Annotated in this window: 98 protein-coding genes, 2 tRNA genes and 2 pseudogenes (1 of these 102 running past the window's edge); 54 read left to right on the top strand and 48 right to left on the bottom strand. The window is 51.1% G+C overall.

The features are described 5' to 3' along the window. Positions 1-1,416, bottom strand: the 5' portion of a protein-coding gene (locus PsAD5_RS01260) for an ATP-binding protein (RefSeq protein WP_063290776.1). The gene continues 1,827 nt to the left of window position 1, outside the view; only the first 1,416 of its 3,243 coding nucleotides appear in the window; its start codon is at positions 1,414-1,416; its stop codon lies beyond the left edge, outside the window. A 564-nt stretch (positions 1,417-1,980) separates the two neighbouring features. Here PsAD5_RS01260 and PsAD5_RS01255 point away from each other — a divergent pair. The 3 genes from PsAD5_RS01255 to PsAD5_RS01245 all read left to right on the top strand — a co-directional run bounded on the left by PsAD5_RS01255 (position 1,981) and on the right by PsAD5_RS01245 (position 3,480). After that, positions 1,981-2,367 (top strand): phasin family protein, encoded by a 387-nt coding sequence (locus tag PsAD5_RS01255; RefSeq protein ID WP_063286892.1) that lies wholly within the window; start codon positions 1,981-1,983, stop codon positions 2,365-2,367. Between the two features lie 301 nt (positions 2,368-2,668). After that, on the top strand, positions 2,669-3,172 hold the full coding sequence (locus tag PsAD5_RS01250) for a phasin (RefSeq protein ID WP_057464801.1): 504 nt from the start codon (positions 2,669-2,671) through the stop codon (positions 3,170-3,172). 231 nt (positions 3,173-3,403) lie between these two features. Continuing rightward, positions 3,404-3,480 (top strand) — tRNA-His (locus tag PsAD5_RS01245). Positions 3,481-3,562: 82 nt separating this feature from the next. Here PsAD5_RS01245 and PsAD5_RS01240 read toward each other — a convergent pair. Then, positions 3,563-5,383: a carboxylesterase family protein gene (locus PsAD5_RS01240; RefSeq protein WP_063290775.1), complete on the bottom strand. Its 1,821-nt coding sequence runs from the start codon at positions 5,381-5,383 to the stop codon at positions 3,563-3,565. 338 nt (positions 5,384-5,721) lie between these two features. Between PsAD5_RS01240 and PsAD5_RS01235 the strand changes: the two genes are divergently transcribed. Together PsAD5_RS01235 and PsAD5_RS01230 are read left to right on the top strand one after the other, a co-directional pair. Continuing rightward, positions 5,722-6,384: an OmpA family protein gene (locus tag PsAD5_RS01235; RefSeq protein ID WP_063290774.1), complete on the top strand. Its 663-nt coding sequence runs from the start codon at positions 5,722-5,724 to the stop codon at positions 6,382-6,384. Positions 6,385-6,475: 91 nt separating this feature from the next. Next, entirely contained in the window at positions 6,476-7,234 is a 759-nt protein-coding gene (locus tag PsAD5_RS01230; RefSeq protein WP_063290773.1) for a class I SAM-dependent methyltransferase, read from the top strand. Between the two features lie 12 nt (positions 7,235-7,246). Here PsAD5_RS01230 and PsAD5_RS01225 read toward each other — a convergent pair whose 3' ends face one another. Both PsAD5_RS01225 and PsAD5_RS01220 read right to left on the bottom strand, forming a co-directional pair. Continuing rightward, positions 7,247-8,566 (bottom strand): MFS transporter, encoded by a 1,320-nt coding sequence (locus PsAD5_RS01225; protein WP_063290772.1) that lies wholly within the window; start codon positions 8,564-8,566, stop codon positions 7,247-7,249. A 47-nt stretch (positions 8,567-8,613) separates the two neighbouring features. Further along, a complete protein-coding gene (locus PsAD5_RS01220) occupies positions 8,614-8,892 on the bottom strand; it encodes a metal-sensing transcriptional repressor (RefSeq protein WP_063286897.1) in 279 nt (92 codons plus the stop codon). Between the two features lie 226 nt (positions 8,893-9,118). Between PsAD5_RS01220 and PsAD5_RS01215 the strand changes: the two genes are divergently transcribed. Further along, positions 9,119-10,081, top strand: a complete 963-nt coding sequence (locus PsAD5_RS01215; RefSeq protein WP_063286898.1) for a nucleoside hydrolase — start codon at positions 9,119-9,121, stop codon at positions 10,079-10,081. Between the two features lie 6 nt (positions 10,082-10,087). Here PsAD5_RS01215 and PsAD5_RS01210 read toward each other — a convergent pair whose 3' ends face one another. After that, on the bottom strand, positions 10,088-10,684 hold the full coding sequence (locus PsAD5_RS01210) for a LysE family translocator (protein ID WP_063286899.1): 597 nt from the start codon (positions 10,682-10,684) through the stop codon (positions 10,088-10,090). An 82-nt stretch (positions 10,685-10,766) separates the two neighbouring features. Here PsAD5_RS01210 and PsAD5_RS01205 point away from each other — a divergent pair, with 82 nt between their 5' ends. Continuing rightward, the gene (locus PsAD5_RS01205; protein WP_342585830.1) at positions 10,767-12,188 is read left to right on the top strand and encodes an aminotransferase-like domain-containing protein; all 1,422 of its coding nucleotides are present in this window, start codon (positions 10,767-10,769) and stop codon (positions 12,186-12,188) included. Between the two features lie 72 nt (positions 12,189-12,260). On the opposite strand, the gene PsAD5_RS01200 is transcribed toward PsAD5_RS01205, so the two are convergent. Then, on the bottom strand, positions 12,261-13,262 hold the full coding sequence (locus tag PsAD5_RS01200; protein ID WP_057464795.1) for a BMP family lipoprotein: 1,002 nt from the start codon (positions 13,260-13,262) through the stop codon (positions 12,261-12,263). Between the two features lie 372 nt (positions 13,263-13,634). Here PsAD5_RS01200 and PsAD5_RS01195 point away from each other — a divergent pair, with 372 nt between their 5' ends. Next, positions 13,635-14,480, top strand: a complete 846-nt coding sequence (locus PsAD5_RS01195) for a lytic murein transglycosylase (RefSeq protein ID WP_244271721.1) — start codon at positions 13,635-13,637, stop codon at positions 14,478-14,480. A gap of 58 nt (positions 14,481-14,538) precedes the next feature. On the opposite strand, the gene PsAD5_RS01190 is transcribed toward PsAD5_RS01195, so the two are convergent. The 5 genes from PsAD5_RS01190 to purU all read right to left on the bottom strand — a co-directional run bounded on the left by PsAD5_RS01190 (position 14,539) and on the right by purU (position 18,472). Further along, entirely contained in the window at positions 14,539-15,429 is an 891-nt protein-coding gene (locus PsAD5_RS01190) for a Rho GTPase-activating protein (RefSeq protein ID WP_063290770.1), read from the bottom strand. Continuing rightward, complete coding sequence (locus tag PsAD5_RS01185; protein WP_063286902.1) at positions 15,426-15,899, bottom strand: type III secretion system chaperone; 474 nt, start codon at positions 15,897-15,899, stop codon at positions 15,426-15,428. Before PsAD5_RS01185 ends, PsAD5_RS01190 begins: the two co-directional genes overlap by 4 nt. A 126-nt stretch (positions 15,900-16,025) precedes the next feature. Then, positions 16,026-16,436, bottom strand: coding sequence for a type III secretion system chaperone (locus PsAD5_RS01180; protein ID WP_063290769.1), 411 nt, complete (start codon positions 16,434-16,436; stop codon positions 16,026-16,028). Between the two features lie 243 nt (positions 16,437-16,679). Further along, positions 16,680-17,606: a bifunctional methylenetetrahydrofolate dehydrogenase/methenyltetrahydrofolate cyclohydrolase gene (locus PsAD5_RS01175; RefSeq protein WP_063286904.1), complete on the bottom strand. Its 927-nt coding sequence runs from the start codon at positions 17,604-17,606 to the stop codon at positions 16,680-16,682. An 8-nt stretch (positions 17,607-17,614) separates the two neighbouring features. After that, positions 17,615-18,472: a formyltetrahydrofolate deformylase gene (gene purU, locus PsAD5_RS01170; RefSeq protein WP_063286905.1), complete on the bottom strand. Its 858-nt coding sequence runs from the start codon at positions 18,470-18,472 to the stop codon at positions 17,615-17,617. Positions 18,473-18,847: 375 nt separating this feature from the next. Between purU and PsAD5_RS01165 the strand changes: the two genes are divergently transcribed. The 7 genes from PsAD5_RS01165 (at position 18,848) to PsAD5_RS01130 (ending at position 29,608) form a co-directional block, all read left to right on the top strand. Next, the gene (locus PsAD5_RS01165) at positions 18,848-19,972 is read left to right on the top strand and encodes a glycosyltransferase (RefSeq protein WP_057464789.1); all 1,125 of its coding nucleotides are present in this window, start codon (positions 18,848-18,850) and stop codon (positions 19,970-19,972) included. A gap of 300 nt (positions 19,973-20,272) precedes the next feature. Then, complete coding sequence (locus PsAD5_RS01160) at positions 20,273-21,796, top strand: efflux transporter outer membrane subunit (RefSeq protein WP_084405884.1); 1,524 nt, start codon at positions 20,273-20,275, stop codon at positions 21,794-21,796. Further along, positions 21,793-22,947 (top strand): efflux RND transporter periplasmic adaptor subunit, encoded by a 1,155-nt coding sequence (locus tag PsAD5_RS01155; RefSeq protein WP_057464788.1) that lies wholly within the window; start codon positions 21,793-21,795, stop codon positions 22,945-22,947. The genes PsAD5_RS01160 and PsAD5_RS01155 overlap by 4 nt, the downstream gene beginning before the upstream one ends. Positions 22,948-22,954: 7 nt before the next feature. Next, on the top strand, positions 22,955-26,191 hold the full coding sequence (locus PsAD5_RS01150) for an efflux RND transporter permease subunit (RefSeq protein ID WP_063290768.1): 3,237 nt from the start codon (positions 22,955-22,957) through the stop codon (positions 26,189-26,191). A 255-nt stretch (positions 26,192-26,446) separates the two neighbouring features. Next, positions 26,447-26,521 (top strand) — tRNA-Gln (locus PsAD5_RS01145). A 490-nt stretch (positions 26,522-27,011) separates the two neighbouring features. Further along, positions 27,012-28,724 carry a site-specific integrase gene (locus PsAD5_RS01135; RefSeq protein ID WP_193776916.1) on the top strand — a complete coding sequence of 571 codons (1,713 nt, stop codon included), beginning with the start codon at positions 27,012-27,014 and terminating at the stop codon, positions 28,722-28,724. A gap of 59 nt (positions 28,725-28,783) precedes the next feature. Further along, a complete protein-coding gene (locus PsAD5_RS01130; protein WP_153041325.1) occupies positions 28,784-29,608 on the top strand; it encodes a hypothetical protein in 825 nt (274 codons plus the stop codon). Between the two features lie 186 nt (positions 29,609-29,794). Here the strand turns inward: PsAD5_RS01130 and PsAD5_RS01125 are convergent. The 4 genes and pseudogenes from PsAD5_RS01125 to PsAD5_RS01110 form a co-directional block, all read right to left on the bottom strand. After that, a pseudogene (locus PsAD5_RS01125) lies at positions 29,795-30,341 on the bottom strand (recombinase family protein). A gap of 156 nt (positions 30,342-30,497) precedes the next feature. Next, a complete protein-coding gene (locus PsAD5_RS01120) occupies positions 30,498-31,637 on the bottom strand; it encodes a retron St85 family RNA-directed DNA polymerase (RefSeq protein ID WP_063290764.1) in 1,140 nt (379 codons plus the stop codon). A 147-nt stretch (positions 31,638-31,784) separates the two neighbouring features. Next, a complete protein-coding gene (locus PsAD5_RS01115; RefSeq protein ID WP_063290763.1) occupies positions 31,785-32,153 on the bottom strand; it encodes a hypothetical protein in 369 nt (122 codons plus the stop codon). Position 32,154: 1 nt separating this feature from the next. Next, positions 32,155-33,045: a phosphoribosyltransferase-like protein gene (locus tag PsAD5_RS01110; protein ID WP_063290762.1), complete on the bottom strand. Its 891-nt coding sequence runs from the start codon at positions 33,043-33,045 to the stop codon at positions 32,155-32,157. Positions 33,046-33,305: 260 nt separating this feature from the next. On the opposite strand from PsAD5_RS01110, the gene PsAD5_RS01105 reads away from it, so the two are divergent. Further along, complete coding sequence (locus PsAD5_RS01105) at positions 33,306-33,590, top strand: ribbon-helix-helix protein, CopG family (RefSeq protein ID WP_063290761.1); 285 nt, start codon at positions 33,306-33,308, stop codon at positions 33,588-33,590. Positions 33,591-33,733: 143 nt separating this feature from the next. Continuing rightward, positions 33,734-35,341: a hypothetical protein gene (locus PsAD5_RS01100; protein WP_153041323.1), complete on the top strand. Its 1,608-nt coding sequence runs from the start codon at positions 33,734-33,736 to the stop codon at positions 35,339-35,341. 27 nt (positions 35,342-35,368) lie between these two features. Here the strand turns inward: PsAD5_RS01100 and PsAD5_RS01095 are convergent, their stop codons facing one another. From PsAD5_RS01095 to PsAD5_RS01080, 4 genes are all read right to left on the bottom strand, one after another. Continuing rightward, entirely contained in the window at positions 35,369-35,584 is a 216-nt protein-coding gene (locus PsAD5_RS01095; RefSeq protein WP_063290759.1) for a hypothetical protein, read from the bottom strand. Positions 35,585-35,595: 11 nt separating this feature from the next. Then, positions 35,596-36,600 carry an HNH endonuclease signature motif containing protein gene (locus PsAD5_RS01090; RefSeq protein WP_063290758.1) on the bottom strand — a complete coding sequence of 335 codons (1,005 nt, stop codon included), beginning with the start codon at positions 36,598-36,600 and terminating at the stop codon, positions 35,596-35,598. A 3-nt stretch (positions 36,601-36,603) separates the two neighbouring features. Further along, positions 36,604-37,251 carry a hypothetical protein gene (locus tag PsAD5_RS01085; RefSeq protein WP_063290757.1) on the bottom strand — a complete coding sequence of 216 codons (648 nt, stop codon included), beginning with the start codon at positions 37,249-37,251 and terminating at the stop codon, positions 36,604-36,606. Positions 37,252-37,889: 638 nt separating this feature from the next. Beyond that, entirely contained in the window at positions 37,890-38,552 is a 663-nt protein-coding gene (locus tag PsAD5_RS01080) for a DUF4386 family protein (protein WP_063290756.1), read from the bottom strand. Between the two features lie 328 nt (positions 38,553-38,880). On the opposite strand from PsAD5_RS01080, the gene PsAD5_RS01075 reads away from it, so the two are divergent. Further along, positions 38,881-40,425 carry a class I adenylate-forming enzyme family protein gene (locus PsAD5_RS01075; RefSeq protein ID WP_063290755.1) on the top strand — a complete coding sequence of 515 codons (1,545 nt, stop codon included), beginning with the start codon at positions 38,881-38,883 and terminating at the stop codon, positions 40,423-40,425. Beyond that, complete coding sequence (locus tag PsAD5_RS01070) at positions 40,425-40,928, top strand: GNAT family N-acetyltransferase (protein ID WP_063290754.1); 504 nt, start codon at positions 40,425-40,427, stop codon at positions 40,926-40,928. Before PsAD5_RS01075 ends, PsAD5_RS01070 begins: the two co-directional genes overlap by 1 nt. Before the next feature lie 51 nt (positions 40,929-40,979). Here the strand turns inward: PsAD5_RS01070 and PsAD5_RS01065 are convergent, their stop codons facing one another. Beyond that, positions 40,980-41,432 carry an Lrp/AsnC family transcriptional regulator gene (locus PsAD5_RS01065; RefSeq protein ID WP_063290753.1) on the bottom strand — a complete coding sequence of 151 codons (453 nt, stop codon included), beginning with the start codon at positions 41,430-41,432 and terminating at the stop codon, positions 40,980-40,982. Positions 41,433-41,534: 102 nt separating this feature from the next. Here PsAD5_RS01065 and PsAD5_RS01060 point away from each other — a divergent pair, with 102 nt between their 5' ends. Further along, positions 41,535-42,215, top strand: coding sequence for an AzlC family ABC transporter permease (locus PsAD5_RS01060; protein WP_063286912.1), 681 nt, complete (start codon positions 41,535-41,537; stop codon positions 42,213-42,215). After that, entirely contained in the window at positions 42,212-42,508 is a 297-nt protein-coding gene (locus PsAD5_RS01055) for an AzlD domain-containing protein (RefSeq protein WP_063286913.1), read from the top strand. The genes PsAD5_RS01060 and PsAD5_RS01055 overlap by 4 nt, the downstream gene beginning before the upstream one ends. 44 nt (positions 42,509-42,552) lie before the next feature. Here PsAD5_RS01055 and PsAD5_RS01050 read toward each other — a convergent pair whose 3' ends face one another. Both PsAD5_RS01050 and PsAD5_RS01045 read right to left on the bottom strand, forming a co-directional pair. Then, positions 42,553-43,644, bottom strand: a complete 1,092-nt coding sequence (locus tag PsAD5_RS01050) for an ABC transporter ATP-binding protein (protein ID WP_063286914.1) — start codon at positions 43,642-43,644, stop codon at positions 42,553-42,555. A gap of 61 nt (positions 43,645-43,705) precedes the next feature. Beyond that, positions 43,706-44,512 carry an IclR family transcriptional regulator gene (locus tag PsAD5_RS01045; RefSeq protein WP_063290752.1) on the bottom strand — a complete coding sequence of 269 codons (807 nt, stop codon included), beginning with the start codon at positions 44,510-44,512 and terminating at the stop codon, positions 43,706-43,708. 210 nt (positions 44,513-44,722) lie between these two features. Between PsAD5_RS01045 and PsAD5_RS01040 the strand changes: the two genes are divergently transcribed. From PsAD5_RS01040 to PsAD5_RS01005, 8 genes are all read left to right on the top strand, one after another. Beyond that, the gene (locus PsAD5_RS01040; protein WP_063286964.1) at positions 44,723-45,913 is read left to right on the top strand and encodes an ABC transporter substrate-binding protein; all 1,191 of its coding nucleotides are present in this window, start codon (positions 44,723-44,725) and stop codon (positions 45,911-45,913) included. 256 nt (positions 45,914-46,169) lie between these two features. Beyond that, positions 46,170-46,991, top strand: coding sequence for a carbohydrate ABC transporter permease (locus PsAD5_RS01035; RefSeq protein WP_063290802.1), 822 nt, complete (start codon positions 46,170-46,172; stop codon positions 46,989-46,991). 1 nt (position 46,992) lies between these two features. Continuing rightward, positions 46,993-47,841: a carbohydrate ABC transporter permease gene (locus tag PsAD5_RS01030; RefSeq protein ID WP_063286916.1), complete on the top strand. Its 849-nt coding sequence runs from the start codon at positions 46,993-46,995 to the stop codon at positions 47,839-47,841. 119 nt (positions 47,842-47,960) lie between these two features. Continuing rightward, on the top strand, positions 47,961-48,938 hold the full coding sequence (locus PsAD5_RS01025; protein WP_208988432.1) for a 2-dehydro-3-deoxygalactonokinase: 978 nt from the start codon (positions 47,961-47,963) through the stop codon (positions 48,936-48,938). Further along, the gene (locus PsAD5_RS01020) at positions 48,925-49,563 is read left to right on the top strand and encodes a 2-dehydro-3-deoxy-6-phosphogalactonate aldolase (protein ID WP_063290751.1); all 639 of its coding nucleotides are present in this window, start codon (positions 48,925-48,927) and stop codon (positions 49,561-49,563) included. Before PsAD5_RS01025 ends, PsAD5_RS01020 begins: the two co-directional genes overlap by 14 nt. Next, the gene (locus PsAD5_RS01015; protein WP_063290750.1) at positions 49,560-50,432 is read left to right on the top strand and encodes an SMP-30/gluconolactonase/LRE family protein; all 873 of its coding nucleotides are present in this window, start codon (positions 49,560-49,562) and stop codon (positions 50,430-50,432) included. Before PsAD5_RS01020 ends, PsAD5_RS01015 begins: the two co-directional genes overlap by 4 nt. A gap of 4 nt (positions 50,433-50,436) precedes the next feature. Next, entirely contained in the window at positions 50,437-52,437 is a 2,001-nt protein-coding gene (locus PsAD5_RS01010) for a beta-galactosidase (protein WP_063290749.1), read from the top strand. After that, the gene (locus PsAD5_RS01005; protein ID WP_063290748.1) at positions 52,434-54,227 is read left to right on the top strand and encodes an IlvD/Edd family dehydratase; all 1,794 of its coding nucleotides are present in this window, start codon (positions 52,434-52,436) and stop codon (positions 54,225-54,227) included. Before PsAD5_RS01010 ends, PsAD5_RS01005 begins: the two co-directional genes overlap by 4 nt. Before the next feature lie 63 nt (positions 54,228-54,290). Here the strand turns inward: PsAD5_RS01005 and putA are convergent, their stop codons facing one another. After that, positions 54,291-57,929 carry a bifunctional proline dehydrogenase/L-glutamate gamma-semialdehyde dehydrogenase PutA gene (gene putA, locus PsAD5_RS01000; RefSeq protein WP_063290747.1) on the bottom strand — a complete coding sequence of 1,213 codons (3,639 nt, stop codon included), beginning with the start codon at positions 57,927-57,929 and terminating at the stop codon, positions 54,291-54,293. A gap of 150 nt (positions 57,930-58,079) precedes the next feature. On the opposite strand from putA, the gene PsAD5_RS00995 reads away from it, so the two are divergent. Then, the gene (locus PsAD5_RS00995; protein WP_063290746.1) at positions 58,080-58,532 is read left to right on the top strand and encodes an Lrp/AsnC family transcriptional regulator; all 453 of its coding nucleotides are present in this window, start codon (positions 58,080-58,082) and stop codon (positions 58,530-58,532) included. On the opposite strand, the gene PsAD5_RS00990 is transcribed toward PsAD5_RS00995, so the two are convergent. The 7 genes from PsAD5_RS00990 to PsAD5_RS00960 form a co-directional block, all read right to left on the bottom strand. After that, entirely contained in the window at positions 58,529-59,035 is a 507-nt protein-coding gene (locus PsAD5_RS00990) for a GNAT family N-acetyltransferase (RefSeq protein ID WP_063290745.1), read from the bottom strand. The genes PsAD5_RS00995 and PsAD5_RS00990 overlap by 4 nt on opposite strands. Positions 59,036-59,058: 23 nt before the next feature. Then, positions 59,059-60,543, bottom strand: a complete 1,485-nt coding sequence (gene nhaC / locus PsAD5_RS00985) for a Na+/H+ antiporter NhaC (RefSeq protein ID WP_063290800.1) — start codon at positions 60,541-60,543, stop codon at positions 59,059-59,061. A 118-nt stretch (positions 60,544-60,661) separates the two neighbouring features. Continuing rightward, on the bottom strand, positions 60,662-61,594 hold the full coding sequence (gene arcC / locus PsAD5_RS00980) for a carbamate kinase (protein WP_063290744.1): 933 nt from the start codon (positions 61,592-61,594) through the stop codon (positions 60,662-60,664). Then, positions 61,594-62,598 carry an ornithine carbamoyltransferase gene (gene argF, locus PsAD5_RS00975; protein ID WP_063286926.1) on the bottom strand — a complete coding sequence of 335 codons (1,005 nt, stop codon included), beginning with the start codon at positions 62,596-62,598 and terminating at the stop codon, positions 61,594-61,596. The genes arcC and argF overlap by 1 nt, the downstream gene beginning before the upstream one ends. Positions 62,599-62,653: 55 nt before the next feature. Then, entirely contained in the window at positions 62,654-63,880 is a 1,227-nt protein-coding gene (arcA, locus tag PsAD5_RS00970) for an arginine deiminase (protein WP_063290799.1), read from the bottom strand. A 122-nt stretch (positions 63,881-64,002) separates the two neighbouring features. Then, positions 64,003-65,403, bottom strand: a complete 1,401-nt coding sequence (locus PsAD5_RS00965) for a YfcC family protein (RefSeq protein ID WP_057464770.1) — start codon at positions 65,401-65,403, stop codon at positions 64,003-64,005. 304 nt (positions 65,404-65,707) lie between these two features. Then, positions 65,708-66,892: a GAK system CofD-like protein gene (locus PsAD5_RS00960; protein ID WP_063290743.1), complete on the bottom strand. Its 1,185-nt coding sequence runs from the start codon at positions 66,890-66,892 to the stop codon at positions 65,708-65,710. A gap of 372 nt (positions 66,893-67,264) precedes the next feature. Between PsAD5_RS00960 and PsAD5_RS00955 the strand changes: the two genes are divergently transcribed. Then, positions 67,265-69,091 (top strand): AMP-dependent synthetase/ligase, encoded by a 1,827-nt coding sequence (locus PsAD5_RS00955; protein WP_063290742.1) that lies wholly within the window; start codon positions 67,265-67,267, stop codon positions 69,089-69,091. Positions 69,092-69,176: 85 nt separating this feature from the next. Here the strand turns inward: PsAD5_RS00955 and uxaC are convergent, their stop codons facing one another. The 5 genes from uxaC to PsAD5_RS00930 form a co-directional block, all read right to left on the bottom strand. Then, the gene (gene uxaC, locus PsAD5_RS00950) at positions 69,177-70,592 is read right to left on the bottom strand and encodes a glucuronate isomerase (protein WP_063290741.1); all 1,416 of its coding nucleotides are present in this window, start codon (positions 70,590-70,592) and stop codon (positions 69,177-69,179) included. A gap of 95 nt (positions 70,593-70,687) precedes the next feature. Beyond that, positions 70,688-72,166: a mannitol dehydrogenase family protein gene (locus PsAD5_RS00945; RefSeq protein ID WP_063290740.1), complete on the bottom strand. Its 1,479-nt coding sequence runs from the start codon at positions 72,164-72,166 to the stop codon at positions 70,688-70,690. 15 nt (positions 72,167-72,181) lie between these two features. After that, entirely contained in the window at positions 72,182-74,581 is a 2,400-nt protein-coding gene (locus tag PsAD5_RS00940; protein WP_063290739.1) for a glycoside hydrolase family 31 protein, read from the bottom strand. A 53-nt stretch (positions 74,582-74,634) separates the two neighbouring features. Continuing rightward, the gene (locus PsAD5_RS00935; RefSeq protein ID WP_063290738.1) at positions 74,635-75,957 is read right to left on the bottom strand and encodes a TRAP transporter large permease; all 1,323 of its coding nucleotides are present in this window, start codon (positions 75,955-75,957) and stop codon (positions 74,635-74,637) included. An 11-nt stretch (positions 75,958-75,968) separates the two neighbouring features. Beyond that, the gene (locus PsAD5_RS00930; protein ID WP_063290737.1) at positions 75,969-76,493 is read right to left on the bottom strand and encodes a TRAP transporter small permease; all 525 of its coding nucleotides are present in this window, start codon (positions 76,491-76,493) and stop codon (positions 75,969-75,971) included. A 655-nt stretch (positions 76,494-77,148) separates the two neighbouring features. On the opposite strand from PsAD5_RS00930, the gene PsAD5_RS00925 reads away from it, so the two are divergent. From PsAD5_RS00925 to PsAD5_RS00900, 6 genes are all read left to right on the top strand, one after another. Further along, a complete protein-coding gene (locus PsAD5_RS00925) occupies positions 77,149-78,948 on the top strand; it encodes a glycoside hydrolase family 2 protein (RefSeq protein WP_063290736.1) in 1,800 nt (599 codons plus the stop codon). Between the two features lie 13 nt (positions 78,949-78,961). After that, the gene (locus PsAD5_RS00920; protein WP_063290735.1) at positions 78,962-79,744 is read left to right on the top strand and encodes an FCD domain-containing protein; all 783 of its coding nucleotides are present in this window, start codon (positions 78,962-78,964) and stop codon (positions 79,742-79,744) included. Between the two features lie 42 nt (positions 79,745-79,786). Continuing rightward, positions 79,787-80,971, top strand: coding sequence for a mannonate dehydratase (gene uxuA, locus PsAD5_RS00915; protein ID WP_063290734.1), 1,185 nt, complete (start codon positions 79,787-79,789; stop codon positions 80,969-80,971). Between the two features lie 175 nt (positions 80,972-81,146). Further along, positions 81,147-81,899, top strand: a complete 753-nt coding sequence (locus tag PsAD5_RS00910) for an ATP-binding cassette domain-containing protein (protein WP_208981713.1) — start codon at positions 81,147-81,149, stop codon at positions 81,897-81,899. Continuing rightward, positions 81,892-82,707, top strand: coding sequence for a metal ABC transporter permease (locus tag PsAD5_RS00905; RefSeq protein ID WP_063286938.1), 816 nt, complete (start codon positions 81,892-81,894; stop codon positions 82,705-82,707). The genes PsAD5_RS00910 and PsAD5_RS00905 overlap by 8 nt, the downstream gene beginning before the upstream one ends. 119 nt (positions 82,708-82,826) lie before the next feature. Further along, positions 82,827-83,252 (top strand): Fur family transcriptional regulator, encoded by a 426-nt coding sequence (locus PsAD5_RS00900; protein ID WP_063290798.1) that lies wholly within the window; start codon positions 82,827-82,829, stop codon positions 83,250-83,252. On the opposite strand, the gene PsAD5_RS00895 is transcribed toward PsAD5_RS00900, so the two are convergent. Further along, entirely contained in the window at positions 83,238-83,990 is a 753-nt protein-coding gene (locus tag PsAD5_RS00895; protein WP_063290732.1) for a hypothetical protein, read from the bottom strand. The genes PsAD5_RS00900 and PsAD5_RS00895 overlap by 15 nt on opposite strands. 253 nt (positions 83,991-84,243) lie before the next feature. Next, positions 84,244-84,999 carry a response regulator transcription factor gene (locus PsAD5_RS00890; protein ID WP_208860220.1) on the bottom strand — a complete coding sequence of 252 codons (756 nt, stop codon included), beginning with the start codon at positions 84,997-84,999 and terminating at the stop codon, positions 84,244-84,246. Between the two features lie 148 nt (positions 85,000-85,147). Between PsAD5_RS00890 and PsAD5_RS00885 the strand changes: the two genes are divergently transcribed. After that, positions 85,148-85,795 (top strand): TetR/AcrR family transcriptional regulator, encoded by a 648-nt coding sequence (locus PsAD5_RS00885; protein ID WP_057464755.1) that lies wholly within the window; start codon positions 85,148-85,150, stop codon positions 85,793-85,795. 61 nt (positions 85,796-85,856) lie between these two features. Here PsAD5_RS00885 and PsAD5_RS00880 read toward each other — a convergent pair whose 3' ends face one another. Together PsAD5_RS00880 and PsAD5_RS00875 are read right to left on the bottom strand one after the other, a co-directional pair. After that, positions 85,857-86,138, bottom strand: coding sequence for an SCP2 sterol-binding domain-containing protein (locus tag PsAD5_RS00880; protein WP_057464754.1), 282 nt, complete (start codon positions 86,136-86,138; stop codon positions 85,857-85,859). 182 nt (positions 86,139-86,320) lie between these two features. Next, positions 86,321-86,686: pseudogene (locus PsAD5_RS00875) on the bottom strand (cupin domain-containing protein); the annotation flags it as partial. A 151-nt stretch (positions 86,687-86,837) separates the two neighbouring features. Here PsAD5_RS00875 and PsAD5_RS00870 point away from each other — a divergent pair. The 5 genes from PsAD5_RS00870 (at position 86,838) to PsAD5_RS00850 (ending at position 93,988) form a co-directional block, all read left to right on the top strand. Next, positions 86,838-87,476, top strand: coding sequence for a pseudouridine synthase (locus PsAD5_RS00870; RefSeq protein WP_063290731.1), 639 nt, complete (start codon positions 86,838-86,840; stop codon positions 87,474-87,476). Positions 87,477-88,009: 533 nt separating this feature from the next. Continuing rightward, a complete protein-coding gene (gene adhE / locus PsAD5_RS00865; protein ID WP_063290730.1) occupies positions 88,010-90,679 on the top strand; it encodes a bifunctional acetaldehyde-CoA/alcohol dehydrogenase in 2,670 nt (889 codons plus the stop codon). A 162-nt stretch (positions 90,680-90,841) separates the two neighbouring features. Continuing rightward, the gene (locus tag PsAD5_RS00860) at positions 90,842-91,300 is read left to right on the top strand and encodes a thiol-disulfide oxidoreductase DCC family protein (protein WP_063290729.1); all 459 of its coding nucleotides are present in this window, start codon (positions 90,842-90,844) and stop codon (positions 91,298-91,300) included. After that, positions 91,297-92,958 carry an SDR family oxidoreductase gene (locus tag PsAD5_RS00855; protein ID WP_063290728.1) on the top strand — a complete coding sequence of 554 codons (1,662 nt, stop codon included), beginning with the start codon at positions 91,297-91,299 and terminating at the stop codon, positions 92,956-92,958. Before PsAD5_RS00860 ends, PsAD5_RS00855 begins: the two co-directional genes overlap by 4 nt. A gap of 382 nt (positions 92,959-93,340) precedes the next feature. Continuing rightward, entirely contained in the window at positions 93,341-93,988 is a 648-nt protein-coding gene (locus tag PsAD5_RS00850; RefSeq protein ID WP_063290727.1) for a DUF1062 domain-containing protein, read from the top strand. A 71-nt stretch (positions 93,989-94,059) separates the two neighbouring features. On the opposite strand, the gene PsAD5_RS00845 is transcribed toward PsAD5_RS00850, so the two are convergent. Beyond that, positions 94,060-95,445: an aminotransferase-like domain-containing protein gene (locus PsAD5_RS00845; protein ID WP_063290726.1), complete on the bottom strand. Its 1,386-nt coding sequence runs from the start codon at positions 95,443-95,445 to the stop codon at positions 94,060-94,062. Positions 95,446-95,562: 117 nt separating this feature from the next. Between PsAD5_RS00845 and PsAD5_RS00840 the strand changes: the two genes are divergently transcribed. Beyond that, entirely contained in the window at positions 95,563-96,438 is an 876-nt protein-coding gene (locus PsAD5_RS00840; protein ID WP_063290797.1) for a DMT family transporter, read from the top strand. A gap of 51 nt (positions 96,439-96,489) precedes the next feature. Here PsAD5_RS00840 and PsAD5_RS00835 read toward each other — a convergent pair whose 3' ends face one another. After that, positions 96,490-97,491 (bottom strand): succinylglutamate desuccinylase/aspartoacylase family protein, encoded by a 1,002-nt coding sequence (locus PsAD5_RS00835; protein ID WP_063290725.1) that lies wholly within the window; start codon positions 97,489-97,491, stop codon positions 96,490-96,492. Positions 97,492-97,677: 186 nt separating this feature from the next. On the opposite strand from PsAD5_RS00835, the gene PsAD5_RS00830 reads away from it, so the two are divergent. Beyond that, on the top strand, positions 97,678-98,451 hold the full coding sequence (locus PsAD5_RS00830) for a class I SAM-dependent methyltransferase (RefSeq protein ID WP_063290724.1): 774 nt from the start codon (positions 97,678-97,680) through the stop codon (positions 98,449-98,451). A gap of 141 nt (positions 98,452-98,592) precedes the next feature. Beyond that, on the top strand, positions 98,593-99,783 hold the full coding sequence (locus PsAD5_RS00825) for a cation:proton antiporter (RefSeq protein WP_063290723.1): 1,191 nt from the start codon (positions 98,593-98,595) through the stop codon (positions 99,781-99,783). A 43-nt stretch (positions 99,784-99,826) separates the two neighbouring features. Here PsAD5_RS00825 and PsAD5_RS00820 read toward each other — a convergent pair whose 3' ends face one another. Beyond that, positions 99,827-100,459, bottom strand: a complete 633-nt coding sequence (locus tag PsAD5_RS00820; RefSeq protein ID WP_153040710.1) for a tetratricopeptide repeat protein — start codon at positions 100,457-100,459, stop codon at positions 99,827-99,829. 165 nt (positions 100,460-100,624) lie between these two features. Between PsAD5_RS00820 and PsAD5_RS00815 the strand changes: the two genes are divergently transcribed. The 4 genes from PsAD5_RS00815 (at position 100,625) to PsAD5_RS00800 (ending at position 103,584) form a co-directional block, all read left to right on the top strand. Then, positions 100,625-101,209, top strand: a complete 585-nt coding sequence (locus tag PsAD5_RS00815; protein WP_208981710.1) for a TetR/AcrR family transcriptional regulator — start codon at positions 100,625-100,627, stop codon at positions 101,207-101,209. 149 nt (positions 101,210-101,358) lie between these two features. Then, complete coding sequence (locus tag PsAD5_RS00810; protein ID WP_063290721.1) at positions 101,359-102,414, top strand: DUF418 domain-containing protein; 1,056 nt, start codon at positions 101,359-101,361, stop codon at positions 102,412-102,414. Between the two features lie 85 nt (positions 102,415-102,499). After that, positions 102,500-103,168: an HAD family hydrolase gene (locus tag PsAD5_RS00805; protein ID WP_208988430.1), complete on the top strand. Its 669-nt coding sequence runs from the start codon at positions 102,500-102,502 to the stop codon at positions 103,166-103,168. After that, complete coding sequence (locus PsAD5_RS00800) at positions 103,165-103,584, top strand: bleomycin resistance protein (protein ID WP_063290720.1); 420 nt, start codon at positions 103,165-103,167, stop codon at positions 103,582-103,584. The genes PsAD5_RS00805 and PsAD5_RS00800 overlap by 4 nt, the downstream gene beginning before the upstream one ends. 215 nt (positions 103,585-103,799) lie before the next feature. Here the strand turns inward: PsAD5_RS00800 and PsAD5_RS00795 are convergent, their stop codons facing one another. Continuing rightward, positions 103,800-104,126, bottom strand: coding sequence for a hypothetical protein (locus PsAD5_RS00795; RefSeq protein WP_063290719.1), 327 nt, complete (start codon positions 104,124-104,126; stop codon positions 103,800-103,802). Between the two features lie 702 nt (positions 104,127-104,828). Between PsAD5_RS00795 and PsAD5_RS00785 the strand changes: the two genes are divergently transcribed. Next, positions 104,829-105,314, top strand: coding sequence for a hypothetical protein (locus PsAD5_RS00785; RefSeq protein WP_153041322.1), 486 nt, complete (start codon positions 104,829-104,831; stop codon positions 105,312-105,314). A gap of 272 nt (positions 105,315-105,586) precedes the next feature. On the opposite strand, the gene PsAD5_RS00780 is transcribed toward PsAD5_RS00785, so the two are convergent. Then, positions 105,587-105,823 (bottom strand): hypothetical protein, encoded by a 237-nt coding sequence (locus tag PsAD5_RS00780; RefSeq protein WP_153041321.1) that lies wholly within the window; start codon positions 105,821-105,823, stop codon positions 105,587-105,589. Positions 105,824-105,843: 20 nt separating this feature from the next. Here PsAD5_RS00780 and PsAD5_RS00775 point away from each other — a divergent pair, with 20 nt between their 5' ends. Further along, positions 105,844-106,128: a GIY-YIG nuclease family protein gene (locus PsAD5_RS00775; RefSeq protein WP_063290715.1), complete on the top strand. Its 285-nt coding sequence runs from the start codon at positions 105,844-105,846 to the stop codon at positions 106,126-106,128. A 402-nt stretch (positions 106,129-106,530) separates the two neighbouring features. Next, entirely contained in the window at positions 106,531-108,003 is a 1,473-nt protein-coding gene (locus tag PsAD5_RS00770; RefSeq protein WP_063290714.1) for a DEAD/DEAH box helicase, read from the top strand. Between the two features lie 42 nt (positions 108,004-108,045). Here PsAD5_RS00770 and PsAD5_RS00765 read toward each other — a convergent pair whose 3' ends face one another. Together PsAD5_RS00765 and mgtE are read right to left on the bottom strand one after the other, a co-directional pair. Then, on the bottom strand, positions 108,046-108,453 hold the full coding sequence (locus tag PsAD5_RS00765) for a cupin domain-containing protein (RefSeq protein WP_063290713.1): 408 nt from the start codon (positions 108,451-108,453) through the stop codon (positions 108,046-108,048). Positions 108,454-108,508: 55 nt separating this feature from the next. After that, positions 108,509-109,915 (bottom strand): magnesium transporter, encoded by a 1,407-nt coding sequence (gene mgtE, locus PsAD5_RS00760; protein WP_063290712.1) that lies wholly within the window; start codon positions 109,913-109,915, stop codon positions 108,509-108,511. A gap of 262 nt (positions 109,916-110,177) precedes the next feature. Here mgtE and PsAD5_RS00755 point away from each other — a divergent pair, with 262 nt between their 5' ends. Beyond that, positions 110,178-111,293, top strand: coding sequence for an extracellular solute-binding protein (locus PsAD5_RS00755; RefSeq protein WP_057464736.1), 1,116 nt, complete (start codon positions 110,178-110,180; stop codon positions 111,291-111,293). 98 nt (positions 111,294-111,391) lie between these two features. Here PsAD5_RS00755 and PsAD5_RS00750 read toward each other — a convergent pair whose 3' ends face one another. Together PsAD5_RS00750 and PsAD5_RS00740 are read right to left on the bottom strand one after the other, a co-directional pair. Further along, positions 111,392-113,002 (bottom strand): BCCT family transporter, encoded by a 1,611-nt coding sequence (locus PsAD5_RS00750; RefSeq protein ID WP_057464735.1) that lies wholly within the window; start codon positions 113,000-113,002, stop codon positions 111,392-111,394. A gap of 1,123 nt (positions 113,003-114,125) precedes the next feature. Then, the gene (locus PsAD5_RS00740) at positions 114,126-115,103 is read right to left on the bottom strand and encodes an aldo/keto reductase (RefSeq protein ID WP_063290710.1); all 978 of its coding nucleotides are present in this window, start codon (positions 115,101-115,103) and stop codon (positions 114,126-114,128) included. Positions 115,104-115,343 lie beyond the last annotated feature (240 nt).

The raw sequence follows: 115,343 nt of genomic DNA, 5'->3' as shown, positions 1-115,343 counted from the left end.
CTCATCTTTCTTCTCGGCACCCAATGCCCGCGCAATCTTGTCGAAGGCATCTCGCTCTGGTTTGGAAAGTCCAACACTCTCTCTTGGAACAGGATGCTTATCTACCAGCCGAACAATGCTGTTGGTCAATTCTGCAAGGCTGCGTGGACCAGTTCTGACTTTCTTTTGCGGTGCGTCTGGCAAGTTTGCAATAGCACGCTCAAAGTCGTCTTTGCTGGTTGGCTCAGGAACTGATGGAGCAGCGCTCACCTGTTCTGCAGTCTCTGGAGGAGCTTCCTCAGCCTCAGTAAGATCTTCTTCAAAAGCCTGCAAATCAGTTTCAGCCGTCACGTGCTCAGGACCTTCCGAAGCAGGAGCAGTCTGGTCAACTATTTCAGGCTCAGAAACTTCCTCAGGTTGCGCTTCGACCTCAACAGGAGCTGCAATTTCAAGAGGGTCTGTCGGATCGCGAAGGACGTCAGCATCCGTCAGCTGAAGGAACCCCTCATTCTCCTCAACAGCAATTGCTTCTTCGTCATGAAGAAAGTGCAATCCATTTTCATCTGGCTGTGTGTCTGACGCAGGTAGATCCGGTTCTGGTGGGAGGTTGATTTCAGCATCAGCAGCGTCGTCTGCTTCAGGCTCAAGAGCCACCGCGACTGTCACCTCTTCAACCGGATCAGCCTCGGGAGAGGTTTCCGGCTCAGGATGTTCGGCACTCTCAACTACTTCCTGCTCTTCTTCCTCTGCATCCTCGCTGAAATCAACGATCAACTCTGGAATCTCAGGTTCACTCTGTAAGAAACCTGGCGCCGTAATGCCATCAACCAGTGGTGTCTCAACAATTTCCGTTACCTGATGTGTCTCAGTCTCGGAAAGTGCTTCGATTGGTGCGACGTCTCCCTGCACAAATCGTTCTGGCTGATCGTGCTCAAGCGTCAGCCCAACATCAGGCTCACTGACAGGAGTTTCTGTTTTTGCCAGTTCAGAGGTAGCTTCAGTGTCTTCGCTTTCCTCTTTTAGCGCGGCACGCAACTTGGTCAGAACTGTAAGCGGATCAACAGGTTCATCGGATTTCTTTGCATCGACGCTGCGGATAACCCCAAATCCGCGCAAGCCATCATACTCGCCTGATTTTGTTTCTACCGGTTGAGCAGATAAATCGAGAGGAACAACTTTGTTGGAATTACAGGCAGGCCAAAGCAGTGTCGCACCGCTGACGGCACGCTGTTTTTTGATCGCCTTTGAAATTGCCGGGACCTTACCAATCCTCAGCTTTTTGCGGACAGCATCGAACGGGAGGCCGATCAAAGCGGCATCCTGTGGGCCTAATAGCTCGGCGAACTCCTTCGAGAAGCTACGAAAGCAGCCGTTTCGGTCCAGCTCCCAAGTGAAGCGGATCGGCCGTTGTCGGCGTTTGAAGACAAAGTCAGCCACGAGCTCGGTCCCTACTCTGAAGGTTTCCCAAGAAGGGGTTGGTTGAGAAACGCAATCTACTCTCTTTCACAGGCACCCAGACGCAAAATTGGCGGTGCTATCAAATGATATCCGGTTTGAAACGGGCATGTAAGCGACTTCAGCGGTTTTGCTGTAAGCTTACTAAAGAAACCTGCCTCAATTTATCAGGGGTACATTTTTCCAATTATAGCCCCACCCTACTTTATCTGTAAGCTTTGAAAAACCAGAGCCTGCCATTTATGGTAACCCACCCACCGGCAATTTCAAAAGCTAAATCCTGATAAAGGCTTAGAGTTTAACAAATGAGCGCCGAACTTCGCATCTGTCAATTCCAATAGATACAAGCCGCCCAATTATTCACCCCACAATTCCTGTATACTTAAAGTACCGTAAACTGCAGTGCTCGTCTAAGCTCCTATTTTCTTTCCCTATGGTTAAGTATAGCATTGCCACATCAGAGTAAACGAGTTGCAAATAGGGGAGGGAATAGGCCCTTTCCACAATGCGAATGAAACCTTAATCAACAATGGTGGAGGCTTGAGCATGGCAGATACAAAAGTTCCTTTTGAAGTTTCGGATCAAATGCGTGAATTTGCTGATCGAAGCATTGATCAGGCACGTAAGGCTTTTGATAATTTCATGGATGCAACCGAAAATGCGGTTAGCAGCATGGAAGATGCATCGAGCACAATGCATGTGGATTCCTCAGATATGCATCGTCAGGCCCTTTCATTTGCCGAGCAAAATGTGAATTCCGCTTTTGAATTAGCGCAGCGCATGTTTCAGGCGCGCGATATGGAAGAGCTTGTGGGCTTGCAGCAAGAGTACTTGCACAAGCAGATGGAGCAAAGTGGAGCACAAATGCGAGAGATGGGTGAGAAAGCCTCCCGCGCTGTAAAGGATGCAGCAAAAAAAGCAGGAGACTTCTGAGGAGCCTTGGTTTTAAGGGGGCTGATTCCTGCCCAAACAACGGCGGAATGAGGCGTATCAGCGCCTCGTTCGAGGTATGCCATTAAAACCCAACGCTGCAAACTCGCGATTTGCACCACCAGAATAAAAAAGTTTTCTTCTTCGTTTCAGCAGCTTAAGCGCAATCGATATTGTTGCGCTGCAAAATAATGTTGCAATGCACAAAATAGCTCCTATATTAATCTCAAGTTGACCTAAGGGGAGACGGTTCTCTCCCCCTTGATCCTTTATGTTTCTCCCAAGACGATAAGGAGCAATCCAAATGACTACTGCGAAAATTGATACTGCTAAATCCGAGAAGAAAACTGAACAGGCTGCTCCAAAAGCTGCCAAATCTGTAGAGAATGAGGTGTTTGCAATGAACAAGATGGAAGTGCCTGCATTTATCCAGGAAATGACCGAAAAGAGCGTTGATCAAGCGCGTGAAGGTTATGCCAAAGTGAAGTCTGCTTCTGAAGAAGCATCTGCAATGCTTGAAGAGACCATGGAAGTGACACGTGACAGCTTCATGGAAATCAATCTGAAAGCTGTCGATGCAGCGAAAGACAATTCCGAAGCTGCATTCTCTCACATTCGCGACATGTTCGGTGTGAAGAGCTTGTCTGAAGCAATCGAGCTTCAGTCTTCTTACAGCCGCAAACAGTATGATGCGATGAGCCAACAGGTGAGAGAGATGCAGGAAACTGCAACGAAACTTGCGACCACGATGTCTCAGCCTGCAAAAGAAGCTTTCGATAAATCTATGAAAGACATGAAGCTGGCATAATTCCGGCTAAATTTTTTCGAGAACGTACATATCCTCCCGATTGGATTGCATAGCAATTTGCAACTCATGCGGGAGGATTTTGCGTTTAAGCCTCTGAAAAACAGAGTGAAACCACCTAGTTGCAGTGTGTGACTAGCGATTTTTTATCAGTGTTGTGGACTTTTTTCATTTTGATGTTTCAAGGGACTTGCCAACCTTAAAAATTCTACCTATGTTCCGCGCCACTGGCAAGCAGACGTAGCTCAGTTGGTTAGAGCGTCGGATTGTGGCTCCGAAGGTCGGTGGTTCGAATCCACTCGTCTGTACCATCTCTTCTTAAGGCTCCTTAGTGAGATAGTTGAGATCATCTGCTTCGCCAGTTCTTTTCCTTATTTACTTGAAAAGACTGGATTATTCCTCAGGTATCTGCTTGGGAATAAGAATGGCGTTTGCATTCCTTTCAATAACTTCCCCAAGCCAGAACGCGCAATCGGATTGCTCAAAGAGATCCTCATAGGTTGCCTCGATGTTCGCACCCTGCAGGACATTGAAGTTTGATGGGTTGCCGATTTTCGGCCAGCTCCACAATTTCCAGCCTTTGGATGGTCCCTCTGTGGGGGTCTTTGCAAATTGCGCCCAAAGCGCGTTCATCTTCACAGCAAGGTCTTTGTCTTCTTGTGTCGCATCCGGCGGCATAGTGTTGAATACGAATGGCAATTCCGAAGCGTGACAGGCGTTGTTCCACTGGTTGTGTGGGCCGCAAGCATTATTCACCTTCGGGTTTGTTGGCGGTTTCTCCATATTCTCGACAGATGTCTGCGCGAAGAAATAGAGCCACGTGTTATCGCTCGGCTTTTCCCGCTCGATATTGGCGGACATAGTAGGGCAGGTGAGCACTGAATTCCCAATCAGGTTGGAAAGAGCCGTGGCCGGTGTCTTCGGGCGCAAGCCATATGCAGCAGGAGTTTGTGCGCCATACCCAGCGCGGCCCACAATCAGCATCGGGTTTTCGTAATCCCGACCCAAAATCCCGTTGAAAGTTACGGCGTTTAGCTTCCCGGTCGCGTCAATAAAGTTCGCGAACAGAACGCCTTCGTTCTTGTTAAACCCCAACATCAGAGGCTTTTCATTACCCTTTTCCATCTGCACATTGGGCTGCTCTTTAAGGAAACTGCCATCGATGATGGGGGAAAAGGCTATGCTGCCAGGCAGGGCACTCAGGAACACGCCTTTTTTGAAGAGCGTATCCTGAAGCAAGGCCTGAGCCAGAAGAATTTGTCGCGTGTTCGCTTTTTCCAGATCATCAAGCTGTGCTGTTAACGCACATTCATCTGAGTCTGGATTGCGAATGACAGCTCTCAGGCATTTTAGATAGAAATAGAAGAGGTCACGCCCTTCCTCTTTATTGCGATACTTATAGGCAGATGCGCTGCTTTGCATGATGCCAGCGCGGAATAGATCCTTAGAGCTATCAGCGCTGAACATATGCAGGCCAACAGCCATCGCGCCGGAACTCACACCAAAGATCGTGACCTGCTCAGGATCTCCGCCAAATGATGAAATATGCTTCTGCACCCACTTCAGTGCAGTCTGCTGATCCTGCAAGCCGTAATTGCCACCGTTGGAAGGCTCTTGTCCGGTGATCCCGTCAGTCGCCAGAGTGCCAAGAATGCCAAGGCGAAAGTTGACTGTCACGAGCACAATGTTCTGATCAGCAGCAAACGACTTGCCAGAATAAAGCTCGATGATCTCTTTATCGGCAGCGTGATAGGCCTTGTCTGCTCCTCCAGCCATAAAACCACCACCATGGAAAAACACCATGACAGGCAGTTTGCTGAGGTTCTTGATAGCATCAGCCGGTGCCCAGATATTCATATAAAGGCAGTCTTCTTCACCGCGCAGCTGATCTTTTGGATTCCAGATCGGCTGAGGGCAACGAGCTCCGTATTGCAATGCCTCGTAGCCGTTGGGCTCATACTCATCAAACACACTGGAGGGTTGCCACCGCGTCGCTTGCCCATACTGCACGCCCTTGAACACGCTGAGAAGTTGGCTTCCAGCATCATCAGCCTTCCCGCAAAGGATTTTCTTGTTGCTGAGAGTGATGCAGGGCTGCTCAGGCGGTGCTGGCTGGTCAGGGGCAAAAAGCAGCTGGTCATCTGCGTTTGGGCTTTGCGCAAATGACCACGTCATGCTGAGAATGCTGAATGCAAGGACAAGCACCGTTTTCATGGAACCCCACCTTCTTGTTTGTTTTTGGGCTTCCCTTAGTCTTCATCTTTTAGGAAAAAACGGGGTTAAACAGCATGCTTTAAATTGCCTTGCGGAAATTGTGGCAAATTTTTGAGTGTCAAAAGGCTTTGTTTAATTCAGTGATGATTTGTGTGACTACCATCACAAACCAATAAAAATGGCTGTTTTCAGCGACAAATCCGGTGGAATTCAAGGACACTGTCTCATTGGGCACTTGTATTAGGCGCCCAGTGGCTTTTGATAGGGTTAATGTTCGATAGGGGGCAGATTCATTGTGATTCATCTGACCCTCAAAAATTACGATGTGAGAATTTTAAATGAAAAAACTGATGCACGCCGCGTTTGCTATTGTTCTCGGCCTTTCCGTTGCAGCATGTACAACAACCAATCCATACACGGGTGAGTCCCGCGTTTCCAAAACGGCAGGCGGTGCAGGCCTTGGTGCAGCCACTGGCGCAATCATCGGCGCAATCGCTGGCGGTAAAAGCGCTCGCGTTGAAGGCGCGCTCGTTGGTGCTGCTGCTGGTGGCCTGATCGGTGGTGGTATCGGTAACTACATGGACCGTCAGGAAGCACAGCTTCGTCAGCAGCTCCAGTCCTCTGGCGTTTCCGTAACTCGTAACGGCAACCAGATCGTACTGAACATGCCAAACGATGTGACCTTCGCTGTTGGTCAGGCAACTCTGTCCTCCCGCGCAATGCAGGTCCTCAACAGTGTTTCTCTTGTTGCGAAAGAATTCCCGCAGACACGTCTGAACGTTTACGGCCACACCGACAACACTGGGTCCGCTCAGTTCAACCTACAGCTTTCTCAGCGTCGCGCAGACTCCGTCAGCAACTACCTGTATAATCAGGGTGTAAACGGTGCACGCATCTCCGCAGCAGGTTACGGCCTGACCAGCCCGATCGCGTCCAACGCAACCGAAGCTGGCCGCGCGCAGAACCGCCGTGTAGAGATCATCCTGTCTCCACTGAACTAATCTTTCAGACAGGCAAAAGTTTTAGAACGCGGTCCCTTACTGGGGCCGCGTTTTTTGTTAGTCTCCCACCGTCAATAGGGGAGGCTTGCACATGACACAGGAAAATCTGGCTGCATCACATTTCCAGAATGCTGGAGAGAGCTACGCAAAGTACCGCCCAACCTATCCTGCAGAGCTTGTTGAGTTTTTGGCTTCACAATGCCAGCAGCACAATCTGGCTTTGGATGTTGGCTGCGGGAATGGTCAACTCAGTGGCATGATTGCCAAACATTTCAGGAAGGTGCTTGCCGCAGATATCAGCGCCTCACAAATTGAAAACGCAGCACCCGTTCCAAACATTTGCTTTGCAGTAGAACCGGCAGAGCACTGCTCAGCTGAAGATACGTCCCTTAATCTGATTGTCGCTGCACAGGCTGCGCATTGGTTTGATCTGGCAAGTTTTTATAAGGAAGTCAGGCGTGTTGGTGCGCCAGGGTGTGTGCTCGCACTCGTCAGCTATGGTGTTCTCTCCATCAATCATGCCGAATGCAATACCCGTTTTCGCCAGTTCTATTACGATGAAACCGGCCTTTATTGGCCACCAGAGCGCCAGCACGTCGACAGCGGATACGCCAGTTTTGAGTTCCCGTTTCAGGAGCTGGAGTATCCGGAGATGTCTATTGAACGGGATTGGGCGCTGGAGCAGTTCCTCGGCTACGTGCGCACGTGGTCCTCTGTCAAAGCAGCGGCAAAGGCTGGCAAGCAAAGCCTGATGGAAAGCTTTGCAAAAGAGTTGACCAGCCTTTGGGGAGATCCTCAGCAACTCCGCAAGATCAGTTGGCCCATCGCAATGCGGCTGGGCCGTCTCTGAGCAACAACTGCTTTATAGGCTGCTAGGCCATCGTGTGTGTAGGTCGTCAATCTTGAACTCATGCACGTGGCTCTTGCCTACCTTGTCGACGCCCTTTGACCAATGAGGATCATTGTCTGGCAGGTCCTCGTGGGAATGTCGCAACTTCTTTGCATCCTTGCTCGGCCACAGCAGCATTGCAGCGAAAACGCTGATCCACGCCAGTACCGCCATGAAAAGAAAGCTGATCGGTATGCCCAGACGAGCACCAACCCAGCCAGCCATTGGATAGCCAATCAGCCAGCATACATGGCTGAGCGCAAACTGGCTTGCAAACACCGACGGAAGATCTCCACCTCTCGCAGAGCGTCGTAAAACCCGGCCTGAGGGTGTTTGTGCAGCAGAATAACCAAGGCCCATCAGGAACCAGAGCGGCAACAATTGCGTAAAGCTGCTCAACATAAACCCGAAGCTGAGGCAGACGGCCATGACACTGGCGCCCAAGATCATGACGCTTCTGTCTTTAAAACGCTCCAGAACTTTAGGAAGGCTGAGTGCTGTAATCATGGAGCCTGCGCCAAAACAAGCTAGAGCAATGGCAACATCATCAGCTTGCAGGCCAAACGTGCCTTGTACAATCACCACCGTATTCACAATCACCATGGACCCGCCAGCTGCGACAGCCAGATAAACAGCAAGCATTCCGCGCAGGCGAGGGGTGCTGAGATAGATACGAGTGCCTTGCGTCATGCGTTTGACTGTGCGCTGGTTCTCAACAGGTTTGAGCTTTGGCAAGGTGACGGAAACGACAAGAGCTGCAGAGGCGAGGAAACCGATCACCGTGCCACCAAATAACCCATGAAAGTTGATCACCAGCAGCAAGCCAGCCGCAATCGTCGGGCTGAGCAGGTTCTCAAGATCATAAGCAAGGCGGCTCAATGACAAAGCGTTGGTGTAGTCTTTCTCTTCTGGCAACACGTCAGGAATAACCGCTTGAAATGCGGGCGTGAAAGCTGCGGAAGCGGACTGCAGCACAAAAATAAGTAGATAGATCTGCCAGATCTCAGTCACAAACGGCAGCGCAAGAGCAACCGCTGCACGGATGAGATCCAGCCCCACCAGCACAGCACGTCGCGGCAACCGTTGAACAAACGCAGCTGCAATCGGGGCCAGCCCAACATAGGCAATCATCTTGATCGCAAAGGCAGTTCCAAGCACTGAACCGGCGTCTTCTCCGGCGATGTTAAACGCAAGAAGACTCAGGGCGACAGTGGCAAGACCAGTACCAAACAAGGCAATGACTTGAGCAAGAAACAGGTGGCGATAGGTTCGGTTCGCGAGTACAGACAGCACGCGGAAACTCCTTTGGCTTCTTGTTTTCTTGAGTTGACTATATCCCCCTAGAGGTAACGGGAGATTGCTTTGAACTCTTCAATCGTTTGCTCGGAATTTGCATCCGGATTGTTGACTGTGTCATCAAGGCAATGATCGAGATGATCGTAGATCAGGGTCTTCTTTGCCTGCATGACAGCCTTCTCAACTGCATGAAGTTGCTGAGCTATTTCCACACATGGGCGACCATCTTCAATCATCCCAATAATGGATTTGAGGTGCCCGTCAGCGCGTTTTAAGCGATTAACAATTCCCGGATGGGACTGGTGTGTGTGCTTTTCAGTCATGTCTCACTATTATCCCCCCTAGGGGGATATTGCAAGCCGACTGAGTTTAACAAATGTGCAGTTAAATCATTTGAATAACCCTTCGTGGTATCGTCCTCGGCAAACGGGTGGCAGCAGGGTGGCCTGAAGACCTGAGGAAACGAGGGCTTGCTCACCAACGCAGAATGCTGAAACTGAGTTTGATTGATGGATATGCACTGCCAACAAGGCGTGCCAGGAGAATGACGTGCCGGATAATTTTGTTTTTGCAGTGGACACGGATGGCGGTGTTGACGACGCCATCGCACTCATGATGCTCATCGGCTCAGGCAAGAAGATAGACTTCATCACGACTACATTCGGCAATGTCGATCTGGAGCAGGCAACAAAGAACATTCTGGACACGCTCGCCATCTGCAATGCAGACATTCCCGTCCATAAAGGCGCCTCTGATCCAATTTCCGGCGAGCGTATTGATGCTGTTTATGTTCATGGGCCAGACGGGTTAGGCGGTGTGGAACGCCCTCAACACCTCCTGAGGCATTCAGGTGAGACAGCACACAATGCTCTCCGGGATGTTCTGCGCAAAGCTGCGCTGGGTGGGCCAAAGCTTCAGATCTTGACCATTGGACCACTCACAAATCTGGCAGAAGTCTTGCGCGAGGAGCCGGATCTGGTCGAAGGAGTTGATCGCATCTGGTCTATGGGTGGAACCTGCCACGGACGCGGCAACGTTACGCCTGCCGCTGAATTCAACATCCTCTGCGATCCGGAAGCGGCAAAAGCAGTGTTTTCGCAGGCGATCAACACAACGCTCATTCCATGGGAACCAAGCCTCCATGATGCCCTCCCGGGGGATGTGGTCGATGGTATATTTGAACGTTTGGGGGACACGATACCAGCCAAGTTTGCAGAGCATATGTGTACGTTTATGCGAGAGCGTGGCAAGACGTGGTACCACGAAGACCTTCTCATCCTGCCTGATCCATTGGCCGCTGCTGCCCTGTTGGACTCTGAGGTCATAGCCCGAACCATTGTTTGCGGCGTACTCGTTGAAACAGGTGGAGAGTTTGCCCGCGGTGCGACTATTCTGGATCACGAGGGTAAAACGCAGGCACCTATTATCGGCATCATGGAGCGGGCAGACCGCCCTAAAGTGGAACGTATATTGGAAGGAACACTGGCAGCGCTTGCCTCGCGCCACCAGTGAAAACAATTAGAGAAGCAAGGACCATGCAGTTGCTGCAAGCATCGCGATAGCCATAGCTATTGTAATGCCGCGCATCAAAACGCCTTCGCCAATCACCTTAAGAATTGAAACCCCAACCATTGCCCACACACTGTGAGAGATCATTCCGCCGATCAAGAAACCAGCTGTCAGGATGGCAGCATTCTCATAAAGCCCCATACCATTGGCCGCGAAGAAGCTGGTAAATGCCACCAGGCTCATTGCCCAAGTTTTGGGGCTAAGTGGGTGAATGAGCAAACCTTCCCAAAATGTCGGCAAGCTAACTTCGCCTTTTGGCTTGATGTTCAACTGCACAATGCGCCAGGCCAGATAGGTCATGTAGGCCATGGAGGCAAACTTGAATGCGTTGACCATCAGTCCCCCACGAGCCATCAACTGTCCCAGTCCGAAAGCCACACAGAGGTTGAGCAGAAGGCTGCCCAGCTCTGCCGCAATGATAACCGGAAAAGCAGTGCGATAACCCGCGCTGGCACCAATCGCCATGAAGGTGAGGTTTCCCGGCCCCGGAGTGCCGGTCATAATGGCTACAAAAATCGCGAATGCGCTGAGTGTTGCCCAATCCATATTGTTATTCCAGTCAATTGATACAATCTACACGATGTGCTAAATTATTGTATCGATCGTATCTATCAACCTCTTTATTGTTATGAATACAATGTGGAAGCCTGACCCAAACAAACTCACAAGTCCAAAATACCTAAGTATTGCAATGGCTTTGGAGCAAGACATTCAAACTGGCCGCCTTGTGGAAGGTGACAAGCTTCCGCCTCAACGCGAGCTTGCCTATCAGCTCGGCGTAACGCTTGGTACAATCACGCGGGCTTATGCCGAGGCTGAGCGCAGAAAGCTGGTGCGGGGAGAAACGGGCAGGGGTACATTCGTTGCCAAGACCGCCAATGTGCATTCACCGCTGATGCTGATGCCCAACACCGAAGGCATTCAGAGCTATGATTTAGCTCGCAATTTAGGCCTCGCTCACCTGAACCCAGATCTGGGGCAAATGCTCAGGGAATTGAGCGATGATCCTCTGGTCAACTCCCTGAACGAATATGGCCCGTCTGAGGGAACGTTCTATCATAGGGAGATAGGCGCTCAGTTTCTCTCAGAGTTTTATGGCGCTCCGGCAAATGCCAGCCAGACACTGGTTACATGCGGGGCGCAACACGGCATTCAGATCGCCATGTTGGCTATGTTCAACCGAGGCGATGCCATTGCAGTAGACGAGATGATCTATCCGCCCATTCTGTCTGTTCTCCCGGCTCTGGGCCTGCAAATTGTACCTATCGAAGCTGAACGGGATGAGAACGGGCATATGGGGTCTATGTCTGGTGAGGCGCTGGAGGATGCTTGCACCAAACATGATATCCGCGGCGTCTTTCTGATACCGAACGCACAAAATCCGACAACTCATACATTGAGTAACGGCGAGCGCCAGCGACTGGCAACTGTGATTGAAAAGCACAACCTCACTGTCATTGAGGACGATCCCTATACGCCCTTCATTTCCAGCAAGCAGAAGAGCTTTCTGGAGCTGGTGCCCGAGAACACTGTCCTGGTTGGCTCCCCGTCCAAAGTCATGTCAGCCGGGTTGCGCACCGGCTATATTCATGTTCCGGGCAATGTCAAAACGGCTTTTGCCAACGCCATCGGCGAAAGCACATGGATGGCGGCTCCGCTCAATGTAGAGATCGTGTCCAGATGGATTACAGGTGGGGAACTGCAAGAAACACTGCAAAGAAAACGAGAAGTTCTCAGACAGCGCTATCAGTACATAAAAGAGGTGTTTCCGGACAACACGCTGCAAGGCGGCGAGGAGAAACTCTTCACATGGCTGCAACTCCCCCAACAGCAAAGTGCGGAGCTGGTGGCGCAAGCGGCTCTTTTGAGAGGCGTGGAAGTGCTGTCACATCGCAATTTTCAGGCTATGCCGCGCACAGACATCAACGCATTGCGGGTCAGCCCGTCAACGATTGCGCATCATAAGCACTTTGAAGAAGCGATATCTCTTCTGAAAGCATCAATCGAACATCTGGAAGAGATACAAGCCCCAAGGCCAATGGTGGGGTAAAGCATAAAAAAGCCCCTGCCAGTATTCAGGCAGGGGCTAATATCTGACCTAAGCCAGCATACTAAGCAAATCTTAGTATGGGCAAGCCATGTCGCTCATGTAGTCATGAACGGTGATTTTGCCGGAAATGATGTCTGCGCGAGCTGCTTCAACAGCTGCTTTCATTTCTTCGCTAACCAGTGGAGCGTTGTTTTCGTCCATTGCATAGCCAACACCGTCTTCAGCAAGACCAAGAGACTGGATGCCGGTTGTGAAGTTGCCTTCTTTTGCATCCATGAATGCATTTGCAACAGCTACGTCAACGCGCTTAACCATGGAGGTCAGCACTTTGCCTGGAGCCAGGTGGTTCTGGTTGGAGTCAACGCCGATGAACTTCTTGTCTTCATCAACAGCTGCCTGAAGAACACCAAGGCCGGTACCGCCAGCAGCAGCAAAGATTACGTCTGCGCCACGTGCGAAGTGAGACTTAGCAAGCTCACCACCTTTAACCGGATCGTTCCATGCAGCTGGAGTAGTACCAGTCATGTTTGCGAAGACTTCACCGTCTTTGTTGGTGGTTAGTGCGCCCTGCTTGTAACCACAGGAGAACTTGGAGATCAGCGGAATGTCCATGCCGCCCACAAAGCCAACCTTGCCGGTCTCGGATGCGAGCATTGCCATCATACCAACAAGGTAAGAACCTTCCTGCTCTTTAAAGACAACAGAACGTACGTTTGGCAGATCTACAACAGAGTCGATGATAGCAAAGCTGACATCTGGGAATTCTTTAGCAACTTTTTCAACTGGAGCAGCCTGCGCAAAGCCCATCGCTACGATTGGGTTCATGCCACGACGAGCGAAGTTGCGAAGAGCTTGCTCACGCTGGGAAGCGTTGGAGATCTCAAATTCGCGATACTCGATACCGGTCTCAGCCTTGAAAGCCTCAGCACCATTATAGGCAGCTTCGTTGAATGACTTGTCGAATTTGCCGCCCATGTCAAAGATAACTGCAGGCTTAAAGTCCGCTGCCATAGCAGTTGTGCTCATTGCTGCTGCCAATACTGCAGTTGCAGCGATGGTTTTGATGGATTTCATACCCATTCCTCCGTTATATCCCAATGGGAAACCTTTACGTTGCCCTGTCCCCAAGTCCGTCTTCACCACTAAATCCCAACCTGGAGACTCACCTCATTGAGGTGAACGTCTAAGTGCATAACTTCCCCTGCGTAAGTCCAGCTAAGTGTTAGCTTGTCCTTAATTATGCGCCTATAGGTTGTCCAAAACGATCAGGCATGTTGAAAACAGTTATGTGTACGGCCTTTAGTTGGACACATGCCGGTGTTAGGATCAAGGTTAAAATGCGAATAAATATATTAGGACTGCAAAAATTTTCAGTTATCCGCCAATTTGGCTACTTTTATTCGTTAGAACGATCAAAATTGCTTAGTGAACATGCAGGAGTTTGGGGTGTTCGAATCATTTATTGACAAGGTTAAGTTCAAAACCAGAAAAGCCGGGCTATTACTTGGCGCTGGTCTGGTTTTGCTAGGCGTGTCTTCTGCTCAAGCTGCAACCTGTGGCGATACAGGGGCGGGCTTTGACCGCTGGTTGGCGTCCTATAAAAAGACACTCCAGTCTCAGGGCATTTCAAAGGCAACTTTGAACAGATCCTTGAATGGCATAACCTATAACCGCAAGGTGATTGGGTATGACCGGAACCAGAAATCTTTCAAACTCAGCTTCGACGAGTTTTACAAGCTCCGCGTCAACAATGCGCTCATTAATAAGGGCCGCAAGTTGATGAAAAAGCACGATCGGCTTTTCAATCGCATCGAGAACGAATTTGGCGTTCCGCGTGAGATCATCACCGCCATCTGGGGTCTTGAGACTGGCTATGGTCGTGGCATAGGCAACATGAGCACCATACGCTCTTTAGCAACGTTGGCTTATGATTGCCGCCGTGCTGATTTCTTCCGCAACGAGCTCTATCATGCGCTGCTCATCGTCCAGAAGGGCGACTTGAAGCCGAGCGAAATGAAGGGAGCTTGGGCAGGTGAGTTGGGTCAGACTCAGTTCCTCGCATCTTCCTACATCAAGTTCGCGATTGATTACAGCGGCGATGGCAAACGGGATCTGCTGTACAACACCTCAGATACTTTGGCTTCCACCGCGCACTTCCTCATGTCTTACGGCTGGCGACCGGGTCAACCTTGGGGACCGGGCACACCTAACTATGAGGTGATCCGCTCTTGGAACCGTGCTGGCGTATATGTCAAAACAATCCAGATCATGGCTGAAAAACTAAGCAAGTAATCCAGCCAGAGAAATAGAAAAAAGGCCGCTGAGTTCTCCTCTCAGCGGCCTTTTTTGTTTAATCGTTTTTCGGTATACGTAAATAGTAATCGTCAGGCAGCTCGCGTTCAACCAACGCAGCAAAGAATTTGTTTCCAACCTCAATGAGACCAATTTGCTCCATAGGGGCTAAGCTATCATCTTTTACGACATTAGGGCCAAATACGATGGAAAGGTTTGAGGGTTGCATTTTGTTAACATCTGCTTTGTTCGCGATCATCGCAGAAAACTTTACTGTGTCTTGCACCATTTCTGGTAACCCATTCAGCGCAGGCAGATTTTCGAGGACTGGATCATAACTTTTCACGAAGTCCAACACCTTCGCTAACTCAGTGTCACTCATGTTATCTCTGAGGTTCTGCTTAAACGCACCCGCCAGCTCGTGCTCTACTTTGCCATGCACGTTGTTATCAAAGTCCTGGGACGTCCTGTTCGCAATCAGCTTGTTGATCTCGTTTTTGCTGCCATTTACGCGGGTTAGACCAACGGTCAACAACTGCTCTGGGTTCTGTTTAAAATATTCAATAATGCTCTTGTTCTGTGCTTCGGCTTCATGCTTATGCCTTACAGCGAAATCAATGCCAGTTGTAATCTGCTCGGCCGTTAGGCTGTGGGCTTTGCCATCGGTGTAACCGCAAGCTGTGCAGGCGTGTTTGTAAGCTTGATCACCAAGCTCCTTGCCAAACTTATCTTGCAGTGCAGTGCGGAATGCGCCCTGATCCTGAGCTTTGGCAGTGCCTTCAGAAGAGCTCAGTTTGTGCCAGGAAACAAGCTTCCCAGCAAGTGTGGAACTGGCCTCACGGGTTTGCAGATCGCCGCCGTCTGTAACAGTCAGCTTCTGGTTCAGGTTACCGCTAATAGCAGCGCTTTCGGCTGCGCTTTGAAAATGTGAAAGGCTAATATTGGTCATACTCTCATACCCAAAGTTTCAAAAGAAGACTCGGCTGCAACACTGGCAGAATGTTGCCAGTCCATTTGAAGAGGAGCAGTGCTGTTCAATCGCTCATGCCAGGCAGCAGAGGTGCTAATGAACAGGTCCAGCTTTTCTTGCAGCGTGAAGGAAGATTTGTCGGTAATGCTAACCACTTGAGACAGGTTGATATGGTCTGTCGCCGGATCAAGGTTGAAGCTCATGCCGTGTCCGTGTGTGAGAACACAGTTCGTCTGCATCAGGGCCTTCATCTTCTCCTGATCATCGCAAGGCTGCGTACACAACACTGCATTAAACAAGAGCGTCTGCGTCTCATCGCGCCACTGAACAGTCATGAAGAGTTCTTGCTCCAGTCCAAGCAAGAGCGTGTTGTCTTCATCCAAACACAGTCCATCAAGCCCAATCCTTCGCCCGATCTCGTTGAAGAGTTCATCCAGTAGTTGACGCATTGCTATCTCGACTTTTCTGAAGCAGACGAATCTTTCTGCTTAAATATTTCCTGCTGTTAAGATCAGACTAGTATTCCTCTTGCAGCTATTCTGTTCTTTTCAGCACTCAAATGTGTTGCTACGCGTTTATACGAAGTCATTCTGAAGTAAGGTGTTTGTGCCCTCAGTAAGCCAGAAGGCAGCCGTTGAAACGGCATCGATCAGGCGCTCAGGAACTGTGTCCTCCTGCACGTCAGAGAGGCACCAGCGCTCGCAATAAAGTGCCTGCATCTTGTCTTCATCAATGGCCAGACGTCCGGCTGCGGTCGATGTGCCAAGACAGTTGGCAGCAAGCATTGCTTTCAGGATGTGGGGTTGGTTGATGTCCAGACCCGGCAGATAGAAACTGAATTCCAGATTGTTGCCGTCAATGCGGCTCAAGACACCAGAAAAGCTGTCCTCAAAAAGCAGGTCCACATGCCCGGCTTCGTCAAACTTCAACTCCGGCAGACCAAGCGTCTCGCGAATAACTGGGACGATACGGTCCACATGATGCATCGTGCATCCCCTCAATTACGTTGCTTGAGAGGAAGCTAGCGAGTTGCCAACATCTGAGATGTGCTGAAAGGAACATTAGGGTGGGGGAATGCAAATAAAACAAACTGCAGACGTGATCTGAATTGGATCGCTACTACAAATAACAAAGGCCCCGAAGGTGCTTCGGAGCCTTATCTATGGATCTATTTTAACTGAACAGGCAAACCGGAAAACAAGGAGTGTCTGCTTGTCTGGCGGAATGGTTTAGCTGTTCAGGGCTTCAAAGAGCGGCGGTTCTTCGTCCAGCCCCATCAAACGGCGTGCAGCAGTCAGGGTATTGCTCATCAGCATTGCGATGGTCATAGGCCCGACACCACGCGGAACCGGGGTGATTGCAGCTGTGTGACCGAGTGCTTCATCAAACGCCACATCGCCCACCAGACGGGTTTTGCCTTCGCCCTTTTCAGGCGCTGGAATGCGGTTGATGCCCACGTCAATGACAGTCGCGCCCGGCTTCAACCAGTCGCCCTTGATCATCTGCGGACGTCCCACGGCAGCAATAACAATATCTGCAGAACGAACCACATCAGGAAGATCTTTGGTGCGGGAGTGAGCAATCGTCACCGTGCAGTGCTCTTGCAACAGCAGCTGAGCAATCGGCTTGCCAACAATGTTGGAGCGCCCGACGATCACAGCGGTTTTGCCGGAAAGATTATCGCCAAGCGCTTTCTTTGCCAGCAACACGCTGCCAGCAGGGGTGCATGGTACAAGCGCACGGTCTGTATTGCCGCTGCCCAGCAGGCCAACATTGATCGGGTGGAAACCGTCGACGTCTTTCTCAGGCTTAATGAGATCGAGGACCTTATTTTCACTGATGTGCTTTGGCAAAGGCAACTGAACCAGAATACCGTGAATGGTGTCATCTTCGTTCAGTGATGTCACAAGAGTCAGAAGCTCTTCCTCATTCACATCAGCTGATAGCGTGTGTGTGACGGAGTTGAAACCACATGCTTTTGCGGTTCGGCCCTTGTTGCGTACATAAACCTGACTGGCAGGGTCTTCACCCACAATCACAACAGCCAAACCCGGCTTAATACCTGTCTCAGATTCAAGGCGTGCAGCACGTGCAGCAATCTCGTCGGTGACAGATGCAGCAATGGCTTTGCCGTCGATAATAAGAGCCTCACTCATGGCAAGTCCTATTTAAAGATCACGGTACGGTCACCGTTAAGGAGAATTCGGTGCTCCAGATGATAGCGGACAGCGCGAGCAAGAACCTGACTTTCCGTATCACGCCCCTGGGCGATGAGTTCGTTCACCGAATGGAAGTGTTCAACCCGGCTCACGTCTTGCTCGATGATTGGTCCTTCGTCAAGGTCTGCGGTTACATAATGCGCGGTGGCACCAACCATCTTGACGCCGCGTGCATGGGCCCGGTGATACGGTTTTGCACCTATAAAGCTTGGCAGGAAAGAGTGGTGGATATTGATCACCTTGCCCGCAAGCTTCTCACAGAGCTCATTGGAGAGAATCTGCATGTAACGCGCCAGCACCACCAGATCGATGTTTTCGCGCTCTACCAGATCAACAATCTGGGCTTCCTGTTCCGCTTTGGTTTCTTTGGTCACTGGCAGATAGTGAAAGGTAATCTGCTCATGCTCAACGCGGGACTGATACTTGGTGTGGTTGGAAGCAACCGCCACAAGGTCCATCGGCAGCTGGCCAGTGGAGTTGCGGTAGAGCAGGTCGTTCAGACAGTGCCCCATCTGTGAGACCAGCACCAGAACACGAGGCTTCTTGGAAAGATCGTGCACCTTCCAGTCAAAACCATAGCCCGTTGCAACAGGGCCAAAGCCCTCTTCAAACTGTTCTTTGGTCATTCCGTCCGGTGCGTTGAAAGAGATGCGCATAAAAAAACGATCTGTCTCTGCATCGCCGTACTGAGCGCTTTCACAGATGTTGCAGTTTTGAGAAGCGATTGAGTTTGCAACCGCTGCTACGATCCCTTTTCTGTCTCCGCAGGAAAGGGTGAGCACATAGTTGGCCTTGGTGTTCATAGGAGGCTTAATCTACACGTTTGAACTGAATTTGCTGCCGCGCACAATAGGCGGGAGCACCTAATTTTTAAAGGGCAAATCAACACTGGGATGCAGAAAAAAGCATTGTGCTGCAGCAATGTGATTCTTTTTCATACCCACGGTAGAAACCACTAAAACCACTAAGCTTGTGCAGACAGATCCAGATAGGCAGGAGATAGGGTGCCAAGTAAGGAATTACCCTGATAAATGCATTGGGAGATAATCGGGTATCAAATCAACCAGATTGAGAACAACACCGTAGATTTCTAGATTGAGCTTCGGTGCGTGCTCTTAAAACCAGATTTTCGAGTGTCTGGAGGCGCATCTGTTCGACCGGTGGGCCGGGGGCGCGTCATGAAGCTCTTTATAGTACAGGAAAGCTTCCTTGATGAAGACATTACTGAGATCACCGAGGTGGTCTCCAACGGCCTTGCTGCGCGTCAACACAACATCACTCTGATCACCCTGACGGGCAAACCAAGAGATCTTTCCCACTACTCACCACGAATTACACCGGTCTTTCTGGAAAAGGCCAGAGCCGCCGCAGCTGCAGCAGGCGTTGCCAGACTGGTCGAAAAAGAGAAGCCGGATATTATTCTCTCTCACGGCACAGGCAGCAACATAGCCTGCTTGTCCGCCGTCAAAACACGCTCGCGTTTGAAGGTGCCTGTGGCGATCACGCTCCATTCATCGGTTACCATTTCAGATCGTCTTGCACTGAAAACCCAAAAGAGCGCAGCCACCATAGCAGTCCCGTTGATTTATCGCGAAGCAGAGCGGGTGATTTGTACGCTCAAGTCTATCGAACATGTCGTTGATCTTTGCGAGCAGGTGCCCAAAGAAAAGATCAGTGTCATCTACAATCCTCTTGTTGAAATGAATGTGTTTGAAACGGCAGCAGAGCCGATTGAAGAGGAGTGGTTCGAAACCCACGGCACCAGCAAGGTGATAAGTGTCGGGGCCCCGTCCAGTCGCCATGCCCATCACCAACTCCTCCGCGCCATGGCGCTCAGCCGTTACAAGGATAATCTGCGGGCGTATCTGTTGGGCAAGGGAGAGGAGCAGGAAGAACTCCAGCTGCTGGCTTCCAATTTGGCGCTCGATGATATCGTCACCATGCCGGGTGAAGTCACCAAGCCGGAGAGGTTCCTGAGAGCGGCCAACGTGTACGTCTCAACATCTCAGCAAGACAGCGTGTCCGGAGAACTGGTGCGGGCAATGGCCTTGGGAACACCCATCATTGCGCTCGACAGCGGCGCAGGTGCCCGTGAAGTGTTGAGCGATGTCCGCAATGGCTGGCTCGTTCCATCAGGTGACGCAGACAAACTATCAGAAGCGATCCTCGCAGCAGTGAAGTGCGATAGATCCGACGACACTTTGGCGACCAGAGCACGTGATTTCTCTCAGGAACGTGCAATTGATGCCTATGAGAAACTGCTCCTCTCCATGATTTCTGAGCGTGTCACAGACCTGCACTAAGAGTGGCCTTCATGGAATATGCAGTCTAACTAGTTAATATAACTAGGTAAAATAGGATGCCTCACGCCATTAGCGTGGGATAACCCGGCACACACCACAAGCGTGTTTGACCTGCAAAATCAGCATCAAGTACCCTTAGGTCAGCCGTGTTCTTGGCCAGTGTTTGAGTGTGCGTACAGCTTCGTTCTCCGCCAATAAAAGATACAGGTCATTGGAGCACCACTGTTGAGTGTCTGGTTCGGGTTTTGCAGCAAGACGAGGAGTTCTCCTGCGCCTACGGTGTGTCGGCGTTCCTCTCTTATGCTGTTCTTCCTGCTGTCAGCCTGCATGGTAGGCCCGGATTTCAAAAGGCCAGAGCTCTCACCAGAAGCCAAGTTTACCCGCAATGATCCCGGTGCGACTGTGTCCGCTGACATTCAGGGTGGAGCCTCGCAGAACTTCTCTACTCAAAGAGACCTGCCGGGAGAGTGGTGGGAGCTGTTCGAGTCGAATGCTCTTAACACGTATGTCAGCCTTGCAGTCGCCAACAGTCCCACAATTGCTCAAGCTGAAGCCAATCTCAGACAGGCACAGGAAAATGCCTACGTGGCTGGCGCTGGGCTCTACCCAACCGTCACCGGCAATGCAAGCCGTAACAGGCAGAAGTTCCCTATTGGTGGCGGCGGGGCGAGTGAAATTGTTGCGAACCTGAACCCCTTCTTCACGACCTACAGCTTGTCATTGGCCATCTCCTATACGCTTGATGTCTGGGGCGGCACACGCCGGAACATCGAGTCACAAGTCGCCAACATTCAGTACTCGCAGTTTCAGGTTGAGGCAGCGCATCTGACGCTCACATCCAATCTGTTGAATGCAGTAATTCTGGAAGCCTCCCTCAGAGGGCAGATTCGTGCGACTGAAGAAATCATCAAGGTACAACAGCGGCAACTCTCCATCCTGCAAGCGCAGTTCAGGTTAGGTGGTGTGGATGAAAGTCAGGTCCTGCAACAGCTGGCAACGCTGGAGCAAACCAAAGCAACTTTGCCACCACTCCAACAACAATTGGTGGTGCAGAAAAATCAGATCAAAACGCTGGGTGGCTTCTACCCCACTCAGGATATCGTAAAGGAGTTTGATCTTTCTGATCTGAAATTGCCAAGAAAACTACCGTTAAGCCTGCCTTCAGAGCTGGTCGCGCGAAGGCCAGATATCCGCTCTGCTGAGGCGCAACTCTGGCAAGCCAGCGCCAACATCGGTGTTGCACTAGCCAACCAGCTCCCGAGTTTCAAGATTACCGGGAATGCGGGCAACGACTCCGAAGTATTCAACCGCTTGTTCTTTTCTGGAACAGGCGCATGGCAAATCACAACTTCCGCAGCCCAAACCGTGTTTGATGCCGGAGCGCTCAACAGTCAACGCAAAGCCGCCGTTGCAGCTTTTGAGGCTTCCGCCGCAAGCTATCGCAATGTTGTGCTGACCGCATTTGGCGACACCTCCAACGCGATCAGCGCTTTGAAGAATGATGCCCGTGCCCTGAAAGCTAGTCTGGCTGCCGAACGCTCTGCAAGAAAGAGCCTGCGCCTGACACAGCAACAATACAATCTGGGCGCAATCGACCTCACAACACTGCTGCTTGCAGTCCAAACCTACCAACAAGCAAAGATAAATCTGGTGCAGGCACAAGCCGTACGCTTCACAGACACTGTCGCCCTGTTCTTTGCACTCGGTGGAGGGTGGTGGAACCGCCCCAATGCGGCACCAATAAGGGATGGAAGACCTCTGACCATCATCTCGGCTGTCCCGCCGTTCAATCGCAAACAGATCCAGCCGGTGAACCAGCCATGAGTGAACGCAAAAAAACCAACACCAAAAAACACATGATCATTATGTTGATTTGCGTCGGCATAGCGTTTGGTGGGCTCTATGGGTTCCAGCTTTACAAATCCAGAGTACTTGGGAAAATCGTATCCGGTCTGCAAAACAAGATCGAAACAGTCTCCTCCTACAAGTCCACCAAACAACTCTGGACCGAAAAAGTCTCGGCAGTTGGCACGCTTGTGGCAATCATGGGAACAGATTTGTCGCCTGAGCTTCCTGGCACGGTAACCCATATCAACTTCGCATCGGGTGAGGATGTCAAGAAAGGCGCGCTGCTGATTGAGTTGGATACCACACAGGAGATTGCGCAACTAAAATCCTTGCAAGCTCAAGAAACTCTGGCGCGTCAAACGCTGGACAGAGACCTGAAGCAGTACAAAGTCAACGCTGTCAGCAAACAGCAGATCGATTCCGACTGGTCGAGCCTGAAAGACTTTCAGGGACAAGTGCAAAACCAGCTTGCGATCATTGCCAAGAAAAACATCCGCGCTCCATTCTCAGGCCGTTTGGGTATCCGGCAGGTTAGCGTTGGCCAGTATCTCAATGTGGCCCAGCCCTACGTCAACCTTCAGCAACTTGATGATCTCTTCGTTGATTTTTACATACCCCAGCGCTTTCTGGGCACCATCAAACGTGATCAGGAAATTGAGGTCTCGGCTGATACCTATCCGGACCAGTCCATCAAAGGCAAAGTGGTTGCCATAGATGCGCAGGTCGACATCAACAACGGCAACGCCAGAGTGCGTGGCCGCTTTGCAAATCCAAACAAAGAGCTGATCCCGGGCATGTTTGTCGATGTGCAAACGGTGATATCAGCGCCAAAAGAGCAGGTCACAGTGCCGCAAACGGCCATCACCTACAACTCTTACGGCATCACCGTTTATGTGCTGACCAAGACCGACGAAAAGCACATGGACAAACCTGTCTACACCGCCAAGCAGCGCTTCATCGAGACCGGTGCAAAACGAGGCGACCAAATCGTGATTTCAAAAGGCCTTAAGGTGGATGAACTGGTGGTGAGCGCAGGGCAGCTCAAACTGCGCAATGGATCCAAGGTCGTCATCGACAACTCCGTGCTGCCACTCAATGACCCTGACCCGAAACCCGTAGAGCAATAGGTGGGCCATGAACAGTTTCACAGAAATCTATGTTCGTCGCCCCGTTCTGGCCTCCACCATCAGCCTGATGATTTTGGCGCTGGGCTTGCGCGCAATCTTCTTGCTGCCGGTGTTGGAGTACCCAAAGACGGAAAACGCCGTCATCACCATCTCAACCACCTTGTTCGGTGCTAGCGCTGAGACTGTCGCGGGCTTCATCACCACCCCGCTGGAAGAAGCCATCGCGCAGGCCAACGGCATTGACTACATGACCTCGACCAGTGCCAGCACAGTCAGCACCATCACGGTCAATCTTGTGCTCAACTACGATGCAGACAAAGCCCTCACGGAGATCAACACCCAGATCAGCTCGGTTCTGGACCAGCTTCCCCAGGAAACGCAAAACCCGGTGCTCACCATTCAAATCGGTGAGACCATCGACGCCATGTACATTGGTTTCACCTCTGATGTAATCGACCGCAATCAGCTCACGGATTACATCGTCCGTGTTGTCCAGCCACAAATTCAGGCGATCGACGGAGTGCAAACCGCAGAGCTTTACGGTGAAAAACGCTTTGCAATCCGTGCCTGGCTGTATCCGGATAAACTGGCCGCCTATGGCCTCACCGGCACGGACATCGCCAATGCTCTGGCTCGCAATGACTTTATCTCCGGTGTGGGCAACACCAAGGGCCAGATGGTGCAGGTAGAACTCACAGCCAACACCAACCTGACTGATGTTGAAGATTTCCGTCAGCTTGTTGTGGCAGAAAGCGATGGCGCAATCATTCGCCTGCGTGATGTGGGCAGGGTGGAGCTGGGGTCTGAAGACTATGATCTGGCCGTGCTCTATTCCGGTAAGGCAGCAGTGTACATTGGGGTGCAGGCCGCGCCAGCTGCAAACGTACTTGCCATGCTGGATCAGGTGCGCGAGGTCGTGCCCAAAGTCCAAAATGCCATGCCTCCGGGGCTGGAAGCACGGATCGTCTACGACTCTGGTCTCTTCATCAACGCAGCAATTGATGAGGTGATCAGTGCCCTTCTCGAAGCATTGGTGATCGTGACGTTTGTGGTCTTCCTCTTCATTGGCTCCCCACGCACAGTTGCCATCCCCATCATCGCGATCCCGCTATCGCTGATCGGCACCTTCTTCATCATGCTGGTTTTGGGATACTCCATCAATCTGCTCACGCTCCTTGCCTTGGTGCTTGCCATCGGCCTTGTGGTGGATGATGCGATTATCGTGGTGGAGGATGTAGAACGACACATCTCGGAAGGCAGCACGCCGTTTCAGGCTGCCGTTCAAGCCGGGCAAGATCTCGGCAGACCCATTCTGGCGATGACGGTCGTTCTTGTCGCGGTGTATGCCCCCATCGGCTTTCAGGGCGGTTTGACGGGTGCTCTTTTTACAGAATTTGCTTTCACAGTGGTTGGCTCGGTGACCATCTCAGCAATTGTCGCGCTCACCCTGACACCCATGATGAGCTCCAAGATCCTCAAAGCAAGATCAGAGAAGACCTCTGGGTGGGATGATGCGCTGACCCGTACGGTGGATGATATCTACGACCGGTTCCGCAAACGCTACTTGCGTGCTTTGGAAGCATCGCTGGACAACAGGCCTGTCGTTCTCACCTTTGCCTTCCTGATCCTCTCCAGTATTCCAGTGCTCTATTCCACCTCACAGCAAGAGCTGGCCCCGCAGGAGGATCAGGGCCTAGTTTTAGCTCAGTCAACGCCAGCACCTTCGGCCACCCTGCAACAAAAAATGCTCTACACAGAAGAGATCTATCGCATCGCCCGGAAATATTCCGAGGTTGAAGGCGTGTTTCAACTGGTGCTGTCCTCCAGCGTACTCTCAGGCGTATTGCTCACTCCATGGGACGAACGCTCCAAGACCGCCACTGAGCTGCAATACGCCATGCAGCCGCCAATGGAAGGTGTGGCAGGCTTCAAAACCGTGATGTTCCAAAACCCACCCTTACCGGGCAGCAGCGGTTTGCCTGTGCAGTTTGTCATCAAAACCACCCAACCCGTCGACAAACTCAATGTCGTTGGGTCTCAAATACTGGAAAAGGCACAGGCCACCGGCAAGTTTATCTTCATTGATAAGGACCTGAAGATCGATAAACCGCAGGGCAAAATCAACATCGACCGCGACCGCGTTGCTGAGCTGGGTCTCACCTTGCAGGATGTGGGGCAATCCCTCACAGCACTCATGAGTGGCGGTTACATCAACTACTTCGATTTTGATGGCCGCTCTTATAGGGTCATCCCGCAAATCATTCAGTATGACCGCCTCAATCCGGAACAACTGTTGGACACTTATATCCGGGTGCCAAACAGCTCGGCCTCTCCAGGCGGTGCAGCTGTCAGCAGCACAGCGCAAAGCGGAACCTCATCACCCAGCTCCGCCGCCAGCGCCTCGGCAGCAGGAGCATCAGGAACGAACACAAGCAGCAATGCCCCGCGCAGTACAATCGTGCCGCTCTCAAGCGTTGCGACACTGGATATGCAGGTCACACCAGAGTTCATCCCACACTTCCAGCAGCTAAACTCTATGACGCTTTCCGGCGTACCCAGCTTTGGTGTGCCTTTGGCAGAGGCCTTGCAAGTCCTGCAACAAATTGCAGCGGAAGAGCTGCCAGAAAGCTATGATGTCGACTACGCCCAACAGTCGCGCCAGTTTGAGCAGGAAAGCAGCGGTTTTGTCGTCACCTTTGCCTTTGCCTTGCTCATCATCTTCCTAACCCTTGCAGCTCAGTTCGAAAGCTTCCGCGACCCGATCATCATTCTTGTCTCGGTTCCCATGTCCATCGCAGGAGCGCTGTTCTTCATCAACATCGGGTTGGGTGGCGCCAGCATAAACATCTACACGCAGGTTGGCATAATCACGCTCATGGGCCTGATCTCCAAACACGGTATCCTGATTGTAGAGGTAGCCCGCGAACTTCAGGAAAATCAGGGCGCAACCAAACGTGAAGCTGTGATTGGCGCCCTGCAAATCCGCCTGCGCGCCATCCTGATGACAACCGCCGCCATGGTGCTTGGCGTGATCCCGCTGGTGCTGGCAAGCGGAGCAGGCGCAGCGTCTCGATTCAACATGGGACTGGTGATTGCGACTGGCTTGTCCATCGGAACACTCTTCACTTTGTTCGTCGTCCCAAATGTCTACATGCTCATTGCACAAGATCGCTCCAAACTGGCGCAACCTGATGATAAAGCGGAGGAATTGCCTAAGGGAAACGGTGAACCAGACCCAACCTGATAGAGCTGTCTGACAGGTAAAATCCTCAAAACGGCAGAATTCCTTGAGGTTTTACCCCCTCTGGGAAATGAGAGAAGCAGGTTTCAGATAAGAAATTACAAAGGCAAAAGCCCAGAGCAGCACGCCAGTTCCAGCACTCACGCAATCCGCTTTTATGCTCACCTGTGGAACACTTGTAAGTTTCTCACAGCAAAAAGAAATTGAGTGGTTGCCTATTCCAAATCATAAAGCTATAACCCGCCCCACACACAGCGATGGGGTGTAGCCAAGTGGTAAGGCAACGGTTTTTGGTATCGTGTACCGTAGGTTCGAATCCTACCACCCCAGCCATTTTCTCCTAAAAATCGTTATATGACAGAGACTTAAGCGATTAATATTTCGCATAAGATTCGATGTAGCACATAAGTGTAGTACTCAGCTGCCGTACATAGCGATCCTCAGCCATTAGATTTTGCGCGCTTCAACTCTCAATCTTGAAGGGTTTTAGCTGTGTCAAAAAATTCAACACATTTATCGTCGAGGCGCTGTTTATTATTGGCAGCGAAGGTTACCAAAAAAACGTATTCAAGACTCTCAATACGAAATTCCTTGCAAAAATAATTGTATTGAGCGTGATGAATACGCGGGACCGTCCGGCGAATACAAAAATACGCAGCCTGAAAAAATCCAACTTTGTTTGCAAGCGCGTGAGTTATGTTTAGCGAAACAGAGGGCTTCACTACTGACAGCCTTCAGTGAGATTGTGTTTCGTGAATATAGGCAAGGTATGCTTTCGGGCTCGCAGGTAGTAGTGATGGTACAGGATTTTGGGATCGCGTTTATGCGCGATCTCGATGCTGCTGCCTTGCTTGCGAAGCAGCGCGCAGACTTCAATATTGATTTTGAAGAAACGAAGGAAAGAGTCCTGTATTGGGTGCACAAGCTTTTTACTGCTCATGGAAACAAGGTTGAGCTAAGAGACCGTGATCGAGCGTTGATGGCTCAAGATGGGCTTGGACTGAAAGAAATAGCGGCAGTTGAACAGAGATTGCGTGACTGCGAGTTTCGTGCAGATAAGTTTGTAGACTCAGGCAAAATTGAAGCCGTACTTAATAGATATGACATTGAGAATAATGCAGCGAATGTCTTCGAAAACCGTCAAGCATACTTTCGAACTGGAACTCAAGTTTTAAAGGATTCAGGGCGTAGGTGGCAGGGTGAGTTTGCTGAAGATGCTCAGCTATTATCTCAAGCAATCACTGCTGAAGTGCAACCATATAGCTATCAAATCAGATCTATGCCGAGCGTTGGCATGCAATCAAGTTTTGAGAGTTCGCCGGAACCGTCTGGATGCTCGAACTTTAATCTTAAGAGTTCTGTTCAGACGCAAAAAGTGTCAACAAAGGAAATCGCAGAAAAGCTAATTCAAGACAAAAGAAGAGATAAAACGTGGGGAGACCCATCTGAGAAACAATGTCGAACGGCAGCAAAGTTGTTTGTGTGGGCGACAGGCGTTGAGCTTATTGGAGAGATGAGGGAAAGTGACCTGCGTTTGTTCCGTGACATTATGCTCAAGCTACCAAAAAGCTTTGGTAAATCCCCGAAAGATTATGAGCAGTCATTAGAGAAAGTGCTGGAGAAAGCAAGCAGGATGCAACCGGATGAAGTGGCATTCTCACCATCGACAATTAATAAGCACTTTCAAAAGCTAGATGACATGATTGTGTTCTTTAACTCGGGCGCTGATCATCAGAAGCTTCATTGGTTTAACGGTACGGCGCACTATCGAACAAAGCGGAAGGGCCGCGCGAAGGAAGATCGAAACCCATTTCAGCCAGATACGATTACGAAAATTCTTGGTTATCCGTTTTTTACTGGCTGTAAGAGTGACGTGAGACGCCATATTGCAGGAGACATTATTGTTCACGATGCTCAGTTTTGGGTTCCCATAATTGCGGCACATAGCGGTATGCGTAGGTCTGAGATTTCAGGACTGAAAATATCTGATGTTCGATGCGCGGACGGCATCCATTATTTTAATATCGAAGAAAACGAACATCGTGGCTTAAAGAACAAACAGTCGAAGAGGCTTGTGCCTATTCATCAAGCAATTTTGAAGCTTGGTTTTCTAGAATACATCAAGGAGCTTAAGGCACGCGATTTTAGTGACCTTTTTCCTGAGCTGCATCTGATTTACAAGGATAGTGGCACTGGAGAAGCTTTTTCTAAGTCAGGTTGGAATGCTGCGATACCTAAGATTATCCCTGATCATAAAGAGAAAAAGCTATGCTTTCACAGCTTTAGGCATAGTGTCATAACAGCTCTGCATCGCTTAAGAGTTGACCCCAACGTGTGTAAGAACATCGCTGGGCACCTTGGAAAAGATGTGCACGAGGAGCGCTATTTAGAAACCGCAAAGCTTCAAGTGCTCGCTGATGCGATCAACCAGCTTCCAAGCTATATAGATCATCTCACCAAACGACCTGTCAGGCTATCTCCGAAGCTTAGTAAAGCGCGACGAAGGCAGAAATCTTCAAAAAAGCAGGATGCCTGAGCAATAAAGCGACCACTCAAGACGAAGGCACCAAGACTGACAGTGGTGCCTTTCGCAATTTGTCGAGAGAACTAGCAGAGCGTTTCGAAGCTATCGGAGTTGATGCGTATCGAAGTGAGAATGAACGCTACTTGAAGCGTTGTCGTGCAGGACAGATTGAAGTTGTCGAGCTAGGGCGTCCGGTCCGGCAGTCCCGAATTTTTCCTAGCGTTTCAAGCCAAAAAAATCTTGAAATCGTAGAGTGTTACAATGAGTTCATTCAATGTGAAGGAGAAGATGACCTTTTCTTTTGGACCTTTGCTGCGCCTGCTGGAAAGTGCCACCTCGCAGACTTGATAAAAGAATACGAAGCTTTCAGTGAGTTAGTGTCCGCTGAAGTCAGGTACCTGAAGCGTACGTTCCAAGTAGATGTCCACCTACTCGCATTTCATCCGCGCTATGATAAGGACGAGGAGCTGTTTGACCTACACATTCATTTCATGGGCCGAGTGCCTCTAGAATACCGGGTGGCTGCACTAGGTTATCTCGATGAGAAGTTCCCGCGTGTAGACCGTAAAGATAAGCCGGTTGAGAGTGTTGTGGCTGCTGTGACCTATATGCTCAACGGCGTCTATCCCGTTGACAAAGTTTTGGGCTTACCTGAAAGGCCGCTTAAGGCTCTCTGGAAGTTATCTCAGAGCAAAAAGCAGCTAGTGCGGAAAACGGGTACGTTTGCGCTCTGGAAGAGGCTTAATCATCCAGAAAAGCGCGGAACCAGACAGGGCGCTAGAAATCAAAGTTCAAGCACTCCCAGAATGCCGGGAGACTATTTTATTGCATACATCCCACCTCGCTCCGATGAGTACGGAGAAACGTTGCAGTTATGGGAACGGATCAAGCCATAGCACAAGATTGAATGATACATTCTTCCACTATGGGCAGCGCAATTCGAAAAACTGTTTTTAGCTGGGATTCATCTGAGAAACAGACGGCAACTGAGGGGCCAAGCTTTTATAGTCGGTTATGGGTGCTCTCAAGAATATCCCAGTCCTCAAGAAAAAGCCCAGTAGCGAAGCTTTCAACAATACGCACTATAGCACCAGCTCTTTTGCAATACGTTGGATGGACTTCACATTGCAACCGAGTTGCCGGGAAATCGTGCGTTTGTTTAAATCCTGAGCCAGCAATGAAGCCACTTCATTTCTGTCGATCTGCTTTTTGCCGCCCTTGTACTTTCCCTCCTGTTTAGCCTTGGCAATTCCTTCAGCTTGTCGTTCGCGTCGGAGATTGGTCTCAAATTCTGCAAATCCCGCAAGCATAGTCAGGAACAGCTTCCCTTCACTTGTGCGGGTATCAATATTCTGTTTCAGGATCTTAAGTGCGACGTCTCGGTCTTCTAATTCTTTCACGATCTGAAGCAAGTCGAGAGCTGAACGGACGGTCCATTCTGGTTACGACCAGAGTGTCGCCGGACTGTAGAAAGTCCATCAATGTCTGTAATTCTTCACGACCGGTTCTTGTTGTGCCAGTTGCCTTCTCTGAACGAACAACCTGATAGCCCACTTCGTGCAGTTCGGCTTGTTGAACCGCTAAATCCTGATCGGTACTTGAAACCCGTGCATAGCCGTATGTTGTCATAACTACCTCAAAATTGATTGCAGGCAGTCTGAGACAAGCGAGTCTTGACCTCAATGTCTGGTGGGGACAAATCGAGATAACCGACCCTGATGTCGCCTAGTTTTCAGCCGTTTTGCTATGGAGCGGAATAAGGACATTAGGGTGTACTCTGCGCAACTAGGATTTTGAGTTCCGCATCGAACTAGGAAATTCGAAATTGGCGGCGGGTGTGGGTTTAAAAATGTCTTGTATATCCCGCGCGCGTTTTGGTTCAAACTTCTCCCAAAGCGAATTATCAAATTCAAGGCTGATAGCACGAAGTTTTTGTTGGAGTTCCAGAGCTGTCGGATTCTTAGGTTCAACCATTAGCCAAAAATTAATTTTTCCCAGCAATTTCTCTAAGATCAGGGGGTCTCTTGATGCCTTCCAGTTGCAATGCTCAAACAACCCATATTTTATTATGTAATAAGCGTTCTGTTTAATTTCTCTTTTTTTCTCACGTGGCAAACATAGTCGCCCGCTTGCAATCGAAACTCCCGCAAGGATTTTCGGCCTATTGGGTCCCATAAACCTAGTCTTGGCTCGATTTATTCTGAACTTTTGTTCTAAGAGAATTTGGGCAACTTCGCTTTCTATTCTGTCATGGATATGCTTGCCTGAAATAAAAATATCATCGGCATATCGAGTGTATTGATAACTATATTTTTGTGAGAGTTCTTTTAGTTTTCTATCAAGAGGAGCAAAAGCCCAGTTGCTTATTGCGGGGCTGGTCGCTGCACCTTGCGGTAATACGTTGTTTCTACAGCAAAGGTCAGACATTAATACCGAGAGTTCTGGCCGGTATCCAATAGCTGCGAAAAGTGCTTGAACTTGTTGGCTTTCGATAGTTGGAAAAAAGTCTTTTATATCAATTCTTAGTATGGATTCTTGCTCTCGGTGCACTTTAGCGTTCGTTATCACGGAGCGGCTAGCAACATAACCATGTACGGCCTCGTGAACTGGAATTTTGCGTAGTATATTTGCCACGATCCATCGCTGAACGTGAAGAAGAGTTGGTGACGGAACACTAATGTTTCTAAAGCCACCTTTTCGCTTTGGGATTGAAAATGTGCGGTAGTAGTGAGCTGAATTATCCGCAAGTTTTCTCAGAAAAATTTCAGACACACCCGTAAGGATCGAAAAGTGCTTTTCGCCAAAGATTGGAGGAAGCGATTGAGATATGAGGTGCTTTACATATCCTATAGCCCCTTCGAGTTGCTGCTGTTCGTGCGATAAATGTGTTCTGAGAAACTCTTCCCAGTCTTTTACATTATTCATGTTTAATATCAGTGATTGAAGCAGGAAACTGCGATACCATAAATAATCATATCAAAAACCAAATTCCTATAAAATTAATTTATAGGAACGTTAACGGGCCCCTGAGTTGATGTGGCGACTGCGCCACATACTATCGCAGATCCTGCTTCAATCACTTCTATCTTGATCTTGGCGATTTACAACCGGATTTTTCTCATTTGTTGTCACTTTTTCTGGGAAATACGGCTGCATAGGCGGTGGTAGTTGGCTTTCATTGAGAGTCGGGGTTGCCCAATAGCGATCTATGTTCATGAAGATTTCTTTACGGTGAGCATAAATCCAATTTCGCCCTTTTTGTGTTGCTTTGACAACGACACCTACTCGTTCAATAAGTTTGTGCTCTTCAAGCTCCGTCACGGTTATGAGAATCTGGCTTGGAGATAGCTGAAATTGCTTATGAAGCAGATATAAATCAACTTCCGCGTTGGCTTTATAAATTGTCGCTAATATCTGTCTTTGATAGGAGGTGTATTTCATATTAAACCCTGTTTAGCAGAGTCAATCGTTGCTGCCCATTCACATCTTCAGGCCACCAAAAAATTGGGAACACGTTGTTTGGCGTATTCCCATTCTCATAATAATATAGAGCCTCGGACTTCCCCCATCCAAAAATGTGTTTCTTCAACTTTTTATCTCTGGCTACTTGGGCAAGCTTACCCTCAAGAGTTTTCATAATCTCTATTGCTTCAGGCCTTTTACTTTCTTCAATGTGACTTGAGATGCCGGGCCTCATATCCTCTAAGAAATAAAAATCATCGATAAAATCTGGAAATTTTTCAAAGGCATCTTGCATAAGTGCAACGAGCGCGATCCGTATTGATAGGCCTGAGGCATTGTTTAGTTGGTTTTTGAACCTGTTTAGCTCTTTATCTATTGTCTTTCCTGTTCCGGAAAACTCATCAATAATTATGACATTAGCAATATGAGTGTGCTGATTACACTGTTTTGCGGCTTCTTCTATGTCTATGACGAACAAATTTGGTGTCCATGCGCCACGCTTTGCCATGGCTGGCTTAAGGTGCCATAAAATCGCTTGAGAACTATCGGCACATTGCCCCCGATTTAATGCGACAATGATTGTATTGTGTGGGGTACATCCCCATTGGGTAGAAATGGTTTCAGCAAGTCCACCTAGAAAGTCACTTAATCGATGTGAACAAATGTAAGTGAAATTTCCTAATAGCTCAAAGATTAATGTTTTCTGTTCAGCGTCATCTAGCTCTTCAATAAGAGCATCCATTTCAGTTTGTTTTTTATGTAGCCAAGGCTGTTTTTCCAAGGCAGCAATCATCTGAGAAAAATCGCCTCTGGGTTGTATTTTTTTCGATCTTGGGATTGCGTGGTAATTTTCTACATTGAAATGCGTCATTGGACTTTGTCAGATAGTAGAGTTTAACTTGATATTTAGAGTATCTACCGTATTTACCTGAAAGGTCCATATCTAGGTGGAATATTGTTCAATGAAATATTGAATTTATGTTCCCACAATCCCTTGTTCTTTGCATCCATTCACGCGATTCTTGTGTTGAGGCCACACGTTAGCCGAAGCCAACGCTTCAGCCAGCCATGTGGTTGTTACCACAGCTGGGAAGGGGGCTGTGCCCCCGTTCACCCCCAAAGGGTCGGAGAATGGAATTGGTGCAGGATAAGACAATCAAGTTTCGTGTTACCTCTCACGAAAAAGAGCTGCTGCAGCGAGCCGCGGAAAGGCGTGGCAAATCTGCCTCACACATCCTCAGGCGTGCGATCAAAAGTGTAGCGGCGCAAAAGGACTATGGCAGTGATTTTCGCGCAAACGTGGTTGAACTCCGCCGCAGCATGAATGCAATGCTTGCCAAAGGCGATGAACTCACCCCGCAAGACATTGCCGCTACCCGACAAGTCGTTCAACAAGTCCTCGCGAACTTCCCATGATCATCAAAGCCCAGCGCGTCTCAACGAAGCGTGGTGTGAGGGGGCTTATTCATCACCTTTGGCACGGGGAGGAGAACGAAGAAGTCTCTTTCCTCCAAGGCTCTCGTGATGATGTTCTAGATATGCACTGCGATGCAAAGCAAGTGGCCTCTCAATACTGCGTTCGGCATTGGGTAATTGCGCCGCGTGAAGAAACCTCAGAAAACCAGTTCCATTGGCTCTTGCACCAGCTTGCAAGGGAGTTTTGTTTCTCACCATCTGCTGCCGTTGTCGTTAAACACGGGAAGCCAAGAGCTGTCACAAGTGCTTTCGATGAGCATTGGCATGTCTTGGTCTCTGAAGTTGATCCTGTATCCGGTAAAATCCTCCCAACTTCATGGGACTACGTGCAGCACGAACTTCTGGCACGCTGGGCAGAAGTTGAATTCGGTCATGAGGTTGTACCCGGCAAACATCTGAAAGCTGTAATCAAAGGACTTGCAGAGCGCGGCCTGAACGATGTTGCAAATAAGCTCAAGACTTTGACCAAAAGCCAGCAACCCACAGACCTTGAGGCCTTTAGCACCCAGCAGCATCAAGAAAAGAAGCGCAAAGGAATTGATCTGCCACAGGTCCGTGCACGCCTGAAATCAATCTGGGAAGAGTGTACCAACACCGATCAACTTCAGCAGGCACTTGCGAGCGTAGGCTTGAAGGTAGCGCTGGGTGCTAAGAAAAACACTTGGATAGTAGAGACAGAAGCAGGGGAGCTAGTAGGTTCTCTTTCTCGGCTTTTAGGTCAGCGTATCTCCGCTATCCGCGAATTTATGGAACGTGAAAATGAGCCAGAACCAACAGTTGACCCCAGAAATGGTCTTCAACGGAATGAGAGCGCTGCGAGGCGCACTAGCTGCACAGCAGATGCAACCAGAACAGAGCCAAGCTATCAACCAAGAAGCGAACCGAGTGATGGCAGAGTTCGTCAAGACCCAGCTAAAGCTAGTGGAAGGAATGCAAATGGTCAGAGCAGAGCTGGAACTGGTTCACACCGAACTCAAGCAGCTCAGATCAAGCTAGACCCCTCAGCTACGAACCATATCGCAGGCGCTTTAGTGATGCTTGAGGAGGAGCTTACAGCCCTACATGTAGAAGCTAATACTATTGCTCTCAGTGCCTACCAGCGTGTTTCTCAACATCTGTGCCGTTTGGGAGGGGAAGAGACACTGATTTCTAAGATGAATTACGTCTCTCCTGTATACCCGCAAGAATTGCTACAAGCCAACGATGAGCAGTTAACGCTTGAGGCTCAAGTTGGCGTTATAGATGAGAAAGTTGAACAGGTTAAAGCTGAAATACAACAGTTGCCGACACCGCGATGGTGGTGGATTTTCACCAGTAAGCACGAAGAACTGGAAAGGAAGCGAGAAATACTCGAAATGAACCTCCAGAAGCGTATTGTAGAAAGAAGTAGTGTTAAGAGTTCCCTACAAAAAGCAGCGCTTGAACTCTGTAACTTGGAGCAAGACTTTGACTTGCAAGTGAGTAATGAGCGGCAGGAGTTCAATCGCCGTAAGTGCTTAGCGCAAGAAAGGATTCCGGTCCTCAGAGCGGCCCTACGATGCTTAGAGAGTGATCTCTCACAAGCCCACGCTGGGCCCGACTTTTTGCTGCGAAAAGGAAGAGAACGATTGGAAAACGAAAAGACGCGGCAAATGCAGTTAGAAGTAGAGCGCACAATTGCCTTGGATGAGGTGGCTCCTTCTTTCTCATAGCTATATGCATTACAGAATCCAGAAGGTTTAGTCTCGATAGGCGACATAGACAAAACGCCCAAACTCGAATTCCTCCATTCGACCACCGAATGTGCCCTTAACAGTTTCAGCAAGCTCTGCTTCCGTCATATCAATAGGGTACAGCCCCTCAATGCGAGTGCCCCCGGGTATTTGCTTTTTCCTTTCTATCTGGATTTCTTCAACTTGATTTGTCGATTTCTCGTAGACTGAATATTTGGGCATCTTTGTCTCCGTCAGCAATAGTCATCAATGCACTCACCGTACTCGTGTTCCAAATTGCAAAGCTCAGCTAAATGTTTTGCAGCACCAATGTATTCGAAAAATGTTCCTTCGGATCTGTGGTAGAAAAAGCCATCGGATACAGAGATGTGTGTCACGGCCCATTTTTTAACTGCTTCCTCTGATCGCGTGAGAACCACAAGTTCGGCATCAGCGGTCGTGGCATATTCAACCACACGTGACTGACCGTATTGGTTCTCACAAAACACTTCGCCATTCGTCAGCTGCTCTTCATATTTCTTTATCGCGTCCTCTGTGACGTTGCTGGGGCAACATAAGAATGCCGTTGGTGTTTTCCAGTTCACTTGCACTACAGACGGTGTGAGAGACTCGAATTCTTGTTGTGCTTGCTCTAGAGCTTCTGAAATCTCAGAGCTTTGATGCGCAAAAAGCCATTCGTCTAAAGCTCCACCTTTAGGAACAGACCCGCTCTTGGCCCAGTTTTGGAAGCGTTCCTTGGTGAGTAGAGCCTCTTCTTTAGAAACAGTCCTCATCCAACCTATATCTTGGAACTGGGTGCCGCCTTTGAAGCAAGAAGGATCAGCAATGAATGCTTCTATAGAACCGTAAGCAAGTTCAATTCGTCTGGCCGATATTGGGTTAAGTAAGACGTTCTCAAGGCGAGTTACCCAGCGCAAGTTTTCGGGTCGATTATTGGCTCTATTGGTATCGATGTGATCGACCACATGGTTTTTAGTAGGAGGTGCTCCGTGAAAAGCACAGCAGACAATGCGGTGAACGGGTACCCCGGCTAGGAGGACATAGCCGGTCGTTTCAGACTGTTTTCCGAAAGACCATTTGTTATCCAGAGGACGAACCCTGTTTTGAAGTTTGTTGTGCCGAAAGACAGCACCGTTGTCTCTTACGTTGTATCTTTCATTCTTGTACTCAACATCAAGTACTCGATCAAACGTATCTAGCAGAACGGAATTATCAGCTTTGTTTGTATCAATCGGCATGCTTTACATCTCCCAATTGTAACTGATTATCTTCTCGCCAAGATCATTCTTGGCTTCGTCACGGCCAAGACGGTATGAGATCCACTTTGCGAACGAAGCGTTGAACCAATCTGGACGTCTGTAGTGCGGAGGTAGTGTTGCAAGACAAAGAAGATTTGCATCAGAAAAATGCAGCGGTTTATCGTCAACAAGAGTGCGGGCAACATGGCGCATAGCTTCAGCAAGTGCTGCAGCTTTCTCACTGCTCCCCAGTTTTGCTAGCTCCAAAGCAGAAATTAAGTGTGAGGCCAGAGCGCGGGTATCGTTGGTCGCCTCTTCCAACTCAATCCTGCGTTTTCTGGCGTTTGAACCTTTCGGAAACTTGCCCATTTCATTGCGTCCGTCGAATACATCGACTGAAAGGGCATTGTCTGGTTCAACGAGGTCAAAGAAAATCCGCTCGATGTGCTCATAGGCATGAACGAGATCTTCATCTGTCCAACCTGACGGCAAGTTCTCTAGGTTTTTAAGCTGGCTCAACTTGGTTTTTTCATTGTCTCCAAGAGAAAAGATAGCAAGTTGGGCTTCTGAAATGCGCCTGTTTACGTGCTTCTTGAGATCTTCCTTTTTTCGGAATCGGGCTTGCTTTTCGGCATTACTAATAGGTGGCATAAGGCTCTCCATAACTTTTGCATGTAGTTACGTAACCAAAAATCTAATTTCAGGTCAACCTTGAATTCTGAGGAGAGAAAACGAAGAGCGTGATGACATCTTAAGGAGAGGAAGCAATACATTTCTAACTATACTGCCCGCCTGCTTTCGATATTTGGGTCTCCAGCAGGCTACCTCCTGCGAGCTGTTTCTGTTTTTGCTCTAGCTGCTGAAATTCATTTTTTGTGTTGTACAATGTACCCACATAGGTGTAGTACATGAATTGTTTCCAAGTTGAAGCGCGATTAATTTCAATGGCTTACAGACGTGCAGAGAGACGGCTGAGAATCCTACCACCCCAGCCATTTTCTCCTGAAAATTTATTCGACTAGTCTAGAGTTAAGCATCGATTTTATGCGTTCTCTAAAGCCTGTAATGAGCAGTCAGTAACACCGGCTTAAATGCTGTTCTCTGTGCATGCACATTCCAGTTACCAGCCACGCTCCTTCCCAAAATATAACTGTGTCGGTTCTCAAGAAGATTTTACATCATGTAACATGCTGTTTTAATTGAGATAATGCCTCTTCATTGCCTGACGACCTTAGCTTACCCAAATTCCTTGAGGGTGCTTTGATCGCTGAGACCATTCTGCAACCGGCTTAACCAGAAGCTTCACCGTGTCTGAGCAGGTAGATACCTGCCCAGATGAACCAGAGAATGAAGCCAAGGCCGAAGATGATACCGCCCAGATCGCTCATGCCTGGAATGACTGTGGCAATCCCTGCCAGACCGATGATAATGCCAAGCCAGCCAAGTCCCTTGGAAAGACTGGAGCCACGCAGGCCAGCCCAGCACAGCAGCAACACCCACAGGCCACCGGTGATCTCGTTGCCCCCGCCAATACCTTCCTGCACGTTGCTCAGGGTTGCCCACATCACCAGTGCTTCGTCATGGTCCAGTGCGTAAAGGGTTGAAACTTCCGCCAGAGAAATGTTGGCCAGCATGCCACTGGCCAAAATCAGACCCGCCCAGATCAACCCGAAAGCAGCGGCAACCTGAGAGAGCCCCGGCGTTGCAGCTTTCAGCCGGTCATGCAGCGCAATCACCAACACCACCAGAAACACTGCATTGACGATGTAGATGATGAAATTCCAGAGGTACATAAGGCTCTGATTGGACACGATGAATGCCAGCAGGTTCGCATCACTGCCGTCTTCGCCAAAGCCAGCATCTGCCAGTAAAGTCGTTAAAAGAGCAAAGCCAATGATGTAGGTGGCCGCTTCAATAAGAGATGCTATTCCGCCAGCTTTTTGAAGATTCATCACAGGCGTCCTTATAAAACCACTAGTTGAATTTATGCAGAACATGGGATGTTCTGTGCAGCAAAGAAATGTAAAGTGCAGAAAGCCGCAGCGTAAACTTGGAAATTGCGTTAAACAAGAGGCGTATACCCAGACTTGCAAAAAACTATAGTATGCGCATCTTAAAGTTTGAGTGAAGCTGCCAACCAAATTTCGTCACCACGACGCTCCCAGACCAATAACAATACGTGAGTGAACAGTGCGTTATCGTCATGAACTGCAAGGCGATGAGACGGTAGCAGCCAGATTGCTTTTGAGGGAAAGCACTCTGATTTGAGGGGGAGACCGAATGAACCTGGCAGAATGGCTGGCCCGTACAGCAAGAATAACACCCGATGCACCTGCGCTCTTTCACGGAACGCAGCTTGTGGCAACCTACGGTCAGTTTGGCGCGCGCTCCGCTGCCATCGCCGGTGCTCTGCAAAGTGACTATGGTGTTTCCAAGGGCGACCGTGTTGCCATCTTCATGAAAAACCGCACAGAGTATCTGGAAGCCAGCTATGGCATCTGGTGGTCCGGCGCCGCTGCAATCCCGATCAATGCCAAGCTGCACCCGAAAGAAGCCGCATGGATTATTGAGAATGCTGAGGCCACCATCGTCTTCATCTCTGATGATGTGGGTGAGGATCTGATCAGGGAGATTGACCAGTCCAAAACCAAGGTTATTTCGGTAGATCAGGACAGCTACAAACAGATGCTCACCGCAGAGCCTTTGGCGCAGCCTGTGCCCATTGACGCGCAGGATATGGTTTGGTTGTTTTACACCTCCGGCACCACAGGCCGCCCTAAAGGGGTGATGATGTCCTCGCAAAACATTCAGAGCATGATGCTCGGGTATTATGCAGGCATTGGCACACCAACGCACGAAGACGCCACGCTTTACGCAGCTCCCATGTCCCACGGTGCGGGAATCTATAGTTTCATGCACGTTGTGGCCGGTGGTCGCCACGTTTGTCCGGTCTCTGGCGGGTTTGACGCTGCAGAGATTTTGGAAATCGCCCCACAGATCGGCAGGATCGCCATGTTTGCGGCACCCACAATGGTGCACAGGCTGGTGGAAGTGGCCAAAGCCACAGGCGCAACGGGCGAGGGGCTGGACACCATCATCTATGCTGGCGGTCCAATGTACTTCGCTGATATCGTTGAAGCCGTTGATGTTCTCGGCCCACGCTTTGCACAGATCTACGGGCAGGGCGAGTGCCCAATGGGTATCACGGTCCTCAGCCGAGAGCAGGTCTGCGACAGAAAACATCCCCGTTGGGAAGAAAGATTGAAATCAGTTGGGGTAGCTCAAGTCGTCTCGAATGTCCGTGTGGTAGGAGAGGACATGAAAGACCTGCCCGTCGGTGAGATTGGCGAGATCGTCGTGTCTGGTTCGGCGGTCATGCTAGGCTACTGGCACAATGAGGAAGCAACCGCTTCCACGATTGTCGATGGTTGGTTGAAAACAGGCGACATGGGTGCGCTGGATGAGGATGGGTTCCTCACCATGCACGACCGCTCGAAGGATATGATTATCTCGGGCGGGTCCAATATCTATCCTCGCGAAGTGGAAGAGATCCTTCTGCTGCATCCGGATGTATCTGAAGTCGCAGTTGTCGGTCGGTTCCATGAAGAGTGGGGTGAAGAGGTGGTGGCAATCATCTCGCCAGAGAAGGGAAAGACCGTCGCTTTTGCAGAGCTGGATCAGCTGTGCATTGATAACATCGCGCGTTTCAAGCGTCCGAAGCAATACGTCGCCATGGATCAATTGCCCAAGAACAATTACGGCAAGATCCTTAAGCGAGACTTGCGAGAGATGTTGAAAGGCCCGCAGAGAGGTGGATCAGTCTGATGAAGTCCTTTGAAATTCGTAGTGCTCGCTCAAAAGATATCCCGCAGATCGGAGAGGTCGGTCTCGCCTCATGGAAACAGGGCATCGGCCCCCACGTGCCACAGGTTGCTCACGACACCATGAGCAAAGCCTCCTTCACTGATTTTGCAAGCGCCTGTCTGGATCAGATTGTGGTGGCGGTCAAAGAAGATCGTGTGCTCGGCTTCGCAGCAACAGAACATGCCGACAACTTCATCACCGATCTCTGGATTGATCCGGACTACGAGAGCAGCGGACTGGGCACCGCGCTGGCAGAAGAAGCGGAACGCCGCATCGCCGCCCGAGGCTATCACACTGCAGAAATCTCGGTCCTCATCCAGAACGAACGCGCTCTGGGCCTCTACCACCACATGAGATACGAGGACGTGCGCGAGGCCACCAAGTTCGATGAAGACCTCAAATGCGAAATCACCTACATCCGCCTCCGCAAACACCTCCCATTCTACGCAGAAGAAATCGCCTGAGGTCTTCCCTCAGGCATGCCTTCTTTGCGGGGAAACTCTGAAACAGGCTCATCAGATAGGTAACTCAAGCGTGGCCTTCTCTGTTGAGACGACAATGGATGTTCTGAATTTGCGGACATTTTTGTCTGCAAAGAAGAACCTGTGGGTGAAGGCCTCATAGTCTTCAATGTCTTTAGCCATAACAATCATCATGAAATCCGCATCACCAGCAATGCAATAAAAGTGCGTAACTTGCCGATCCTCACGGGCTTTGCGCTTAAAGGCGTCGATCTGATCTAGTCGATCTCGTTCCAGCTCAACAGCAACCACTGCGGTTATTCCCAAACCAACTTTCTTAGGATCAAGAACGGCAACCTCTTTCTGGATTACTCCGGTATCACGTAGAGCTCTCAGCCGACGCTGCACAGATGCTGTCGACGTTCCAGAATGTTCGGACAACTCCTGAATCGAAGTCTTGGCATTTTCCTGCAAAGCACGAAGCAGAGTTACATCGATAGCGTCCATGATAGAAATGTCCTATAAATGCTGATAATTTGATTTGTTCATATCATATTATCAGCAATAAAGCGCTTAATTGCATCACCAGCCGCATCTATGCTCAACCTTATGAAACATGGTGCTATTTCAATCCTTCCCCTTGCTGCCGGGGCGGCCCTATACGGCTTCGCATTTGGTCTTTTGGCGGCACAGACCGGCTTCCCGTGGTGGAGTGTCGGCCTTATGAGCGCAGCCGTTCATGCGGGTTCATCACAAATCGTTGCTGTCGAGCAATTTGCCAATGCCTCTACAGTTCTTGGGGCCGCATTTGCAGGTGCTGCCCTCAATTTAAGATACATCGGGATCGTCGCCTCCCTGTCTGATGTTCTTGCAGGCTTATCTTTGCGGGCAAAGCTGGTCGCAATTCATATAACCGGAGATGAGAACTGGGCGCTCACGATGTCGGAGCGGGCGAAATCCAAAGACATCGGAGCCTCATTCCTGATCGGATCAGGCCTGGTCATGATCTGCGTATGGACGGTCTCCACTGCATCCGGTGCTTTGGTTGGGACGGTCCTGCCTGACCTTGAAAGGTTCGGACTCGGCTTTGCCTTCACAGCAGCCTTTATCGCAATGGCAAGGGGATTATGGCAGGGACGATCAAGTATCCTGCCATGGGCGGTCGCGTTTGGATTAGCAATCGCGATGGTTTACCTGGGGCTTCCCAAAGCCTATGCAATTGTCGCCAGTGCCCTCTGTGGGCTAATTGCGTCGCATATGATCCGCCAAATCAGGAGCGCTTCACAATGACCAGCTCTCATTGGCTTATCATTCTCACACTGGCCGTGGCTGCCCTTTCCATCCGGATAATCGGACTTTTTGCTGGGAGCAAAGTTAGAGCGTCAAAGCACTCCTGGGTGCTGGAGGAGTTGCCGGGCCTGATTGTCGTCAGCCTCATTGCGACGTCCCTTTCCGGGCAATCTGCGCAAATGTGGGTGGCAGCTGCAGTCGCTTTGGCCGTAGCAATCACAACAAACCACGTCATTGCAACGATGTGTCTTGGTGTCGCTGCATTTGGAGGTTTATCGCTGATTACGGGTTAGCGGTGGCGTCCCCACTCCAGCTGTAAAAGCAACCACCTGGACAGTTACCGCAGTCGCTCGCCATCGGGCTTGAACAGCAAGGCCCGTGAGGCGGGCAGGGTCAGGTGCAGGGCTTCGTTGTTTTGCTCAAGGCGGTTGCCGCGGCTTTCTGCGATGACCTGAACGCCGTCCGGCAACGTGCAGTAGGCGTAGCTGGTTTCACCGAGGTTCTCGACCAGCGTCACGCTCACATCGGCGCCAACGCCGTCTTCGCCCAAGCCAACCAAAAAGTGTTCCGGGCGAATGCCAACGCTCACCATTGCGCCCTCCACCACGGAGGTGGTGATCCCCGGCACGACCAACGTCTGCCCCTCAAAACCGGATACGGAAATCTCCAGCCCTGCATCGGTTGAGCGTACCGCCTTACCACTCAGGAAGTTCATCTTGGGAGAGCCGATAAAGCCCGCCACGAACTGGTTCGCCGGATTATCGTAAAGCTCCAGCGGCTTGCCCACCTGCCGGATGTAACCACCTTCCAGCACCACGATCTTGTCAGCCAGCGTCATGGCTTCCACCTGATCATGGGTCACGTAGATCATCGTGGCCGCTACGTCCTTGTGCAGCTTGGCAAGCTCAATGCGCATTTGCACACGCAGCTCTGCATCAAGGTTGGAAAGTGGTTCGTCAAACAAGAAGACCTTCGGATTGCGCACAATCGCCCGGCCAATCGCCACGCGCTGCCGCTGACCACCGGAAAGCGCTTTGGGGTGCCGGTCCAGATACTCTTCCAGCTTTAAAATACGCGCCGCTTCATCCACCTGCCGCTTGATTTCGGCTTTGGGGTGTCCGGTCATCTTCAAGCCAAAGCCCATGTTCTCCGCAACGGTCATGTGCGGGTAGAGCGCGTAGCTCTGGAACACCATGGCAATACCGCGTTGGGAGGGATCGATGTCCGTCACATCCTCATCCGCAATATGGATGGTCCCGCTGTTGCTGGTCTCCAACCCGGCAATGGTCCGCAGCAAGGTGGATTTTCCGCAGCCAGAGGGTCCAACGAAAACAACAAACTCGCCCTCCTCAATGTCCAGGTCCACACCGTGGATCACCTGCGTGTCGCCATAACTCTTCTTTAGATCGCGCAACACAACTGCGGTCATTTGTTCCCCTCCAGAAAAATATCTTCAATATCTGAGCAAGGGCCTCCCAAAGCCCCGCAAATCAAACCCCCAGTGCAATCTGAGCGTTCTCTGAAATCTCATTGGTTGCTGCCTTCATGGCAGGCAAATAGGTTTCGACCATAGTGTCGAGCGAGGTCACATAGGTTGTACTGGTCACGGAAAGCGCGCCAATTGGCTCCCCGCGCTTGTTCAGGATCGGCAAGGCCACACAAATGATGGTGCCTTCATGCTCCTCATCGTCATAGGCATGTCCGCGCTCACGGATACGAGCCAGCTCATCGCGCAGCATTGTCTCGTTCACCAGCGTTTTATCTGTATGGCGCTGGAATGATTGCGCCTTGATCGCCTCAATAAGCCGCGCCTCAGGAAGAGCAGAAAGCATCGCTTTGCCCACGCCTGTGCAGTAGGCCGGACCAATCTTGCCGGGACTGGAGAACATGGAAACGCTGCGCGGCGGCAGGCGTTTGTCCACGTAAAGCACCTGATTGTTGTCCAGCACAGCCAGATGGATGGTCTCCGGAATCTGCGTGCTCAGCGTGTCCAGCGTATCCCGCGCTACACTAGCAAGGCTGGCACGGCTCCAGGCAGAATGAGCTAGCCGCAGCACCCGCATGCCAATGCTGTAGGTCTGATGCACCTCATCATGCACCAGCATGCCTTCCTTCACCAATTGCCGCAGCTGACGGTGCAACGTGGCCCGGCTCAGCGGCAAAGCATTCAAAAGCTCTACGAACCGAGGGGGTGATTCTGCCATTGCAACCGCGTCCAGCACCACCAGTGCCTTGGAAATGGGACTTGTGAGGTCTTGCTCGGTTTCCTCAGAGATACTCAGGGTTTGTGCGCCCATTTCCTGCTGTTTCCTTACCCGTTCCGGAAATCTGCAATTTTCATACAGATCCCTTCCTAGTTCCTTTGGTTGACAATTATGCACTAGCACGTAACTATTTCAATGGTCAAAACGAAGTTTCATTCAATGGAACTTATTTCTTGGCGATATTGGGAGGTTTAGGTGTTTAATTTTAGCAAAGTAGCTGCGGGCGGTTTCGCTGCAGCATTTATGATTTCAAGTTCCGCATATGCCGCTGGCGATCTGATTATCAATCTCGACCAGACGGATCCGGCTCCAAAAAAAGCATTTGAAGACATCGTGGCTGGCTTCTCCAAGGAGAACCCGGATGTGAACGTCATCGTCAACACGATGCATAAGGAGGGTTATAAAACCTCCATTCGCAACTTCCTCACAGCAGACGCGCCGGACCTGGCAACATGGTACGCGGGCAACCGCATGGCACCCTTCGTCAATGCCGGTCTGTTTGAAGACGTCTCGGATGTCTGGGAGGAAAATGGTCTCAATGAGCAGCTGAAATCAGCAGCGGCATCCATGACCATTGATGGCAAAAAATGGGGTGTGCCCTACACGTACTACCAGTGGGGTATCTACTACCGCAAAGATATCTTCGAAGAGAAGGGCATTGCTGTTCCAACCAGCTGGGACGAACTGGTTGCAGCATCCGCAAAGCTCAAAGCAGCTGGCATTGACCCGTTCACAATCGGCACAAAAGCACTTTGGCCAACAGGCGGCTGGTTTGATTACATGAACCTGCGCGTCAACGGCTACGAGTTCCACATGGACCTCACCGCAGGCAAGGTGCCTTACACCGACCCGCGTGTGAAAGCGACCTTCGACAAGTGGGCCGAGTTGGTCAAGCCAGGCTACTACAACGCAAACCATGCAGCTTTGGACTGGCAGGAAGCTGTGCCAGCACTCGTGCAGGGCAAAGCGGCAATGTACCTGATGGGCAACTTCGCGGTTGACGTGTTCAAGAACGGTGGCCTGAAGGAAGAGCAGATCGGCTTCATGCAGTTCCCGGAAATCACACCGGGCATTCCAATGGCTGAAGATGCTCCGACCGACACCATTCACATTCCGGCAAACGCCAAAAACAAGGAAGATGCGAAGAAGTTCCTTGCTTACATGGCGCGTGCAGATGTGCAGACAGCAACAAACGTCACACTCGGTCAGTTGCCAGTAAACTCCGGTGCAGAGCGCCCTGAAGAGCGCATCCTGCAGCAGGGCTTCGACATGCTCTCCAATGCGTACGCGCTGGCGCAGTTCTACGACCGTGATGCTCCGGCAGCAATGGCAAAGGCTGGCATGGAAGGCTTCCAGGAATTCATGGTGAAGCCAGAGCGGGCTGACGCCATTTTGGACCGTCTCGAGAAGATCCGGACCCGTGTCTACAAGTAGTAGATAGGCGGAATTCTTAAGTAGGGTGGCGGAAGATTTCGCCGCCCTATGCTCTAGGAATAAACAGCGCAGAAGCATGATCTTCTGCAGGAGGACATAGATGAGCGAGCAGGCCTTGGCTCCTGTATCTTCCGGAAACTCACCAAAGTTTTCTGGAGGACCTGCCACATCAGGCGCCAGCAAAACCAGATCGGCAAAGTGGATTGCCAACCAGCGCAAACTTGCACCCTGGCTGTTTTTAGCGCCGGGTGTTGTGATGTTTCTGGTCTATGTGATCGCGCCAATCGGCCAGTCACTCTGGATCAGCTTGTATGAGTGGGATGGCATCGGCGTCAAAACCTTCATCGGCATTGCAAACTATATTGAGCTTATAGATGACGAGGCGTTTTACACCGCGCTGTACAACAACGTGTTGTGGCTCGTGCTGTACATGCTGGCAGTGCCTGCCGGACTGCTGATTGCGATTTTCCTCAATCAGACTGTGACGGGCATCCGTATCTATAAGTCTCTGTTTTTCTTCCCGTTTGTCATCAGCCAGATCGTCGTCGGCCTCATCTTCTCATGGTTTTATGCCCCCAATTTCGGTTTGTTCACCAAGCTGCTGGAGTTTATGGGCGTGGAAGGTATCGCCATCCTTGCTGATGAGCGCTTTGTCACCTACGGCATCATCGTCGCTGGCCTTTGGCCGCAGATCGCATATTGCATGATCCTGTACCTGACGGGCCTCAACAACGTCTTGCCAGACCAGATCGAAGCGGCGCGGCTGGATGGGGCAAAAGGCTGGAAGATGCTGTGGTACGTCATCATCCCGCAGCTACGCCCGGCCACCTTCATCGCAGTTGTCGTCACAATCATCGGCGCCCTGCGCTCGTTTGATCTGGTCTCCATCATGACCAGCGGTGGCCCCTACGGGTCCAGTCGTGTGCTCTCCTATTACATGTACGAGCAAGCGCTGTCTGAATATGGCTTCCGCATGGGTTACGGCGCCTCCATCGCTGTTGTGCTCTTCGCCATCATGATGGTGTTCATCACGCTCTTCATCGTGCGTATGCTCAAAGATGAGAGGGAGGGCTACTAAGATGTTTCCAACTCCCGTTGCAAATGCATCCGCACCAACCCGTGTCGCCTACAAGGTGGCCCTGCCAATCTCCTTAGTGGTCTGGCTCTTGCCGCTGATCGGCGTCATGGTCACCTCCATCCGCCCGGGCTCAGACCTTGCCATGGGCAACTACTTCGGTGTGCCGTCTTCGTTTGAGCTGGGCAACTACCTGACCGTTTTCCAAAACACGCCCATGGGCCTGTTCATCATGAACTCGTTCAAGGTCACTATTCCAACCGTGATTGGTGCCATCGCCCTGTCATGCCTGACCGGATACGCGCTGGCGACCTACAAGTTCAAAACCAATCTCTGGCTGTTCTTCATGTTCGTAGCTGGCAACTTCGTACCCTTCCAGATCCTCATGGTGCCGGTTCGTGATCTCACGCTCAAGATGGGCCTATACGACACGGTGACGGGTCTCGTGCTCTTTCACGTGGCCTTCCAGACGGGCTTTTGTACGCTCTTTATGCGTAACTTCATCAAGGCACTGCCAAGCGAACTGATCGAAGCCGCCCGCGTGGAAGGCGTCTCGGAATTGCGTATCTTCTGGTTCGTGGTGCTACCACTCATGCGGCCTGCCATCGCGGCTTTGTCGGTGCTCATCTTCACCTTCATCTGGAACGATTTCTTCTGGGCCACCGTTCTGGTGCAGGGCACGCATGCCATGCCGGTCACAGGTGGCATCATCTCGCTCAATGGTCAGTGGGTTGCTCAATGGCATCTGGTATCAGCCGGGTCCGTCGTTGCAGCCATGCCGCCGGTCATCATGTTCTTCCTCATGCAAAAGCACTTCATTGCAGGGCTAACGCTGGGGGCAACCAAGGGCTGACAAAATATCGGAAGCAGGAATGTCCCAAGCAAACCTGCTTCTCAAAATCCATCAATGCCGAAGGCGCTTATGAAGTGCCTAAAGCTAATAATAAACATAAAAGGGAACAGGGGGCATAAATGAACCATATGGCATCGCCAAATAACGACCTCCGTCAGATCACAAAGGCAAGCAGCTGGGTCGCCGTGGACTGGGGGACCTCCAGTCTTCGCGCATGGCTGATTGACGAAAACGGTGTAACGCAAAACAACGCAAAATCAACGCAAGGTGCGGGGACATTGCAACCTTCTGAATTTGAAGGGGTTTTGCTGGGTCTGATCGGAGATTGGTTACACAGCAACGCAAAACCAACGCAAGTGTTCATTTGCGGTATGGCTGGCAGCCGTCAGGGCTGGCAAGAGGCAGAATATGTGCCTGTGCCAACCAAACTGACAGAACTGCACCAGCATCTGGTTGCACCCAAAACAAGTAATGCCCGCATCCAACCGTTCATAGTGCCCGGTCTCTGCCAAAAATCAGAGCAGCACCCGGATGTTATGCGCGGAGAAGAGACACTCCTGCTCGGCATTCTGGATGAGTTATCCGACAAATCCGGCGTCTTCTGCCTGCCTGGCACCCACAGCAAATGGGTGGAGATGGAAGAGGGGACAGTAACGCGAACCTCCACCTTTCTGAGTGGTGAGTTATTCGCGCTGATCGCCAAACAATCTATCCTCCGCCATTCACTGGATACGCAGGCAGAGCTGGACAAGGATGTTTTCCTCACCACGCTGGATCAGCTGAAAAATCAGGAAGCTACACTGCTCGGCAACCTGTTTGGTCTGCGCGCCGGACAGCTGCTCAACAACACCAGTACGCGAGCTGGCGCTTCCAAACTTTCCGCACTTGTTATCGGAACAGAGCTTCTCGACATGCTCGCAAAGTGCGGGGACAACCCACCCAAGCAAGTCCACCTCGTTGGGGGCAACACGCTTGCACAAAATTACGCGCTCGCCCTGCAACATCTCGGCTTAACACCGATCGTGCATGATGCAGACAAAGCAGCGCTCAAAGGACTTTCCGCCGTCAGACAAGGGGCACTCAATGACAACAGTTAAACAAACACCAGAGCGCAACCTCATGGCTATCCTCCGTGGAGTAAAGCCTGCTGAGATTCTAGATATTGTGGAAGTGCTTATAGAAGCAGGCTTTTCACAGATCGAAGTGCCGCTCAATTCGTCAGAGGCACTCAAGTCTATCACCATGGCACAAGACAAGTTCGGCAAGTTATCCGCCATCGGCGCGGGGACAGTTCTCACAGCAGAGCAAGTCAAACAGGTCCGCGCAGCAGGCGGAACCTTCATCGTCTCTCCCAACTACGATGAAGATGTTATCCGCACCACCAAGGCAGAAGGCATGGCCTCCTATCCGGGAGTTCTCACCCCGTCAGAATGCTTTGCCGCGCTGAAGGCAGGGGCTGATGCACTCAAGATCTTCCCGGCCTTTCAGGTGGGAGTAAAAGGCATTCAGGCAGTGCGTGCAGTTCTGCCAAAAGAAACTCTGGTCTACGCCGTTGGCGGTGTCGGCCCTGCGGAATTTGCACAGTATGTGGAAGCAGGCTGTCAGGGCTTCGGCATGGCAAGCAACCTGTACAAACCGGGCTTTACGGCGACGCAGGTTTCTGAAAACGCAAAAGAAATGGTTGCAGCATACGATGCGCTCAAACTCGGAGAGAGTGCATGAGCGAGCCCTATGTTTTCGCCAAAACAGAATGCAGCTTAGGGGAGGGTCCTCTTTGGAGTGCCCGCCATGACGCGCTGTTTTGGGTGGACATCAACAATCATCTGGTGCTGAAAAAGGGCATAACCGGTGACATCGAAATATGGAAGTTCGACGAACCGGTCTCCGCCTTTGCACAGATCCCGAGCAGTGATGACTTCATGTTATCCTCTGCAACAGGTCTGTATCGCTGGTCTCCGGGAACGCACAGTCGCAACCTTATCCTCCCTGTAGAGGACCAAAACCCTGTCACCCGCTCCAACGACGCCCGCACCGACCGTACCGGCGGGTTCTGGATTTCCTCCATGGGCCACAAAGCAGAAAAAGGCGCAGGCAGCCTTTATCGCTTTTTCAAAGGGGAATTAGCGAAGGTTGCAGGCGACATCACAATCCCGAATTCCCTTTGTTTCTCGCCAGATGGGGACACTGCGTACTTTTCAGACACGGTGACATCTCAGATCATCAAATGGTCACTAAATGCGCAAACTGGCCTGCCAGAAGGGCCCGCGGAGATATTTGCTGATATCTCCGGGACAGGATTTGGCCCCGACGGTTCCGTGGTTGATGCTGAGGGATATCTCTGGAACGCTCAATGGGGCGGATACAGAGTCGTTCGCTATAAACCTGATGGAATGGTGGATCGCATTATTGAGATTGACGCAAGTCAGGCATCTTGTCCTGCGTTTGGTGGGGCCGACTACAAAACGCTGTTCATTACCACGGCTCGCGAAAACCTGAGTGAGGAGCAATTGGCGAAAGAGCCTCTCGCTGGATCGGTTTTTGCAGTCCCTATTGATACTCCAGGTCTGCCGGACCCCGAACTACAAATGTGATCTCATGAGCGATAAGAAACACTTAGGTATCTGTTACTACCCAGAACACTGGTCAGAGGATCTGTGGCAAGAAGACGCCAGAGAAATGGCCGAGCTGGGCATTACCTATGTGCGCATCGCTGAGTTTGCCTGGTCGCGCATTGAGCCGGAGCCGGGGCGTTTCTCATGGGATTGGCTGGACAGCGCAATTGAGACTCTCGCAAGTGCGGGTCTCCAGATCGTGATGTGCACCCCAACCGCGACTCCGCCGCGCTGGATGGTGGATAAACACCCGGACATGCTCGCAGTTGACGAGAACGGCCACCCCCGAAAATTCGGCAGCCGCCGCCACTACTGCTTCTCCCACGAAGGCTACCGCTGGGAATCCCGCCGGATCACAGAAATCCTCGCTGAACGATACGGTAATCACCCCTCCGTCGCAGCTTGGCAAACCGATAATGAGTACGGCTGTCATGAGACTGTCCGCTCTTGGTCTGGCTCCGCCCACAAGGCCTTCCAGCTCTGGCTGGCGCAAAAGTACGGCAATATCAAAGCCTTAAACGAGGCTTGGGGCAATGTGTTCTGGTCTATGGAATACAACAGCTTTGAGCAGGTTGACCTGCCAAACCTGACGGTAACAGAGAGTAACCCGTCTCATAGGCTTGATTTCAAACGGTTTTCATCAGATCAAGTTGCCGAGTTCAATGGTGAGCAAGTCGATATCCTGCGCAAGCTCTCTCCGGGTCGCTCAATCCTCCATAACTTCATGGGCAACACGTTTTCCTTCGACCACTACAAGGTCGGAGACCAGCTCGATATCTCCAGCTGGGATTGCTATCCCCTTGGGTTCCATAGCCAATATCAGATGGAAAACCCGCTGGGCACACCTGATGGCTACTGGGAAGACTATTTCCAGCAAGGCGATCCCGATTATCAGGCCTTCCATCACGACCTTTACAGACAAGCGGGTCATGGCCGCCTCTGGATCATGGAGCTGCAACCCGGCCCCGTGAATTGGGCACCGTATAATCCGATCCCACTGAAAGGAATGGTGCGCCTGTGGAGTTGGGAGGCTTTCGCTCATGGTGCTGAAACCACAAGCTATTTCCGCTGGCGACAGGCTCCGTTTGCACAGGAGCAAATGCATGCAGGGCTCAAGCAGACCGATAATAAGCCTGCGCAGGCGTATGTCGAAGCCGCTCAGGTTGCCCGCGAAATTGAGGAGCTGGGCGCGTTCACCCCGTCAGAAGCTCCTGTTGCACTCATTGTTGACTACGAAAGCCACTGGGCACACGAAACTCAGCAGCAGGGTCAAGACTTTAGCTACTTCCGTCTTGTCCTCTCCTACTACCGTGCGCTGAGACAAAAGGGCGTCGATGTAGAAGTCATCAGACCAGCCTCCCAGGACTTATCCCCCTACAAGCTGGTCATTGTCCCCGCCCTTTATGCAATGAGCGAGGAACTCTCAGAAAACCTCAAAGCCTATATCGAGTTCGGTGGCGTCGTCCTCGGTGGTCCTCGTCTTGCGCAAAAAGACAAGAACTACCAGATCTCTCAAAAGACCCTTCATCTTCCTGAACCCTTTGAAGGCGTTGAGGTTCTGCGCGTCAGCACCAGCCCGATAAAGTTTGCGACACCAGTCTCAGACCTGGCAGATCAGGAACGCGGCAAAGCCTACGTCTGGCAAGAAGAGGTCGCCACCAGCCTGCCAATCCTGTTCGAAGACGAGAGCGGCCAACCGATCTTCATGGGCGAAAACAACATCTACTACGTCTCCGCCTGGGCCGACCCAACACTCATGAGCGCCATTCTGGATGAGGTCTTCAAACCTGCGAAAATTGATAAGGTGGAATTGCCGAGCGGATTGAGAAGAAGCAAAACATCTGTCGGCACTTTCTACTATAACTATTCGAAAAATAAGATGAATTTGAAAGCGCTGCGTCTTGCTGATGCAGCGGAATTGGATGGATTGGAGCTGCCTCCAGCAGGGGTTGCTCTGGTTCGGGAAGGAACTGAAGAGCTATGACTGAAGCTCCAAAAACAAAACTCCGCTCACAAGAGTGGTTTGACTCGCCAGACGATCCGGGCATGACCGCACTGTATCTGGAGCGCTATCTGAATTACGGCATTACGCGTGAAGAGCTTCAGTCAGGCCGACCGATTATCGGTATTGCCCAGACGGGGTCCGATTTATCCCCGTGCAACCGCCACCATCTGGTGTTGGCAGAGCGCGTACGCGAAGGCATCCGCGAAATGGGTGGCATCTGCTTCGAGTTTCCTGTTCATCCTATTCAGGAAACCGGCAAACGCCCAACCGCAGCGCTTGATCGCAACCTTGCTTATCTCGGGCTTGTCGAAACGCTCTACGGTTATCCGCTCGATGGTGTTGTTTTGACTATCGGCTGTGACAAGACCACGCCAGCGCTGCTCATGGCCGCCGCAACCGTCAACATTCCCGCCATCTGCCTGACTGTTGGGCCTATGCTCAATGGGTATCACAAGGGGGAGCGTGTTGGCTCCGGCACGGTAATCTGGAAAGCCCGCAAGATGTTGGCGACTGGAGAGATCGACTACAAAGAGTTCATGGAAATGGCCGCAGACTCTGCGCCATCCGTCGGCTACTGCAACACCATGGGCACTGCCTCAACCATGAACTCACTTGCAGAAGCTCTGGGCATGAGCCTGCCAGGTTGCGCGTCTATCCCCGCGCCATATCGCGAACGTGGCCAGATCTCCTATGAGACCGGTAAGCGGATCGTGCAGATGGTGCATGACGATCAAAAGCCGTCAGATGTCCTCACACGCAAGGCGTTTGAAAACGCAATTGCAGTGAACTCGGCCATCGGCGGTTCAACCAATGCGCCAATACATATCAATGCTATCGCACGACATATCGGCGTTGAGCTGCACAACGATGATTGGCAGAACCTAGGCCATAAAATCCCACTGCTTGCCAACGTTCAACCGGCTGGGGCTTACCTTTCAGAAGAGTTCCATCGTGCAGGCGGTATACCGGGCATCTTCTCAGAGCTGATGAAACACGACCACATCCATAAAGATGCTGTCACTGTTTCAGGAAAGACCACAGGTGAAATCTACGACGAGAGCACAGTCGCCGACTACGACGTGATCTACCCCTATGATAAGCCGATGATGAAAGACGCCGGGTTCCTCAACCTCAAAGGCAATCTTTTCAAATCTGCAATCATGAAAACCTCTGTGATTTCAAAGGATTTCAGAGAGCGTTATCTGTCTAATCCAGATGACTTGGATGCTTTTGAAGGTAAGGTCGTGGTGTTTGACGGTCCTGAAGAATACCACCACAACATCAACAATGAGGCTCTTGGCATTGACGCCAACACAATCCTCGTCATTCGCGGATCTGGCCCGATCGGCTATCCGGGCGGTGCTGAGGTTGTCAACATGCAGCCGCCGGATGAGCTCTTGAAGCAAGGCATTGATGCACTGCCATGTATCGGTGATGGTCGCCAGTCAGGCACCTCCGGCTCTCCCTCTATCCTCAACGCATCCCCGGAAGCCGCCGTCATGGGTGGTCTCGCTTTGTTGCGTAACGGAGATATTGTTCGCCTTGATCTGAACAAGGGGGAAGCGAATGTGCTGATCTCTGAGGAGGAGCTGGCGAAGCGAAAGCAGGAACTGGCTGAAAGTGGTGGCTATGAATTCCCAGAGCATCAAACGCCGTGGCAGGAAATCCAGCGCGGTATCGTAGATCAGTTTGATGAAGGCATGGTGCTGAAGCCAGCCGTTAAATACCAGCGCATCGCGCAAAAAGGTCTACCGCGTCATAGTCATTGATTGTGGTTCAAAACGAAAAAGCCGCCTCAGTTTGAGGCGGCTTTTCTGTTGTTTAAGAACAGCTTAGTCTTCTGTCGCAGCCAGCAGGCTCGCATTGCCACCAGACGCCGTTGTGTCAATGCAGAGGTGACGTTCCAGCTGATAACGCTCAGGCTGGTTACGCTCCATAATCAGCTGCATCAATGCACCCTCACGTTCGGCAAGCTCAGCCTTCATTTCCTTCAGCTCTTGCTCAGCGTGGTTCGCTGCAATGGCATCAACACCTTGAAGCTCTTTCAGTGCACCAACGGCCAGATTGCCTTCCAATGCGACGATTGGAGCGGAAAGAGTGCGCAGCTTCACAGCCAGTTTCTCAGCGTCTTGTCCAACAGCAATCACGCCGTTGCCAGCTGCCAAAGCCAGAACCACTTGATGGTTCAGGCTTTCTGTATCCGGGCCAAGGCAAAGCACGGTGCCGCGTGGTGCAGCATAAAGGCGGTTGGATTCACCGGTTGGTCCAGGCATGTTGTGGGCGTGATCAGCCGCAACACGGTTCAGCAGACCTGTTTCCTTCTCAAACAGAGTTGCCAGCTCGGTGAAGCGACCGAAATTACCTTCCCACGTGCTGGTGCGTAATGCCCCTTGCGCTTTAAAGATATCCTCGGCGGAGACGGTTTTGCTCAGCTCCACACTGGTCGCCGCTGACGTGTCTGCAAGACGGAAACGAGCCACATAGTGAGGACCACCTGCTTTTGGGCCAGTACCAGACAGACCTTCACCACCGAATGGCTGAGATCCAACAATCGCGCCAATCTGGTTGCGGTTTACATAAAGGTTGCCCACCTTCACGCGCTCCACAATATGCTGAACACGGCTATCCACACGGGTATGCAGACCAAATGTCAGACCGAACTCTTTTGTATTGATTGCGTCAATCGTCTGGTCGATCTCTTCTGCTTTGAAGGTTGCAATGTGCAGAACAGGACCAAAGATTTCCTCGTCCAGCTCTTCGATGCCGTCCAGCTTGATCAGAGTTGGTGCAATGAAGTGGCCTTTGGTTGGTGCCTTCATCTGTTTGATAATGCGACTTTTTTCAGCCCACTTCTCACAGTGTGCAGCAATCTTCTTCTGTGCAGCTGCATCAATCACCGGACCAACATCCGTTGACAAGGCTGCAGGATCGCCCAGTTCCAACTCACTCATGGCACCCAAGAGCATCGCTTTGAAATCTTCAAAGATATCTTCCTGAACATAAAGCATACGCAGCGCAGAACAACGCTGACCCGCACTTTGGAAGCTGGAAGCAATCACATCACGAACAGCCTGCTCAGGCAGTGCCGTGGAGTCCACGATCATAGCGTTAAGGCCACCAGTTTCCGCGATCAGCGGTGCAGATGGAGCAAGCGCTTTTGCCATAGCACGGTTGATGTGCTGCGCAGTCCCAGTAGACCCGGTAAAGCAAACACCAGCCACACGGCTGTCAGATGTGAGTGCTGCGCCAACTTCGCCAGCACCCGGCAGCAACTGCAGAGCCTCAACAGGAATGCCAGCCTTGTGCATCAGTCCAACAGCAAACGTTGCGATCAGTGGTGTCTGTGGCGCAGGCTTGGCAAGCACTGGGTTGCCAGCTGCCAGAGCTGCAAAAATCTGACCCGAGAAAATCGCAAGCGGGAAGTTCCAGGGAGAGATACAGGTGATTGGACCACGAAGGCCGCCTTTACCATCACGCTCATCAAGACGGATCGCTTCGTTCGCGTAGTAGCGTGCAAAGTCTACCGCTTCACGCAGTTCGTTGATGGCATCCATGTAGGTTTTGCCAGCTTCACGGGTGAGCAGAGCAAAGATTTCAGGAGCATTTTCTTCAAACAGATCTGCCGCTTTGCGCAGAATAACAGCGCGGTCTTCAGCACTCTTGTCTGCCCATTCAGGGCAACCGTTATGTGCGGTAGTCAAAGCCGCTTCAATCTGCTCAGGCGTCGCGGTCGCCACACTACCAACAACATCCCGCAGATCTGCAGGGTTTTTCACGCTCACCGCTTCAGCGTTCTTGACGGAAGCTGCAATGACAGGATGGCCGTTCCACTTGGTTGCTGAGAAGGATTTCAGGTTCTCAACATACTCAGCTTCCTGGCGCGGATCACTCAGATCCCAGCCCTTTGCGTTTTTACGTCCTGCGCCGTAAAGCGCAGGTGGGAGAGGGATCTTGGAGTTGGCAACATGCTCGCCATACTTTTCGATATGCGCCAGTGGATCCTGTGCAATCGCCTCTGGTGTCACATTCTCATCGCGGATCTGGTGAACGAAGGAACTGTTCGCTCCATTTTCCAAGAGGCGGCGAACCAAATAAGCCAGCAGATCTTTGTGTGCGCCAACCGGAGCATAGATGCGGCAATTGGAGCCGTGTTTCTTCATGGTGCGCTCATGAAGCGCTTCGCCCATGCCATGCAGACGCTGGAACTCATAGGAGCTTAGTGGAAGATTTTTTCCCAGCTCCAGAATGGTTGCAACACTGTGCGCATTGTGAGTTGCGAACTGCGGATAGATCCGGTCTGTCATACTCAGCAGTTTTTCAGCACAAGCGGTATAGGAGATATCAGTGGATACCTTGCGGGTGAAGACCGGATAGCCATCAATACCAAGGGTCTGCGCACGTTTGATCTCGCTGTCCCAGTAAGCACCCTTCACGAGGCGCACCATGATCTTGCGATCATACTTCTCAGCAACCGCATAGAGCCAGTCGATCACGTGAGTTGCACGTGGTCCAAACGCCTGTACAACAATACCGAAACCGTCCCAGCCCTCAGTTGCAGGATCCGCCAGCAACGCTTCAATCACATCAAGGGATATGTCGAGGCGATCCGCTTCTTCTGCATCAATGTTGAAGCCCATATTGGAAGATTTCGCCAGCATGATAAGGGAGAGGGTGCGAGGCACCAGCTCTTTCATCACACGTTCGCGCTTGGCAAACTCATAGCGTGGGTGCAGAGCAGAAAGCTTGACTGAAATGCCTGGGTTTTCGCGAATGCTTGCTTTCGTGCAATTGCTGGAAAGCGCGGTAATCGCTTTTGAGTAGGACAGATGATAGCGCTTCGCATCAGCCTCGGTCCGGGCAGCTTCGCCAAGCATGTCGTAGGAGTAGGTGAAGCCGTTGCCTTCTTCCGCACGCGCATTGCGCATTGCTTCACGGATGGTACGGCCAAGAACGAACTGGCGACCTAGTTCTTTCATCGCCTGCGCAACAGCAGTACGAACCACAGGCTCACCAAGGCGCTTCACAACACCGCGAATGGTGCCAACGAGCCCCTGATCATCTTGCGCCAGAACCTTACCAGTCAGCAGCAATGCCCATGTGGAAGCGTTGATCAGAGTGGAAGAAGACTGACCCAGGTGCTCTCCCCAGGCACTTGGAGTAATCTTATCCGCAATCAACGCATCAATTGTCTGGGCATCAGGCACGCGAAGCAAAGCTTCTGCAAGGCACATCAGCGCGATGCCTTCCTGAGTTGAGAGGCCGTATTCGCCGAGAAAACTCTCCATGATTGTTGGAGAGGTGTTCGCTCGCAAATCTGAGATCAAATCTGCTGCCTTGTCAGATGCCCGCTTGCGCGCAGCCTCATCCATTTGCAGGGATGAAATGAGCTCCTGAACAACCTGATTTTCATCAGGAAGGTAGTTGTCTCTGATTTTGTTGCGGATGATCTCCGGCGTAGCCTCTGATCCCATGCCATGCTCCCTACTGCTAAATACCTATTTTTGTTGAAGTGACATTAGCAAAATACCTATAGGGATGTTTCCTGTATTTTTTGATGGTAAAGACTAATCGACTTTGATATTGAGACTGTATGGTCTTTATGAGTAAGAAAATGGCATATCATGGAGAAATTGGACGACTTTGATCGTAAGATTGTGGAAGAATTACAAAAATGCGGGCGCATCACTGTCACTGACCTTGCGAAAAAGGTAGGCCTTTCTAAAACGCCTTGCCAAATTCGCATGAAGAAGTTGGAGGATGCGGGATACATTCTTGGCTATCGGGCAGAAGTCGATCACACCAAGTTAGGTGCTGGTCATATCGCGTTTGTACAGGTCAAACTTAACGACACGCGCTCACGCTCACTGGAAGCTTTCAACGCAGCTGCGCGGGAAATCCCAGAGATCGAAGAATGCCACATGATTGCAAGCGGATTTGATTACCTGCTGAAAGTGCGAACCAAGGATATCGGAAGTTATCGCCGCGTACTGGGAGAAAAACTCTCTGAAATGCCTTATGTAGCGCAGACATCCACATTCGTTTGTATGGAGCAAGTCAAAGACAGGCCGTTCTAGTCGACACCACGCTGCATGTAGTGTGCGTTCGCTCCATATGCTCTGAGTTTATCCTTGAGTAGTTGTTCGTGCACTGCTCGAAAGCCACGTGCCCGCCAGAATTCATTGGCGGTGTCCAGAGCAACCAGCGCAAACGTGTTGATGTAAAGACTGCGGGCGACCTGGCTCAACTGCTCAAGAACAGCTCGGGCTGCGCCAATGCCTTGTGACTCCGGCAGCAGGGCTATGTCGTGAATATAATAGACTTCGGCCTTGAAGGGCAGGGAGCCCAGTAAGCTGGAGAGCGGTGGGATACTGCGATTTTCCCATGGATGAGAGATGATGTAGCCGAGGATGGCGTCTCTATCGTTTTGTCGCAGCACCTGACAGCCATGAGGAAACAGTCGCACACGTTCCCGAATACAGTCGATATCCTCCGGCAAATGCGGATAGGTCTGCTGCATGATCTGGTCGATCTCGTGCAGGTCGTCTTCTTGCATCTGGTGCCAGCTAAAATTCTCCATGGCGGTGCTGCATTTCTCACTAATCAGGCTTCTTGCTCATCATCCGGCAGCACAATACGCTCAGGCTTGTGATCTGTCATCGTCAACATTCTCCATCCCATCACAGCAAACAGAATTGTCAGGAGGGGGCTGACGATGTTGAAGAAGGCAAATCCAGCAAATGCCAGCGTTGGAACACCAAGTGTAGCCGCCATATAAGCGCCACAGCTGTTCCATGGAATAAGAGCAGACGTCACTGTTGCACTATCCCCAACCGCACGGGACAGAACCTCAGGCCGCAATCGGCGTTGACGGAAAGACTTGCGGTACATCCGGCCCGGAATAACGATCGCAATGTACTGGTCGGCCGCCAGAATGTTAGTCGCGATTGCGGTTGAAACCAGCGACAACACCAGCGCACCAGTGGTTTTAGCTGCGTGTAGGATTGGGCCGATAATCCGGTCCAGAATACCAGCTTTCTCAACCACCCCACCAAACGCCAAAGCTGTCATGATCAACCAGATGGTCGTCAGCATATTGCCCATGCCACCACGGCTCAGCAGTGCATCAATAGAAGGGTCTCCTGTCACGCTCACATAACCGTTAGACATGGCGATCCAGACGCCTTTGATCACCTCCAGTGTGTAGGGCAGCGCCGGAGAGGCAGCAAGGCCAACCACTTTGTCTGGGTCCATGATGACTGCATAAAGACCGCCCGCCAATGCACCAATAAAGATGGTCGTAAACGGCGGGTAGCGGACAATTGCCAGTCCCAAAACCAGCAGGAGCGGAAGGAAATTGAGCAGGGTAATGTCGTAATGCTGCTCAATGCTGGTCAACGTGCCTTGTGCGACAAAGTCTCCGGGTTCTCCGAGCCACCAGAAGAGGGCTAGCGAAATGATGAGAGCAGGTATTGACGTCCAGAGATTTTCTTTGATGTGAGTGTAAAGATTGGATCCCGCCGCCGCAGTTGCCAGATTAGTTGCATCAGAAAGTGGAGAGGACTTATCTCCGAAGTAAGCGCCCGATAGGATAGCGCCGGCAGTGATAGCCGGATCGAGGCCCATCTTTGTTGAAATCCCCATCAAACCGATGCCAATGGTTCCTGCTACAGTCCACGAGCTACCGATGCTGACTGAAACAAGGGCACAAATAATGACGGTCGTGAAGTAGAAGTAATTCGGGCTAAGGAGCTGTAATCCATAATAAACCATCGCCATGATGGTGCCGGACATAGCCCATGTGCCGATCAACGAGCCCACTGCAAATAAAATGAAGATCGCATGAAGGCCGGTGCTCACGCTATCAACGACAGCATCCTTCAGTTCATCAAAGTGAAAACCATGAAACAGCGCCACAAAGCTGGCGATCAGGGCACAAAACAAGAGCGCAATCTGGTTTGGTCCTGAGGAGGCTTCATCTCCAAACAGATAGTAGGAAAGCGCAAGCAAGATGACAAGCGAGGCAACGGGAATGATCGCTCCGGCAAGCGACATTTTTTGAGAAGATGGGGCTGGCACTTTGGCCATATGCAATTCGTCCTTTGTGTTCCTGTTGTTTTTGATGGGCAAAATGAAGCCCAAGGACAATCAAATGCATTTGAAAACAGGAACGCCCCAAAGCTCACTCAGCGTCGGGGCGTCCATCTCAGTAAAACGTGGTGTCACCAGCCGCTGTGGTAATCGAAGTCCCTTTCTCTCCCAAAATTGCTTGAGGAACTTCAGAGAGCGTGCATATGACGGATTTCTTGTCGGTTTGCCGAGCAAAAGTCTGTGCTGCTTCTACCTTTGGTCCCATAGAACCTGCAGCAAAACCGTATGCATCCAGTGCATCCGGAGAAGCCGATTTGATTGCGCGTTGGCTCGGGGTACCCCAATCCAGATAAACGGCATCCGCATCTGTCGCCATAATGTAGACGTCAGCATCAATCTCTTTGGCAAGAAGGCCTGAACACCGGTCTTTATCGATCACACATTCCACACCAACGAGCTTCTTTTCTTCGTTGTACATAGTTGGAATGCCGCCCCCACCAGCTGCGATGACAAGTACATCATGGTCCAGAAGCCACTTGATAGGCCGGATCTCAAAGATGTGTTTGGGTAATGGACTTGGCACAACGCGCCGCCACTTATCTCCATCTTCTCGAATGGACCAGCCTTTCTCATCGGCAAGTCTCTCCGCTTCTTCTTTGGAATAAAGCGGACCGATGGGCTTTGTTGGATCTTTGAAAGCCGGATCGTTCGGATCAACCTCAACCTGCGTGAGGATCGTGGCAAATGGCTTTTCAAAGGGCAGGAGGTTCCCAAGTTCCTGCTCGATCATGTAGCCAATCATGCCAACTGTTTCAGCACCCAGCACATCCAGAGGGTAGGCCTCAACCTGCTCGTAAGCAGCACCTTGCAGAGCCAGCAAGCCGACCTGAGGGCCATTCCCGTGCGTGATGACCACCTCATGACCATCATCATAAAGTGGCGCCAGCGCTTCTGCGGCGATCCGCGCATTCTTTCGTTGGTTTTCGGCAGTCATTGCCTCTCCACGCCGGAGAAGGGCATTTCCGCCAAGAGCGACGACAACACGCATTATCGGCCTCCAATCGTCGCAACCATGATGGCTTTAATTGTGTGGAGCCGGTTTTCAGCTTGCTCAAACGCCAGATTTCGATCTGATTCAAAGACATCTTCAGTCACTTCCATCTCGGAGATACCGAACTTCTGGAAGATCTCTTCACCCACCTTAGTTTCCCGGTTATGGAAGGCTGGCAGACAATGCATGAAGAATGTGTTCGGGTTGCCGGTGCCTTCAATCAAGGCCTTGTTGACCTGATAGTCACGCAGCAACTTGATCCGGCTGTCCCAGACATCCGGCGGCTCACCCATGGAGACCCAGACATCTGTATGGATGAAGTCAACACCCTCAGTACCTTCTTTGACATCATCCGTAATTGTGATGCGTGCACCATACCGTTTTGCATTGAGTTCGGCTGCTTTCAGCACATGCGGTTCAGGGTGCAGCTCTTGCGGGCCAATAATGCGAACATCACAGCCACATAGAGCGCCCAGCATCAGCAAAGAGTTGCCCATGTTGTTGCGGGCATCGCCCAGATAGGCAAAGGAAATCTCATGCAACGGCTTGGGGCTGTGTTCGGTCATTGTCAACATGTCAGCGAGCATCTGGGTTGGATGCCAGTCATCAGTCAAACCGTTATAGACCGGGACGCCAGAGTACTCGGCGAGAGTCTCAACGGCCTTTTGCCCGGAACCGCGAAACTCAATGGCATCGAACATCCGACCCAGCACACGTGCGGTATCCTTCATGGACTCCTTGTGGCCGATCTGAGAGCCGGATGGATCCAGGTAGGTGACATGTGCTCCCTGATCGTGAGCGGCAACCTCGAAAGCGCAACGGGTACGGGTAGAGGTTTTTTCGAAGATCAGGCAGATGTTCTTATCGACAAGCGTCTGCCGTTCTGTTCCAGAGTATTTGGCTCGCTTGAGATCACGGGCCAGATCCAGCATGTAAAGCACTTCGCGTTGGCTGAAGTCTTTGAGCTTGAGGTAACTGCGACCTTTCAGATTGAAAGCCATTTTCCTTACTCTCCATCTCTTGGATGTTTTTATTGTTCAACGGAGTTTGAAAAGACTAGAACTCCACGGCGTCACGCACTGTCGGACAGGTCATGCAGTGTCCACCACCGCGACCACGACCCAGTTCAGACCCGTCAATGGCGATGACTTCCACACCGGCTCGTTGGAGTTTTGAGTTTGTGTAGGTGTTTCGGCGATACCCAACCACGACACCAGGTTCGAGGCAGACAACGTTGTTGCCATCATCCCATTGCTCGCGTTCCTGATCATAAGCATTGCCGCCTGTGGTCACCACATGCAACTTCTGCATACCCAGCGCATTGGCGATGACATCGAACAGATGTCCTTCATCCTGCCTGTAATCGACACTCTCGGGTTTGTCTCCAGGACGGATCGAGAAGCAGATGATCTCATCACAAACGCCTGAGAACGCTGTTGCTTTGTCGCGATCAAGAAGGGTGAAAACAGTGTCCAAGTGCATCGCTGCACGGCTCTTTGGCATCTGGCAGGCAATGACGCGAGTTGCTGCCTTATTGCGGAAGAGGGCACGCGCCACTTGGCCGACAGCTTGAGGTGTGGTGCGCTCACCCATCCCAATTAAAACAACCCCATTGCCGATTGGCATGACGTCGCCGCCTTCCACGGTAGATTCATGGAAGTCCTCATCCGGATCACCCCACCAGAAATTGACCTTGCCCTTGAAATGAGGGTGGAATTTGTAAATTGCAGTGGTGAGGAGCGTCTCGTTCTGGCGCGCCTGCCAGAACATCGGATTAAGCGTAACGCCGTTATAGATCCAGCAGGTCGTATCGCGGGTGAACAAGGTATTCGGTAAGGGTGGAATGACAAAGTCGTTCGGGTCCAGATAACTCCCAAACACACCTGTTGGTTTGAACCCTAATTCACACCGCGCAATGCCGCCAATCAGATGATCCGCGAGGAACTTCTCGGGCTGCTCGTAAAGCCAGGCCCGCAGGTCCTCGGCCATGCCATAGCCAACGCGATTGTGTGTGATACGCCGTTCCAGCACCCACTTACGAGCTTCCTGATCCTCCAGCGTCTCTTTCAGAAGATTGTGCATCTCCAGCACATTCACACCGCGCTCTTCCATTCTGAGGCAGAAGTCGTAGTGGTGTTTTTGCGCTTCTCGAACCCAGATCACATCATCAAACAGCAACTCCTGACAGTTGCCGGGCGTAAGGCGCATATGCGCAAGCCCGGGACGGCAAACCATCACTTCTTTCAGTTTGCCAACTTCCGAATGAACACCAAATTCAGTCATGTTGCAGACTCCGTTCCAGAATTCTTGTTTGTGAGAGATCAGTGTCTCTATGTTTGGTTCAGAGGTTTGATTTGTGCGGCGCAGAGGCATGCTTGCCTCTGCGAAGATTGGAGAAACCGCCTCTAAACGCTGAGCGACAGCGCGAGTGAGATCAAAACGAACAGAATGATCACGAGCGGGATGGCAAACCGAAGCCACTTGTCATAAGGCACGCGCCCAATCGCAAGGCCGCCCATCACAACGGCAAAGGTAGGGTTGAACAGGTTCAACAGCCCACTGGCGGATTGGAAGGCTGTGACCACATATTCTGCCCCTACATTGGAGAACCCTGCTAGCGGGGCCATAATCGGCATGGACAACACAGCAAGGCCTGAGGAAGAGGGCACGAAGAACGACAGCACCAGTTCCAGCCAGAACATCACATTGATGAAGGCAACTTTGCTCAGCCCACTGACGGCCTGCTCGGACCAGTAAAGGATCGTATCGGTAATTGAACCAGCATCCATCACCACAACGATACCGCGTGCAACCCCGATGATCAGCGCGACACCAAGCAGATCACGTGCACCATCCAGGAAGTTGTCGACGAACTCGTGTTCACCTTGTCGGGCAACGATCCCCACGAGAATAGAGGCAGCAAGGAAGAGGGCAGCCATTTCGCCCATCCACCAGCCAAGAACAGCAACGCCGTAGATCAACAGGCCGAATGTGACGACGAAGATCGTCATGATCCAACCGTGCTTCGCCGTGAAATCGGGAATGTCGTCCGTTGAGACACCTTGCAGGAAGTGTTTTTCGTTTTCATCCTTCATTTCGGAAACAAGGGAAGAAGTGTGATCAGCCTTCACCTTTGCAGCGTAACGCATGACCCAAGCCACACAGACTAGCCAACCAACAATCAAGATAAGGAAGCGAAGACCGATGCCGTCTGTAAAAGGCACACCAGCTGCATTAGAGGCGATGACGGTTGCAAACGGGTTGATCGTTGAGCCAAGCGTTCCGATGCCTGCACCCAAAAGAATAACGGCAACACCCGTCATAGAGTCATAACCAGCGCGGATCATCACGGGAATGATGAGCGCGTAAAACGCAAGGCTTTCCTCCGCCATCCCATAGATCGTGCCCCCGGCTGCAAAGAAGGCCATCAGTATGGGGATCATCAAGTTCTCTCGCCCCTTCAATCCCGTCATAATCTTGGCGATCCCTGCATCAATTGCTCCTGTTCGGGTCACAACCATCAGGAAGCCACCAATCACAAGAACAAAGACCGCAACATCGATTGCATTTGCCGTGTAGGAGATCGGGTCATAAAGACCTGCAATTGGAGCCATAAAGACTTCAACAGGGCCTTGAGGATTAGCCTCTACCAGATGATAGGTGCCGGGGACCGGCACTTCCTTGTCGAGGATTGGGTTGATCACCCGATCGTACTTACCAGCAGGAACGAACCAGGTTGCAATCGCAACGAGAATGATGAGGGCAAATAGAATTGTAAACGCGGTAGGAAACTTGAACTTCGACATTTGCTTTTCCGCTTGGTTATGTGTCGAATGTAAACATGCTCCTGCTACCTAATATCTATGCGTATACTTGCGTCAACATGTCTTGTGTTTCTTGATTAAGCGTCATTGCAAATAAAATATTGTGAAGTGTTGGGAAGTTTTTAAGTAAAGTTGAAGATGATGTTCAAGGTGATCTAACTAAGTTGCAACAAACAACCTACGATAGCGTAAGGCAAACTATTGCAAATCATCTGCTTCTGTCAGATGTTGCATGCGAAAGACATAAATCACGAAATTACAGTGAGTTAACTGAACGAAAAGGACTTCAGAGAAAACTCAATAACATGCAAACTAGTTTTTCCGGGTCGTAATAAGGAACCGAATGCGTGCTTGTCAGGTCAGCACCAATCAGGGAAATGCCCTGTGCTTCCAGCTCAGCCCAATCAAATTCAGCAGCATGTTTTTCATCTGTGACGACAAAATTGAGTAGCTTGTCTGTTGGCGTATCTTCCCCCGCATCAGCGCGCAGATGTTTCAGGAGTGCATCCACCGTCTCATTCGGGCTCATCCCGAATTGCTCAGGATCATTGCCGAGGTTGGGGACATACACTTTCGGGTTTGGGCTACGTGCAATAGACTTGCCTACGCCCTTTGGCAGAAGGTTTGCAATCAGGCTGCTGTGAAAGCTTCCCGGAGGATAGCAGATCATGTCTGCAGTCTCGATAAGATGCTGCTTTTTAGGAGAGACCTCAATCTCCACCGGATCACCTCCAGCCAGAGAACGGGTCAGATAGGTCCGTTTAATCCTGCTTGCAATGGGCGAGGTTTCTTTGCCAGTCATCTTATGCTGGCCCACAATGATCTCACCAGAATCTAGTTCAACAGCCAGATGCAAACGTGCATCAACAGTCGCCAGAACCGTGCCGAGTGTGTTCACCAGTTTTGAAAACAGGAAGATAATCGGGTCAAGCTTCTGATTGTTGTTCAGATACCCACCGGCAAGGATTAGGTTTCCGATGCTGGCGCCTCTCAAATCGAAGTCTGATGGCATCGCATCATGAAAAAATGCCAGCTGATGCCGGATCAGGCGTCGCATTGGATTGGGAACCCGTGCGATCAGCTGATCATGCCCTTCCAACAAATCCACCAGTTCCCCGTGCAAGTCCTCAAGAGAAGCCGTTTTTGGAAACCTATGTGTGAAAAGACGGTAGATCTCGGACTGCCCAAGAACGCTTTCATCTGCCAGTGCAATCAAGCGTGAGCGCAGATCTCCAATTGCAGGCATACCAAAGGCATGACGCAAAACAGCAGAACTTCCACCGCTATCAAACGGCGTCATTAGGTGAATGGAGTTGTGGGTGTACTGCTTCAAAGCGCGAGCTGTTGGATTAAGCGCGCTTCCTCCGCTGAAGAACAAGAGGGCAGGGCCAAGTTCTGGCAGACGCTTGTAGCGACTGATGCGAACAGGATCTGGTAGGTTTAGACCGCGCGTAACACTGAACTGCTGCATAAATGAACTTGCCCGACTGAGTGATTGTCGATCCCTGTTACCATAGGAGATCTATTCCTCTGGTTTACCGCTAAATTGCAGAAACCATTCAACTAAATAAGAAGCATCCCCAAAGAACTCTTGGGATAATGATTAATCTTTAATGCCTCTAAGAAGCATTAAAGTAAATTTCCAATTAGATATATCAGGAATTCAGTAAAAACTCTGTCAAATCAAAAATGAATATTCGTTGCTCATGAACCAGAGAGATGAAAATAAGAGAAAATACCTGTAGTTCTTGTGGGTTTGATGGGTATTCTTGGTATCTGTATTTGACACCGACAAATTCAGAGGATGTAAAGCTCTGGAAATAATAAAAATAGAGAGAATAACATGAGTTCGCAGGCCCGGCCCGTTGCTCAAGCACAAGCTCAAAACACGTTCAAATCCATTCCCCAAGCATTCATGGAATCTGTCGAACGCCTTGCCGACAAACCAGCATACTTTGTTCGTGGGAAAGATGGATGGGAAGCAACGAGCTGGACCGAATATGGCGAGCAGGTACGTAACGCTGCAAAAGCACTGCTCGCACTGGGCGTTAATCCCGGCGATGCCGTTTGTATTTTAAGTTACAATCGTCCTGAATGGACTATCATGGATGTAGCTGCCATGATGATCGGGGCTGTTCCAACGGGCATTTACTGGACAGCCGCCGCTCCTGAAATCAATTACATCCTGCGCCATTCGCAAGGCCGCATCTTGCTTGCTGAAACCAAAGCTCAGCTCAAAGGCATAGGCGAGCAGGCAGAGAATATGCGCCACCTGCGTAAGACCATTCGTTTGGATGGGCGCGTCGAAAATCCAGATCAATACACATGGGCCAGCTTTATGTCCCTGGGTGAGAACAGCCCTGGACTGGATGCTGAGCTTGACCAACGCCTCAATGACATTGTTGCCGAGGACATTGCACTCCAGATTTACACCTCAGGGACAACAGGTCTGCCGAAAGCAGTGCAGATCAGCCATTGCGCAATTCGCACAGAATCTGATGCACTGAATCTGGCCTTCAAACCGACACCGGCTGACCGTTATATTTCCTATCTGCCCATGGCTCATATCGCAGAGCAGTGCGGCACCATCATTCAGGCTTGTGACACTGGCTACCCGGTTTACTACGCTAAGTCCGTGACCAGCCTCGGCGAGCACTTGCCAGAGGTGAGGCCGACTGTAACCTTCGGTGTTCCGAGGATTTTTGAAAAGATCAATGAGAAAGTCGAAAAGCAGCTCAGCAAAGAGAAAGGCTTCAAAGGCAAGCTTATTCAATGGTCTCTTCAAACGAGTAAAGACTGGTACAAAGAAAGCATAAACGGCAAGTCTGCTGGTTTGGTGCTGAACACCAAAAAGAAGATCGCAAACCGCCTCGTGCTCGACAAGATCAAACACAAGATCGGCCTCGACAAAGTGCGCATGTTCGTGAGTGGTGGAGCGCCCGTATCTAAGCGTGTTCTGGAGGCCTTTACAGGACTGGATATTGTTATCCGCGAAGTCTATGGCCAGTCAGAGAATTGTGGTGGTGCGACCATCAACATCATTGGAGCAACCCGTCTGGGGTCTGTCGGCAAACCGATGGATGGTGTCATGATCAAAATCGCCGCAGATGGTGAGATCCTCTGCAAGGCAGACACCAACTTCTCTGGTTATGCGCATGACCCTGCCGCAACAGATGAAGCATTACGCGATGGTTGGCTCTACAGCGGTGATATCGGCTATTTCGACAAGGAAGGCTATCTCTTTATCACAGGCCGTAAAAAAGAGCTTATCATCACGTCTGGAGGTAAGAACATCTCGCCTGCGTTGCTTGAGCAAGACCTTATGGAAATTCCTTTTGTCGAATATGCTGTTGTTGCAGGCAACAACCAGAACTTTTTAAGCGCTCTGATCACCGTTGATGGGGCAATGGCACAGCGATTTGCAACCGAGAATAACATTAAACCAGAAGATGTTCTGAAATCAGATCAGTTGCGGAGTGTAATTCAGGCCAGCATCAAAAAAGTGAATGCACGTCATTCGCGGGTTGAACGCATTCGCAAGTTTGAGATCTTACCGGATGGCTTCTCGATCCAGACAGGCGAACTGACGCCAACATTGAAGATCAGGCGTGCTAAAGTGCTCAATAACCATGCTGATGCTCTGGAAGCAATCTATAAGCACGACGATTAAAGCAGGTCCCTGATGTCAGAAACCCCTTGGTCCAGAGGCATGGTCCAAGGGGCTTCCAAGGGATAAAGCAGGGGCCAAAGCTTACCTACTTTTCATCAAGGAACCAGTTTGCTGCATTGTTGTAGCAAATATCCCTGATCATGCCTCCCGCAAGCTCAAAATCACCCGGAATGTGGCCCTTATCCATCCATTCCCCAACGATCCTGCAAAGCAAGCGACGGAAATACTCGTGTCGAGGGAAAGATAGGAACGATCTGCTGTCTGTCAACATGCCGAGGAACTGAGAAAGCAATCCCATCTGCGCAAGTTGTGTCATTTGGCGTTCCATGCCGTCCAGCTGGTCATTGTGCCACCAGCCTGTTCCTGCTTGAATTTTGCCGCCGAAGGAACCGTCCTGGAAATTTCCGGCTGTTGTTACGACAACTTCGTTCTTGGTTGGATCAAGAGAATACAGCACAGTTCTGGGCAATGCTTTTTCACGATCCAAAGTGTCGAGGAACTGGTTGAGTGGATTAGCAAGCTCACGATCATCAATGCCATCACAGCCGACATCTGGCCCAAGAGCCTTGAACATGCGGCTGCGGTTGTTCCGTGTCGCACCAATGTGCATTTGCATGACCCAACCACGTTTGGCGTATTCCTTGCCAAGAAACACCTGAACAGCTGACTGGAATGCAGTCACGTCATCAAGACTTAGAGTTGCTCCGCTTTGTCCCTCTTTGAAGATACGGTTCAGCTCAGTACCGGGCGGAACCGGACAGAACAACATGGAATCCAGACCATGATCTGCCGCACGGCAACCATGTCGGCCAAAGTGATCCAGCCGCACGGAAAGTGCTTCAAGCAGGCGCTCATACTTATCGATATGGAAACCAACGGTTCTGCTGAGTTTCATGATGTAATCAGGAAACGTCGGCTTATTGATCTTAAAGGCCGGGTCAGGCCGGAAGGTAGGCCGAACAACCATTGTAGAGGTTGGATCCTGCGCGATCATCTTATGCCAATGCAGGTCATCACAAGGGTCATCAGTCGTTCCCAGCATCTTCACGTGCTGCATCTGCAACAGGCCACGAGCGGAAAATGGTTTGGTCGCAAGCTTTCCGTTACAAACTTCCCAGACAGTCTCAGCAGACTTCTCTGAGAGGATCACACCCTCCAGCCCAAAGTAGCGATACATCTCCAGATGCGTCCAATGGTACAGCGGGTTCCCAAGAAACTTCGGCATAACAGAAGCGTAGGCGAGGAACTTCTCTTTGAAGCTGGTATCCTTACCGGTGATCAGGCTTTCATCAATCCCGGCCCACCGCATAGCACGCCATTTGTAGTGATCGCCCTCAAGCCAGACGCGGCCAATGTCATCAAAGCGATGGTCTTCAGCAATGGTCTGCGGACATAAGTGGTTGTGGTAGTCCACGATTGGCATTTCAGCTGCATAGTCGTGGTAAAGCCGCTGTGCTGCTTCTGTCTCGAGGAGGAAGTCTTGTCCAAGAAATGGCTGCATCGTTTTTGCCCTGAGGTAGGGGGATTGATCCTGTGACCAATCCCTGAGTATGAGCGTTTGCTCAGCCTGTGGCCGAGCAAGGATTTCCGTAAAACCTAGTCAACCAAATCAGCGACGGCCTGCGCGGCACCTTTTTCTGCCACTGCGCAGTAGGCCTTGTGAACCGCTTTCTTGAACTCATCGTTAGCAACAAGTTCAGATGGGAACACAGAATCCAAGGCAAGCAGAGTATCGACATAGGTTGTTGCGTCGCCGCCGTCTTTGGCGACAATTTCGGCAAGCTTCTCTTTCATCGGATCAACCACTTCGTAGCTTTCGCCATTGCGATCCGCGCGGATGTAGTTCATCCAGCCACCAATACCGAGCACCAGATGACGATAGTCGCCACCATTGGCGAGATGAAACTTCACAGAGTTTAACCAGCGCTGCGGCATCTTCTGTGTTCCATCAGCAGCAATCTGCCAGGTACGGTGTTTCAGTTTGGAGTTGGAATAACGTTTGAGCAATGAGTCAGCGTAGGCCACCAGATCCACATCACCCGGAACATCCAATGTGGGCAATTGTTCATCCACCATCAGCTTGCGCGCTTCTGCGTAAAATACAGGATCGGCAGCGCAATCCGCAATGGTCTCCTTGCCAGCAAGGAAGCCAAGGTAGGCAAGGAAGGAATGAGAGCCGTTCAGAGTGCGAAGCTTCATCTCTTCAAACGGCTCAACATCCGCAACAAGTTGTGCGCCAGCAAGCTCCCACTGTGGTCGTCCAGCTTTGAAGTTGTCTTCAATCACCCACTGACGGAACGGCTCGCATACGATGCCATTCAGATCAATTTGTCCGCCAAGGCTCTTGCGGATTAGGTCTCGGGACTCGTCAGTCAGCGCAGGCACGATGCGGTCCACCATGGTGGATGGAAAAGAGACATTTTCCTCGATCCATGCAGCTAACTCTGCATTCTGCTTGGCCGCAAACTCACGAACGGCAACTCCGCAGAGCACGCCATTATGAGGTAAGTTATCGCAAGACATCACCGTGATAGGGCCGTTGCCAAGCGCCCGACGTTTCGCAAGGCCGGCGACGATCAACCCGATAGCGGTTTGGGGAGCCTCTGGTGCTTTAAGATCCTGCTGGATCATTGGATTGTCCAGATCCAGCTTCCCGTTTGTAACGCAGTAGCCTTTCTCGGTAATGGTGAGAGAAATGACCTTCAGCTGCTCTTCGGCTAGTCCGTCGATCAGTGTTGATACGCCATCGCGTGCTACGTGCTGTGTCTCGCAAACAGCACCGAGGAGCCGGGTATTGGTGCCCTCATCAGCAGTCTCAACCAACGTGTAGAGGTGATCATTCTCTGCAAGTATATCGAACAGATCTGGCGTTCCAAACAACTCAATCACCCGCAAGCCCCAATCACCGCCACCGGCAGCAAGTGTTTCGTGCAGATGCATTGCAACGTGAGCACGGGCAAAGGCACCAAAACCAATATGAGCAATACGCGGCTTTAGTGATGTACGATCATAAGATGGGACAGACACATCACCTGGAAGCGTATTGAGATCGAGTTTCTGAAATTCAAAAGTCATAGGAGGTGGACCTTATCAAAGCTCATTGAGTGAGAAAGTGTGAGTGTCATCCGAAACCTTTTGTCCGTTCACGACCACAGTCGGAACAAGACCATTCGGTGAGCGGCCTTTGATGAAAACGGAAAGTTCTCGTCCATCAATCTCAAGTGAACCGCTGCGGCACAAAGTTAAAATTTGCTCGTTGGAACTGCTGGAAAGAACCATATGCAAGGTGCTGTGCGTGCCATCGAGCCATTTATGGCTGATGCCATCATCTTCAAAAACAGCAAGCTCTCGCTTTCCGGCGCCTTGGAACGGGAAGATCGCCAGGGCTTCAAGATGGCACTCAGTGGTGTTTTTAGCTGTTGGGTTAGCAAGCGGAATGACGGTACCAGCACGCACGAACAGGGGGAGGCGTTCCAAAGGTGCATCAACAACGATGGTCTGTCCGCTCTTGTGATACGCGCCTGTATCGAATTCGTACCAGCCATCGCCATTATCTGGCAGATAAACCTCACGTATTGTCGCTCCTTGCTCAACCACAGAAGCAACCAACAGGTCCTTGCCGAGCAGACAATCATCCGTCTCCGCAAAGGTGCGCGCGTCTCCTTCGTGATCAAGGAATGTTGGGCGCAAAAGCGGCTCATCCATCACATGCATGTCGTGCAGCATGGTGTAGAAATACGGCATCAGATGCTGACGCAGTTGGATGGCATTGCGGATGAGGGGCGTAACTTCCGGATACATCCAGGCTTCATTGACCGTTGCATCATCATTCCACGAATGGATCGTGAAACGCGGATGCATGACGCCATTTTGAACCCAGCGTACAAACAACTCAGGATCAGGACGAGCACCAGAGAAGCCGCCCACATCGTGGCCGACATTGTAGATACCTGACATCGACAGCCCGAGACCCATCTTGATGTTGTATTTCAGGTTGTTCCAGCCAGTTCGGTTATCACCAGTCCACGTCTGTACATAGCGTTGCAAGCCGGGACAGCCACTGCGAGAGATAAGATAAGGGCGCTCTTCCGATGCATACTCCACCTGTGCTTCATAAGAGGCACGCATCATCAGGAAAGAATGAAGCGGACGAATGAGCCCGACGTCAATCTCTTCACCAAACCCCTGACAGCGAGCAGAGAAATCCCAGATCTCATACTCGTTGTTGTCGTTCCAGGTAGAACCGATACCGCGCTCAAGCAACTGCTCGGTGACGTTGGCTTTCCACCAACTCACAGTATCCGGATTGGTGAAGTCGAGGTGAGAACCTTCATCATCCCAGAACAGAGACCGCTCTGGCTGATCAACCTCACTGTCTTGAATGAACAGGCCTTTCGCTGCCACATCACCATACATAGGATGGTCCTGTAGTAGACATGGCTTGATGTTCGCAGCGAGATGAACGCCAGCATCCAGAAACTTTGAGGTCATGGCCTTTGGATCAGGACATTTCTCGTAGTTCCAGTTGAACACATAGCGTTTGGAGCCAATCGATGTGTAACCGGAGGAGAGCTGGAAACTATCGCAAGGAATGGCGTGCTCTTTGATCAGATCAACAAAGCCTTCCAACTGTTCCTGCGCATTCTCCGCATCGGTGTAATACATGGTCGAGCCGGAATACCCGAGGCTCCATTTCGGCGGGAAGATATGCTTGCCAGTCAGCCAAACCTGCGTCTTGGTCACCTCCAGTAGGGAAGGGCCGAGCATAAAATAATAGTCCAGATCTCCGTCTTCAGCACGGTATGATCTGTAAGGCTGATGATAGTTGTCGATCTCATTGCCAAGATCAAACCAGCAGCTCGCAAGATTGTCGTAGAACACCCCATAAGAGACGCCAGAACCGGTGCGTGTCAGCGTAAACGGCAGATGCTTGTAAAGTGGGTCGGTGGTCTCTGCATCATACCCCATCGCATCCAGATTACGCATTTCGTAGCGGCGACCATTGCGCAGCAGATTGCCAGCTTTTTCACCGAGGCCATAAATCCGGTCATCTGCAGATTGGCTGAAGAAATGCGAGTTCTTGTGGTCTTTGACGCCTAGCATATAAGCGCCTGTAGGCCGTTCGCTGGCGATAACCTGGTATGACCCGTCTTCGCTTTTTGCCTCCCAGATTATCTGAAGCGGCGTTTTCACGCAGACGCGTAAAGCCCACGTCTCCAGTGTAAGTGTGTCCTCTGCAAGCTCTTGCTTAAACTCTGGCAGCGAAAAGCCTTCGACAGAAAGACGAGACCGGCCTTCAAGCGGTACCGGTGTTTCTGCCGGAGTGATGGACCATGTTCGTCCTTGCCGGAACTCACCATTCTTGCGCAAAAGAACCCGAACAAGCTTGTCTTCAAGAACGAACAGAGAAAGCAGATGCTTGTTATCTACAAGCAGGTCAACCCGGTTCTGTTCGGTCTCGATGTAGGACCACTTACCTAGCGTTTTCATTATGCTTCAACCAGTTTTGTTGGGTGTTGTTATGGTTGCAAAGTGTCTGTCTGTTATCCGCCGTAACCAAGAATGACGCGCGGCAGGAACAGGCTGATTTCTGGAATGAAAGTCACCAGCATCAGGATGGAAATCACCGCTGCATAGAATGGCAGCATTGGTTTGATCAGATCCTGAATAGCAACTTTGCCTACAGAGCAACTGATGAACAACGCACTGCCCACTGGCGGCGTAATGATGCCGATGCACAGGTTGTAGGTCATCATAATACCGAAGTGCACAGGATCCATGCCAAGCTCAGTCGCGACAGGCAGGAAGATTGGTGTGAAGATCAGCAGCGCAGGGGTCATGTCCATAAAGGTGCCAATTACCAGCAGGCAGATGTTGATCACCAGCATGATGATGAATGGGTTTTCTGAGACATTCGCCAGTGCTTCACCAATTGCGTATGGAATGTCAGAGAATGTCATGGCCCAGGACATGCCGATAGAACAACCAATCAGAAGCAGCACGATGGAACTGGTAATGGCACTCTCAAGAATGATGGTGGGTAGATCAGTGACCGTCACTTCGCGGTAAATGCCAACCGCCAGTAGCAAGGTGTAAACCACTGCCACAGCAGAAGCTTCTGTGGCAGTAAAGACACCACCAATGATTCCACCCATGATGATGAAGATGAGCAACAACGGCAGGAAAGCATCAGCGATTTTGAAGAGGATCTCTTTGAAACTTGGCAGCGGGATCAGTGGATAGCCACGTTTCGCAGCAACGATACCAGCCACAACCATCACACCAAGACCCATCAGGATACCTGGCAAGTATCCGGCAACGAACAGCGTTGCCACGGATGTGCCGCCAGAGATCAGAGAGTAAACGATCAGCGTTGAGGAAGGTGGGATCAGCATGCCAGTTGGGCAGGAGGCTGCATTCACCGCAGCAGAAAAGGCAGGGTCATAGCCTTCTTTGCGCTGTAGCGGAGACATGATGCCACCGATTGCAGCAGCAGAGGCTACAGCAGAGCCCGAAATGGAGCCAAACAGCATATTTGCCAGAACGTTGACGTGTGCCAAAGCCCCCGGCAAACGTCCGCCAACAATCTTGGCCAGCTCAATCAAGCGGCGTGCGATACCGCCAGAGTTCATGATGTTGCCAGCGAGAATGAAGAAGGGGATCGCCAACAGCGTAAAGCTGTCCAGACCACTCGCCATCTTCTGTGAAACAACAAAAAGGGCCTGATCAAAAGAGATCAGAAAGGTGATTGTTGCTGTTGCCGCCAACCCGATTGCAAAGGAGATCGGCACGCCGAGTGTAACGAGAATGCCAAACACACCAAACAGAATAAGACCGCTTTGAAGCTCACTACTTAAAAATTCCATCAGACTTACTCTTATTTTGCAGCAGGATCAGTGGCGTCAGGCATCTGGTCGTTTGGACCTGTACCCGTGCCATTGACGAGACCAATGAAAAACTCAATGCAGTAGAACAGCATGATGCCGCCAGAGAACGGAATAGCTGCGTAGATGTAGCCCATTGGAACGCGAAGAGCGGGCGAGACCTGCCCGTTGGCGAGTGTCTTCAGGACCAGTTGTCCACCGCCGTAAAGCATGACAACACCTGAGAAGAACGCGATCGCCAGAATGATGAAGTAATCTGAAAACAATTTCCGATTGCCGACCAGTGAGCCGGTTAAAAGATCAATTGCCAGGTGTCTTCGCATTCCAAGCGTATAGGCCGCACCAATCAGGCCGATCCACATAAACATGAAACGAGCAAGTTCATCGGTCACGGTGCTTGGCGTGCCAAGAACATATCTCGAAAAAACCTGCCAAACCACACACACCACGAGCACGACAAAAACCGACACCGTGACGGCCTTGAGGATCGTGTTAACTATTTTGGTCAGCGCTTGCATTTTATTTCCCTAATCTAGGTGAAGGCGCGGGCTCAGTATGCAGAAAGAATCTACAGTGGGCGACCAATTTCTCCTGAGGGGTTGTTCAGGAGATCTTGAATTCGTGAGAGGGTTTCAGTTGGAGATCTGCAAATCTACGGATATCCAATGAATCCAATTAAATTACCTCTCCTCCAATTAATTGCTGATTTTTGATTATTGGTCAACCAATATGATAAAATGGTTTGACAATGTCGCAGTTTTGTACAAATGTGACATGTGTGGAGAGAGGTTTGGTTGATCTCCTTTCTCCACAATTCAACGGTATCAGCGGAATTGCTCTGACCTCTTGTTTTTAAAGGAAGATGTAGAGACGGGAGCAACGCCAACCAATGGTAGCGTGCTGAAAGATGTATTCTGAGGCAAAGGGAAGGGGAAGAAACTCTCAATCAGCTATTTAAACTATTTATAACAGCAGCTTGAGAGTTTGGATTGTTGGTTTGATACATACATTTCGGAATGATGAGGCTCTTTGAGTGTACAGAGGTTCCGGTGTGATGATTTTCAGATCAATGGCACGTTCGCCTGATTTTCTCAAATACACAAAAATAGGTCGACCAACTTGGACGGATGTCCCAACAACGACGAAACCAATATTGATCAACGAGGATCAGTGATGCTTGAGCGGATGGAAGGTGCCGATAACGGCCTGGCTTGCTTGCATGATGAGGACTATGACGTTCCTTTCAATAAGCAGAATCTGAACAGCAGCACGCTGATTTTCACGGGCGGCCGTAAAGCTGAGGCGCTAAACGGAGAATGGAACTTCTGCGTCGACCTGCTGGACACCGGCCTGCGCCAGAAATGGTTCTCTTTCACTCCAGAAGCGCCGGAAGATAAGACTGAGCCTTACGATTACGACCCTTATGCAGGCGAAACCGTTCCAGTCCCTTCGTGCTGGTCCATGCTCAAGGACAAATGGTACTTCTTTGAAGGCAGTGCGTGGTACACCCGCTCACTGGATCTGGAAGAGGCGCGGGAAGACGAACGCCTTTTCCTCAGAGTAGGGGCGGCTCAATACGACTGTAAGGTGTTCCTGAATGGCGAGTTTCTCGGCAACCACTACGGCGGATCCACTCCCTTCAATGTCGAGCTCACCAAACACGCAAAACTGGGTCGTAATTGGTTGATGCTGTGCGTGAACAACACCCGCACCCTCGACCGTGTGCCAATGCGCAACACAGACTGGTTCAACTACGGTGGCATCTATCGGGATGTTGAACTCTATAGAACCCCGAAAACATTCATTTCAGATTTCTTCGTCTACCTAGTCCCCGACAGCTCCTACGATAAAATCGCGGTTGAGCTGCAAGTCAGCGGTCCGGGCAGGGCATCCGTTACAGTCGAGTTCAAAGAACTGGGCATCAAGACTGAGGTTCCCGTTGACAAAGACGGCTTCGGAAAACTGATTATTCCATCAAAACCAGAGCTGTGGTCACCAGAACACCCGCGCCTCTATCAGGCAATCGCTTCTGTTGGAGAAGATCGTGTCGAAGACATGATCGGGTTCCGTCAGATAGATCAAGTCGGAACGGACGTTCTGCTCAATGGCAAGCCAATCTTTTTCCGAGGCATCTCCGTGCACGAGGATGACGAGTTCACCGGCAAAGTCTTGCGTGATGAGGATCTGGAGCAACGGTTCCGACATGCCAAGGAGCTGAACTGCAATTTCATGCGGTTCGCCCATTATCCGCATGATGAACGCGCCGCAAAAATGGCAGATCGTGAAGGCATTCTTCTTTGGGAAGAGATACCCGTTTACTGGGCAATCGACTTCAAGAACCCGGATACCCTGAAAGACGCTCGCAACCAGCTTCAGGAGCTGATCAAGCGTGATCGCAACAGAGCATCAGTCGTCATCTGGTCTGTTGGCAATGAGAACCCAGACACTGACGAGCGCCTCTCGTTCATGAAGCATCTGGTTGATACTGCAAAAGAGATGGACCCGACACGTCTGACTTCTGCTGCGTGTCTCGTGAACCACACCAAGAACCGTATCGAGGATCGCCTGATCCAGCATATCAATGTGATCGGCATCAACGAGTACTATGGCTGGTATGAGGAGAATTTTGACGACCTGATCGATTTTCTGGACAACTCAGAACCGGGCAAACCTGTCGTCATCTCTGAAACTGGTGCGGATGGTTACATCGGTGAGGGAAAGCTGGAGAAGGGCTTCTTCAGTGAGAGTTACATGGCTGAGGTTTACCGCAAGCAGATTGCCACCTTACGCCAGCGAGAATTCGTAAAGGGCATTTCACCATGGATTCTCTATGATTTCCGTGTCGAACGTCGACAGAATATGTTCCAGCAAGGCTGGAACCGCAAAGGCTTGATCGCCTCAGACAAGAAAACAAAGAAAACAGCCTTCAAACTTCTTGCAGATTTTTATGCAGAGCTGAAAGCGAAAAACTGATCTGGATTGCACCATGACATTAGACTCGAACAGAAGACGTTATCAGGATGTAGCAGAAGAGCTGGTTCGCGATTTGGCGAATGGTACTTTTGCAATTGGTGACAAGCTCCCCACAGAGCGCAAGATTTCTGAAGATCTGGGCGTCAGTCGGTCATTGGTAAGAGACGCGATGATCATGCTCGAAGTGCAGGGCCTCGTTGATGTGCGCAAAGGCTCGGGTACTTATGTTCTTCGTCTCCCGGGTGATGTGACACCAGATAGTTCATTGGAACAGGACATCGGGCCGTTTGAGCTGCTGCAGGCTCGCCAGCTGCTGGAAAGCAACATCGCAGCATTTGCGGCAACAATGGCAACCAAAGCTGATGTGATGCAGATGCGCGAGACTCTGGCAAAGGAGCGGGTTGAGATCGAATCCGGTTCTGGAAGCCACAAGGCTGATGAAGAGTTCCATCGACTGGTTGCGCAGGCGAGCCAGAACTCCGTGTTGACCGAATCTGTTGAGCACCTTTGGACATTGCGCAAGCGTTCCCGCATGTGGGAGCAGCTGCATCAGCGCATCTTTGACCAAGGCTATCAGATTAAGTGGCTGGATGATCACCAGGCAATCCTGTCGGCGCTGCAATGCCGGGATCCGCAAATGGCCCGACAAGCCATGTGGCAGCATCTGGAGAATGTGCGCATGACACTGTTGGAGCTTTCAGATGTCGATGATCCTGCATTTGACGCATACCTGTTTGATACCGATCCGCTGGCCGCGGTGAATGATCTCAAAAAAATAACCGAAGTGAAATGTTAAACCGGGCCTTGGCCCCAAAATTTGAAAAGCAAAGAGCTAAACATGGAACAGACTTGGCGCTGGTATGGCCCACATGATCCGGTCACTCTCAAAGATGTTCGGCAGGCAGGGGCAACGGGCATTGTCACCGCTCTCCATCATATCCCGAATGGCGTAGTGTGGTCAGTTGAAGAAATTCAAAAGCGCAAAGACGAGATTGAAGCTGCCGGTCTTGTCTGGTCTGTCGTCGAAAGTGTTCCGGTCCATGAGCATATAAAAACGCGCACTGGGGATTTCGAAAAGTATATCGAGACCTATAAGCAATCCATCCGTAATCTGGTGGCCTGCGGCATCACCAAGATCTGCTACAACTTCATGCCTGTACTGGACTGGACACGTACAGATTTGACCTACGAACTGGAAACAGGCGCGACCTGTCTTCGCTTTGATGCAGATGTCTTCACAGCCTTCGATATCTTCATTCTCGAGCGCCCGAACGCTAAAGAAGAATACTCTGCAGAAGAAGTTGCGCGCGCAACCGCTGTCTTCGAGGCGATGTCTCAGGAAGATAAAGACGGATTGGTTAGAACGATCCTGGCCGGCCTTCCAGGTTCGGAAGAATCCTACACGGTTGCAGATATTCGCGCTCACCTGGAGCGCTACAACGGCATTGATGCAGATAAGCTCAGAGAGCATCTGGCACTGTTCCTCAAAGAAGTCATTCCAGTGTGCGCAGAAACTGGAGCGGTGATGGCAATCCACCCGGATGATCCTCCGCGCCCTCTGCTGGGCTTACCACGGGTATGCTCAACTGAATCTGATTATGAATATATTTCGAAGGCAGTCGATGTACCTGAAAACGGCTTTACATTCTGCACTGGCTCTCTGGGTGTTCGGGCTGATAATGATCTTGTAGGCATTGTGCAGCGCTACGCCAAGCGCATCCATTTCGTCCACCTGCGGGCCACCAAACGCGAAGACAATCCACTGTCCTTCCATGAGGCGGACCATCTGACCGGCGACGTTGATATGGTTGGTGTAATCTCAGCCTTGGTGGATGAAGAAGAGCGTAGGAAAGCAGCTGGCTCTGATGATCTGATCCCGTTCCGTCCAGACCACGGCCATGCCATGCTCTCAGACCTGCAAATGAAATCTGCACCGGGTTATCCAGCAGTGGGTCGTTTGCGTGGCCTTGCAGAGTTACGCGGTGTTGAAACAGCAATACGAGCGATGCGCGAACCTGCATAAACTAAATTCGCAAAATCAAACATCAACAAGCCGGGGCATTGCTCCGGCTTTTTTTACTCACTGTGAAATCAACGAATATTTTATTTGTGTAATATTATTACATAACATATAAAAGCCATCCCCTTCGTGGTGCTGCCCATGGTGAGTTGAGGTGCCTATTGTGCAATTGATTGAGATGGATGGAGTTGGGATCAAACGGCAAGGCCGTTGGTTGATCCAGAATGTGACTCTGAGTGTGAAAGCTGGTGAGATTGTAACCCTCATCGGGCCGAATGGAGCTGGCAAAAGCACGACCGCAAAAACCGCGTTAGGCGTGTTGAAAGCGGATGCCGGAAAGATCAAGTGCAAACCTAATCTCAAAGTCGGCTATGTCCCTCAAAAGCTTGCCGTGGACTGGACAATGCCTTTGACTGTCGGTCGCTTGATGAGCCTGACCGCCAAACCGTCCAAGACTGAGATTGATAAGGTGTTGGAGAAAACGGGCATCTCGCATCTCATCGATGCCAATGTACAGCAGCTTTCGGGTGGTGAATATCAAAGAGCACTGTTGGCAAGAGCGATCCTGCGCACGCCAGACCTTCTCGTTCTGGATGAGCCAGTACAGGGTGTCGACTATTCCGGTGAGATAGCTCTTTACAATCTGATCCTCCAAATTCGTGAGGAGCTGAACTGCGGTATCCTGCTCATTTCGCACGACTTGCACGTGGTGATGGCGCAGACAGATACAGTGGTTTGCCTTAACGGCCATGTGTGCTGCAGCGGTGCACCAGAACATGTGGCAGCCTCTGATGCCTACAAGCAGCTCTTCGGGGATGCTGCCTCACAGTCTCTGGCGATCTACCACCATCATCACGACCACAGCCACAAGGCCGACGGAACAATCGTTCCATCCAAAGGGGATTCTGGAGACTGCTGCGATCATGGATGATTTTATTCTAAGAGCCATGTTGGCCGGGATTGGACTTGCGCTTGTCAGCGGACCACTCGGCTGCTTCGTCGTCTGGCGTCGGATGGCTTATTTCGGCGATACCATGTCCCACTCAGCGCTTCTTGGCGTTGCGCTTGCCTTCCTGTTGAACATCAATCTCATGGTAGGCGTACTGGGTGTGACAGTAACGGTCTCCTTGTGTTTGCTCATCTTGCAAAAACGGGGGGCGCTCTCAACGGATGCTTTGCTGGGGTTACTATCGCATTCGGCCCTTGCACTCGGCATGGTCCTGATTGCGTTCATGAGCTCAGTGCGTTTTGATCTGCTCTCTTTGCTGTTTGGGGATATCCTCGCTGTTGGCAATGAGGACGTCATTGCAATTTACGCCTGCGCCGCAGTTATTCTCGGTTTGATGTACTTTCTCTGGCGCCCATTGCTGGCGTCCACGGTCAATCGGGAACTGGCGGAAGCTGAAGGTTTCAATCCAGACCTGACACAGCTCGTTTTCATGGTCATGATGGCAGCAATCATCGCCATTGCTATGAAGATCGTCGGTGTTTTGTTGATCACAGCGCTTCTGATTATTCCAGCAGCGACAGCGCGCTGGTTTGCTAGAACACCGGAGCAAATGGCCGTTGCCTCATCTATCATCGGTGTGGCGAGTGTTATTCTTGGTCTGGAAGGCTCACTACAGTTTGACAGCGCGTCCGGTCCATCCATCGTAGTGGCCAGCCTGTGCTTATTTTTGCTTTCATTGTTTGCATCCCGGCTCATAAACAGAGTATTGGGAAAGGAGCGAGGGCAGTAGAGCGTATTCCCGAAAAGTGGTTCCGGTTTTTGGATAGGAAGACGCTTGAGAACAAAGTGTTCGGGCTTGATGCGTGAATGCATAGGAACGCAACAAGCTTTGGAGTGAAAGAAGTGGCAATGGCAACTGCAGAAGTGAAGCTCACTAAAAATCAGCGTCTGGTTCTGGACTTGCTGTGCGCTTCAGATGCACCTATGAGCGCGTACTCCATTCTGGATCAACTTCGCTCTGAGGGACTTCGCGCACCATTGCAGGTCTACCGTGCTCTGGACAAGCTCATCGGACTGGGTCTGATCCATCGCCTTGAAAGCATGAACGCTTTTGTCGCGTGTGCACATCCCTCATGTCATTCTGTAGAGATGGTTGGCTTTGCGATTTGTGAAGCTTGTGGCAAAGCGCTGGAATTTGCTGACAATGATGTCGCGGAAATTCTGAGCGGTTGGGCAAGCGCGAATGGTTTTGATGCCAAATCAACTTCCATCGAGATTAAAGGCACCTGTGCATCCTGCCAAGAAAAGTTGGAAAGCTCCTCAGGAACTGAGTGAGAACCTACGCCGTAGATCAAAGAGGCTGGGTACATCACTCTCTGTGTGGTGCAGTTCTGAAGGTTCGATCAGTTCTCGCGAAATCCAATTTGTCGTGTAAAGCAAAGGCTTCTTCTGTTGGCGCGACGTTGGTTGGCCGCCAAACCCGCTGCCATCGACAAGAATAAGATCACTTGGAAGTTTTCGTCGAAGTTCGGAGAGGCTGGAAAACAGCAGGGATCGGTTCTTACTACATACCTGTAATCCAGTAGCTCGTTCTGCAAGTCTTGCAAGGATATCCGGGAACGAGCGTGTACGTTCACTCACCACGTATCTCAGAAAGATGCCGGGTGAGTAATCCCCAAACAGACTTTCAATGTCGTCCTCTGGATGTACCTCGCTCCAATTGCGAAACGGAACATACAGCGCATTTTCGTTGTTATAGAAGGCTTCATGGCTAACCGTGTTGAAGTGGCCTGGATGTTTGGATGAAAACACAAGGTTCAACGGGTTCTGCTCAGGCGCGACAGCTTCGTCTATAATGCGGAGCCCACCATTATAGAGCGGATCTCCATAGGCAAGCACAAGTGCACTAGAAATACGTTGAAACGTCTGGTCAAACTCTCTGTCCGGTGAGGGACCGATGCTTAAGAGCAAATCAGAAGCAACAAGGGTGCGCGTGGGGATCGGACATATACCGCCATGATCGCTCCAAATGACCTCAAGGTCGCTCAAACTGGCAAAATCGCTTGGCTGCACAGTTTTCTAGTCCTCTGAAAGATTGAAGCCGGGCCTTGGGAGCCTACAAAATCAATAATGAGGAAAAGTTGACGCTACGGCAAGTGCGTGTAGGGCGCAAACAGTTAAACTGGAAAAACTATTTTTTTGCTGTGGCAAGAGCGCTACAGCAACGCCACCTGTTGGACTGGTCGTTGCTGTAACACCCGTAAAAGGAAGGAGAATAAACTGCGGCGAGGGAGCGGTAATCTCGCCACAGGTGTGTCAGTTCCGTTTAAGGAGCTGCAACATACGTTGGCTGCAATGTGGAGGACGGTGTCACACCAGCACCCGCGCCTGAGATTTTGTAGCCATTGGCTCCGCGGCGTGCATTGGTCTTGGCTCGCGCTGCTTTGCGGTTGCCGCCACGATAATCCACGTTGATGCCCAGCTCATTGATCATTGCGACTAGCTGAGAGCGGGAGTAAAAGCCCAGGGTGCTCAGCAGTGCAGAAACATGATGCTTCACGGTCGCTTCGGAAATTCCGAGCTCATGAGCGATTTGCTTGTTCAACTTACCTTCTTTCAAGTAAGTCAAAATGGTAGCCTGACGGCGTGTCAGATTGGCCAGACCTTCATAAAAGTCGATACCAAACGCGTTCTGCGCATCTTCGGATTCTGTGGTCACCTCAACAGTGCCGCCGGTCAAAATCGCTTTGAAGACAGAAAAATCAGCAGTCTTTGGAACAGCTGCACTTGCACCGCGGGCAATGAAGTAATCTGCAAGGCCCGGATTGTCTTGCTCAAGCAGCATGACAAGGCTGGAAATCTCATAGGTCTCCAGCAGTGCGGATGCCGTGCCGAGTCCTGGTGCCCCCTTCATACGAGGGTTCACAAGTACCACTGCGGAAGGGTGAAGTTCTACCCAAGTCTGCAACTCGGAAAAGCTTTTCGTCACAAGTACATTCACGCCATGACACTCATTGGAGTAGATACTCGCAAGTGCTCTGGAAAATGCCGGATGTGGATCACCAATAATAACAGTGTGCATGGAAACCTTCTCCCTTAGGGTTCCAACAGTGGACTGACGCTCCCGATACATAATTTCTCCTCCCTAAACTATGCACTACGTGTTTCGTCTTATCTCTTGAAAAAAATACATGCATATGGTTTTTTTACAAGCGTTGATGTGAGGCTCCATGAAAAATAATTTTCAAGATACCGGTGAAACGCGAAAATCTACTCAGGCAGAGAAGAGTGACCGCATGCGTAAGGAGATCCTCCTTGCGGCTATCAGCTGTTTGCACGAGTTTGGCTATCACCGTGCATCTATTAAGAAAATTACCGAAAAGACCAGATTTTCGCAGGGTGCGCTGCAGCATCATTTCCCGACTAAAGAAGATCTGATGGTCTTTGTTCTGGAAAGGTTGCTCGCGAAATCCGTTCGGTTGACTTTGGAGTGGTTGAACGAAATCGGTGAGGATAAAAGCAGAATTTCTGAGCTGACTATCAAATGGTGGACGAATCAGGCGAACTCTCCTGAGTACCTCACCATGGTGGAAATTCTTGTTGCAGCGCGAACGGAAGACTCGCTGCGTCGCCGCATCAAACCCACCTTCGACAACTTCGCAAAAGTGACTGACGATCGAATTCTGGCAATTTTTGATAGCAATAAAATAAGTCAGACAATCGCACGTACGCTCATCACAGCCTCGCGTCAGATGATGACAGGCCTGATCAGCTCAGATGGTTTGTTTATGAAGGAAGAAGATAAGCAGGCCTACATCGAGCATTGGGCGATGTTTTTGCAGCAACTTATCGAGCATAGAATGCAGGAATCTGCGTAGACTTTAGTCTATGTGGCATCCGGGCACGTGGCCCGAATGCACGATCTTTTAGCAGCCGAGATTACATCAGCTGGCTAAGTTTCATTGCAACGCTCATGTCACCATCAATAGTGAACTTGCCCTGCATGAATGCCGCTGTTGGATCCAGATCGCCAGCAATCAGAGACTGAAGGTCTTCAAAGGTAACGCCGATTGTGCAATCAACGTCTTTGTTGTCGGTGGAGATGGAATTGCCATCAATCACCAGAACACCTTCGTCACCACAGTCAAACTTGATTGAGCTGTCAAAGTCGCTGGATTCTACGCGGCCTTTCAGGTCATTCAAAAGTGCGTCCATGCTCATATTTGTTCCCTCCATCTGTTAAATTACAGTGTTTGAAAAATCCGGGCAGATGCCTAAGGTGTTCTAAGTAGCGCACTACGTATTACGCATCAGGCATCGTGTTAACGTAAGCGTAATTCAGCATGCGTTGAATGTAAAGACACCAGATTCCGCTTATTCGGGATTAGCCCTGCTGCCTTAGTAGGGCGTTCTGCCAGCTGATCCGCCAAAGACTTTGTCTTCTCAGTCACAACATCGCCAGTGTGCTTTGTCGCTACCGGCTCAATGAGCACGATCCAGCATTCCTCTTGAGCAACCGGGTTATGCATTTTACCTTTGGGGACAACATGGAAGTCACCCTCATTTAGGGTAACAGCTTCCCCTTCGTACTCAATAATGACACTGCCTTTCACAACATAGAAGAGCTCATCTTCCTCATCATGCTTGTGCCAGGCGAGATCTCCTTTGACCTTGGCGACCTTAACATACTGGTCGTTTACTTGAGCGACGACGCGAGGGGACCAGTAGTCAGTGATCTTATCAAATTCAGAATTAAAATTGCCAATCATAGGAACCTCATAAAAACAGGATGCTGACGGTTATATGGGGCTGTTGCAGTCTCGTACAACACAGACTGGCTCATCCGTTGACGTTTGATTACAAGCCGTTATAAGCCCCTCCATGAACACTCCGAGCCCATCCTTTATCTACGCTCCGCCCATGGAGCCCTTCCTTGATGTCGTCCATCAGGATGAGCAGCTTCTGGTCCTCAACAAGCCGAGTGGTTTGTTGAGTGTCCCCGGTCGCGCAGAAGAGCATAGGGACTGTCTGGAAAGCCGCGCTCAATCCATCTATCCAACAGCAACAACCATCCATCGGTTGGATATGGATACCTCTGGTCTGCTTGTGATGGCCATGAACAAAGACGCGCACCGTCATGTCGGGCTTCAGTTCGAAAAGCGCATGACGCGAAAAACTTACATTGCCCGCGTATGGGGGCACGTCTCTGAGGATCAGGGAGAGGTTGATCTTCCTTTACGATGTGACTGGCCCAATCGCCCAAAACAGATGGTTGACCATGAGCAGGGCCGTTCAGCACTCACGCGTTGGGAAGTTGTCCGCCGAGAGGAAGCGACGACCCTTGTAAGGTTGATGCCAGTCACAGGCCGCTCTCACCAACTTCGCGTACATATGCTTGCGCTTGGTCATGTCATTGTGGGAGACCGCTTCTACGCAGACGGAGAGGCGCTGGTGTTCTCAGATCGATTGCACCTCCACGCGCAAACGCTTGAGCTGCGTCATCCCATCGGTGGCGAATACAATACCTTTACAGCTGCCTGCCCGTTTTGGGATCTGTAAGTCGCCAATATCTGCCAGACTCATTGAATTTGTAAAAATGAGTCACATTAAATACGGGTAATATCGTATTTTGTGCAGCCAGAGCGCACTATTCACAAGCACTAGGTGAAACTACCAGCAAATTATTGCAGGAAAAGAACTTTCACACAGTATAAGACAGTGCAGTTGTCCTATAAGCAAATCGCTGGCTATCTCCCAGTAAAAACCGCGATCTCACTCCGCATTAACTCATTGAATATAAAGTGTAATATCACTGATTTTACGGGTGAAAACTGTATGCAATGCTATGCAATAAGTGACAAGTTTGATTATTATGGCAATTCTGGTCTCTGAGAGTAGCCTTCAGATTGCCAGTTTTATGACATCCTATTCATATATCTCTGATTTTTGACTTAAGTCATGCGCCTAAAGTACAATGTGACCCAATAATACCTGTGTCGAACAGAAGAGCGGTTTCCTCCCTAGAGCTGTTTTGTGACATGTACGGATAGTTTGTCACGTTTCTGCTTCGGATTTTGCCTACGGAGAAGAGAATGCCTGTCACTAATCGCGAAGAATTAGACGCCCTGGTTGCTCGGGTTAAGAAAGCGCAACGGACTTACGCTACATACACACAAGAGCAGGTAGATAAGATTTTCCGTGCAGCGGCTTTGGCTGCTGCGGATGCTCGCATCCCACTCTCCCGCATGGCGGTTGAAGAGACTGGAATGGGCGTAATGGAAGACAAGGTTATCAAAAACCAGTTTGCTTCCGAATACATCTACAACAAATACAAGGATGAAAAGACCTGCGGTATCCTCGATGAAGATGACACCTTTGGTACCATCACCATCGCAGAACCAACAGGCATCATCTGCGGCATTGTCCCAACCACAAACCCGACCTCTACTGCGATCTTTAAAGCACTGATTTCTTTGAAGACCCGCAACGGTATTATCTTCAGCCCGCACCCTCGTGCAAAGCTGGCAACCAATGAAGCTGCTCGCATCGTTCTGGATGCAGCAATCAAAGCTGGCGCGCCAAAAGACATCATCGGCTGGATTGACGTTCCAACAGTGGAACTCTCCAACGCATTGATGACACACGATGAGATCAACCTGATCCTTGCAACCGGTGGTCCGGGCATGGTGAAGGCAGCTTACTCTTCCGGTAAACCAGCCATCGGCGTGGGCGCAGGTAACACTCCGGTTGTGGTTGATGAGTTTGCAGACGTGAAACGCCTTGTTGCTTCTGTCCTTATGTCCAAAACATTCGATAACGGCGTGATCTGTGCATCTGAGCAGTCTGTTATTGTTGTCGAGGAAATCTACGAGCAGGTTAAAGAACGCTTCTCCAGCCACCAGGGCTACGTGCTGAAAGGCAAAGAGCTTCAGGCTGTTAAAGATGTGCTGCTGAAAAATGGCGGACTCAACGCAGCTATCGTAGGTCAGCCAGCACCAAAAATTGCTGAAATGGCCGGCGTAAAGGTTCCTGCTGGTACCAAGATTCTGATCGGTGAAGTCACAGAAGCCAGTGAAGCCGAAGCCTTCGCACACGAAAAGCTGTCTCCAACGCTTGCAATGTACAAGGCAAAAAGCTTTGAAGACGCATGTGACACCGCTGAAAAGCTCGTCACCATGGGCGGCATCGGTCACACCTCAGTATTCTATACAGATCAAGACCGCTGCGCAGACCGTGTGAAAGAATTTGGCCGTCGGATGAAGACTGCCCGTATTCTCATCAACTCTCCTGCATCCCACGGCGGTATCGGTGACCTTTACAACTTCTCCCTCGCACCAAGCCTCACACTGGGCTGCGGCTCTTGGGGTGGTAACTCCATCAGTGAGAACGTAGGTCCAAAGCACCTGATCAACAAAAAGACCGTTGCGAAGCGAGCTGAAAACATGCTGTGGCACAAACTGCCTGAATCCATTTACTTCCGTCGCGGCTGTCTGCCAATCGCTCTGGGTGATCTGGAAGGCAAAAAGCGCGCACTGATCGTAACCGATGGGTTCTTGTTCAAGAACGGCTATGCTGATGAGACCGTTCGTGTTCTCAAAGGCCTGGGCATGGAGACAGATGTCTTCTACGAAGTAGAGGCTGATCCAACACTGTCCATCGTGCGCAAAGGCGCTGACCTTTGTAAGGCATTCAAGCCAGATGTGATTGTTGCAATTGGTGGTGGTTCTCCAATGGATGCAGCAAAGATTATGTGGGTCATGTACGAACATCCGGAAGTTGACTTTGCTGACCTGGCATTGCGCTTCATGGACATTCGCAAGCGTATCTACAAGTTCCCTAAAATGGGCGAAAAAGCCAAGATGGTTGCGATCCCAACCACCTCTGGCACCGGCTCTGAAGTAACCCCGTTTGCGGTGGTGACTGATGACGAAACCGGCATGAAGTACCCAATTGCGGATTACGAACTCACACCAAACATGGCAATCGTGGATGCGAACCTTGTCATGAACATGCCGAAGTCTCTGACAGCGTTTGGCGGCATTGATGCCATCACTCACGCAACAGAAGCTTACGTCTCTGTTCTGGCAAACGAGTACTCTGATGGTCAGGCTCTGCAGGCTCTCAAACTGCTTAAAGAGAACCTCGTAGAATCCTACGAAATGGGTGCCGAATCCCCGAATGCACGTGAGAAAGTGCACAACGGTGCAACCATCGCAGGTATCGCATTTGCGAACTCCTTCCTCGGTGTTTGCCACTCTATCGCACACAAAGTAGGTGCAGCGTTCCACGTACCGCACGGTTTGGCCAATGCCATGCTGATCTCTAACGTGATCCGCTACAACTCAAATGACAACCCAACCAAGCAGACCGCATTCTCTCAGTATGCGCGTCCTCAGGCAAAATGCCGGTACGGCGATATTGCTGACCATCTGGGCCTCACAGCAGCTGGAGACAGCCGTGAAGCAAAGGTAGAGAAACTGGTTGCTTGGGTAGAAAGCGTCAAGAAGGCTCTTGAGATCCCAGCAGGCTTTAAAGATCTGGGTATCACTGAAGAGCAGTTCATGGCGAAACTCGACGAAGTCGCTGTGGAAGCATTCGATGACCAGTGCACCGGAGCAAACCCACGGTACCCACTGATCGATGAGATCAAACAGCTCCTTCTCGATGGTTATTACGGTCGCGTCTACGTAGAGGGCCGCGCGGAGGATGTTGTAGACCTTGCACAGGAAAAAGCGAAAAAGGCCTCTAAAGCGCGTTCCTAAGACCAGTTAAGGTCTTAGATTAGAATTCGCTATTTAAAAGCGAAAGCTTAAGCCCAACGCCATTCCTGCAAGCTAAACATTGCGGCTCGAAAAAAGACCCCGGGGCACCAGCTCCGGGGTTTTTGCGTTTCAGGGACTAACATAAAGTGATAACTCTTGCATATGGAAACGAAGCAACTCAAGTTCTCCTATCGGGATGATAGCAGCATCCCAACGTTCCCAGATGATGGCCCCATTTCAGTCATGGATGCCCACTGCGGACTTTGCGCAAAAGGAGCTGCATGGATAGCAAGGAATGATCAGGAAGAAGAGTTCAGGATAGTACCGCTGCAGTCCGAACTGGGAGAAGCATTAGCAGCCCATTATGGGCTCGATCCATCTAATCCATTGAGCTGGCTATATCTCGAAAATGGAGTTGCATATACCTCACTGGATGCATTGATCCGTGTTGGGTTACGCTTGGGGGGAGTATGGAACATTTTGGTTGTATTGCGAATTTTACCACGATCTGTGCAGGATGCGATGTACGGAGTTGTTGCCCGCAATCGCTACAAGTTTTTCGGCAGGGCAGATTTGTGTTCAGTGAAAAATTCTGAAGTCAAAAAAAGGCTGTTATTTTGAAAATATTGGTATTAGGCGGCTACGGGGTCTTTGGTGGACGACTGATCGAACTTCTTTTAAATATTGAGAGTCTCGAGATTGTCGTTTCTGGACGTGATCGTAATAAGGCTGAAGATTTCTGTAAAAAACACAGTGGTGATGCAACACTCACCCCTTTAGCTTTAGATCGCACGGATATTGCTCTCCAGCTACCGGAAATAAAGCCTGATATTGTAATTGATGCCTCTGGCCCGTTTCAGGCCTACGGTCAAAATAGATATGCCACCGTTGAAGCCTGTATTGCAACTAAAGTGAACTATCTCGACTTTGCAGATGCCGCAGATTTTGTCTTCGGTGTTTCACGGTTTGACCAGCAGGCAAAGGCCGCCGGAATTTTTGTGATCTCTGGCGTGAGCAGTTTTCCGGTTCTGACGGCAAGTGTCCTTCGGGAAATCTCTAAGACGATGGAGATACACCACGTCACTGGAGGTATTGCACCGTCTCCATTCGCGGGAGTTGGGCTCAACGTAATGCGTGCGATTGTTGGTTATGCTGGTTCGCCAATCACGTTGTTTCGTGAGGGCAAGCGTGCACAAGCAATTGGTCTTGCTGAAACACGACGTTACACGATCTCTGTACCGGGCAAATTGCCCATGAGAAATACCCATTTTTCGCTTGTCGACGTGCCAGACCTGCAAGTCCTGCCACCTGAGCATCCCACAATGCAATCGATCTGGATGGGGGCGGGACCTATTCCTGAGATCTTGCATAAGATGTTAAACTGGATGGCTCGGATGCGGTCAACATTCAGGCTTCCATCCTTTGAGCCGCTATCTCCACTTTTCTATCGGGTACTGAATCTCTTTAAGTTTGGCGAGCATAGAGGCGGCATGTTTGTTCATGTAAGTGGCGCAGCGAATAATAAGCCCGTCGAACAGTCATGGCATATGTTGGCCGAAGGTGACGATGGCCCCTATATTCCGTCCATGGCAATCGAAGCAATTATTCGCAAAATTGCTGCAGGCGAAATGCCCGAAGCAGGTGCAAGATCTGCGACCCGGGAACTGGAGTTGGAAGACTATAGCAAGCTCTTTGCAACAAGGCCGATAAGCATGGGCTTCCGGCAAGATCAAAGGGACGAGCTCAACCCGTTCAAGCAAGTGCTTGGTAGCGCATTCAATCTTCTTCCAACTGCATTACAGAACTTTCATGGCTCAGGCCAAAAACAAACGTGGCAAGGTCAGGCAGTAGTTCATCGAGGCTCAGGGCTGCTTTCGAAAATGATAGGTCGTGTGTTCGGTTTTCCCAAAACGAACGACGCGGCGAATGTGTGTGTCACCCAGATTCCAGATGAAAATGGTCTAAGCTGGACCCGGTCGTTTGATGGAAAAGAATTTGAATCTTTTCTGAAAGTGGGTAGAGGAAAAGACGGTTACCTTCTGAGTGAACAATTTGGACCCGTGAAGGTTGCTCTGGCACTCGTCTTAGATGAGGGAAAGCTGCGCTTTATTCCTCGGAGATGGTCTATATTCTCAATACCCATGCCACGAATTTTGCTGCCTCACGGAGAGAGCTTTGAGCAAGAGACGGATGGGCGGTTTTCGTTTGATGTCCAGATTTCAGCTCCAGTGGTAGGGCACATCGTTTCCTATAAAGGTTACCTCGAACCAGAGACTTAGTACCCGTAAATAGCCTTTACACCTAAGTAAATGTGGCGGCAAAGCTACAGCAAGCTCTCGGAAACTTCCGTAGCGTTCAAAGTCTCTTTCGCTGATTGGCGTGTTTTGCTAGAGCTGACTGCCTAGTTAACAACGTGAGAAATCAATTTTGCCTATGTAATCACCGGTCTCTTATAGTCAATCATTGTTCTGCAAAAGATACTCTTTTGCGGCGCGCTTTTTGTTGCGCGGATGGTGGCATGAGACCGGTTTGGCCTCGTGATTTCTGGCACTATCCTTGCGCATTTTTGCGCACTGCATTCTATAAAGTCCTTAGCCTTACCGTGCGCTGTAACGGCGTCATGCTGCGCATCCGCTTTTTGACAAGTGGAATTCCAAAAGCATGTCGAAATCGCTTAAATGCGTCTGGACGCTTCAACCAGAAAACCCACCAAACCCGATTATTCCCTGCAAGAACTGCGGTGTTCTTAAGCCCTTCAAACCATCAGGGAAGTTCCGTCTCAATGCAAATGGCACCAGACTGGACGCATGGCTTATCTACAAATGCATGACCTGCGACGCCACGTGGAACCGCGCGATTTTTGAGCGTCGCAACCGCAAGCAGATCACCCCGAGCCTACTCGAAGCACTGCAAATCAATTGCCCGGAGAAAGTGAAAAGGTATGCCTTTGATAAAACGGGTTTGCCTGCTGTCGCCGCGCCAGGTGAAGGTGAGGGGATGGTCACCGTTCACAAGCAAATCGTGGAGGGCACGGTGCAAGATTGGACAGATCTTGAGATCGCACTGAACACAGTCATGCCGGTCAACCTGAGGCTGGATAGATTGCTCGCTCAGGAGCTGGGAGTGTCACGAAATGCTCTGAAACTACTTGTCAGACAAGGTGGGCTTCTTGATGGAAACGAAGAACCTCTTCAATTGAAGAAACCTCCCAAACACGGCACTGTCCTGCGCCTTCAACTTGCTGACCACACTAATTTGAAAACACAAGTCAACTCAGCCTTACTCGCAGATGAACTTGTAGAGGCGTGACATCAACCACAAGCCCCCAGAACAAAGATTTGGGGGCTTGTTCCTACTGAATTGAGGTCGGCAATAAGCCACTAAAGATTACACATCACGTCCGCCAGAATCTCGTAGGTCATTGGGTTCCCCATCTGGCTGACGTTGAAGCGCATGAACTGGCCCATGGATTGGGTTGGGCTGAAAACATCACCTGGGGCAAGAACCATGTTTTGCTGCAGGGCTGCGCGGGCGAGTTCAGCTGAATCGATGCCTTCCGGCAGCGAGCACCAGAGGTAAAATCCGCCTTCTGGCATCAACCAGGTCTGAATGCCCAGCTCAACCAGGTTGGCGGAAACCTCGCGCCGTGTTTTGGCAAGGCGAATACGCAAAGCCTCCATGTGCTTTCGATAGGAACCATCACTCAGGCAAGCATAAATAAGTTCCGTGGTGATCGGGCTAGGGCCACCGAAGGTCGTGGCCACCTGAAGATCAACCAGAGCTTCAATCCAGTCTGGTTTGGCAGCGATGTATCCGCAGCGTGCGGAAGCCGACAATGTCTTTGAAAAGCTGCCAAGACGGATCACGCGATCAAACCCGCCCAAGGCCGTCAGGCGCGGCGTTATTTCTGGCAGAAACTCAGAAAACACATCATCCTCAATCAGGATGAGATCATGCCGAGCTGCGATACTCAGGATCTTATGAGCACCTTGAGGAGAGAGGGTGACCCCCGTGGGGTTATGCAAGGAGGTGTTGGAGATGTAAAAACGTGGCTTATGCTCCACAACAGCCTGCTCAAACTGCTCACAATCCATGCCTGTTCTAGTGTACGGTACGCTCACAATCTCAACCTGATGCGCTTTCAGGATTGCCTGAAAGTTGAAGTAGCAAGGGTCACTGACGAGAACCTTGTCTCCGGGGCGCAGCAAAAACCGGCAGAGCAAATCAATGGATTGAGTAGCAGAACCGGTCAGCAAAATCTGGTTCGGATCAACTTCAATACCTTCTGCTGCAAACTGCCGTGCCTGCAACCGTCTCAGATTGCTGGCTCCCCGTGTACTTGCATAATCTGAAAGCAAGTGATCATCTGCCTTGCTCAAATTACGAATGGCCTTGCGCAGGGATGCATTCGGCATCCAATCTGCAGGCATCCAGCCACATCCGGGTTTGAGCATATCCCGGCCAGTGTCCAGCGACTGTCGAGAGACCCAGAACGGATCGATCTCCCTGTCCAGATGCGGCCCAATCTCTGAAACCGTAAAGGGCTGCGTTTTCGGGGAGACATAAAACCCGGCCCCTTTGCGGGCAAAGATAATCCCTTCAGCAGCAAGGCGGTCATAAGCCTCAACCACTGTCGAGGCGGAAACATTCATTGTAGAGGCAAACCCCCGGATGCTCGGCAGTTTCTCACCCGGTTCCAACGCGCGGCTGCTGATCTTGCTGCGCACCGCTTGCATCACGCGTTGTGTTTGTTGCCCATAAGCCATTTTACATCTCACTTGCTGTATTGATGATTGTAGCAGTACAGTTTCTCGTAATTGTATTGTTTTGTGGCTGTTGTGCCTAGCCCCACCTCGCTAAAAAACAGAAAACGGAGGTGAATGATGCAAGCATCACTGGCACAAAGAGGCTCAGCAGGCTGGGGAAACGGCCTGCTCGGTGTCATAATTTTCAGCGGCTCTTTACCCGCAACACGCACAGCTGTCGCCGGATTTGATCCATTCTTTCTGACAAGCATACGCGCAGTGATTGCCGCATTGCTCGGCATTGCGTTGCTGAGCGTGCTGAGGCAGCCTCTCCCAAAACGGCAGGATATCTTGTCATTGGCAGTCGTTGCACTTGGTGTCGTGATCGGCTTCCCACTGCTGTCTGCATTAGCACTCGCGCAGATGACAGCAGCGCAGTCGCTGGTTCTGATGGGAATTTTACCATTCTCAACTGCAATCTTCGCTGTGTTGAGAGGAGGGGAAAGACCAAAACCATTCTTCTGGGTGTTCTCAGGTGTGGGCAGTCTTGCTGTGGCGGTGTTCGCGCTCTCACAAAACGCAGAAGGCTCACTGCTTGGCTCTCTTTACATGTTCGGCGCAATTATTGTGTGCGGCCTTGGATATGCAGAAGGGGCGACACTTTCAAGAAAGCTGGGAGGCTGGCAGGTCATTTCATGGGCACTTGTGCTGGCTCTTCCAGTCATGCTGGTAGCTGCATTCCTGAGTGTACCTGCTCAGCTGCCAGACAGTCAGTCCACCGCGTGGTATGGCCTCATGTACGTATCTGTCTTCTCAATGCTGGTTGGCTTTGTGTTCTGGTATCGCGGGCTGGCTTTGGGCGGTGCAGCGGGTGTTGGACAGCTTATGCTCCTGCAACCATTCTTCGGCCTCATGCTCGCAGCACTGCTGCTTCAGGAGACGATTTCGTCAATGATGATTGCAGCAACAGTCGTTGTGGTTGGTTGTGTTGTCGGTGCCAAACGATATGCATAAATAAAAGACGAGAGCAGGTCACTACGAAGCGGCCTGCTCTCACTGTGAGACCTATACCCGTCGCAGTATCTGCACGATGGTCGCGCCCGGTTCCCGCAAAGGAGTGGTGCAAACGGAAAGCACGCGCCCATCATAAGGCGCAGTGTACTTCGCCACTACATCGCCGAAAGCGTTTGTCATGGTGGCAACCAACTGGCCTTTGGTCACCTCCTGATTGAGCTGCACGAGTACGCGCGCAAACCCGCCAGTGTCTGCAGTGATCGACACATCGTCGTTCCCCACATAGCTTTCAATCCCAAGCAGGTTCACTTTGCCCGCAATCATTCCGTAGTCGATCAAGGTGTTCAAAATGCCCTGAACGCCGCGCTGGGTCATATCCGGATCAAACACATTGGCACAGCCCAGCTCGATGGTAAGCGATGGGACGCCAGCCCGAACCAACTCAGTCTCAACCGAGCCATCAATACCGTCATCTTCTAGGATCTGATCTGCAGGTTGAAGAGCGGCCAGTCGACATACATCTGCACTGCGGAAGTCTGCGAACATAAAGAATGGGAAAGCTGTTCCGGTTGACTGCGTATGCAGATCCAGAAAGATATCCGCATTGTCCATGTAAAGATTATGCCAAAGCGCATAGGCATACCGGCTTCCCGCATTTGAGCTCTTCGCATCCCCCGGCATCATGCGGTTGAGGTTTGTGAAGGTCTGTGTCTCATTTTGCGAAGGGTAGTAGCGCGAAGCCAATTGCATGCCAGGAGGGTTTGCACCCGGTACCAGAACAACAGTACCTTTCAGAGCCGCTGGATCAAGATGCGGTAACAACTGGTGGATCACATCCACCCCCTGAACCTCATCCCCATGCAGCGTTGATTGAATGAATAGCTTAGTTCCGGGTTCTGCACCCTTGATCACAATCACTGGAATACGGTGGTAATTTCCCAGGGAGTCTGTGGAGGCTTTAAAGAAGAAACGGTGTTTCCCAGCAGCAAGCTCATCAACACTGAGCTTTTCGATGACGGGTACACCATCAATGATATCATTCGTTGTTTTCATGGAAGAAACCTACCGCGCCCGACACAGATGGAACAAGTGAGTTTACATCAAACATCACAGTGTTGATTGGCCTGAGTTTCTGAAACTGAACATCCCACCTTCGGGTGTCTGATGCATGATCTGCCAATAGCAACTTGAGCTAGGTTTGATTCTTGTATACTTATGTATGCAAAGTTGAGGTGATTTATGAATATTGCAAGTGATCACGCATTTTCCGGCCTGCAGAAAATCTATGACCAAGCTCGTCCGCGCTACCCACAGGATGCGCTGGATCACATCGTGGATCTGTTGGAGGAGTCCAAAGGTGCAGAGCAGGGGCATCTATTGGATGTTGGCTGCGGCACTGGAATTTTGACGCGCCAACTTCAAGGGCTGTCACCAGGCAGCAAGCTTACAGGATGCGACGTCAACGAAGACATGCTGTCTCAGGCAAAAGCAAGGGATAAGGCAGGTGAAATGTCTTGGTATCAATCCGCTGCTGAAATGCTTCCGTTCGAAGACAGTGCCTTTCATCTCATCACCGTCGCACAGGCCGCACAATGGTTTGATCGACCGAAGTTCTACCGGGAAGTACAGCGTGTTCTCACCTCACAAGGGTGTCTGGTAATTATCGAGAACAACCGGCAGCTGGAAGCCTGCGCTTTCATGCAGGCCTATGAAACCTTAATCGAAACGCACAACACCAGTTACTCAAGAGATTACCGCAGGTTCGACTATGCGCAGGAAATGCAAAAGGCGGGCTTTGCTCAGGCAAACGTTCGGCGGTTCCCTTGGTCCCGTTCCATGTCACGGCAGGATTTTGTTGAAATGGCCAAATCCTCCTCAAAAGTTCAAGCTGCGATCAAAGCAAGCGATGGCGTTTTCCTGATTGAGCTTGATCAGATCCTGCAAGAACATTGGGGGGAGGACGAGCAAATAGTGATTGATTATTCGACACAGGTCTTCGTTGGGCAGCAATGAGACTGTTGAGGCGCTGAGGCAAATCGGCTTGTGCAGCTTAAACCAATGCAAAGACTATCTTCTTAGAGTATCGGGAATGCGCAACTTAAAGGCGATCCATTGAACACGAATAGTGGACACCGCCGGGATTAAAATGGCCAAATGTCCTATCAAAATCTGACCGTCATCTTTGCAGTGGTTTTTTTGTACAGCGTGATGAGCCGACGGCTGGAGCAAAAGCCAATCAATGGAGCATTGCTGTTTTGCATTATTGGCTTTTTGCTTGGCAATGACGGTTTGGGTTGGTTTCAGGTCAAGCTCACCAATGAATCCATCAAGACACTGGCCGAGTTGGCCCTTGCCATTGTTTTGTTTACGGATGCGGCCAAAGCAAATCTCAAGGTCCTTGCCACCAACATTGACTTGCCACGACGGCTCCTCTTGGTTGGCTTGCCGCTCACAATCATATTTGGCATCGGAGCCGGGATGGCGTTATTGCCACAACTCCCTGTTATCGAGATCGCAATTCTGGCCGCTTTACTTGCTCCAACGGATGCCGCGCTTGGCAAGGCCGTGGTGACAGATCCCTCTGTACCGGCCAAGATCAGAGGAACTTTGAATGCCGAAAGCGGGTTAAACGACGGCATCTGTGTTCCAATTGTGTTTTCTCTCCTCCCAATTGCAGCTGATCCATCCCTGATAAGCCACCTGAACAAAATGGCCGCGCAATTGCTTGCTGAGCAGATCGGCCTGGGTGTTCTTGTGGGGATTGGCATTGCCATACTCGCTGGGCAGATCATTGATTACTCTTTCCAGACCAAGGAGCAATCCAAAACGTGGGAGCAAGTGACTGTCGTCGCTCTGGCGATCTGCTGCTTCTCAGTCGCGCAACTGGCAGGTGGCAGCGGGTTCATCGCGGCCTTTGTGGGCGGTATTGTTTTCGGCTGGTGGGAGAAGCCCTACAAAGAGCAGCTCCTGGATTCAGCAGAAGGAATAGGAGACTCGCTCTCCCTCATGACATGGCTCATTTTTGGCGCAGCTATCATCGGCTCAGTCCTGCATGAGTTCACTTGGGAAATCCTGGCCTACTCCATCCTGAGCCTGACGGTCGTCAGAATTTTGCCTGTCCTTTTTGTCTTGCGCGGTGAGCCTTTGAGCACAAAAGAAAAGCTCTTTATTGGTTGGTTTGGCCCACGAGGTCTGGCAAGCATCGTCTTCGCTATTATCGTGCTGGATGCGAACCTGCCGGGAAGTTCCGTCATCGCATCAACAGCTGTAACCACCATCGGCCTCAGCGTTATCCTGCACGGGCTAACAGCGCATTCCTTCATCAGAGCATTGAAGAAAAAGTAGCAGGAGAGGGGCTGGCAAGAGGTTATCTCGCCAGCTCATCAGATCAGTCGATCATTTTTGCATGCAGTGCTTCGTTATTGGGGAAGTGCTGCAGGCCTTCTGTCCAGATTTCTTTGGCAGTCAGAAAGTCCCGCTTCTGCTCATAAATCGCCCCAAGCACCAGATACGGATACACATGATGCCAGTTGGATTTGGTTTTCTGCTGCGCCTCAATCATGGACTTCAGGATTTTGATGGAGGAGGCCTCCTGATCCCGCTTATGAGAGAAGCCATAGAGCGTCGCTTTCCCAAGCCACGCGCCCCAGCTGGTCTTATCTTTACTCAGTGCCTGATCAAAATAAACATCAGCACGTGCTGCCAACTCAGCCATCTCGCCTTCGTCCTCCGACATATAGGCCCCATACGTCAGAAGCGTGCCATACCGGGCAATCAGTTCCGGATTGCTGTTGGAGGAAATGTCCTTGTCCAGCAACTCAACTGTCTTTTTGAAGCTTTTGGAAGAAACCAGCTGAACCACCAGCAGCTCCCCATCCGGGCTCCATAGAGAGGTTGTCTTTATCTTACTCAAGCCCTGTTGTGGGCTGATATGCTGCTGTGTTGCACCATTCTTGTCCCATGAGAACGCCCAGGGCACCCAATGGTCAGCCAAGGCTGGCGGGCTAATAATCACGCTCATGAAGAGAGCCGGTGCCACAAAGCAAGCTTGGCACATTCTTTTGATAATACTCATAAAAAATCCGTCGTATTGAGAAGAAACATGGGTTTTTGACCTTCTTATTTCCTGCAGAAAATTACAGGACCTTTATTGACAGTTGTGTATCTAATGATACATATAAGTATCATGTCGATACCATTGAACAACACCACAAAAGACAAACTGCTGGAAGCAGCCGTACGTGTGCTCAACAATCAGCCACGGGCGTCTCTGGCAGATATTGCAGAGGCCGCAGGCGTAAAACGCGTAACTCTTCACCGTGTTATTGGCACACGTGAGGAATTGCTGCGTGACGTGGCCTTGCGCGCTTTAGACCAGATGGACGAAGCGTCTTATGCAGCCATCAAAGGCAAGCGCAAAGCGTTTGAACAGCTCAAAGCCATTGTAGGCGCTCTGGTGCCTTATGCAGATTCCTGTCACTTCCTCTGGAAGAATCCCGACGTGTGGGATGATCCCGAAATTGCTAGAGAAATCAAGCGCCACGACAAGGAACTCTGTGATTTAATTGATCGCGCAAAGGAAGAAGGCGACATTCTCTCCTTCATTCCAAACAGCTGGATCATAGCTTCGCTGGATGCTGTTTTGTATGCAGCAGCAAGCACATCACAGGCCGGAAACATCGCAACCAATGATGCCAGCGCACTTGCTATTCAAACCTTGTTTGGCGGCATTACGAAGAAGGTAAAAGGCATGCAACCCGTTGGGGGTTAGAGCGTGTTCCGTTTGATTGGATTCAAGCAAACGAAAAGAATTCGCTCCGACAAAGATGTTAGAGTGCGGTGCGTGAATGTAAATGAACGCGGCGTGCTTTGGGAGGCAGAACGAACAGTATAGGCCATATCAGGTCGGATAGGAACGTGATGGCTGCAGCAACTAAAATCGGGCGACTGGAGGGGCTGGACCTTGCCAGGTTCATCGCCTTCGTGGGTATGGTGATCGTCAACTTCTCCATCGTAATGGGCGCAGAAGGTGCTGAAGGTATTCTCAGCAACATCATCTACGCACTGGAAGGACGTGCAGCAGCCACCTTCGTTGTGCTGGCAGGCATCGGCCTTGGTCTGGCGGGGATGAAAGGGGAGCTTAACCTCACCATCTTCACCACGGTCAAACGCGCTGCCTTCTTGCTCGTGCTCGGCCTGCTCAACATGCTCATTTTTGATGCTGACATCCTGCACTACTACGCGTTCTACTTCCTCTTCGGCGCTCTGCTGCTGCCGTTGGGCACCCGCGCTCTGGGCTGGCTCATTGCTGGCTTGGCCACCACCGCCGTGATCATGGTCATCCTGCTGGATTATGACGCTGGCTGGAACTGGACCAACCTGACCTATCCCGAGTTCTGGACACCCGTCGGCTTCATCCGCAATCTGTTCTTCAACGGCTGGCATCCGGTCATCCCGTGGCTTGGGTTCCTGCTGTTTGGCGTGATGCTAAGCCGCTCAAACCTCTCCTCTACCAAAACGCAAGATGCGCTCATGTTCGGCGGCCTTCTGGTCTTCTTGTTCGTCAACGCTGTCAGCGCTTACCTGCAACCGCTCATCGCTATGGTAGAGCCGGAACTGGCCGATCTGCTGGGCACAAGCCCGGTGCCGCCAATGCCGTTTTACCTGATGGCTGGCATGTCCGTCGCCTCCATGGTCGTTGGCGTATGCCTGCGCTCAGCCCCAATGTTGAAAAGCCTCGGCGTGTTGACCGTCCTCAACCCCGCAGGCCGCCAGACATTAACACTCTACCTCGCCCACATCCTGCTCGGCATGGGCGTCATGGAGGAGCTGGGTCTGCTCGGTGCCCAAACCCCGCAGGCAGCCTTCCTCGCCTCAGCCATTTTCTGCGCTACAGCAGTCGTCTATGCCCTCATCTGGAGCCGATACTTCAAACGCGGCCCAATCGAAGCCCTCATGCGCAAAGTTGCCGGATAGTCCTCCCAAGAGCCACCCATCAGATCACGGTTGCCACGCCCGCCTCCAAAAGCTAGGCTCCGGTTTTACTCTCGGGAATATTGCAGTGTCTTTTTTATCGGCCCCACCCAAACTTGTGATTTTTGATTGTGACGGCGTGCTTGTGGACTCCGAGCCGCTCTACATCCGCACTCTGCACCGTTTACTGCAGTCCTATGGGGCGCCGCTCACCTTTCAGCAATGCTGGGAGATGTTCGTCGGCAAAACCAGCCGCGAGGTTGACGCCTACCTTAAAGAGCAGGGCCTGAACGCGCCCAGCCATTGGAATAAAGACTTCCACGAGCAATCAAACGCGCTGCTGGAAAAGGAAGTCCAGCCCGTTACCGGCATTCAGCAGGTGATAAAGCAACTCGCCAACGCAAAAATCCCCATCTGCGTTGGCTCCAACGGGCATCCGTTCACGGTCCGCATGTCGCTGGAAATCACCGGCCTGCTGCCATGGTTTGACGGCAACGTCTTCACCGCAACGGATGTCGGCGCCAGCAAACCCGCGCCGGACCTGTTCCTGCATGCCGCAAATAGGGCAGGCATCAACCCGGAGCACTGCGTCGTCATTGAGGACAGCGCCACCGGCATGAAAGCCGCCGCCAGCGCCGGCATGCGCTGCTTCGCCTACACGCCAGAATCCATTCCGGCACCCCAAAACCTCTTCGGCGCCCACCCGTTCCAATCCATGACCACCCTACCAAACCTGCTCGGCCTCGTTCCGGCATGAGCAGCCCGCTGGTCCCTGAATTCGCCGTCTCCGATTGGCTTGCATCCAAGCGCTTTTATTGCGAGGTGCTTGGCTTTGAATGCGTCTACGAGCGGCCAGAAGAAGGGTTTTGTTATCTGCGCCTTGGACTTGCGGAGATCATGATCGACCAGATTGGCACTGGCAGAACGTTCGACAATGGCCACGCCCCGCAATCCTATCCATTCGGCAGGGGATTGAACGTGCAGATTGAGGTGGAAACCATAGAGCCTATGCTCCATGCACTGAAGCAAGCGCAGGTCTCGCTCTTTCTGGAGCCCGAGGACAAGTGGTACCGCAAAAACAGCAGTGAAGTCGGCAACCGCCAGTTCGTCGTCGCTGATCCAGACGGTTACTTGCTCCGCTTCTGCCAATCTCTGGGAACTCGCGAGAACTAGGCCTCATGCTGGCATACCCCTCGGTGTCTTCCCGGCCCCCGAGCCGGGATCCATACCCCCTAAAGCCCATGGGAAAGCACAACACATCCATACAAACCCACACACAAAAACGCTGGCCTGCGGGCACAATTCGCCCGGCCGCAGACCAGCAGGACACTCATGAAGGGCTGTGTAAGGGTGGTACTGCCAGCCCTTGGAGTGCCGTTCACGGTGATCTAATCAAGAGACACAGTTTTAGTGTTGACCAATGTTGGAGAGGCGACGCTGCGTGTCGCGTGACCGGATAATCCTCTAGGGAAGGAGCCGCCGGACAACGCATCAGTTAAAATTCCGCAGGTCTTGTTGAGTGCCTCTAGGCGGTCAGATAGTGCACAATGCAAAGTGAGCAAAGCATCCCGCTCACAACTGTTCTTCATCCGCTCGCTCAGCACCATATGCTGGATGTAAGCAAGGTTCTGAAGATCAGAAACAACAACGTTTACTTCGTCAATTTCATTTTGAAGAGTATTTGTGGCGCCACAGGCGCATGCAGTGTCGTCCATATTCAAAGCCTTCTTTTCTGGCTGTTGAAGATCCGCACGACAAGGAGTTTTCTACGACCCACTGGCGAGCGGGAGGTTAGAAACCTGGAAAAGACAGGCGAGTTTATTCCCCCCCGAAGGAGGTGTTGTATTCACCGCCCTCCCGCTCATAGCAAAGGGTTTGCGCCTTTAGAAAAAAGACACAAAAAATCCGCTAGTTGACGGGAGCGGTAGCCGCTTTTCAGAGGTTTCTACGCCTCACATATGAATGTGGAATGGAACGCCCGCCCTGTCAACGAAAAGTTGCAGAAGAAGGCGGAGGTGTTGCCGTGGGGATACGCTGAAGACGCCCACCACCGTCATCCCGCACAAGCACAGCGCGATGCGAGACCCAGAGCCACCTCCACCAACGCCAGCTCTTTTGCTATCGGTTTGATGAGTAAAGTTTATAGATGAACTAGAATTATCTCATAAATTTCAGAGAGTAATGCGTTCCTCTAATTTGCTGTTGGTTATTGATGAATTATGCATAAGTTGTATAAAATTTTCTTGCAATTATAACTGCTTCGACAAAGACTGGCTGCAGACAGTGCTAATGGTCGGCGCTGTTCTCTTCATCATGTTTGGCATCGGTTAATTAGCCAATTTCGATTGCAAAATGCTTGGACAGCAAAAGTTGCCTTAAGCTGCAACGTTGGTGTGGCGATGCGAAAGGGATTTTGCATGTTTGGTGGTTTTCGGAAAAAAGTGACACGACAGACCATCGAGATGGTTAAGCAGCCGTATGCAATATTTCAACACCACCACGGTATCCCTGCAGGGTTTTGGCAGGATGAGTTTGTTGTTGGTTTCTTTGGGTCTATGGCTAGCATGGTTGCGATGATACTTGCCAAAGGTAAGTTGAGCCGAACTGATAGAGGTTATGTACTCCAGGACAGCTTTTCTGCTCTTTCCAATATGAATGGCATGGCAATAGCTCAAAGATTTACCGAGCTTACCACGCAAAAGCCTATGAGCGTATCATTCAAACAAGGAGTAGATAATGGCGCGATTATCTCATTCGCGATGTTTGGAACAACAGCCCCGGAAGATCAAATGTTGATTGACGCCGCAGAACAGGAAGCAGCTCGTTTGGGACTTCCATTGCCAAGTTATTTGATGATGACACTTTATGTCGAGGAGCTTAAAGAGCGTTTCGATCTATCTTAGATGTCTTAATCTCCACCTTTTGCCCCCCAACACACAAACTACAGCATGCTCAGCCAACGCGCTCATCGGCCATATGTTGTGAACGCGACCCTGCTGCTTAGCTCTGGATACCGGATCTTCGCTTCGCTCGTCCGGCATGACGGCGAGGGCGGGCGTGGAGCCTAAAACCTCCACCGCCGTCTTCCCGCACTTGATGCGGGATCCAGCCGGAACTCACCTCTGATAACGGCCTAGCCAGATCACGCGATTGGCAACCTACATCTACACACAAACTACAGCATGCTCACAAACGCCTCCTCAGCCAACGCGCTCATCAGGTAAGTGTTATGAGCGCCGCCTTGCTGCTTAGCTCTGGGTACCGGATCTTCGCTTCGCTTGTCCGGCATGACGGCGAGGGCGGGCGTAGAGCCTAAAACCTCCACCGCCGTCTTCCCGCACTTGATGCGGGATCCAGTAGGAAATCGCCCCAGATAAAGGCCGAGCCACATCACGCAGTTGGCAGGCCACACGGGCACCTGCAAACTACGGCATGCCCTATTACATCTACATCACCGCAAGTCAGAGAAACGGGACGCTCTACACGGGCGTCACCAATAATCTGGCACGCCGTATTCATGAGCATCGGGAGAAGGCGGCAACCTCGTTTACTGCTCACTATGGCGTTTCTCAGCTGGTTTATTATGAAGAATTTGAGCGTATTGGGGATGCAATCGCTAGTGAGAAAAAGCTGAAACGCTGGAGGCGAGCATGGAAACTGAAGCTAATTGAAACACTTAACCCGTCATGGCGTGATCTGTATCGGGACTTAGGGTGACGGCTTTGCTAATCATTCTAGATCCCGCATCAAGTGCGGGATGACGGCGGTTAGAGGAGCATTGCGTGGATCATCTCACCCCCCACCCCTTGCATTCCCGCGCATTTACCTATATCTCCCGAGGCAACGCGCTTATTGGGCATATGCTTGAAGCGCCACCCCGCTGCCTGCAATATATTCAGTAAGGCAGCCTGCTCGAGTGGGATGTAACACGGGCACGCACCGTGGTCCGCAGCGTTTCTAGGTCGCTTTCAAAGCTCCTCTCAAACTCCATGGATCTCAATTTTAGCCAGTCTGGCCGCGTAGATGTATGTCTGCGGGGTATATGCTGGCGTTTAATCTATGAGCATCTTCCTGATCCCATATCAGGGGGCGTGCTCTGCACATCTTGGAAGTACGAGAGTGAAGAATTTTGACGAAGCTGGCCTCGCAGAGCCTATCCTGCGCGCCGTAAAAGAAGAGGGCTATGAGGCCCCAACCCCAATCCAGCGTGAAGTAATTCCGCATATGAAAGCGGGCGAGGACATCCTCGGCATCGCACAAACAGGCACCGGCAAAACCGCAGCCTTCGTGCTGCCGCTGCTGACCCGTCTGGCAGAAGACCGCAAAAAACCAGCGCCGCACACCTGCCGTGCGCTTATTCTTGCGCCAACCCGCGAGCTTGCCTCGCAGATCGCTGATAGCGTGCGCACCTATGGCCAGTATATCGGCCCATCAACTGCCGTTATTTTTGGTGGTGTGAAACCCGGCCCACAGCTGCGCGCCCTGTCCAGAGGTCTGGACATCGTGATCGCCACACCGGGCCGTCTGGAAGACCACATGAGCACCGGTGGCATCAAGCTGGACGCCACAACAACCGTTGTACTGGACGAAGCCGACCAGATGCTGGACCTTGGCTTTGCGCCAGCCATCCGCCGTATTCTTGGCAAACTGCCAAAAGTGCGCCAGACAGTGCTGCTCTCCGCAACCATGCCACACCAGATCCGCAAGCTGGCCAAAGAGTTCCAGACCAACCCGCGTGAAATCTCCGTGGCGCCGGTCTCCCGTCCAATTGAGAAAATCGAGCAGTCCGTTCGCTTCCTCAATTCAAGCTCAAAACGGGCTGCCCTGCAGGAAATCCTGTCAGAAAAAGACATCGAACGCGCGATCGTCTTCACCCGCACCAAGCGCGGGGCAGACCGTGTCAGCGGTCATCTGGACAAAGCAGGCCTCAGCTCAGCAGCCATCCACGGCAACAAGAGCCAGCGCCAGCGCGAAAGATCGCTTGATGGCTTCAAAAACGGCTCCATCAAAATCCTCGTGGCAACAGACATCGCTGCCCGCGGTATTGATATTGATGGCGTCAGCCACGTGGTCAACTACGAGCTGCCAAATGTGCCGGAAGCGTACGTTCACCGCATTGGCCGGACAGCCCGCGCAGGCAAAAGCGGTGTTGCCATCTCCCTGTGTGATGGAACCGAACAGCCATACCTGCGCGACATTGAACGCCTGATTGGCCGCAAAATCCCGTCTGGTGATGGCGATTGGGCGGACGGCGAAATGCCTGCGTACGACCCAACAAACGAACAGACACAGCTGAAACGCCACAAACGCCCGCAAGGCAACCGTCGCCGCAGTGGCGGTGGTGGTGGCGGCGCTGGCCGCTCAGCCGGTGGTGCTGGTCGTCCAGCTGGTGGTGCAGGCCGCAACGGTGCTGCACAAGGCAGCAAACCAGCAGGTGAGGCAGGCGCAAGACCAGCCGGTGCAAAGCCAAATGCAGGTCGTGGCCGCGGCGGCAAACCAAACGCAAATGCGCGCCCAGCTCAAAAAAGCGGTCCAAACCGCAGCCAGAGCAACAGACCACGCCGCGCAAAACCAGCAGCTGCGCAGCGCTGATTTCATAAAACACGCCGGGGCTCACAAGCCCCGGTTTTGCTTTCAGGCCTCAGTGGTCTCTGCTGTCTCGCCCTCCGCCCGAGTGCCAAAATCGGCAGGCGAGACGATCTCGATCAGCTCAAAATCCTCAGAATGTTCAATCTCGCGGTGGCGAATGCCCGCTGGTTGCACCACACAGTCCCCCGGCTTCACCGTGCGGATGCCATGCCCCTCATACTCAAACCGCGCCCAGCCTTTCAGCACATAATAAAACTGAAAGGAGCAATCATGCACATGCCATTGCCCCGTCGCATTGTGCCCCTCACGCGCTTTGATCACATGCGCAACCACAGCCCCGTTGGTGGCATCAGCCACGCCAAGATCGCGATATTCAAAATAACTGCGCAACCCTCGCGCCTCAAACTCCCCAGCCTCACCTTCGCTGTGGCTGAAACTCTGTTCCTCATCCATAAAAATCCCTCCCTCACTGAGAGCAGTAGGGACTGCGAGAGCAGGGAACGTCAAGTTACAGATAAAGATAACTGGCCGTCGTGAAGTAGACCAGCACCCCAAGCACATCATTGCTGGTGGTGATGAAAACACCCGTCGCCGCTGCCGGATCAATGCCAATCTTATCCAGCACCACAGGCACCGTCGCCCCCACCATCGCCGCAACCGTGGTGACGATGACCAGAGAGGACGCTGCCGTAAGCGCCAGCCACACCGGGTCATGAATCTCAAACAGCACGGCCCCAATGCTGATGAGCACAGTCAGCACACTGCCTGCAATCACGCCGTTAGACAGCGCCCCGCAAAACTCCTTCCAAAGCCGAAACAGCGTACTGCCCGTCCAGATAGACCCCGTCGCAATGCCCTGCACCGCAACAGCAGACGCCTGAAGCCCGGAATTGCCCGCCATCGACATGATCACCGGAATAAACGCCGCCAAAATAGCCGCCTTCTCCAGCTCATCCTCAAAAGACCCAACCACCAACGCCGCAACAGCAGACCCAATCAGCCCCGTCATCAACCAGGGCAACCGGCCTTTGATGATCCGGCGCACGGAGTCTGAAGGCCGTGCTTCCGGCGAAACCCCACCCATCAACATCAGGTCTTCCGAGAGCTCCTCACGCACAATTTGGTTCATCTGCTCAGTCGTAATCCGCCCAATCAGCTTCCCGTCAACGTCAATCACCGGCATAGAGGAAATCTGCCGCTTCGCCGCCTTACGCAGCACATCCTCCTGATCCATCTCAGCAGACACCGCCAGCACATTAGCATCCATCACATCCCCAATGCGTGCTTTGGGTTCCAGCGTCAGCAAGCGCGTCACATCCAGCCGCCCCACCAACCGGTATTTTGCATCCACCACAAACACCGTACGAAACCGCCCCACCAGATCATACTGGCTCTTGATCGCCGCAATAGCCTTCCCCGCCGTATAATCCTCGTTGAATGCCACAAACTTCCGGCTCATCAACCGCCCGGCCGTATCCTCCCCATGCAAAATCCGCTCCTCAATCTCCGCCCGCGCATCCAGCTGCGGCACAATGATATCCAGCAAACTCTGCGGAAACTCATCGAGCGTATCCGCCAGATCATTCTCCTTCAGCGTATTGAGAATCTCCACCAGCCGCGTGGTCGTCCCGTCTTTCAGCAGTTCAGCGCGAAAATCCGGATAAAGCTCAGCAAGGATCTTGGTGGAAGGCCGAATAGGCAGCAGCGCAAACAGCTTGCGAGCGTCCGGCAAGGGGAGGGCGGTTAGCAACTGCAGCAAATCCGTGGGCGACCACTTCTTCAGCCGCTTCACCAGCCAGCTGGTCTCGTGCGCACGTAGCAAATGGCGCACCGTCTTCAGCACCTGCTTGTTGTGCTCATGCGCGGTGGTGTCTGTCTTGCTGCTCCACTGAAGTGGCTTCTTGTTCTTTGCCATCCTCCGCACCTTTGTTTGGGTACGATATTCTGCCTGCGCAGACCATGCCTCAGCGAAGTAAATCTCTCCCTAAGATCAAGCAAAACCAATGCTGTGTTTCTATAGCTAAAGTTTTCAAAGAATACCGCAGCCCACAATGAGAAAGCCTTTATGAAATCTAAGTTATGAGGGGCCTTGCGCGGGCGGTTATATCAGCGCCCAACAGCATAAAATGACGCACACCAGCGTCTACATATTGGAAAATCTCCGAGAAAGATGTGCCATGCTCAACCGGATCTCTCCAAAACTGTGCGTTCAGATTGTAGCTGCTTCGTTCCTTTCGCTTTTGGCAACCGGTTTTCTGATTAACTCCTCAATGGCTCAGGACAGCTACGCTCAGGCAGAACCCTACGAGGAACTGAGCGGAGCGGGATCGATGTATCCAGACGTCCTGTTCAATGAAACTCTGCGTCTCTTCAAAACATCAAACCCCGAGATCGAAGTGCGATACGACCCGATCGGTAGTGGGGCTGGTGTGCTGGCATTGCAGGCTGGCAAGGTCGATTTTGCTGTCTCCAGCGCTCCACTGGAAGCGATCCTGGAGCAAGACCTTGATATTGATGCCGCCGATGAGCCTGTCGCCATAGAAGACAAACTGCTGGAGATCCCCATCACCGCAGGCATGCTCGGTATTCTTTACAATATTGAGGGTGTTGGCCACTTGAAGCTCACGCGCAACGCGCTCTCCGGTATTTTTGATGGTTCCATCCAATACTGGAACCACCGCGAAATCCGCATGGTGAACCCGGACCTGCGCTTACCAAAGCTGAAAATCACCATTGTTGGCCGTAGCGACGCCAGCGGTGCAAACCTCGCCCTCTCCAAGCACCTGTACACCGCCGAAAATGCATGGTCCGGCAAATCTGCCAGCATCTGGCCACTGGAAACCTTCCCGAAAGATGCTGTCCTTGTGCCCAGTTCTTCTGAGGTCGTCACCAAGATCACCGAGAACAATGGCTCAATCGGCTATGCCCCCTCAGCCTTTGGCAGCACACTGGGAATCCCGATGGCCCTGGTCGAAAATCAAAAGGGCAACTTCGTAGCACCCTCACTCAATGCCGGAGAAGCAGCCATCGAGGAGATCAGCAGAAGTGGCGATCCGCTCTCCATTGATGAGATTCACAACCCTGAAGCTCCCAGCGCTTACCCCATCATTTCATTCTTTTGGCTGGTGACGGAAGACGTCTACCCTGATGTGAAAACCGGCACCGCGGTGCGCCAGTTTGCTGAATTTGTTTTGAGCGGACAGGCAAGAGGAGCCGCAATTTCCTCCGGCTACATCCCGCTTCCGGCCAACATGCGCGCAGATGCCAAGAAGCTGGCAGCAACCATTCACTGATGTAGAGCGGATCAAACGACGATCCCACATGCAAGCATTTCAAACAAAAAAGCGGCGGAAATGATCCCGCCGCTTTTTGAATTTAGTATGAAGTTTGCTTATCTAGGCTCGCTACGCAAACCTTTGACGATTGCAAAACATGCGCCAAGCAAGATAATCGCAAACGGGAAGCCGGTTGAAACCGTCATCGCCTGAAGGCTGGAAAGACCACCGCCAAGCAGCAATGCAATCGCAACAAGGCCAACCAAAGACGCCCAGAAGATGCGCTGCTGAACCGGTGCGTTCACCTTGCCACCAGCTGTAATGGTATCGATCACTAAAGAGCCGGAGTCTGAAGACGTCACAAAGAATGTGATGATCAAAACAACACCCAGTACAGATGTGATTTCAGCAAGTGGCAGGTTGCTCAGCATCTCGAACAGCTGAATCTCAGTCGCCGCACCTGCAATTTTGCCAAGGGTAGAAGTCGCTTCCAGCTCAATCGCTGTGCCGCCAAAGGCTGTCATCCAGAGGGTGGTAACAACACTTGGAATAACCAGCACGCAAATCATGAACTCACGAACGGAGCGGCCACGGCTGATGCGAGCGATAAACATGCCCACAAACGGTGCCCAGGAGAACCACCAAGCCCAGTAGAAAGTTGTCCAGCCCTGACGGAAGTTATCGTCAACGCGGCCAACTGGGTTGGAAAGTGCTGGCAGATATTCCAGATAAGCTTCCAGATTCCAGAACAGCTTCTGCAGGATGTCCAATGTTGGACCGGCCAACAGAACAAAACCAAGCAGCAAAGCAGCGGTGATTACGTTGAAGGTGGAAAGGTGTTTAATGCCTTTATCCAGCCCCATAACAACGGAACAAAGTGCAATAGCAGAGATCGCGATGATCAAAATGACCTTGGTTGTTGTCGTGATTTCAAGACCAAACAAATGGTTCAAACCAGCATTGGCTTGTTCTGCACCAATACCCAGAGAGGTTGCCAGACCAAACATGGTGGCAAACACAGCCAGAATATCAATCACGTGACCCGGCCAACCCCAAACGCGCTCACCCAGAATTGGATAAAAGATAGAGCGGACGGTCAGCGGCAGGCCTTTGTTATAGGAAAACAGAGCCAGACCAAGAGCAATCACAGCATAAGTTGCCCATGGGTGCAGGGCCCAATGGAAGATGGTGGAGGCCATGGCAAGGCGCTCTGCTTCCGCACCGCTCAGCGCTTCACCGCCCAATGGGGCCCAGCTGCTGCCAGAAGTGATGGAAGAGAAATGGCCAAGTGGCTCAGCCACGCCGTAAAAGACAAGGCCGATGCCCATGCCCGCAGCAAACAGCATGGAGAACCATTCGCTGTAGCTGTAATCTGGTTTTGCATCTCTGCCGCCGATGCGAACCTTTCCCAGTGGAGACACAATAAGGAAGAGGCAAAGCAACACAAAGATATTGCCGGCAATTAGGAAAAACCAGTCAAAACTAGAAGTGAGCCAAACACGTAGATCACCAAAGACCGGACCAATAGCGTCTTTATAGAGCAGAGTAATTGCAACAAAAATTGCAATCGCAATACTGGAAATAGTGAAAACGATATTGTGGACGTCAAACGCAACACCAGCGATTCGCGGTGTAATATTGTCTTGTCCTACTTCATAATCAGTATCAATAAGATTGGACGGCCCTTCGGGGGCCGGAATAAGATCTGCGCAGGTTTGATCAGTCATACTGGTCCTGTTTATTGGCAGATATCCACGCATGCAGCCCGAGTGCGCACGTCACGTGGATTTAGCAGCTCAACCAAGAGCCATGATCCGCTTGTTAGCCATCTGCCGCGAAAGCTCATGGGCGAGTCTATACGATCACTGCCAGAAATGGGTTCCACGCACAAAGGGCGGAAGCTGGCAACGCGGTTGCCTCCATGGCGGAGGCACAGATGGATAGCGATGCCATACAGCGAAAGTGATCTGGCTTAGCAAGAAGCCGTCGCTGACAGTGATTGGTTAGGCACCACTTGGTGTGCGCGAAACCTACAAATTTAAATGCATTACACACAAGAGTAAAAATACTTAGTCTTGGGGATAGCTTTTGCCGATTTGCCTGATCCTGCAAAAGCAATATCAAAGAGACCTAAAAACCTGTCTCACATCTCTAAGCTTGTGATCTTCATATTCTATTTTCGGGCCTCATACTGCTCGAACACGCCAGTTTCAGAAAATACCAATCTCTTCCATGCTGTATTGACTGTGCAAAGATGAAGATATTTCAGGTCTAATGAGGCGCGTGAGTAGGGCTGCTCTCTTATTGATGGCTTTCTCATAGCAAACCTTAGTGTGTGAGGTGAGGTTCGGACGCAGCGCAGAAAACACCATTCAAAGTAAGAGCAGCTCAGTTTCGGCTCCGTGGGAAGTCGATCCGATACGCATTGGAGACATGTTGCATTCGGCCTTAGGGCGAGAGGTGCAATCGAGGTGTAAGGTGGCGATGATGTTTGAGGCGAGAGCGTGAAGTTGCCATCTATGACCTGAAGGGCGAGCTGTGGTTAGAACGCAGTCTCATATCCGACTCAGATGTTCGCTCAGACTTTGAAACAGATTTGTGCACGCTCTGGAGCTCCACAGTCAAACAGCGGTTCTTTGTTCTACTGATGAAAGAAAAGGAGATCGGGTTTGCGTTCGAACATAAACCTAATGCTGATCTTGGAAGCGACGATCAGTGGGATAAGCTGCTTCTAAATGGTGTCGACCAAACTATGAGGGCAAAGCCTATATATAAAGTCACATCACCCAGGCTTGCGAAGTGAAAACCCAGCTCCTCAGAACTGGGTTCTGTTGGCTCGATCTCGATAAGTTAAGATAGCGCCCATTTAGCAACGATGTCTTCAGCACCTTTCAAAAGATCCGCATCGTAAGAGCGTGTTGTGACCGCAATGTTCTCTTTCACCTGCCATTCCTGATAGGCTCCGGTAATAATGGGCCCGACCGCATCCTGCGCCATCAACCACCCCATAGCCAGATGGGCCAGAGGCATTCCGGCTTTTTCAGCGAAAGCTTTCAACTCGTCAGCACAGCCGAGATACTTCTCCAGCAGCGGAGAATTCAGTTTCGGGTTATTGGCGCGATCATCATTTTGGTCAAAGTTACCACTTGCTTTGAAAGTTCCTGCCAGCAATCCCTGCATTAATGGGCTATAAGGCAAGTACTTGAGGTCATGCTCCTTGCAAAGCGGAATGATCTCATCACGACTACGGTAGCTCAGCGGTATATTATGATAATGCGTGGCATTCGGCTCCAGAAGGTTATAAAGCCCCTGATAAGTTGCCAGCTCACAATGTTGCATCAGCTCTTTAGTCATCTTCAATGAGAAGTTGGAGACACCCAAATGTCGAACCTTCCCACTCTCCACAACAGCACGTAAACCTTCTGCGGTCTCTTCAACAGGTGTATGCGGATCAGGCCAATGGCACTGCAGCACATCAATATATTCTGTCTGCAAACGCTCGAGTGATTGATCCACCTCTTCTATAATAGAAGCTTTGGTCAGATTGTTTTTGACAGCTCTTTCTGGATTGTTCCAAACCAGCCCGCACTTGGTGGCAATATACAGCTGGTCACGCTCAAAGGTCTTGAGGGCCTCACCCAAAAGCGTTTCCGCATGCCCTAGCCCGTAAACCGGTGCGACATCAAAGAAATTGATGCCCAGCTCAACGGCTGTTCGCATGGTTCGGATAGAGGTTTGATCCTCTGTGTCATTCCAGGTGCCGCCCACAGCCCAGCAGCCGAACCCCAACACTGACGCATTCATATCTTTCAAAGCTCTGAAAATCATTGTTATTTCCGCTATTAAAACTCCCAGGGAGAGGGGAGCACACAAAAATAAACTGCGCAATGCGCCATAACCGCCTTTCCAGGCCTGAAGCTGATGATCAAAACCGCTCCTTTGCGGGGATAGTTTTTTGGTTTGCGTTTATAAGATTTGATAGAAGGAGGATAAGTGCTGTCTCTCAGTTGGTCGGAGCAGGAGGCGTTTGATGATGCCGTTCTTAGTCCTCCGTCTTCCCAAACGCAC

The sequence above is a fragment of the Pseudovibrio sp. Ad5 genome, from assembly GCF_001623095.1.
In the GTDB taxonomy this organism is placed as follows: domain Bacteria; phylum Pseudomonadota; class Alphaproteobacteria; order Rhizobiales; family Stappiaceae; genus Pseudovibrio.
Note: the sequence above shows the minus strand (reverse complement) of the source record. Positions and strands in the feature narration are given on the sequence as shown.

Bases quoted from the DNA above. Each gene is read 5' to 3' on its own strand.
- PsAD5_RS01075 (WP_063290755.1), top strand. From the start codon at position 38,881: ATGAACCTGGCAGAATGGCTGGCCCGTACAGCAAGAATAACACCCGAT.
- PsAD5_RS00995 (WP_063290746.1), top strand. From the start codon at position 58,080: ATGGAGAAATTGGACGACTTTGATCGTAAGATTGTGGAAGAATTACAA.
- PsAD5_RS01185 (WP_063286902.1), bottom strand. From the start codon at position 15,899: ATGCGTCAACTACTGGATGAACTCTTCAACGAGATCGGGCGAAGGATT.
- PsAD5_RS01135 (WP_193776916.1), top strand. From the start codon at position 27,012: ATGCGCGATCTCGATGCTGCTGCCTTGCTTGCGAAGCAGCGCGCAGAC.
- putA (WP_063290747.1), bottom strand. From the start codon at position 57,929: ATGGGATCAGAGGCTACGCCGGAGATCATCCGCAACAAAATCAGAGAC.
- PsAD5_RS01060 (WP_063286912.1), top strand. From the start codon at position 41,535: ATGAAACATGGTGCTATTTCAATCCTTCCCCTTGCTGCCGGGGCGGCC.
- PsAD5_RS00990 (WP_063290745.1), bottom strand. From the start codon at position 59,035: ATGGAGAATTTTAGCTGGCACCAGATGCAAGAAGACGACCTGCACGAG.
- PsAD5_RS00740 (WP_063290710.1), bottom strand. From the start codon at position 115,103: ATGATTTTCAGAGCTTTGAAAGATATGAATGCGTCAGTGTTGGGGTTC.
- PsAD5_RS00925 (WP_063290736.1), top strand. From the start codon at position 77,149: ATGCTTGAGCGGATGGAAGGTGCCGATAACGGCCTGGCTTGCTTGCAT.
- PsAD5_RS00840 (WP_063290797.1), top strand. From the start codon at position 95,563: ATGCAAGCATCACTGGCACAAAGAGGCTCAGCAGGCTGGGGAAACGGC.
- PsAD5_RS01255 (WP_063286892.1), top strand. From the start codon at position 1,981: ATGGCAGATACAAAAGTTCCTTTTGAAGTTTCGGATCAAATGCGTGAA.
- PsAD5_RS00965 (WP_057464770.1), bottom strand. From the start codon at position 65,403: ATGTCGAAGTTCAAGTTTCCTACCGCGTTTACAATTCTATTTGCCCTC.
- PsAD5_RS01005 (WP_063290748.1), top strand. From the start codon at position 52,434: ATGACTGAAGCTCCAAAAACAAAACTCCGCTCACAAGAGTGGTTTGAC.
- PsAD5_RS01210 (WP_063286899.1), bottom strand. From the start codon at position 10,684: ATGGATTGGGCAACACTCAGCGCATTCGCGATTTTTGTAGCCATTATG.
- PsAD5_RS00880 (WP_057464754.1), bottom strand. From the start codon at position 86,138: ATGAGCATGGACGCACTTTTGAATGACCTGAAAGGCCGCGTAGAATCC.
- PsAD5_RS01080 (WP_063290756.1), bottom strand. From the start codon at position 38,552: ATGAATCTTCAAAAAGCTGGCGGAATAGCATCTCTTATTGAAGCGGCC.
- PsAD5_RS00830 (WP_063290724.1), top strand. From the start codon at position 97,678: ATGAATATTGCAAGTGATCACGCATTTTCCGGCCTGCAGAAAATCTAT.
- PsAD5_RS01055 (WP_063286913.1), top strand. From the start codon at position 42,212: ATGACCAGCTCTCATTGGCTTATCATTCTCACACTGGCCGTGGCTGCC.
- PsAD5_RS01085 (WP_063290757.1), bottom strand. From the start codon at position 37,251: ATGCCACCTATTAGTAATGCCGAAAAGCAAGCCCGATTCCGAAAAAAG.
- PsAD5_RS00955 (WP_063290742.1), top strand. From the start codon at position 67,265: ATGAGTTCGCAGGCCCGGCCCGTTGCTCAAGCACAAGCTCAAAACACG.
- PsAD5_RS00890 (WP_208860220.1), bottom strand. From the start codon at position 84,999: ATGCACACTGTTATTATTGGTGATCCACATCCGGCATTTTCCAGAGCA.
- uxuA (WP_063290734.1), top strand. From the start codon at position 79,787: ATGGAACAGACTTGGCGCTGGTATGGCCCACATGATCCGGTCACTCTC.
- PsAD5_RS01200 (WP_057464795.1), bottom strand. From the start codon at position 13,262: ATGAAATCCATCAAAACCATCGCTGCAACTGCAGTATTGGCAGCAGCA.
- PsAD5_RS00785 (WP_153041322.1), top strand. From the start codon at position 104,829: ATGTTTGGTGGTTTTCGGAAAAAAGTGACACGACAGACCATCGAGATG.
- arcC (WP_063290744.1), bottom strand. From the start codon at position 61,594: ATGCGTGTTGTCGTCGCTCTTGGCGGAAATGCCCTTCTCCGGCGTGGA.
- PsAD5_RS01220 (WP_063286897.1), bottom strand. From the start codon at position 8,892: ATGACTGAAAAGCACACACACCAGTCCCATCCGGGAATTGTTAATCGC.
- PsAD5_RS01120 (WP_063290764.1), bottom strand. From the start codon at position 31,637: ATGAATAATGTAAAAGACTGGGAAGAGTTTCTCAGAACACATTTATCG.
- PsAD5_RS01115 (WP_063290763.1), bottom strand. From the start codon at position 32,153: ATGAAATACACCTCCTATCAAAGACAGATATTAGCGACAATTTATAAA.
- PsAD5_RS00820 (WP_153040710.1), bottom strand. From the start codon at position 100,459: ATGAGCGTGATTATTAGCCCGCCAGCCTTGGCTGACCATTGGGTGCCC.
- PsAD5_RS01250 (WP_057464801.1), top strand. From the start codon at position 2,669: ATGACTACTGCGAAAATTGATACTGCTAAATCCGAGAAGAAAACTGAA.
- PsAD5_RS00800 (WP_063290720.1), top strand. From the start codon at position 103,165: ATGAGCAGCCCGCTGGTCCCTGAATTCGCCGTCTCCGATTGGCTTGCA.
- PsAD5_RS01040 (WP_063286964.1), top strand. From the start codon at position 44,723: ATGATTTCAAGTTCCGCATATGCCGCTGGCGATCTGATTATCAATCTC.
- PsAD5_RS01190 (WP_063290770.1), bottom strand. From the start codon at position 15,429: ATGACCAATATTAGCCTTTCACATTTTCAAAGCGCAGCCGAAAGCGCT.
- PsAD5_RS00960 (WP_063290743.1), bottom strand. From the start codon at position 66,892: ATGCAGCAGTTCAGTGTTACGCGCGGTCTAAACCTACCAGATCCTGTT.
- PsAD5_RS01010 (WP_063290749.1), top strand. From the start codon at position 50,437: ATGAGCGATAAGAAACACTTAGGTATCTGTTACTACCCAGAACACTGG.
- PsAD5_RS00900 (WP_063290798.1), top strand. From the start codon at position 82,827: ATGGCAACTGCAGAAGTGAAGCTCACTAAAAATCAGCGTCTGGTTCTG.
- PsAD5_RS01035 (WP_063290802.1), top strand. From the start codon at position 46,170: ATGTTTCTGGTCTATGTGATCGCGCCAATCGGCCAGTCACTCTGGATC.
- PsAD5_RS01175 (WP_063286904.1), bottom strand. From the start codon at position 17,606: ATGAGTGAGGCTCTTATTATCGACGGCAAAGCCATTGCTGCATCTGTC.
- PsAD5_RS01045 (WP_063290752.1), bottom strand. From the start codon at position 44,512: ATGGGCGCACAAACCCTGAGTATCTCTGAGGAAACCGAGCAAGACCTC.
- PsAD5_RS00940 (WP_063290739.1), bottom strand. From the start codon at position 74,581: ATGAAAACGCTAGGTAAGTGGTCCTACATCGAGACCGAACAGAACCGG.
- PsAD5_RS01105 (WP_063290761.1), top strand. From the start codon at position 33,306: ATGGAATTGGTGCAGGATAAGACAATCAAGTTTCGTGTTACCTCTCAC.
- PsAD5_RS00795 (WP_063290719.1), bottom strand. From the start codon at position 104,126: ATGGACGACACTGCATGCGCCTGTGGCGCCACAAATACTCTTCAAAAT.
- PsAD5_RS01155 (WP_057464788.1), top strand. From the start codon at position 21,793: ATGAGTGAACGCAAAAAAACCAACACCAAAAAACACATGATCATTATG.
- PsAD5_RS01065 (WP_063290753.1), bottom strand. From the start codon at position 41,432: ATGGACGCTATCGATGTAACTCTGCTTCGTGCTTTGCAGGAAAATGCC.
- PsAD5_RS00930 (WP_063290737.1), bottom strand. From the start codon at position 76,493: ATGCAAGCGCTGACCAAAATAGTTAACACGATCCTCAAGGCCGTCACG.
- PsAD5_RS00815 (WP_208981710.1), top strand. From the start codon at position 100,625: ATGTCGATACCATTGAACAACACCACAAAAGACAAACTGCTGGAAGCA.
- PsAD5_RS00765 (WP_063290713.1), bottom strand. From the start codon at position 108,453: ATGGATGAGGAACAGAGTTTCAGCCACAGCGAAGGTGAGGCTGGGGAG.
- PsAD5_RS01165 (WP_057464789.1), top strand. From the start codon at position 18,848: ATGAAGCTCTTTATAGTACAGGAAAGCTTCCTTGATGAAGACATTACT.
- PsAD5_RS01095 (WP_063290759.1), bottom strand. From the start codon at position 35,584: ATGCCCAAATATTCAGTCTACGAGAAATCGACAAATCAAGTTGAAGAA.
- PsAD5_RS00825 (WP_063290723.1), top strand. From the start codon at position 98,593: ATGTCCTATCAAAATCTGACCGTCATCTTTGCAGTGGTTTTTTTGTAC.
- uxaC (WP_063290741.1), bottom strand. From the start codon at position 70,592: ATGCAGCCATTTCTTGGACAAGACTTCCTCCTCGAGACAGAAGCAGCA.
- PsAD5_RS01150 (WP_063290768.1), top strand. From the start codon at position 22,955: ATGAACAGTTTCACAGAAATCTATGTTCGTCGCCCCGTTCTGGCCTCC.
- PsAD5_RS00870 (WP_063290731.1), top strand. From the start codon at position 86,838: ATGGAGCCCTTCCTTGATGTCGTCCATCAGGATGAGCAGCTTCTGGTC.
- PsAD5_RS01070 (WP_063290754.1), top strand. From the start codon at position 40,425: ATGAAGTCCTTTGAAATTCGTAGTGCTCGCTCAAAAGATATCCCGCAG.
- PsAD5_RS00945 (WP_063290740.1), bottom strand. From the start codon at position 72,166: ATGACTTTTGAATTTCAGAAACTCGATCTCAATACGCTTCCAGGTGAT.
- PsAD5_RS01235 (WP_063290774.1), top strand. From the start codon at position 5,722: ATGAAAAAACTGATGCACGCCGCGTTTGCTATTGTTCTCGGCCTTTCC.
- PsAD5_RS01030 (WP_063286916.1), top strand. From the start codon at position 46,993: ATGTTTCCAACTCCCGTTGCAAATGCATCCGCACCAACCCGTGTCGCC.
- PsAD5_RS00775 (WP_063290715.1), top strand. From the start codon at position 105,844: ATGCCCTATTACATCTACATCACCGCAAGTCAGAGAAACGGGACGCTC.
- PsAD5_RS01050 (WP_063286914.1), bottom strand. From the start codon at position 43,644: ATGACCGCAGTTGTGTTGCGCGATCTAAAGAAGAGTTATGGCGACACG.
- PsAD5_RS01020 (WP_063290751.1), top strand. From the start codon at position 48,925: ATGACAACAGTTAAACAAACACCAGAGCGCAACCTCATGGCTATCCTC.
- PsAD5_RS01180 (WP_063290769.1), bottom strand. From the start codon at position 16,436: ATGCATCATGTGGACCGTATCGTCCCAGTTATTCGCGAGACGCTTGGT.
- PsAD5_RS00935 (WP_063290738.1), bottom strand. From the start codon at position 75,957: ATGGAATTTTTAAGTAGTGAGCTTCAAAGCGGTCTTATTCTGTTTGGT.
- PsAD5_RS01205 (WP_342585830.1), top strand. From the start codon at position 10,767: ATGAATACAATGTGGAAGCCTGACCCAAACAAACTCACAAGTCCAAAA.
- PsAD5_RS01025 (WP_208988432.1), top strand. From the start codon at position 47,961: ATGAACCATATGGCATCGCCAAATAACGACCTCCGTCAGATCACAAAG.
- arcA (WP_063290799.1), bottom strand. From the start codon at position 63,880: ATGACTGAATTTGGTGTTCATTCGGAAGTTGGCAAACTGAAAGAAGTG.
- PsAD5_RS00920 (WP_063290735.1), top strand. From the start codon at position 78,962: ATGACATTAGACTCGAACAGAAGACGTTATCAGGATGTAGCAGAAGAG.
- PsAD5_RS00755 (WP_057464736.1), top strand. From the start codon at position 110,178: ATGCTCAACCGGATCTCTCCAAAACTGTGCGTTCAGATTGTAGCTGCT.
- PsAD5_RS00850 (WP_063290727.1), top strand. From the start codon at position 93,341: ATGTCGAAATCGCTTAAATGCGTCTGGACGCTTCAACCAGAAAACCCA.
- PsAD5_RS00885 (WP_057464755.1), top strand. From the start codon at position 85,148: ATGAAAAATAATTTTCAAGATACCGGTGAAACGCGAAAATCTACTCAG.
- adhE (WP_063290730.1), top strand. From the start codon at position 88,010: ATGCCTGTCACTAATCGCGAAGAATTAGACGCCCTGGTTGCTCGGGTT.
- PsAD5_RS00860 (WP_063290729.1), top strand. From the start codon at position 90,842: ATGGAAACGAAGCAACTCAAGTTCTCCTATCGGGATGATAGCAGCATC.
- nhaC (WP_063290800.1), bottom strand. From the start codon at position 60,543: ATGGCCAAAGTGCCAGCCCCATCTTCTCAAAAAATGTCGCTTGCCGGA.
- PsAD5_RS01110 (WP_063290762.1), bottom strand. From the start codon at position 33,045: ATGACGCATTTCAATGTAGAAAATTACCACGCAATCCCAAGATCGAAA.
- PsAD5_RS01230 (WP_063290773.1), top strand. From the start codon at position 6,476: ATGACACAGGAAAATCTGGCTGCATCACATTTCCAGAATGCTGGAGAG.
- PsAD5_RS00835 (WP_063290725.1), bottom strand. From the start codon at position 97,491: ATGAAAACAACGAATGATATCATTGATGGTGTACCCGTCATCGAAAAG.
- PsAD5_RS01015 (WP_063290750.1), top strand. From the start codon at position 49,560: ATGAGCGAGCCCTATGTTTTCGCCAAAACAGAATGCAGCTTAGGGGAG.
- PsAD5_RS01160 (WP_084405884.1), top strand. From the start codon at position 20,273: ATGCTGTTCTTCCTGCTGTCAGCCTGCATGGTAGGCCCGGATTTCAAA.
- PsAD5_RS00750 (WP_057464735.1), bottom strand. From the start codon at position 113,002: ATGACTGATCAAACCTGCGCAGATCTTATTCCGGCCCCCGAAGGGCCG.
- PsAD5_RS00810 (WP_063290721.1), top strand. From the start codon at position 101,359: ATGGCTGCAGCAACTAAAATCGGGCGACTGGAGGGGCTGGACCTTGCC.
- PsAD5_RS00910 (WP_208981713.1), top strand. From the start codon at position 81,147: ATGGATGGAGTTGGGATCAAACGGCAAGGCCGTTGGTTGATCCAGAAT.
- PsAD5_RS01090 (WP_063290758.1), bottom strand. From the start codon at position 36,600: ATGCCGATTGATACAAACAAAGCTGATAATTCCGTTCTGCTAGATACG.
- PsAD5_RS00845 (WP_063290726.1), bottom strand. From the start codon at position 95,445: ATGGCTTATGGGCAACAAACACAACGCGTGATGCAAGCGGTGCGCAGC.
- mgtE (WP_063290712.1), bottom strand. From the start codon at position 109,915: ATGGCAAAGAACAAGAAGCCACTTCAGTGGAGCAGCAAGACAGACACC.
- PsAD5_RS01240 (WP_063290775.1), bottom strand. From the start codon at position 5,383: ATGAAAACGGTGCTTGTCCTTGCATTCAGCATTCTCAGCATGACGTGG.
- argF (WP_063286926.1), bottom strand. From the start codon at position 62,598: ATGGCTTTCAATCTGAAAGGTCGCAGTTACCTCAAGCTCAAAGACTTC.
- purU (WP_063286905.1), bottom strand. From the start codon at position 18,472: ATGAACACCAAGGCCAACTATGTGCTCACCCTTTCCTGCGGAGACAGA.
- PsAD5_RS00905 (WP_063286938.1), top strand. From the start codon at position 81,892: ATGGATGATTTTATTCTAAGAGCCATGTTGGCCGGGATTGGACTTGCG.